We start from the raw sequence: 115343 nt of genomic DNA, 5'->3' as shown, positions 1-115343 counted from the left end.
CCACAAAGGATAAAAAGCTTCCAACTCTGCTGCATCTGCAAGGCTTTGCCCCCATTCCTTATGTCCATCTAAATACATGTCTCCAAACGCAACAGCATCTAGCTTATATTCGATTTTCAGCCTATTTAATTCCTTCAGAAAATCATCTGTATATGTATCATATGTACAATGAATAAACTCGATCGGGATTCCAAGTGAATCAGCCTGAGCTTTAATCTTTTTCACGTCTTCATTATGTGCAAATGTTTTGCTGGTTTCTTGTGGAACGGTTGTCATCAGGCAAACAACCTTCATGTTTTCGCTATTCAACTTATGAAGGGCCATGCAGCTATCTTTTCCGCCACTCCAAGATAAGGCTATCTGTTTCATTATTTTCACATCCATAATTGTGTTGGCTATCATTATAGTACACTTTAGATAGATGATTGAATGGAGATTAGACAAAAAGTGAGCATTTCCTGGGAAATTTTTGTTGGAATTGGCGAAACCGGACAAATTAGTTATCCGGTTTCCAAATTTTTCTTCACCAGAAAAATGGAAAAAAGGATTGCCAAATCCCCATGGCCTAAAAAATGGCCCTCCGAATCCCCATCCCCATGGTCTTCCCCAAATTCTCTCATCTCCACGCTGCATTGTCATTATTGGATATCCGTATGGATCATGATAATAAATGATTCAAATTAGGTCCACCTCATCTTTTTATTGAAATGTTCAACTTATCCTATGCAAATGACTTATAAAAGGGCGTTAGAATCATGGGCAGGACAGCAAAATGGGCCTTTCTCATAGATTTTGGGAGATTCTTTATAAAGAATCTTAAATTCAAGCCGATAATATCCATAAGAATTTAATTTTTACCGAAGGAGAGAAAGAGGATGATTGGATCAATCGGAGGAAGGCTTCCAGTTGACGGTACTGTGATGCCTGTACGCTCTGTCATCGGCAGCGGTGAGTCCAACCGGGAGTCAACCACATCGAAGGAACGATCATACGAGCTTTCGGAAAAAGATGCGACAGCATTGCTTGAAAGAGCGGTAGCATTTGCGAACAGTCACCTAAAAACATCGAAGCAGTATTTGAAGTTTGAGTATCATGACCAGTTAAATAAATATTATGTAAAAGTCGTAAATGAAGATACTGAGGAAGTGGTAAGGGAAATTCCTCCCAAAAAGCTTCTTGATATGTTTGCGGCTATGGCAAATGCCATTGGTATCCTTGTAGATAAAAAAATATAGGAAATAAAAGGAAGTGACCAATATGCGGATTGGCGGATTAGCTAGTGGGATGGACATAGATCAGCTTGTTAAAGATATGATGGGGGCAAAACGAGTCCCTCTTGATAAAATGAAACAGCAGAAACAAATTCTTGAATGGAAGCGGGACGATTACCGTACGATCAACACAATGCTGCTTGGCTTTCGTAACCAATTGGGCCAGTTGAAACTGACAAGTAATTACCGAGCGCGGATGGTGTCTTCTACGAATGAAGAGAAAATATCGGCCACAGTGACGAGTGGAGCGTCGCAGGCTTCGTATACGGTTTCGAAGGTGGAACAATTGGCGACGGCTGCTAATCGGGTCAGTGGACAGGTTGAGATTAGTGCAACCGGAAGTTTTTGGAGTCAACTGAAAGACTCTGCTGATGTCACATGGGAAAAAGGTGTTGCAGAAACAAAACACTCTCAGGTCAAAGGCGGTCAAATTGAATTAGACCTGAATGGAAATGATATTGTTCCAGGCACGTTTAGTGTAAACGGGAAGTCATTTACTGTGATAACGGCAGGAGAACCTGCAGAAGGACAAGTTCTCATAGAAGATGGTAAATTAACATTTAACGAAAATGAAAAATTACCAGAGGACAGCTCTGTAAAGATTGATTATGCTCTTAAAGAAAAAACGGTCAATCATACTCTTGGTAAAGATCAGAATATGATCAGCCTTGGGAAAGGGGCGCTATCCAGCCTTTCAGTAACAGTGGGTGAAGGTACCGAGGCAGTTACATATGTATGGGATGGCACTGATAACAATGGCTTTGGAGTGCTAAAAAATGGTGATGATATACTTGGAAAAGTAGATCTGAAAAATGGAAACATTTTGTTTGAACTACCTCCGGAAGAACTGCCGCCGGAAGGAACAAAGATATCAACAACTTTCAGCCAAAACTTTACATACTTTGAGGTGGGGGCCCATACATCTAAGGGTGAAGTCAATGAGAGAATTTTTGTTACTGGAAATGAGTCTTTAAACAATGTTATACGTAAAGTGAATGAGTCCTCTGCTGGAATTACGATGTTTTTCGATGAGCATACAAAAAAGATTACGATGACACGAAAAGAAACAGGGAATTTTAACACTGATGGTAATGAAATATTTTTTTCCGGCGGGGTAATTAACAAAGTATTAAATTTTGAAAATAGTAATGAAGAGGGTGGACAAAATGCCATCTTCACCATCAATGGTCTTGAAACTGAGCGGAATTCCAATACATTTTCCATGAACGGTGTAACGATTACATTAAAACAAACTTTAAAGGAGACAGATTCTCCGATTACGGTTAACGTCTCCAACGATTCGGAAGGCGTGCTAAAAACAGTCAAAGAGTTTGTTGATCAATACAATGCGCTGATTGACGATATCAATAAAAAACTGAATGAAGAGCGCAATAGAAGCTATCTCCCACTTACTGATGATGAGCGTGAAGGGCTCTCAGACAGGCAGCAGGAAAAATGGGAAGACCTTGCCAGGAGCGGACTCCTTAAGGGTGATCCATTATTATCCGGCGTTTTGACAAATATGCGGATGGATATGTATAGTACTGTCGAAACAAACGGATTGTTCAAGCAGCTATCTGCGATTGGAATCACAACAACAAAGAATTATCTTGATGGCGGAAAACTGGAAATTAATGAAGAAAAATTGAAGGAAGCAATTGAAAAAGATCCGGACGCAGTAGAAAATCTATTTCGAGGTACCGGATCCAACGATTCTGATCGTGGAGTCATCCACAAGTTATATGATTCGGTGAACGATTCGATTACCAAAATCCAGGATCGGGCTGGCCGTGCAAGTTCTAAGAATCAACAGTTTGCTTTGGGAAGAGAATTAATATCTGTCGATAAAAATATCGCCAGCTTTGAAACAAGGCTGAAAATGCAGGAAGAACGTCTGTGGAGGCAATTTACTGCCATGGAAAAAGCCATCCAAAGGGCAAACGATCAATCCCTTTATCTGATGCAGCAATTTGGCGGAATGTAGGACTATTTATGTTAGGAGTGGAAATATGGCAAGCAGGAATCCGTATGAAGCATACCAAAACAACTCAGTCACAACTGCTTCACCGGGAGAATTGACACTGATGCTGTATAATGGTTGCCTCAAATTTATCAATTTGGCAAAACAAGCGATAGAGAGTAAGGAAATAGAAAAGAAGAACACAAACATCCAAAATGCGCAGAATATTATCAGCGAACTGATTTTAACTTTAAATATGGACATCGAGATTTCCAAAAATATGCACTCCTTATACGAGTACGCAAACAGACGCCTAGTGGAAGCAAATATCAAACAGGATATTTCCATTCTTGAAGAAGTCGAAGAAATAATGACGGAATTTCGTGATACATGGAAACAGGTTATTCAATTGAATAGACAGCGCCAGCAAGCTTCTCTGGAAAGTGTGAATCGATGAGTGCTGTTCAGGAATGCTTGGCCATTACAAAGGGCTTAGTGGACAGAGTAAATAACATGGGTGAAGTCAAGCGTGAAAAGATTATAGGTCAAGTTGAGGAAATGCTCGCTAAGAGAGAGGAACTGCTTCCGAAGATCCAACCTCCTTTTTCATCACAAGAAAGAGCAGCTGGTAAAGAACTACTAGAGCTTAATAAAGAATTGGCATTTTTGCTGAAGGAACTCAATAAGCATATTATACGGGATTTGAATGCAGTTGATTTAAAAAAGACATCTGCGGCACGGTACACTAACCCCTATACTAAGGTGCAAACTGACGGTGTTTTCTATGATAAAAGGCAATAATGCTGTTATCGACTTTTACCGAAGGACTTTAGATTTTAAGTTCAGGAATCGCCGCCTTTCTCAGAATTTCGACAAAAACTTTCGCTTTTTTTTGCAGGATTCTGAGGTATGATATAGAAGTATATATACATAGCCTTTAAAGGAGGAGTTTATATGCTAAGGTATCAAATCCGCGGTGAAAACATCGAGGTAACTGAGGCAATTAGAGATCACGTAGAAAAGAAAGTGAGCAAGCTAGAGCGATATTTCATCGAAACTCCTGATGCAAATGTGCATGTTAATTTAAAAGTAAACCCTGATAAAAAATCTAAGGTTGAAGTAACAATTCCACTTCCACAGCTTGTTTTAAGAGCTGAAGAAGTGAACGATGACATGTATGCTGCAGTTGATTTGATTGTAGATAAGCTTGAGCGTCAAATTCGCAAACACAAAACAAAAGTAAATCGCAAGTTCCGTGAAAAAGGAGACTTGCAACAATTGTTTGCAACTGGAGTGAACGGCGCGACTGCTGAAACAACGGAAGACGAAGATGAATTGAACATTGTCAGGACAAAACAATTCGATTTGAAACCGATGGACAGCGAAGAAGCCGTACTTCAAATGAACATGCTTGGTCATAACTTTTTCATCTACACTGATGCGGAAACAAATGGAACAAATATCGTTTATCGCCGTAAAGATGGAAAGTATGGCCTAATTGAAACAAACTGAATGAAACTTAAAACACGCAACCTTCTTTTATTAGGAGGAAGCGTGTTTTTTTGAATGGTAAATAAAGTATGAAATCAGGTGGAATATTTTGTAAGAATTAAGTTTTTCTATGTCTAGCTAGGAAGTACAGGAAGTACTAGTGCAGGCGAAGCGGCCGGGTATCTCGTCCTAAGCCTGTCGGTCATCGGCTCGAGATCAAGCCAATCGCTGAAGGCAAACTACGCCTCCTTCGCCGTTCGTCTAGCTTTACGACGATATTCATTTTTCCTTTACCTCGGTGGAATCACTATTGTCTAGTTGCAGACGACAGGGACTCGAGGTCGCTTCGGGCAGCCAAATAAGTAAAAGAACGCTGGACTGTTCTCCGCCGAACGTCGCCCCTTGTCTTCTACAGCTTAGTCTGTACGTCGAAAAACAGGCGCTTGTGTAGCGGTTCTTCAATAATCTTGAATCAGGACGCGTAACTGTAAAAGTCTAGAATCTCCTGACCTCTCTACATCCTAATATCTTTCAAACAGGCCAGCCTTAATCATCATATTCAGCTCGCCGTTCGTTCAAAACGAACTTATATCGAATTCATATAGACGCCTTCTCGCGCGTTATTGTCATAAACTATTTATTAATGTTAAAATATAAAGATGATGTGCGCTAATGCACATGAAAACAGAACCAAATATGTATTTTCGCCCGTATTTGACCATATAAGGGAGAGTAATATAAAAAATGATGGCTTTCATAACAAAATTATTTGACTCTAACACACGTGAATTACGTCGTCTTGATAAAATGGCAGTAGAAGTTAAAAAGCTTGGCTCTGAAATGGAGAAGAAATCCGATGATGAGCTCCGTGAATTAACAGATCGCTTCAAAAGCCGTTATGCAGGAGGAGAAGCCCTTGACAGCCTGCTTGTTGAAGCGTTTGCTGTAGTTCGTGAAGGAGCACGTCGTGTTCTCGGACTGTATCCATACCCTGTTCAGCTCATGGGGGGGATTGCGCTCCATGAAGGGAATATCGCAGAAATGAAAACGGGTGAAGGTAAAACGCTGACGGCGACTCTTCCCGTTTATTTAAATGCGTTGACAGGTAAGGGCGTCCATGTTGTTACAGTGAACGAATACCTTGCTAGTCGTGATGCCCAAGAGATGGGGCAATTATATGAATTTCTGGGCCTAACTGTAGGGCTTAATCTGAATAGCATGTCCAAGAGTGAGAAAAAAGAAGCATATGAAGCAGATATCACATACGGTACGAACAATGAGTTCGGATTCGATTATCTGCGCGATAATATGGTGCTTTACGAGGAAGAACGTGTTCAAAGGCCGCTCCATTTTGCGGTTATTGATGAGGTGGATTCAATTTTGATTGATGAAGCCAGGACACCACTGATTATTTCTGGTCAAGCTCAAAAATCTACCCAGCTTTATCTTCAAGCGAATGCTTTTGTGAATACTTTGAGAAAAGAAGAAGACTATACGTACGATGAAAAGACGAAAGGCGTTCAGTTGACAGAAGAAGGAATTAATAAGGCGGAGCGCGCTTTCCATATTGACAACCTGTTTGATATTTCACATGTAACGTTGAATCACCATATTAACCAAGCTTTAAAGGCACATGTGAGCATGCATAATGACATTGATTATGTCGTCGAAGAAGGTCAAATCGTTATTGTTGACCAATTCACCGGTCGTCTTATGAAGGGCCGACGATTCAGCGATGGCCTCCATCAGGCTATTGAAGCAAAAGAGGGCGTCGATATTCAAAATGAATCGATGACAATGGCGACAATTACTTTTCAGAACTACTTCCGTATGTATGAAAAGCTTGCTGGTATGACGGGTACAGCAAAAACGGAAGAAGAGGAGTTCCGCAATATTTACAATATGCGAGTTGTGGCGATTCCTACAAATAAACCAATTATCAGGGATGATCGGCCTGATCTGATTTATGCATCTATGAACGGGAAATTCCAGGCGGTCGTGGATGATATCGCTGAGCGACATAAAAAAGGACAGCCAGTTCTTGTAGGTACAGTAGCGATTGAAACGTCTGAACTAATCAGTTCATTACTTAAAAAGAGAAAAGTTCCACATAATGTGTTGAACGCTAAAAACCATGAGCGTGAAGCGGAAATCATTGCAGAAGCTGGAAATAAAGGCGCTGTAACTATCGCGACCAATATGGCTGGACGGGGAACAGACATTAAGCTTGGGGAAGGCATTTTGGAACTTGGAGGTCTAGCTGTTATTGGAACAGAACGCCATGAATCCAGGAGAATAGATAATCAGCTCCGAGGTCGTTCTGGTCGTCAAGGAGATCCGGGGGTTACTCAATTTTACCTCTCGATGGAAGACGAGCTGATGCGCCGATTCGGGACTGATAATTTGAAATCGATGATGGAAAAGTTTGGAATGGATGATTCCGAACCGATTCAAAGCCGCCTGGTTTCCAGGTCTGTCGAGTCTGCACAAAAACGTGTAGAAGGAAATAACTTTGATGCCCGTAAGCAATTGCTGCAGTATGACGATGTTTTGAGACAGCAGCGCGAAATTATCTACAAACAGCGTGACGAGGTTATGGGAGCGGAAGATCTTCGTGACATCGTAGGAACAATGATTCAAACTGTCATTCGACGTGCAATTGATGCCCACACGCCTCATCATGAAGAAGAAGAGCAATGGAATCTGCAAGGGATTGTTGATTATGTCAATGCGAACCTCCTTCCAGAAGGAGATATCACCATCGACGATTTAAAACGCAGGGATCCGGAAGAAATGGCTGAGCTTATTTTTGAAAAAGTCAAAGCTCGTTATGATGAAAAAGAAGAACATTTGACGCCTGATCAAATGCGTGAATTCACAAAAGTCATCCTTCTCAGAGCGGTTGATACGAAATGGATTGACCATATCGATGCAATGGATCAACTGCGTCAAGGAATTCATCTGCGTGCGTACGGACAAATTGATCCGCTCCGCGAATATCAAAACGAAGGATTTAACATGTTTGAAAATATGGTGGCTTCCATTGAGGAGGACGCTGCAAAGTATATTATGAAAGCAGAAATCCGTAACAATTTACAACGGGAAGAAGTGGCGAAAGGGCAGGCTGTCAATCCGAAAGAGGAAGGCGGAAAAACTAAAAAGAAACCTGTGCGTCGCAAAGAAACTGTCGGACGCAATGATCCGTGTCCTTGCGGTTCTGGAAAAAAGTACAAACAGTGCCACGGCCGTCTTAGTTAATTAAAGCGGCCGATGGGATAAAATAAATACAAAACATCAGAGGTGGTAGCATGGAACTTTTTGAAATAAGAAGCGAATTGGAAAATACGGCTAAGAGATTAGCTGACTTTAGGGGGTCTCTTTGACTTAGAGGAAAAAGAGACAAGAATTGCAGAGTTGGACGAACAAATGGCTGATCCGTCATTTTGGGATGACCAGTCGGCTGCACAGACTATTATCAACGAGGCCAATGGTTTAAAGGACTTGGTTGAAGAATACAAGGCCCTCTTTGAAACCCAGGAGGATCTTGAAGTCACACATGAGCTTGTGAAGGAAGAGAACGATCCTGACCTTGAGGCTGAGCTTGAAAGCGACCTAGTGGAGTTCAAAGATAAGCTTGACAAGTTTGAACTTCAGCTTCTATTAAGCGAGCCATATGATAAAAACAATGCTATTTTAGAACTTCATCCAGGTGCTGGCGGGACGGAGTCTCAGGACTGGGGCTCGATTCTACTTCGCATGTACACGAGATGGGCTGAAAAGCATGGATTTAAAGTTGAAACTCTTGATTATCTTCCGGGAGATGAAGCCGGAATTAAAAGTGTGACACTCATGATTAAAGGACACAATGCATATGGATATTTGAAATCCGAAAAAGGCGTTCACCGTCTTGTTCGAATTTCTCCTTTTGACTCTTCAGGAAGACGGCATACCTCCTTCGTATCATGCGAAGTGATGCCTGAGCTCAATGAAGATATTGAAATTGAAGTCCGGTCCGAAGATTTGAAAATCGATACTTACCGCTCCAGCGGTGCAGGGGGACAGCATGTCAATACAACTGACTCAGCTGTCCGGATCACTCATTTGCCGACAGGTATTGTAGTGACGTGCCAGAATGAACGTTCACAGATTAAAAACCGCGAAAGTGCAATGAAAATGCTGAAGTCTAAGCTGCACCAGCGTGAAATTGAAGAGAAAGAAAAACAAATTGCTGATATCCGCGGAGAGCAGAAGGAAATTGGGTGGGGAAGCCAAATACGTTCCTACGTATTCCATCCGTATTCCATGGTAAAAGATCATCGGACAAATACAGAGGTCGGAAACGTCCAAGCGGTTACTGACGGTGATATTGATATGTTCATAAATGCGTTTTTGCGTTCCCGTCTGTAAGAGGCCGAATAGTTGTCACTATTTTTCCATTAAAAGGAAATTGTGGTATCCTTATTGGTTTAAAAAAGTTGCTTTATTGGTATACTAAAAGAGCATCATTTTTAATAAGGAGATGTATACCTTGAAGAAAAAAATGTTGGCTCTTGTAATGAGTACTGGACTGGCCATCGGACTGGCTGCCTGTGGTGGCGGCAATAATAATGACAATGCTGGCGGCGGAAATAAAGGCGGCGGAGAAACTGCCACAAATGACGCTGAAGCTATTTTCCAGCAAAACTGTTCAAGCTGTCACGGTGAGAACCTGGAAGGACGCAATGGTCCTGCACTTGATAAAATCGGTGCTTCTTTAAGCGAAGATGAAATTCATGATGTAATCGACAATGGTAAACCAGGAATGCCAGCAGGCATTATCAAAGGTGACGACGCAGACAAAGTTGCTGCATGGCTGGCTGAGAAAAAGTAATGGAATTTAAGGGATAAGCTGTAGCTTGTCCACAGCTTGTAGAGGAAGCAGGTGACACTTCTCTACAAGCTTTTTTAATTTTTGCTACTAAAATACCCCAGATCGTTTCTAAAATAATGCTGGGATAAGAAAGTAAATTAGCGAAAAATTGCATTTTTACGATGACGTTGATACAACGCGTCGATGCGCTTTACTTTAATCAGCAGAAATCTCCGACCTCTGTAAGTGGAGGGATGAAAGCTTAGAGGTATTCCATTTAGTGTTAGGTTCAAACCCTGGCGGATGCCACAGATTTTTAAAGGGAATTCATCGAGCAGGACTTGATAATATCTGAGCACAAATACGCCAAGGTACATTTGATTACTGTATATAATCGCGAAATATTTTGCTATAAAGATCTGGAAGTGCTTCTTTAATTTTAGCTTTAAAACGTGTGTCAGGGGATGGTTACTCCATTTGTAGAGTGAAATGTTCTCTGGAAGAAAAATGATACAAAAGACCTAATCGGATATCTGGAAGAAAGGTTGAATGACTTTTAGTGACTTTTATCCTAGTTCATATGAACTTCGAAAAACGTCTTTTTCAAAAGTGTATTTTGAAAGTCTATTTAGCCAACAGTTTTTGATTCGTACAGCTTTTTTTAACTTAATATGTGTTCTAATATCACGAAAAAAATTAATAACAAAACTTTGCAAAAGTCGCATTTTAATCGTTTTTTCTTCTAAGGAAATCTTTTACTGGACCAGCAGTTTTTGTATGAATATCTAATATTATCGATTATTACTGTAATATGACAGTTTGAAACACAAATGTAATATAAATATCCCTTAAAATATGGGTCCCAAGTGTTATAATAGGTCTGGGTTTAAATTTCGATATAATATGACGAGTTTTTCATAACCTGCGGTTTTACAGGACAAGCCGCACTTTGAATACTAATCTACTTGTCAGGCGGATTTTCACCATGTCGCAATGTTGGATACAGTACATAACGAATAATTGTTTTTAAAGGAGTAAGGTGGTTTATATGATAGAGATGCAGGATGTGAGCAAGAAGTATCCAAACGGTATTATTGCTGTAAACGGTTTAAACATCCTGATTAATCAAGGTGAATTTGTATATATAGTAGGTCCCAGTGGAGCTGGAAAGACGACTTTTATCAAAATGGTATACAGGGAAGAAAAGCCCACTTCAGGAAAAATCATTGTCAATGGAGTGGATTTGTCTAAGCTTAAAAATAGAGAGGTTCCACATTTACGTCGCAATGTAGGAGTAGTTTTCCAAGATTTTAAACTCCTTCCAACTCTTACAGTCTTTGAAAATATCGCCTTTGCGATGGAAGTAATTGAAGAGTCACCCAAAGAAATTAAGAGACGGGTTATGGAGGTATTGGCTTTAGTCGGATTGAAGCATAAAGTCCGCATGTTGCCATCAGAGTTATCTGGAGGGGAACAGCAGCGGGTTTCGATTGCAAGATCAATTGTCAACAATCCGAAAGTTGTTATAGCGGACGAGCCGTCGGGGAATTTGGATCCTGAAACATCTTGGGAAATTATGAATCTGTTGGAAGAAATTAATATGCAGGGTACAACGGTCATTATGGCGACGCATAACCGTGAAATCGTAAATACGATCAAACACCGTGTCGTTGCCATCGAGAATGGAATCATTGTCCGTGATGAACAGCAGGGGGAATACGGTTATGAAAGCTAGGACGTTTCGGCGCCATCTGAGTGAAAGCTTCAAAAGTCTGCGCCGCAATGGATGGATGACCTTCGCCTCCGCAAGTGCAGTCACCGTCACGTTGCTGCTGGTTGGCGTTTTTTTCGTCATCATGCTGAATATGAATAAATTTGCCACAGATATTGAGAATGATGTCGAAATTCGAACACACGTAGAATTGTCAGTGTCAAAAGAGAACCAGGAAGCACTCCAGAAAAAAATTGAAGAAATCGATCAGGTAGAGTCGGTTACTTTTTCTTCTAAGGAACAGGAACTCGACCATTTGATCAAAACGATGGGGAAAGACTGGAAGCTGTATGAACAGGAAAACCCGTTGCACGATGTTTTTATTGTAAAAACAAAACAACCGACGGACACTCCAGTAGTTGCAAAAAAAATCAATTCTCTTGATTTTGTGGATTCTGCAGTCTATGGAGAAAAAAGAGTAGAAAAATTGTTCAATACATTAAAGACAAGCCGTAACATCGGATTAGTTCTGATTATCGGATTGCTGTTCACTGCTATGTTCTTAATCTCCAATACTATTAAAATCACTATTTTTGCAAGACGTAGAGAAATTGAGATCATGAAACTAGTAGGAGCGACGAATTGGTTTATACGCTGGCCATTTCTATTTGAAGGCATGTGGCTTGGATTAATCGGATCGATTATTCCAATTGCAGTTGTGGCGGCAGGTTACTATTATGCCTTTGATTTTTTGGCCGCGCGTATTCCAAACCAGGTGATTCAGCCGCTTTCGTACTCACCATTTGTTTATGAAATCATCGGACTATTGTTGCTGATTGGCGTCATTATCGGCGCTTGGGGCAGCTTCATATCTGTCAGACGTTTTTTGAAAATATAAGAGTTGAGTTTATTTTACCTAAACTTAAAAATTTGAAACGCAAAATAGAAATTCTTGTCGGGGAGAAAGGGGAACTTTTTCTTGAAGAAACGTTCATTACTATCAATCACACTTGCAGGGGTCATCGGTTTTGGCGGAACATTTGCATTTGCTGGGGGAGCATCCGCTACACCACTTTCTGATTTGAAAGATCAGCAGTCTCAGGTTACATCTGAGCTGTCCAATATTAACAGTTCTTTGGCCAAGAAGGAGAACAAGCTCGCTGATTTGACTAACCAGCTTAATAATATGCAAAGTGAAGTAGAAAAGCTGGAAGGAAAAATAGAGACTACTAATGTAAAAATAAAAGACAAAGAGAAAGAAATAGCAAAGACGGAAGCAGAAATTGACAAGTTAAAAAAAGAAATAGAAGAATTGAAGAAGAAGATTGAAAAAAGAAGCGAGCTTCTTAAAGAAAGAGCAAGAAGCATTCAGCAAAACGGAGGGTCAGTTGATTACATCGACGTTTTGTTGGGAGCTGAAAGTTTTAGCGATTTCGTCGATCGGGTTTCTGCTGTAACGACTATTGTCAGTGCGGATAAAGAAATCATGGAAGAACAGCAGCGCGATAAGGATGCGCTAGAGGAGAAGCAGGCAAAGGTCGAAAAAAATCTTGGAAAATTGAACAGCATGCTTAAAGAATTGGAAGGGTTGAAAGCTGACCTTAATTCTCAAAAAGCAGAAAAGAATCAAGCAATGAAAAATGTGAAGGCTGAACAAGCAAACATTTCTGACGAAAAGAAATCTTTGGAAGCAGAAATTGCCAAGTTGAATGCCAAGCAATTAGAGATCCAAGGAGCCATTAGCAACGAAGAATCCCGGATTGCGGAAGAAGCTAGAAAGGCAGAGGAAGCAAGAAAGATTGCAACACAAGCGAAAGAGACTTCAAGTTCAGAAGAGAGTTCAGGAGCATCAAACTCTAACTCTAACTCTAATTCAAACTCAGGCGCAAGCGTAAGCTCTAACTCTAATTCAGGCTCTAATTCAAAAGCTCCTTCACGAGGAACAAGTAAAGTAACTACTACATACCATGAACCTTCTACTCCTGTAGGCAAGACACCTGCTGTAAGCTCAGGAATGTTTACACGTCCTGCTGCTGGAGCATTCACATCTGGATTTGGTGCTCGTTGGGGTACGATGCATAACGGTGTCGATATTGCAGCTGGAAAGGGTACGCCAATTGTAGCGGCAGCAAGCGGTACTGTGGAAGTTTCAACATTTGGTTCACCTGGAAATTGGGGTGGATATGGAAATGTTATTATTATCAATCACGGAAATGGTTATAAAACACTTTATGGTCACATGAGCAGCCGCTCTGTTTCTCCAGGTTCGAAAGTATCTAAGGGTCAGGTTATTGGTGCCATGGGTAATACAGGGGATGTTGTAGCTGGAAAAGGCGGAGATGGAACACATCTTCACTTTGAAATCTTCAAGAACGGAAGCCGTGTAAATCCTGCACCATATATAGGTTTATAAGATATGCCATAAGTAGAGCCGCATCATTTTGATGCGGCTTTCTCTTTTTAGCCAAATATTCCATTGAGCCCTTGATCCAACTGTACGGATATTTATTTATGCTACTAGTGCATTATGTATGCTGCCGCTTGGATATCTATAGGCACGCTCCTATTTAATAAGTTCAAGCAGTTCCATGTTTTCCACTGGACTGAAATTATCAATATTATTTTTGGAAAGGTCCAGATGAAGCAGTGAGGTCATGTTGGTTAATGATTCTATTTCTTTAATGGCATTATTGGATAAAATGAGAGTTCTCAGCGAATCGAGGTCTGACAAGGCGTCGATTTTTTCGATATTGTTACCGGTCAAATCCAGTTTGGCCAATGCTGGTAGTTTGGACAGAGGAGAAATATCAGTAATTTGATTTTCTCTTAGATTTAACGTTTCCAATGCTGTTAAATGGGACAAAAAGAAAATGTCATTTAAACCGCTGCCACCCAACCCTAAAATTCGCAGATTTTTCAGCTTCTTTAATGGGGAAAAGTCATCAATGTCATTACCACACAGTGTTAAAGCCTCCAGCGAAGTCAAATCGGATAAATGGCTAATATCCTTTATCTGATTTCTGGACAAATAAAGCTTTTCAAGAGAAGGTAATTGAGCAACTGGCTGTAAGTCACTTATACCAGTATCGTCCAAACTCAACAATCTAAGATTAAAGGCAATCTCCAATCCTTTTAAAGAACTGATTGTTCCTCTATCGTCAGCTCTGAATACGACTAGCTTGGCCATGTCTTGAACGGTAGGTCTAGTTTTGTCATTTATATATTCTTCAAGTTCTAATTCCTCCAGTACACGTTGCCGCAGGACAGGATCTTCAATCCCTTCATAACGGTCGATGGCTTTCTGCATGTCCGGACTCAGCTCTGCTTCTGACGTTAGCTGTTTAGCCGATGGCTCAGCTTCATCAGATTGCTGTTCTTGGCGATCCCCTCCATTACACCCCGCACAAAGCAAAAGTGCAAATAGATATAAGAATGTTTTTTTCAATAGTCTTCACCCTTAAAAAATAAATAAAGGCCTTTATTTATATAGATAGTTGTTTTCAGTTATTTTTAACGCCGGCTGTAAAGAAACTTTAATTGTTATACGAAACAAATTCAATTTGGTTTCAATTATTCAAATCTAAATTTTTAGTTTATTGTCATTTTCAAAAAAATATCAACAAATTTATCGTTTAGAAATGATCAAAAGGTTAAAATGACTGACAGTCTATATTTTCGGTTGAAGTTATATGCTAAAATGGATAAGAGCTTGGTCTGTGTAACTAAATGAGCTGTGAGGTAGAGATAATGACATTTGTTGCAATCAGTACTCCGTTACTAAGTATTTTTCTTATTTTGAATATTGCGCTTGCCAGTTTTGTTATTTTTCTAGAAAGAAGGGACGCAAGCGCAACATGGGCATGGCTCCTTGTTTTACTTTTTATTCCTGTTGTTGGTTTTATTCTATATTTAATCTTTGGACAGAATTTGAGCAGGAAAAAGATTTTTGAATGGAAAGATAAAAAGAAAATAGGGATCATGGAAATCACTGACACGCAAATAAGTATGCTGAGAGACGGCGATTTTCCTTTTCATGACCATAAAACAGCGCAATACAAAGATTTGATTTGTATGCTTCTTGTTAATGACAGTGCCGTACTGACCCAGGACAATAAAGTGGAAATTTTTACAGACGGTAATGAAAAGTTTCATTCGTTAATGGACGATATTCGCAGAGCAAAAAATCATATCCATCTTGTTTATTACATTATGCGTGACGATAAGCTCGGCAACCAGCTGTTATCACTTCTTGTTGAAAAGGCAAAAGAGGGTGTGGAGGTCCGCGTTCTTTATGATGCGATGGGCTCTCGAAGACTTCCACGGCGGTTTTTCCGTCCGCTGCTCGCTGCTGGGGGTAGGGTCAGTGCTTTTTTTCCTGCCATCGTGCCCCATCTGAATTTGCAGGTGAATTACCGAAATCATAGAAAGCTTGCGATCATTGATGGGACAGTCGGGTATATCGGTGGTTTTAATATTGGTGACGAGTACCTTGGTTTGAATAAGAAGTTTGGTTATTGGCGGGATACTCATCTGAGGATTTTTGGAAAAGCTGTTTTTGCCATGCAAACAAGGTTTATCCTCGATTGGAATCAAGCCTCATCAAATAAAATAAGCTATGAGGACAGGTTATTTCCAGAAATGAAACCGATTGGGGATACGGATGTACAGATTGTTTCAAGCGGTCCTGATTCGGAATGGGAACAGATTAAATATGGGTATATTAAGTTAATCAATTCAGCAAAAGATTATATTCTTATTCAAACACCGTATTTCATTCCCGATTCTAGTGTGCTGGATGCTCTGAAAATAGCTGTACTATCTGGTGTAGATGTCCGGCTGATGATACCGAATAAACCAGATCATATCTTTGTATATTGGGCGACATACTCCTATGTTGGAGACTTGCTGAAGACAGGGGCAAAGATATTCATTTATGAAAATGGCTTTATACATGCCAAGACGATGATAGCTGATGGAAAAATTGCAAGTGTGGGAACTGCAAACATTGATATGAGAAGCTTCCGTCTAAATTTTGAAGTAAATGCATTTTTGTATGACCAGGAGCTTGTTCAAAAGCTCGTTGATATTTTTAATGAAGATGTTTCTTTATCACGCGAACTTACATTTAAACAATATTTACAAAGACCGAAAATTATTCGCTTTAAAGAGTCGGTTTCCCGTCTGCTTTCTCCCATTTTATAAAAGATATTGGGGAGAGGAGTATCATAATGAAATGGTATTCAATTGGATCATTGTCTTTTCCAGCTTCTTGGGCAGCTGTAGCTTCTGCATTTATTGGCGCCTATTTATACTTAAGGCTGACTCGGAAAAAGCAGGCAGCGGATTTTTACAGCAATACATTCTTCATCATAATACTGACATGGAAGCTTAGCGTCATTTTGTTCCAAGAAGCGGCTATTAAAAACCCATTTTCTGTTGTATATTTTAATGGTGGAATCAAAGGATATTGGCTTGGAATTGCAGCTGCATTTATTTATTTCTTTTTATCCGAAAAAAAGCATCAGGTTCAGGAAAATGGCCTCCACATGAAAGTATGGATTGTGATCATTACTATATATGAGCTTGTCTTCTACTTTTTAAGCGGAGAGCATATATTGTTTGCAGCCTTTCAATTAATTGTAGGAATTGCCTTTTTGATTTTGTTAAGAAAAAACATAAGGAATCCGATTTGGAGCATTCAAATTCTCGTATTCTTTACCTGTTTTCAGGGGATTATTTACTCAATGGCGGGAAATTTGCTTTCCGTGCCCATCGCGACTTACACGTCCGGCACATTGCTTATTACCTGGACAGCATGGAAAGGAAGTCGAAAAAACCAATGAACAAAAAAATATTTGGTCTCGGACTTATTATATTACTAATTGGCATCGTTGTTATTAATATTATTCAGGATGTACGAGAGAAGAACGCAGTTGAAGCAGCTAAGGAGAAATTTTTACAGTCGAAAAATTTGGAGCAACTAGATGAAGGCTTGAAAGACGGGGAAGTCCCACCGGATTTTGAACTGGAAACCCTTGATGGTCAATTTGTGAAGTTATCTGATTATAAAGGACAAAAAGTCATATTGAACTTTTGGGCATCGTGGTGTCCGCCTTGCAAAGCTGAGATGCCGCACATGGAAAATTATTATAAAGCAAAGGCGAAACAAGAGAATGTGGAAATTCTAGCCATCAATTTAACAAGTGCCGAGCGTGGAGGAAATGCCAGGAAGAAAGTCCAAAAATTTATTGAGGAATACGATCTAACCTTCCCGGTGCCGTTGGACGAAAACGGAAAGCTTGGAAAAACATATCAGGCATATACTATTCCGACAACTTATATGATAGATACAAATGGAATGGTTCACACTAGAATTATTGGGCCTATGGATGAAGAAACCATTGAAAAGATAGTGTCTGAAATGAAATAACCTTTTAGAAAATTATTTTATAATTTGTGTTGACAGCTTATAGACAGGTGGTATATAGTATTATTCAAGAGTTCAACAGAGCTCAAAAATTAAATGAACCAATAAGCAACACTCTTATCAAGAGCGGCGGAGGGATTAGGCCCTGTGATGCCCGGCAACCTTCAGATTTTCTGAAAAGGTGCTAATTCCTACAAGTCAAATGACTTGGAAGATAAGGGGAGGAATCGTCATATCGGCCCTCTTCTTATACGGAAGAGGGCTTTTAGTTTTCTTTTCCCCCTTCCTAAAACGGTAGTGATAAATGCCGTTTTATTACCAACTGTTCCGATCAATTTTGAAAATTTTAAGGAGGAAGAAAAATGACACAAGAAAAAAAATACCAGCCAGAAACAATTTTATTGCATGGGGGACAAGAGCCTGACGCAACGGGATCACGTGCTGTTCCTTTATACAGAACAACTTCTTATGTATTCAACGACACAGAACATGCTCAAAAATTATTTGCCCTAGAAGAGCAAGGGAATATTTATACACGTATCATGAACCCAACAAATGATGTATTTGAAAAAAGAATTGCTGAGCTTGAAGGAGGTACTGCAGCTGTTGCCCTTTCTTCAGGAATGGCCGCTATAGCGTTCAGTATTCTGAACATTGCACGCGCAGGGGATGAAATTCTGGCAGCTACGGATCTTTATGGAGGTACATACAACTTATTCTCCATTTCCCTTCCGAAATATGGCATCAATGTAAAGTTTGTTGATCCGACTGATCCGGAAAACTTCCGCAAGGCGATTACACCTAAGACAAAAGCGATTTACTCGGAAATCATCGGAAATCCAAGTCTTCATGTTTTGGATGTTGAAGCAGTTGCAAAAGTGGCGCATGATAATAATATCCCATTGATTGTGGATAATACTTTTGCAACACCATACCTTTCCAAGCCAATCGAGCACGGCGCAGACATCGTTGTTCACTCGGCTACAAAATGGATTGGCGGACATGGTACAGCTATTGGCGGCGTCGTAGTGGACAGTGGAAAATTTGATTGGAATAATGAAAAATTCCCTGACTTTATTGAGCCGGATAGAAGCTATCATGGAATCCGTTATGGAATCGACGTGCCAGAAGTTGCATTTGCGATAAAACTTCGTGTACAACTGCTTCGTGACTTTGGTCCATCTTTGAGCCCGGATAATGCGTTCATCTTCCTACAAGGACTTGAAACTTTACATGTACGCATTCAAAAGCATATTGAAAATGCGAAAGCTGTTGCTGAATTTCTCCAAAATCACGATGCAGTCGAATGGGTAGCTTACCCAGGGCTTGAGGACCATCCTTCATATGAATTGGCGAAAAAGTACTTGCCAAAAGGACCTGGAGCCATCGTGAACTTCGGCATTAAAGGCGGAAGGGAAGCTGGCAGAAAAGCAATCGACAACATCAAACTTTGGTCACACGTCGCTAATGTCGGGGATGCAAAATCATTGATAATTCACCCAGCATCAACAACGCACCAACAGTTGAGCGCCGAAGAATTGAAAGAGACAGGCGTAACAGAAGAACTAATCAGATTAGCAGTTGGATTAGAATCTGTTGAAGATATTACAGCGGATCTTGCCCAAGCAATTGAAAAAGCAGTTGAAGCCGTATCCCAAGCATAATTAACAGAGCCGGTCGTGCCATGCACGGCGGCTTTTTCAATGGTTTGATGTGATCCTGCTAATTCGCACGATAATCTGGAATTTCGCACGATAAACACGATTTTCGCACGATAACCGAGAAATTCGCACAATAATATGTAATTCGGAAAAAATAGTTTGAGTTTGAAGGGCGAACAAGATTTTTGCATGGTACTCATGAATTCGCACGAAAATCCCGGAATTCGCACGATAAAGTCAGATTTCGCACGAAAACCGAGAAATTCGCACGATAATATGAAATCCGTAAAAAGCAGTCTGCGTTTGAATGTCGAACAAGATTTTTGCACGGTAATATAATTTCTCCCTAACTCGATCCTCCATCCACAATCATTACGGAATGTACCCTCTATTACTTACCATTATTCTTTTTCCAATCAGGTATTGAGTCATCTATTCATGTTTAAGAAAATCCTTCATAACTTGTCCTTTGCCAGCATAGATTTTGAAGTAAGTTGAACCGGTTGAGGGGGAAGACGATGAATAAAAAGTGGCTGGCATTGCTTGTCGCCTGCTCTTTGTTTTTTGGAGTCGGTGGAGTGTTTGCAGGAATAAAGTGGAAGGAATCCAATGTAAAAGATAGTTCTTTTAATGAAAAGCAAAGTTCGAAAAATTCTTCTGTTGTTTCAAACAATCTACAAAAAATTGAGCAGGCTTATCAATTGATTCAGAAATCATACGTTAAAAAAGTGGATCATGAACAGCTCGTTCACGGGGCGATCCAGGGAATGATCGGGACATTGAAGGATCCGTATTCTGTCTATATGGATGCGCCAACAGCGGAACGTTTCAATGATAGTCTTGATTCATCGTTTGACGGGATAGGAGCGCAGGTTACGATAGAGGAGGGCAAGCTGACTATTGTTGCGCCTATTAAAAATACGCCGGCAGAAAAAGCTGGACTGAAGCCCAGGGATCAGATTTTAAAAATTGATGGAGAATCAGTGGATGGGCTGGATCTTTATGAGGCTACGTCGCAAATTCGCGGAGAAAAAGGCACGGTTGTTAAGCTAGAGATTTTACGTAAAGGGGCAAGCAAGCCATTTGAGGTAGAAATTACTCGTGAGGAAGTACCCGTTGTTACCGTTTTTGCCGATATGAAAAAAGAAGGAAAGAAAAAAATTGGTTATATAGAAATCACTTCTTTTGCAGAAGGAACGGCACGTGAATTCGCAAGTGAACTAAATAAATTGGAAAAGGAAGAGATGACAGGTCTGATTATCGATGTCCGTGGTAATCCGGGAGGCATGCTTTCCAGTGTCGATGATATTTTACAACAGTTGGTTACAGATAAAAAACCTTATGTGCAAATTGAAGAAAAAAGCGGGAAGAAGAATCCCTATTATTCTGGAATGGAGGAGAGAAAAACGTATCCGATTAGTGTGTTGATCGATGAAGGAAGTGCATCCGCTTCAGAAATTTTGGCAGGGGCAATGCAGGAAATTGAAGGGTATAATCTAATCGGGACGAAGACTTTTGGAAAGGGAACGGTCCAGCAGGCAATTCCGCTTGAAGATGGAAGCAATATTAAGCTGACAATGTTCAAATGGCTGACGCCTGACGGAAACTGGATTCATGATAAAGGAATCAAACCGACGATAGAAGTCGAACAGCCAGGGTACTTTCATGCTCATTCCCTGACAGTTGAAAAAAAACTGACAAAAGATATGAATAATGAAGAAGTGAAGGTTGCTCAGGAATTATTAACAGGGCTTGGCTTTGATCCGGGCAGGAGAGACGGATATTTCGATAACCAGACAGAGCGTGCTGTCCGGGCATTTCAATCCATTGTAAAAATGCCAGTAACAGGAGTAATTGATGTGAAAACTGCCGAAAAGCTTGAAGAAGCGGTGATTAAGGAAATTCAAGATGAGCAAAATGATCTGCAGCTTCAAGTGGCATTAAAAACAATGAAGTAATTATTCTCCGGTCACACAAGTCAAACTTGTGTGGCCATTTTTCGGTTCTGAGTGATGAATATCTATAGGGAGTTGCTCAGAAGTTCTGTTATCCTTTCATATTTTACGTTCCTCCCTGGTGAAATCTTTGATAGAATAAAAAGATAACCATTTATTCCAGAGGGAGGCTGTGAGATGGTGCAATTATGGCTGCTGGAATTTGCCAAGGGAATAGGGAAGTTTTTTCTGAATCCCGTTTTATATTTTTCTATCCTACTGGTAATTCTTGCTGGTTTTATGAGGATAAGAAGAGAGCGGGCGGACTTTAATATAAGAGTACATGATCAGTTCCATGAATTAAAGCATTTGCTTCCTGCTGGACTTCTGGCAGGTGGAATTTTATCGGTTATCACGATACTATCCGGATTCACGGTGACGCTTGATATGCTCGCCTTCATTGCTATAGCTACTATTGTACTGGGAGCTGTAGGCAATGCCAGGTTGCTTTCGCCTGCATTTACCGTAGGGCTTCCGATCTTATTTGTTTTTACAATCACATTTTTAAATATTTCTATCCCTTACACTGATTTATTAATAGAAAACAGCCTATTTTTGAGCGGAATCTCTGCTATGTTAGGAGTACTTCTTTTAGCTGAAGGAACCCTTATGCTAAAAAACGGTTTAAAAGATGTATCGCCTAAGCTTAGGACAAGCCGCAGGGGCCTTACAATTGGTGCTCTTCAAATCAAACGGGTGTGGCTGATACCGATCTTCTTTTTCCTCCCTGCAGGGCCTTTGACTGCTCCCTTTGACTGGTGGCCGTTACTTCATTTGGGAACGGAGTCGTATTCACTGATACTTGTCCCTTTTGCGCTCGGCTTTCAAAATCAGGTACAAAGTAATCTGCCCAGTCAGGCAGTCGAGAGAATGGGAAAACAAACCATCCTTTTGGCAGTACTCGTTCTTTGTGCATCGGCAGTCGGTTTCTATTATCCAACGTTTGTTCCTCCATTAGTGGTAGGTATCGCTATTCTCGGACGGCTACTTATTTCATACAGGCATCGTGTTAGGGAGAATAATACACTTTATTACTTCACACCACGTAACAATGGAATCATGGTATTGGATATTATTTCAGGAACGCCAGCAAGTAAAATGGAATTAAAAACGGGAGAAATTATTAAGACATGTAATAATGTGACGGTTTCAAATAAAGAAGAACTGTATAAAGCGCTTTTGAAAAATCGAACCTATTGTAAGCTTGAGGTGCTTGATGTGAAAGGCGAGATACGGTTTGAACAATGTGCACTTTATGAAGGTGACCACCACGAGCTGGGCATTCTTTTTGTAGAAAGACGCTTGAAACACAACAGAGTAATTTGAGGGTAAACAGAAAAATCCTGAAACAGTCTTATTGCGATTGTTCCAGGATTTTTTCATTTCTTTTTCCTTGCATATGCTGTGTGTGTGCACTACCCCATTCGTGCATCACATTTAGGACGGGCTGGAGGCTTTTTCCGTATTCTGAAATAGAATATTCGACCTTTGGCGGTACTTGTGGATAAACTACCCTTTCGATAATATCTTCTTCTTCCAATTCTCTTAATTGTTTAGTCAGCATCTTTTGAGTGATATTTGGCATTAATCTTTTCAATTCACTAAATCTTAAAGTGTTTTCATTAAACAGATGCAATAAAATAATTGGTTTCCATTTTCCAACTAAAATACTTAAAGCTTCATCAACTTTACAAAGCTCTGTTTTCATCTTACAGCACTTCCTTCAATAGTATCTTTTTTAATACTATAGCACATTAAAGTGCGTACTTCTAATTTAGTCTGGTTTATCTCATAATTATACTTATTAAGCAAAAAAGGGAGGCATTTTTATGAGCAGCCAAAATGTCCTATCAAGGGGTATCAGGAGTGTTAAGGATGTCTTTTATCAAGAAAATACACCAACTCATAAAGCGGGATTGGTGATAGAACCTGGTAATTGGGGAGAGCATGATCCATTTCTGTTAATGGCGGAGGATTTTTTCCAACGAGGGACATTCGGAATGCATCCTCATCGCGGAATTGAAACAATCACATATGTCATTGATGGAAAACTTGAACATGTGGATAATAAAGGAAATGTCTGTGAATTATTTCCTGGGGATGTTCAATGGATGACAGCCGGCAAAGGAATTATTCATTCGGAGGAACCGGCTGTTGGAAGTACAGTTCATTCGTTACAGCTATGGGTAAACCTTCCAAGTAATAAAAAAATGACCGAACCGCGTTACCAGAATATGCGTGCGCAGGATATGCCGGTTTGGCGTGAAGATGGCGCAATTATAAGGGTTTTTTCAGGCATATCAAATGGAGTTCAAGCAGACACGAAAAACCACGCACCTGTTACAATGGTCGAGATGTTGCTAGAAGCGGGCAGTACTGTCAGGCAGGATTTTCCTGGCGGGTATAATGGATTCTTTTATGTATTGGAGGGAAAAGGAAGGTTTGGCAACAGGGACACGGAAGGTAAAAAGGGACAAGTTCTCTGGCTTGAACGCGGGGATGATCTTTATCCAAGTGAAGTGGAAGTTCATGCGGAAGAAAAGTTACATGTCCTATTATATGCTGGACAACCTATTGGAGAACGGGTTGTAGCGCGCGGCCCATTCGTAATGAACACTGAAGAAGAAATCATACAAGCATATCAAGATTATAGGGAAGGAAAATTCGGGTGAATAAATTGCCCTGTTTTCCTTATAGTATCTTATCGTATACTATGTTACTTATAAGTGCGTACTGTTTATTTGAATTGATATACTCTATAATCATACTTGAGTTTTTATAAAAAAACATCTTTACCATTCACATAAGGAGTTGTACATCATGGCAATTAGAGTAAAAGCAGTTATTGGGAGCACAAGCTCCACATCATTCAACTTGAAATTGGTTGAATTTATGAAAAATCGTTATGCGGATCAACTGGACATTACCCCAGTTTTGATAAATGATCTTGAGACTTTTTCTGTTGATTTAGAAAGCAATGTGCCTGCTAATGTCAAGGCGTTTAAAGACGATGTAAAGGATTCAGACGCTGTATTATTTGCTGTTCCTGAATATAACTTCTCCATTCCCGGAGCTATGAAAAATGCAATTGATTGGTTATCCCGTGGGGGAGACTTCACAATCAAAGACAAGCCTGGTTTTATCATTGGTTCTTCCATGGGAGTGTTAGGAAGTGTGCGTGCACAGATTCATTTGAGAGAAATCCTTTCAAATCCAGCTTTGTCACCTGTTTTATTACCTGGTAATGAAGTATATATTGGATCAGTCCATGAGAAAATCAACGAAGCTGGCGAACTTACTGACCAAGGTACAATCAATTTCTTGGATCAAGTTGTTCAAAACTTTGTAGAATTTTATAAAAAAAATAATGCTGCGGTTCTTGTTTAATTAACCAATGGCATAAACATATATTAGCGGATCAGATTAAGTGCTGATCCGCTTTTTTCTGTGCTTTTTTTCATCCTTTTAGATGTCATTTAAAGCTTATTAAAAAGGATTTATGGGAAAAACATCGAATACTTTAATAGACGGTATTTTCTCTATTTAAATATATAACATTCTATTTGGTGTATTGAAAATTTTCGGTATTAATGCAATAATATTTTTTAAATATAATAAATTTTCATAAGAAAGGGGAGAGGCAATGGAGAATGCTTTATTAAACGTAGAAGGGCTGAGAACCTCTTTTTTTACAGATGATGGAGAGCTGTCGATAGTAAATAGCATTGATTTTCATGTGCGATCGGGTGAAATTCTTGGTATTGTCGGGGAATCAGGGTGTGGAAAAAGTATTACTTCAATGTCTATCATGGGACTTATTCCTGCACAGACAGGCAAAGTTGATGGACAGATTTTGTTTAAAGGAGAAAATCTTACTTTGGCCTCGGAGAAGCGAATGCGGCAAATTCGCGGCAATGAAATTGCTATGATTTTCCAGGAGCCGATGACGAGCTTGAATCCGGTCTTTACAATTGGTGAGCAATTGCTTGAAGCGATTAAGATACACAGGAAATTTCCGAAGAGGCAAGCAAAAGAGCATGTGATCGAGATGTTGAAGCTTGTAGGTCTTCCTCGTCCAGAGGAATTGCTCAATGAATATCCCCACCAGCTTTCAGGAGGGATGAGACAGCGAGTGATGATTGCGATGGCGATGATTTGTAATCCGGAATTGCTGATTGCAGATGAGCCGACAACAGCGCTGGATGTCACCATCCAGGCTCAAATTCTCGATTTAATGAAAGCGCTTAATAGAGAGACGGATACTGCCATCATCATGATTACGCACGATTTGGGCGTTATTGCTGAGATGTGCAGTCGTGTCATGGTCATGTATGCCGGGTATATTGTGGAAGAGACAGATGTAAGAACAATTTTTAAAAATCCAAAGCATCCTTATACAGTGGGACTTATCCAATCAGTTCCGGACATACGTCATAAAAAAGATCAGCTTTATACCATAAAAGGAAATGTCCCTAAACCAGGTTCAATCCAAGCTGGTTGTCACTTTGCCCCACGGTGTGAACATGCCTTCGACCGCTGTTTTACCCAAACTCCCGATCTTTTGAAATTATCTAAGGTACATAAAGTAAAGTGTTGGTTGTACGAAAGTGAAAAAGGAGAAGCCAGCGGATGACAGAGAGATTGTTGGAAGTAGAGGGTTTAAGGAAAAGCTTTCCTATTCAAGGTGGGATATTTGGAAAACAGGTCGGGGAAGTCAAGGCAGTTGATGATGTTTCTTTCTTTATTAAAAGAGGCGAAACATTGGGGCTTGTTGGTGAGAGTGGATGCGGAAAGTCAACGACAGGTAAAGCGCTGCTTCGCCTTCTGGAACCAACAGAAGGAAAAATATATTTTGAGGGAAAAGATATCACGAATCTCTCAAAAAAAGAAATGCGTCGTCTACGCAGGGAAATGCAGATGGTTTTCCAAGATCCGTTTGCTTCCTTAAATCCACGGCATAAGGTTGAAAAAATATTGGAAGAGCCACTGATTGTTCATGGGGTTACAGATTCTAAGGAGCGAAAGAAAAGGGTGCGTGAACTCCTGCAAATCGTTGGCCTGAATGATTATCATGCAAAAAGGTATCCCCATCAATTTAGCGGGGGCCAACGTCAAAGAATTGGAATTGCTAGGGCTTTAGCAGTCCATCCAAAGCTTATTGTCGCAGATGAGCCTGTTTCGGCTCTTGATGTATCAATTCAATCGCAAGTGTTGAACTTACTGAAGAATTTACAAGAAGAATTTGATTTGACTTACTTATTCATCGCACATGATTTGGGAGTTGTCCGTCATATAAGTGATCGGGTAGGAGTCATGTACCTTGGAAGAATCGTCGAGCTGGCTGATAGTGAGAGATTATATGACAATCCCAAGCATCCGTACACAGAAGCGTTATTATCGGCTGTACCCGTTCCGGATATTGATTTCCAAAAGGAGCGTATCATTTTACGGGGGGATGTGCCCAACCCTGCAAACCCGCCTGCCGGTTGTGCTTTCCACACACGTTGTCCGGCGGCGATGGAGCAATGTGTTCGTGAGCGGCCATTGCTCAAAGAAGTTGAAAGTGGCCATTTCACGGCTTGTCACTTGTATGAGTAACCGGTCGTGTGAAATCAATAAAGGCAAAAATCATGAATGGGGGCAAAAATATGAAAAAGGGTTTATCCATTGTTTTTTCACTGCTGATCGTTCTCTCTTTAGCTCTTATTGGCTGTTCATCAGCGGATAAGACCGGAAAAGAAGAGAGCGGGGAAAAGAAAGAGAAAGCAGCCGAAGGGGGTACAATGGTTTATGCTCGTGGAGGGGACGCAGTTAATCTGGATCCGGCCACGGTTACAGATGGTGAGTCATTGATTGTATCTGAGCAAGTATTTGAAACACTTGTTAATTATGAAAAAGAAACGACTGACATAACTCCTGGAATTTCCAAAAAATGGGATGTATCTGATGATGGGAAAACGTACACATTCGAATTGGAGGAAGGTATAAAGTTCCATGACGGTACCGATCTCAATGCAGATGCAGTAGTTCAAAACTTTGAACGCTGGATGAACGGGAAAAGTGAAGCAGAGTTCCCTTATTTTGTTTCTCAATTTGGAGGATTCAAAGGCGATGAATCAGCCGTTATTAAAGAGGTAAAAGCTGTTGCTGAAAATAAGGTGGAGTTTACATTGTTCAGGCCGCAGGCGCCTTTCCTGAAAAACTTGGCTATGACTGCGTTTTCTATTTCCAGTCCTGCTGCAATTGAAAAGTTTGGAGCGAAATATATCGAGAATCCTGTGGGGACAGGTCCTTTCAAGTTTGAGAGTTGGAAACGCAATGATACTATCACAGTCGTCAAGAATGAGGAATATTGGAAAGATGGGCTTCCGAAGTTGGACAAAATCATCTTTAAAGTCATTACGGACAATTCAGCTCGTTTGAATGCACTTGTCAAAGGCGAAGTGGACTTGATGGACGGACTAAATCCAAGCGATGTCGCAAAAGTAGAGGCAGACAGTAATTTGCAAATTTTTGAGCGTCCGTCAATGAACATCGGTTATTTAGGTTTCAATGTTGAAAAAGAGCCTTTTGATAACAAAAAGGTCCGCCAAGCTATCAATCATGCAATAAACAAGCAAGCGATTCTTGATAATTTCTATGAAGGGACAGCGGAACCTGCTAAAAATCCAATTCCTCCTTCTGTCAACGGCTACAATGATGACATTGAGGATTATGAGTTTGATTTGGATAAAGCGCAAAAATTGCTTGAAGAAGCTGGACTCAAGGATGGATTCAAAATGGATTTATGGGCCATGCCTGTTCCACGTCCTTATATGCCTAACGGTCAAAAAGTTGCTGAAGCGATCCAAGCAGATTTAGAAAAAATCGGTATTGAAGTAAATATCGTGTCAATGGAATGGGCGACTTACCTTGAAAAAACCCGTGATGGGGAAGCGCCAATGTTCATGCTGGGCTGGACCGGCGATAATGGGGATGCAGATAATTTCTTATATGCCTTGCTGGATAAAGACAGCATCGGGTCCAACAACTATTCAAGGTATGCGAATGAAGATGTTCATAAGCTGTTAATTGAAGCACAAACAGAAACAGAAGAAGATAAACGCAATGAACTTTACAAGGAAGCTTTGGAAATCATTCATGATGATGCTCCATGGGTACCTATCGCCCACTCTGTTCCGCAGCTGGCTGGAAAGAGTACAATAGAAGGCTTTTTCCCGCACCCGACTGGGGTACAAGTATTTGATGATGTGTCCATGTAATAAGAATTCGGAGGGGGAGCGTACTCCCCCTTTTTGGTCAGTAAAATATAACTTGTTATGGAAAGTTTTATTCAAAGGAAGCTTGATACAGGACATCACGTCGATGTAAAGGAAGTACTAGTAAAACCGAAGCGACAGGATGTGGCGGCTTGAGGGCGGCCAGCGCCTAACCCCATAGGTCAAGATTCGTCTTGTTCGTCCACGCTAATCAAGGCGCTTGCGCTTTTGTTCTCAGCGGAAAGAAGGTTATACATAAATTTTAAAAGAAAGGTGATCGAATGCTTGCATACACGATAAGACGGCTGACAATGTTAATCCCTGTACTGCTGGGGATGGTGCTGATTGTGTTTTCACTTATTCATGCGATACCAGGTAATCCGGCACAGATTATTTTGGGCCAGCAGGCGACGAAGGAAGCCGTTGAGGCATTGAATAAGCAATTGGGTCTTGATCAGCCTTTATATGTACAGTTTTTCGATTATGTAAAAAATCTGTTAACTGGAGATTTAGGAATGTCGATCCGTACCCAAAGCCCAATTAGTCAGGAGGTTTGGCCGTATTTGGCAGCGACGGTGGAGCTTGCTTTTGCTGCCATGTTGATCGCCATTATTTTTGGAGTGAATGCGGGGATTATTTCAGCTTGGTTTCAAAATTCGTGGTTTGACTATATTGCCATGCTGCTTGCTTTGATTGGTGTTTCCATGCCGATTTTTTGGTTAGGTTTGATGGAGCAGTATATTTTTTCCATTCAGCTTGATCTATTTCCGACAACAGGACGCGACAATATTCGGGATCCTGTTGAACCGATTACGTATTTATATTTAATTGATACATTGGTTCAAGGAAGATTTGCCCAGTTTTTTGAAGTGATAAAACATCTTGTTTTGCCTAGCGTGGCCCTTGCTACGATTCCTATGGCAATCATTGCCCGAATTACGCGGTCAAGCATGTTGGAGGTCATGCGATCTGATTATATCCGGACTGCCCGTGCAAAAGGGATGAGCATGTTCTGGGTTGTATATAAACACTCATTAAAAAATGCTTTTATTCCTGTGTTAACCGTCATTGGATTACAGACCGGTTTACTTTTGGGCGGTGCTATTTTGACAGAAACGATATTTGGATGGCCGGGTATTGGAAGCTATATTTATGATGCAATTCAATTCAGAGATTATCCGGTCATTCAAACAGGAATTTTAGTCGTCGCAACTATTTTTGTCTTTATCAATTTAACAGTGGATCTCTTATATGCAGCGATCGATCCGCGAATTAAATACCGATAGGGGGAAAGAACATGATTGAACCAACTGCGAAGCTGCCTCCAAATAACACAAACATAAGTATAGCCAAAGAAGAACAAGTCATTTCCCCTTGGAAGGAAGCGTGGCGAAGCTTTAGAAAAAATAAGGCAGCCCTATTTGGGCTTGGTGTAGTCCTGTTTTTCATTTTATTGGCCATATTCGCGGATTTGATTGCGCCATTTGGATTCAAAGAAACGGAATTAGCGAATAAGCATCTTCCGCCATCAAGCAAACACTGGTTTGGAACGGATGAATTCGGCCGTGACATATTAAGCCGAGTCATTTATGGTGCGCGCATTTCCCTTCGTGTCGGATTTTTAGCGGTCTGCGGCTCGGTGATCGCGGGGTCTTTGCTGGGCATTGTTGCCGGTTATTATGGCAGATGGGTGGATGGGGTTATTTCAAGAGTTTTTGATATTCTTTTAGCTTTTCCAAGCATATTGCTGGCCATTGCGATTGTTGCCATTCTAGGGCCTTCTCTTCAAAACGCCATGATCGCCATTGCTATTATCAATGTGCCAACATTTGGCCGTTTGCTGCGCTCGAGAGTGCTCAGTATTAAAGAAGAGGAATATATTCTGGCAGCAAAGGCAATTGGAATGAGAGATGGCAGAATTCTTTTTCACCATGTTCTGCCAAACAGCCTGGCGCCGATTATCGTTCAAGGTTCTCTTTCCATTGCAACAGCTATCATTGAAGCAGCCGCCTTGGGTTTCCTGGGATTGGGGGCGCAGCCGCCGACACCTGAGTGGGGGAAAATGCTTGCAGATTCGAAAGATTTCATCATTCAGGCTCCGTGGACGATTGTCTTCCCCGGAGTAGCCATTATGCTTACAGTGCTGGGCTTTAATCTCATGGGAGACGGACTGAGGGATGCGCTTGATCCGAGGATGAAGAGGTAAAATGAAGATAGAGGGCATGACTAGCTAGGACGTATGCATGCCCTCTTTAATTATTTATGTTTATCTTCTTCAAGTATTTCGATAACCTTGTCGAGTTTTTGTTCCACATTTTTGGATTGTGCCCGATTCCTGACAGCTGAACGTATGACGACAATAATAGCAGTAATAATCGCCAATAACACAAGCAAAAGTATAAATTGAAATATGGATATCACCAATATTCACCATTGATAATTCTTCCTTAACTGTATTTACGGTTTAGAAAATGCTGAGTTTCAATATAGGAAATCTAATCAAATGCGGCTTGGCTTTTTTGCGCCCAAAGTTTGGCTCGATAAATTCCCTCTGAAAATCTGTGACATCCGCCGGGATTGCCCCACTGAATGGAATACCAATTTGCTTTCATCTCACCTCTTACAGATCGGAGACTTTTGCTGAATGAAGTTAAATCTCTGATTTGCCCCAGTAGTATTCGCTAAATACATCAGCAAGTGCCTCAGCAGAGTTATATAATTCTGTCAGGTCATTATCAACCCCGCCGAATTCTATTAGAAGCGCATGCTCTGTCAAGTCTTGATTATATACTCCATCGCCATCGAATTCACCTTTTACCACAACGCCTCGGCTTAATCCAGGATATTTTTTCTCTAAATCATGATGCAGTTTTTCGGCAAATGTACGGTTTTTTTCATAGTTTTTATGTTCTTTCCCCACAACGAAAAATAATTTAGCATATTTTTTTTGATGAATGTCAGCAGTTGTTACTTTTTTGGGCTGCGAATCTCTGTGGATATCTATAAAGAACTTAAGTTTCTGATGATTGGCCATCGCTTCTTGAACAGTCTCTCTTGAAAGGGAGTAGGACTGATAATAGTTCCAATTCCGCGACTTTAACTCCTTTGTTACATTCTTACTTGAATGTTCAACTCCAATTCCTTTGGTCTCTAATTCTTGTTTCAATTTATCCCCTACTATTAAAACATTCATTTTTTCATTGTTGCTTGAATTTTGCTTTTGATCTTTAAGCAAGGGCTTAAAGGCTTCCCAGCTATGAGAATGATAAATAAAGACGGCTTTGTTTTTTATATCCGGCTTAGGGGCAGATTTATCTTGGGCATCCTGCTTATTTTCATCCGTTTCCTCCAATAGTTCAAATTTTGGAGGCGGAGATTCGATCGGTAGATTGGCGATATTCGTGCCTTGTCCAGCAACGGCAATTTCCGTATGATAGAGTGCTAGACCTGGAATCTCTTTTCCTAGCAAAGTCCTTACATCCTTAGGCTTGATATTGATCATAAGGTCTAAGGAAAGCTCGGTGAGAGGCGGAAGATCTTCTGACGGAGGAATGGCATGGGCCTCCGATCTAAGCATTTCTATAAGCACACTTTGCATATTCACCTTATTTAAAACAGATTTTATGTATGCGGAAGAGAAAGTTGAGTTGAATGAGATAAAAACAGCGATTAAAAAAGTAGCGATGATTAAAATGGTTAAGCTGATAAGAAAGTTTATGAAAGTAGTAGTTGAGTTGCTAGATTTAAGCAAAGGGTCTTCCTCCTAACCTATTTACGGATATTAAAAATATATGAAAGGAAAAAGGAGACTATTCATTTATGCGGATTCTGATATCAGAAATAGACTAAAAAATAAAGGAAGATTTCTGGGATTTTCTATATTCTTTTTCGACTGGGCTTTCCGTATGATGGTATAAATGCTTTTTGAAAAGGAGGGCTTTATATTGAAGAATATTCTTTTGATTGCGGTGTGCAGCCTTTATTTGTGGCCAATAGGTAATGATGGACAAATGGTTGTAAGAACCTTACCTCTAAAAGAGGAGAATATCGACTTTATTGTTACGGATAGAATGGATGCTGTTCAAAATATTCCAAGGGAAATGCTGGAGGAGCAGTTGCCTCAATTTATTCCCAATGCTGATGGAAATGCGTCAATTAATAATTACAAATTGCCTCAGGCAGAAGAAGCGTTCAATTATCTTACAGAAGTAAAAGTAAGACAATGATGAAGCAGCATCATTAAAATAATTTTACCCTGTAAAAACTCATTTCTTGAATCGATGATAAAAATACAATTACTTTCAAAAATAAAGGAATACTTTCTCATTTTAGTTGTTATTTGTGATATGCTCAACTTAGTTAACAGATAATTGAAATATTGAATAGGCAGGAAGTATAAAGATGTCCTCTAAATTAATCAAAGGAGCAATGATTCTCACCCTGGGCTCCGTACTATCTAAAATTCTCGGTCTTCTATATGTCATCCCATTAAATACTCTTTTAGGCAAGGACGGAGTCAGCCTGTATGCATATGCCTATGTCCCGTATACTATTTTTATGAGCATCGCTACAGCGGGGATTCCCCTGGCAGTGTCCAAAATAATTGCAAAATACAATTCTGTTGGTCAATACTCGGTCAGTCAAAGAATTTTCAAATTGAGTTTCAAAATTATGCTGATTACCGGTGTTTTGTCGTTTTTTGTCATGTTTGCAACTGCACCGTTTTTAGCTGAGTTCGGAAGCTTTGGTAAAAAGGGACTTTCTAAAGAGGATTTGACAACTGTGATCCGGGCAGTTAGCTTCGCTTTGATTCTTGTACCCGCGATGAGCATTATCCGAGGTTTTTTTCAAGGCCATGAAGATATGAAACCGACGGCTGTTTCACAAGTTGTTGAACAGATTGTAAGGATTATTTTCTTATTAAGCGGTGCATTTGTCGTCTTGATTATTTTCGAAGGTAAATTGGTTACAGCAGTCAGTCTTGCTACATTTGCGGCTACAATTGGGGCAATTGCAAGCATGATTATTCTTGTCATCTATTTAAATAAGCAAATTCCATTCTTAAAACAGCTCGCAGACAAAGATCAGAATAAAATGGAATCATCCATGGCTGATATACAGAAGGAAATCTTTTTGTCTTCGATCCCATTCGTTGTCGTAGGCATTGCAATGCCGTTATTTCAGTTTGTAGACAACCTGACCTTTAGCAGGGCAATGGCATCCATTGGACTGGATGATATCGTTAAATCAGCCTTTGGAATCTTAAACTTTAACACGCAAAAACTCGTTGTGATTCCAATGACGCTTGCTACCGCGTTTTCGATGTCGCTAATACCCGCGTTAACGAGCTCCTATGCCAGTGGGAATATGGAAAAATTCTGTTATGAACTTGATAAGGCCTTTCAAATTGTTTTATTTATAACCATTCCGGCTGTGATTGGAATCTCGATTCTAGCCGGTCCGATTTACACTGTTTTTTATGGGTCTAACCCGCTTGGAACAGAGATTCTTGCCATTTATGCCCCAGCAGCGATTCTGTTTGCTATCTTTTCGATATCGGCGGCAGTTTTGCAGGGGATTAACATGCAAAAGATGACTGTACTCAGTTTGTCTTTAGGATTGTTAACAAAATGCATCCTGAACATTTCATTAATCAAAACATTTGAAACGGCCGGAGCAGTTTATGCAACAACATTGGGCTATTTAGTTGCGTGTCTGCTAAATTTATTTTTCATCTATTATTCTACGGAGTACAAATATACAGTCGTTGTCAAAAGATCTCTGTTAATGTTTATTTTTACGGCGATTATGGCCGGCGCTGTTTTTGGGGCTGAGAGTGTTCTGTCAACAGTGATGGATCCTGAAAGCAGATGGCAGTCAATACTGATTATTGTAATTTGTGTATCTGTAGGAGTCGGGATCTATGGACTGCTTGCACTAAAAAGTAATTTAGCAAATATGCTGTTTGGTAGGCGTATACATCTATTGAGAGAAAAACTGAATGTTTAAGTTTTATGTAAAAAGCAGCAAGTAACGAGGAATGAGATTTATGAAAAATAAGATTATTATTGCTTTATTTGTCGTCAGTCTAGGGCTGAATTTGTTTCTTCTTGGAAAATGGCTCCTCTTTGAACAATGGTATACACCGACCCTTGAAGAAGAAACTATTTTGAGTGAAATGGTTCAAAAAACCATTGAAAGTGAAGAGTATAAGAGATTAGCAGATAAAGAGAACATTATCGCCATAGATACAAGCCTAGATAAAAATAAAGGCGGCGTATTTCCCTATTATTTTAGTGTAAATGTTCGAACAGATAAACGGACCTATCTTTTTTCTTGTAAAGATAGCCAATGCATGGAGCTGGAAAACGGAGGATCGACTTATTCCATTTATCAGGATGAAAGTCCCCGGCTTCCTTTTAAAAAATAGGGAGCCAGCTCCCTTTGTTTGTGTGAAAAGATTTTCCCGTGAACCGTACAAGGTTTCTTTAAGCTCACCAACTTAACTGACGGCTTGTCCATTTTAAATCCCGGTGTAATATTTATGTCTGGATCTTATTCAAGGATAGTGCTAATAATGATTCAAGTTATTATAGAGATTTCCTTGATCCTTTTAGTGATAATAATTGGGTCAATCTATTAGTTTTTCATAAAGGGAAAAAAGAAAATACTGAATATCTTAGCCTTGTTGACTTTCATGTTCAGGCATTTTGTTTTTTTGCACCTTAACAGGGATTAACTGAATCTATAGAGCACCTTTGCAAAAGGCGAAGACGCCATCATGGAAAAGGAGGAGGAACCTATGAAAAAATTACCGTTTGAACGTCCAAGTGAACATTATGAAGAGAAAATTTTTTCCATTGACGAGCGAATTTGCGAGCTAATTCAAAAACGAAAAGAATTGTCGGGGAACAACCCTGGATTTCCACCAATAGAATACATAAAAGATTGGGCTAAAAAGTATGGGCTGTATGAAGATTTATTGAATATGTTATTTGGAACCCTAAGGGCTGATGAACAATTCCGTCCTCAGGTTGAACCAAGTGGATTTCAAAGGTATATTCCTGTTCTGAAATCGGTTGTCAAGGGACATTCCTTATACTCCGTAACCTTCATACGACAATATGAGAATGCAAGTGTTGTAAATTTTAACATCGATTGGGACGAGTCGGAGGATTCCTTGGATGATCACCATCATCTTTGGGAGTTGTATATCAATGATGATTATCATTGTACGATAGAATTTGGGGGGCGGGTGAACACCTTAATAATAACTTTATTGTATCTCCGCGTCTGCCGGACGATGTATCTGGGTTGCAATTGATATTTAGAGAAAATGAGGGACCGTTTGGTGACAAAACAACAGGAGTCGAGATTGTGATAGATTTGATTTGAGGGGACTGGATCTTGCACCGAGCATGGTGTTGAAGGGGAGGAAAAGACATTCATTCATCACTGATGAAACATATTTTGCAGCTTGAGGAGCGGTTGATGAGTCGAGGGTATGATGATTTAGACGAACTTCTTGAAGACAATTATTTGGAATTTGGGAGCTCGGGAAAAATATATGATAAAAAGGCTCAGCTTGATAGAAGTGATCCCACTTCTTCTGTACAACTTACTGTAACAGATTTTGACATACGCTGTTTAGCAGCAAATGTTGTATTAGCAACATATAGAACACATAAACAGACTGATGAAACAAGTACTTTGAGAAGTTCCATTTGGAAATTTAAAAAAGATAAGTGGCAAATGGTATATCATCAAGGGACACCTATCCTATAGTCAGATTTAGAAGTGATAGGAGTGAAGGTGGCATTCTATGAAATGTTTTTTCTTACTCATTTAGAGGACTTACGTTTGATGAGTCAATTTAAACCACATTAAGCTGGAGCGCCACGGTGATAATTCAGGAAAGCATACGAGCTACTAGATATCATCAAGAAATTATCAATGGAAAGTGCAACAATTAAAGCGTAAACTACTATAATCAAAGGACAATTGCATTTTGGTTTACTTAAGAATGGAGACAGCCTCCTCTTAAAACACAAACAGTGGTCCAATTTTAACAATAAAAAACCCCTGAAACTTAATGGACTGTTTGTTATGCATACTTCGGTGTTTTGTACCTATTCTGCTGGAGAAATAGTTAAAATGACGGTAGGAATGTGGCGGTAACAGCCAAAACATCGAAAGGCTCAATGTTAAGCCTTTCGAATGTTTTTGGTCGTTTATTTCTTTGCTTCAATTTCTGAAAAATAATCTGGTCTGACAAAGCCAGGAAGGTTTTCATCTGTATATTGAACAAAATCTATAGACTTATAGGCATCTTCAAGTGCCTTTACGAACGGTTCCTTCTTATCTTTGCTGTTAATGACGACTTGGTTCATGTACTGAATAGGAGTTTCTTCTAAGCCGAGTGCACTTTCAAGTTCAATACCTGAAGCAAGTGCAAAGTTCCCGTTGATGAACGCGAAATCTGAGTCGCCCAAAGAGCGTGGCAACTGAGCGGCTTCCAGCGGGGCAATGTTCACATTCAGCTTGTTTTCCGCCACATCCTTCTCTGAAGCTTTAGATGGGTCCACATCTCCATCTAGTGCAATCCAGTCATATTCATCCATCATGATCAACGCTCTTGCCATATTGACGGGGTCGTTTGGAAGGGTTACTTTTGCTCCTTTCCGAATGTCAGCAAGGTCTTTGTGTTTTTCAGAATACACACCAATTGGGGCAGTTGGAACCGAAAGAAGGTTCACTAAATCCATCTCATGTTCTTCGTTAAACTTTTCCATATATAAAATATTCTGGAATACATTTGCGTCTAAATCTCCCTCATGGAGTGCCTTATTGGGCTGAACGTAGTCGCTAAACTCTATCACCTTAACGTCGTATCCTTCTTTTTCAAGTATAGGCTTAATACTGTTTGTAACTTGATCACTATATGGACCGGCGGTTGCTCCGATTTTGATTTCTGTTTTGCCTCCGGTTGTGTTGCTCGAACCGCAGGCAGCTAAAACAGCCATCCCCGTTAATAAAATGATTCCAAGAAAAGTTTTTTTCATAACCATACCCCCTGTGTTTATTTAAATGGACAAAAATTTTGCTGGAATTTTCACTCTCCCCTAGTGTTTATTGAGAAACGGTCTGCAGCTTCCAGGAAAACTGCTTGCCCGGGTGATGGTCAGCCAATTGGTCACCGCTGCCGAATAAATTGTCCCGTAATGTTTTGTTTGTCCCGCTTTCCCTCAATAATCCTCGTTCTTCCAATACAGGGATAACGAGCTCAGCAAAATCTTCGAATGATCCCGGCATCACGGCATACGTGATATTGAAGCCATCTACATTCGCTTCATTCAACCATCTTTCCATTTCGTCAGCGATGACTTCAGGTGTGCCAACAACAACCGGACCGATACCTCCAAGGCCAACAAATTCAGCTATTTCATTAATCGTCCATTGCTTGTTTGGATCAGCTTTGGTAAAAATCTCAACCCGTGAACGCATAGAGTCATTCTCAACAAACTGTAAGTTTTCATTTGGATCGAATTGAGAAAGATCGATTCCCGTCCATCCGCTGAACAAGCTTAGTGCACCTTCGTAACTGATATATTTTTTATAATCCGTGTATTTTGCTTCAGCTTCTTCTTGTGTTTTGGCAACAATCGGCGTGAATAAACTGAAAATTTTGATCTCCTCAGGTTTTCTTCCGTATTCCTTTGCCTGATTTCGGATTTTTTTGACATATTTTTGAGCAATAGGAACAGTCGGCATTGAAACGTAAACACCTTCCGCATGCTTAGCGGCGAAAGCACTTCCTCTGGATGACAGTCCAGCTTGGTAAATCACTGGGGTCCTCTGAGGGGAAGGTTCACATAAATGGGCACCCGGTACACTGAAGTAATCACCTTCGTGTTGTATATCATGGACTTTGTCCGGATCGACAAACGCTTTTGTCTTAGTATCCCTTACGACTGCATCGTCTTCCCAGCTTCCTTCCCATAATTTATAGCAGACATCCAAATATTCTTCGGCGATGTTATAGCGTTCATCATGCTCAATCTGCTCTTTTAAACCGATATTGATGGAAGCACTTTTCAAATATGAAGTAACGATGTTCCAACCTATACGTCCTTTTGTCAAGTGATCAAGTGTTGTCATGCGCCTAGCAAATGTATAAGGGTGTTCATGTGTTACTGATGCTGTAACACCAAAGCCAAGATGCTCCGTAACAGCAGCCATGGCAGGGATGACCAGAAGTGGGTCATTGATTGGTGATTGTACCGCCTGACGAAGAGATGCATCACGGGCACCTTGATATACATCATAAGGTCCAAGTACATCCGCGAGAAAAATAGCATCGAATTTGGCAGCTTCCAGCGTTTTCGCAAGCTCAGTCCAATGCTCGAGATCCTTGTAGCGATGCGAACGGTCTTCCGGATGTGCCCACAATCCAGGTGATTGATTACCTGGGCAGTTCATTAAAAAAGCGTTTAATAAAACTCGTTTTTTTGTCATTTTTTATTCCTCCTTAGTTGTTCGTTTTCTTCAGGCCAAAGTGATGTATCAATGCCGACAATTTGTTTGCCAATCAGTTCCTTGGCTAAATTGTTGGAAGGGCCCATGACAATTCCTGCTCGAGAATCGCGGTATAGGCGCTCCAAGATACCTTTTTTATATCCGAAACCACCTGCAACATCCATTGAGATTTGAGCTACTTGATTCGCGGTTTCTGATGCATGAACTTTAAATTCGTAAAGTGTTGTCCTCAATTCATCAGTGAGAGGCTCGCCTGATTGAGACCAGTCATTCAATCTTGAAGCTATTTCATTCTGCCAGGCACATAAACTGTCAATCAAAATTTTGGCCGAAGCCAGCTGATGTCTGACTACTTGATATTTTCCTGAAGCTTTCGTTGCAAAAGCGGCAGCTTCATTAAATATGCCGATGGCAGTCCCCGTCCAGGCACCCCCTAGTCCGAAAATATAAGCGTTGCTATTTTCCACAATTCTTTTTCCAGTTCCTTCTCCGCCAATTAAGTCACGTTGGTCAACATAAATATCGTTTAATCTTATGGGAGAACTATGATTTCCGCGCACGCCTAAAGCATCCCATTTCCCTGTCTCGATACCGTCCTGTTTCGCATCGACAATAAAATACGAGAGATCTGAGTAAACTTTCGCCTTTGGTGACTTGGTTTGAATAATATAAAAGTCAGCATAGCCGCTGCTAGTCGCAAATGATTTTTCAAAATTCAAGAGGTAGCCCCCATCTGTATAATCGGCTCTGCTTTCGCTCAACCAGTGCTGGCTTCCGGTAGCTCTTTCACTGTTTGCGATTGTTCCAATTTTTCCTTCGCGGAGTGGCTTTAGCCATCTGTTCCACTGATCTTCGTTACCATAGCCATAGATAATAAGGGACGCACCGATATTCATCGTATAGACAAGAGCCGTTGAAGGACAAGCTGTTGCGATTTCTCGAACGACGAGACCGTAAGCACGATAATCAAGCGCCAAGCCACCTAATTCTTTCGGCAGTAAAATACTGTTCCATCCTTCTTCTCCAAGAGCTTTTAGGTTTTCACTAGGAAATTCTCCTTCTCGGTCAATCCGGTCAGCATTCGGACGGATGACAAGATCGATGATTTTCCTTATTTGGTTTTTCACTTCCTCAAGTGAGGGAGTGGCTTCTTTAATAATGGTTGTCATTGTAAGCATCTCCTTTTCATGTGGAATGAAAACTACTGTAGGAATCTCCATGCATCTTTTTTAGAAACAAAAAGCCCTTCTCTCAAATAATGATGAGAGAAGGGCATATACATGTACATATATAAAACCTACATTAGTCTCATCTTTAGAATACAAATGTATTCTTCTGAAATTAGCACCGTGCAATCAATTGCTGGTTGCTGAGGCTTCTTAGGGTCAGTCCCTCCGCCTCTCTTGATAAGAATCCTATTATTCACTTGTTAAAAATTGGATTTGCCTATTGGCTTGAAATGAGTATAATCAACATTTTGTAATTAGTCAACTTTTTTTTTGAAATATAAGAATAATCATTTTGAACAGAATAAGATAATGTTGCCCATAAGAAACAATCTTTCCGTCTCCTTACAAACGGGTCCTTTCCCAACAAGGTTGCTGTAGACCCACTCGCATTTCGATTGTTATCATGAATATATATAGTTTTGTGGAGGGACTTCAATGGCACAATCAAATGGTAATGATCTGAAAATGGGGGAACGCGGAGCCATACTCAGCATCTTTGCTTATATATTTTTATCAGTTTTAAAATTGGTGATAGCGGACATGTCGAATTCGGCAGCCTTAAGAGCTGACGGACTAAATAATGCCACTGACATTGTAGCTTCAATCGCGGTTCTGATTGGTCTTAGATTTTCGCAAAAACCAGCAGATGATAATCATCCATATGGTCATTGGAAAGCAGAAATGATTGCTACATTGGTTGCTTCTTTTATCATGATGGTTGTCGGACTTCAGGTTTTATTTGAAGCAGTCTCATCCGTATTTGCTGAAAATCAGGAATCACCTGATATGATATCTGCGTTGACTGCCGTTTTTTCATCGGGAATCATGTATTTAGTTTATCGTTATAATCTAAAGCTAGGCAGGAAAATTAATAGTCAGGCTGTAACGGCGGCAGCTAAGGATAATTTGTCCGACGCATGGGTGAGTATTGGTGCGGCAATTGGAATCATCGGCTCCCAATTCGGACTTCCCTGGCTTGATTCGTTAACTGCTGTAATAGTTGGCCTACTCATTTGTAAGACAGCTTGGGATATCTTCAGGGATGCTTCCCTAGACTTGACTGATGGCTTTGATGAAGAAAAATTGGAACGGTATAAAGAAGCCATTTTTGAAATTTCCGGAGTTAAGGGAATCAAGGATATAAAGGCGAGACGGTATGGTAACAAATCTGTTGTGGATGTGGTCATTCTTGTCAACTCCACATTGGGAATCCAAGCTGCTCATGAAATATCAGATTGTGTGGAAGAAGTGTTAATGAAAAAACATCAAGTATTCGCTGTGCATGTTCATGTAGAACCAAATTGAACAAGTGTGAAAGCTGACCGAGGCTTTCACACTTGTTATTTTTTTATTGAAAAATGTTGTCTAACGGTGGATTGTGCGATATTTTCAATAATCGTGCGAACCCCGATTTTATTGTGCGAAAACTAGGATAATCGAGCGCATCCCGATTTTATCGTGCGAAAACTAGGATAATCGAGCGCATCCCGACTTTATCGTGCGAAAATGCGAATAATCGTGCGAATCTCGACTTTATTGTGCGAAAATGCGAATAATCGCGCGCATCCCGGTTTTATTGTGCGAAAACCAGAATAATCGCGCGAATTCCGATTTTATCGTGCGAATCTCCAATTTATCATTTGTTTCCCCAATCTAATCGCTCTCCCAAAAAGTATGTTATTTAAGCTGCATCCGTTCATTAAACAAGGATGGGTAAGATAAGTACCCGAGCATGACACTTGATACAGCAGACGTTGTCAGCAACAGGAAAACAATCAGAATCTGGAACATAACGGCCTGGATCGGATCGGCGCCCGCGATGATTTGGCCGCTCATCATTCCTGGCAATTGGACAAGTCCCATTGTTTTTTGGCTTTCAATTGTTGGGATCATGCTTGCTTTGATGGAAGAGATGAGCTGTGTGTGAATCGCCTGCTTCGGTGTTCCTCCAAGTGATAGAATCAATTCCGCTTGATCTTCATGAGCTTCTATTTCTGCAGTGAAGCGGTTCAAAAATAAGATGGATAAGACCATTGCGTTTCCAATGACCATTCCACTGATGGGGATGATGTATTGTGCTGTTGCAGGTGTGATGTTTAGTCCGATTAAAATCCCCTGTGTAAGAACTTCAATGAAAATGATCGTAGCTGCCACTTTCCAAGTGATCCCTTTGATGAATAAGCCTTTTTTTCGAACGTTTTCAACGGCTGCTCCAATCATGAGCAGGATCATCAACAAAATATAGACGGGATGTTCGGCATCGAAGACGAATTTTAAGATGTACCCGACAATTAGCAGTTGGATTATAGACCTTACAACAGCGATAATCGTGTCTTTTTCCAGTTGGAGTTTGAGCGTTTTCGATAAAAAAATGGGGATAAGGACAAAGCTGAGTGTCAATGCCAATGCTGTATAACTCATGCAAATCCCCCTTCAATGAAGTGCCGCACTTCAGCAGTGCTTGGAGATTCGAGCAATTTGCTATCTCCTGTTTCGGCTACCTTGCCGGCAATCATCACCCAAGTGTAATGCCCGATTGTTTTAGCTTGTTCTAAATTGTGTGTGATCCATACTATAGTTACATTGTAACGCTGATTGATTTTTACAATGAGCTGTTCGATTTCTCTGGAAGAAGTTTGGTCCAAAGAAGCGGTAATTTCATCAAGCAATAAAATGCGCGGACGGTTCAAGAGTGTCCTTGCGATGGATACTTTCTGTTTTTGACCGCCTGATAGATCTTTGCTGTCTCTATTTAAAAATGAATCTTCTAACCCCACATCATCCAATATCGAGATGGCTTCTTCTTGAGCAAGTTTTTTTCCAGCGAGCTCTAATGGGAGAGCCAAATTATGATAAACACTTCCTTTTACCATCGGGGCATTTTGAAGGGCAATACCTACCGTGCGACGTAATTCCACAGGTTCATACTCGCGGATATGCTTGCTGTGGATATAAATATTTCCAGCGGTGGGGGAAAGTAACCCGTTGCATAGCTTGAGCAGAGTTGATTTACCCGCACCAGAAGGGCCGGTTAATGTTGTGATTTTTCCATCAGGAAAAGAGCCGGTCACTCCTTTTAAGATGGACGTTTCATCAATTGAGTAATCAACATCATTGAAATGGATGGCGGGTTTATAATGTAAATCAGTTGTAATCGCTGATACACTTCCTTTGTGAAAGACTTGTTAATTATAGTATAAGACCGAAGGGCGGATTTTAACATTATGAAAGACTGAGAGTTGTTTGTAATACAGAAGGGCTACTTAAAATTGAAGATGCACAGGTTTCGCAAACGATAAGTTTGAAGCTTCCTATTTCCATAGGAAAATAAACGGCAAGCCACAAATCAAAAGAGATAGTACCACCAATCAGTTCATAGGTGTCTAATAGAACGAAAGAAAGAGATAAGCAGATGAAAATGATATTGAAAAAAAGGGTTAAATTATTTGGAGTAAAATACCCAGCTGGAAAATGAAAAAAGATGATTATAATAAAGGTGTCTCAAATCAAAGAACTCTTGAATTTGATCTTCCATTCGAAATATCTTCTTCCCGTTATCGTATCATAGCATGAAAGGTTGCAAAACGACTGAAAAGGAATTACACTTATACATAGTAAAACTAGGTAGGTGGAACGATGTTTGACCGAGAGCTTTTAAAAGGGAGTACTTCGCTTTTGATTCTTCAGCTGTTACAGGACCATCCGATGTATGGTTATGAGCTAGCCAAGGTGATGGAGAAGCGTAGCGATCATACATTGCAGGTGAGAGAAGGGACTTTATATCCGGCTTTGCACAAGCTTGAACATCAAGGGTATATAGAATCCTATTGGGAAAAGCAGGAAAAAGGAAAGGCACGCAAGTATTACCGGCTGACAGCGGAAGGTGTAAAGATGCTGGAGGTAAAAACGAAGGAATGGACGCTTTTTTCCAAAATGATGGACCGCATGTTGGGGAGGCAGTCATGATTGAAACAAAGGCAGAGTTTCTTCAGCGCTTGAGGTTTTTGTTAGATCATCATCCGAATGAGACTGCCATTGTTGCTGAAATTGAAGGGCATATGGATGAGCTGATGAAGGAATGCGGGCTTCCTGAACAGGAAGCAATCATAATGGTTCAAAGCCAGATTGGAACTCCGGAGGAGCTGGCAAGCCAGTTTAGATATGTCTCAACCAAAGAGTCCCAGAGAACCAAGAAAATGTTTATCATTGTAAATATACTGTTTTTTGCTTGTGGAGTGCTTCTGGCCCTTGACGCGAATTTATCTGTCCTATTACATATGTTTTGGGAAGTGTTGCTCCAATCCTCTTGGATTATACTGATTGGCTATTCTGGATATTGGGCATTTATGGGATATGAAATTGGAAAAGAATATGGGGCAAAAGGAGAGAGTCTGCTAAGAAGAACAATGAGGGCGGCAATCGTTCCGAATATCTTTTTAATGATCATCACGTTGTTTGTTTTTTTGCCGACTGAATTATTTCATCCCCTTTTACAATCGTCTTTTTTGATTGGGTGTTTGACAGCCACAGTTTTCTTTTTTCCAATCAGTAAAGCGGGTTATTATGTAGGAGTACGCAAGGTATTCGATTAATGCTCCTTTTTTTTGAGTATATACCTAGAATTACTATGTAAAAGGAGTGTGGAAATTGGGTCTTATGAGTGTGTTTGGAATTGGGATGTTAATCATCATCATGATTTTGATTAAAAAGCAAAGTCTGATAGAAGTAGTAGGCAACCACCTGATTGTACAAAAAATTGCTGAAAAACAATGGTTCCATCATAAATGGAGAAGCGGATTATTTTTGTTTGTATTGAATGCTGTCCTATTCTTATTTGCGATTGGATTGATCTTTCTGTCAGGTCTGCTCATGGTTCCATACCTGCATATCTTGGTCATGCTTTCAGCAACATTGACTAGTATTTACTTATGGATTGCCATTCGAGTCTCTGTACAAAGACCAAAAAAGGATCAATTGGTTATGGGGCTGCTGGGAAGCAGCTTTTATGTGATCCTCTTTTTGATCTTTCTCTATCTGTTCATGACATTAGGGCCGGCTACTCTGGAGCATGATACTTTTATGGATGCAATCGGACTGAAGTTGGGAATGGTTGTTGCCTTTGTTGCGTGGATGACATGCTTTTTCATTACTGCTTTTCAAAAAAAGTGATCGAAAATAGTATGGTAGAAGATGGAGAGATTTCATATTATCCATATATTTTTTTGAAAATCCAACCTGGAAAACAGCCAGAAAATTACTTTAAATAATCTACACATGCGCTTTCTAAAGCATTACACATAAATATAGAGAATAAAAGACTAATACCTGCAATGGGCTAGGCTATTAGAAAGCTAACATCCAAATTTGTGAGCAAGATGAGTTAGAGATGAAAGAGTAAAAGAGGGTGGGGAGGAAGTTCTCCTAACCCTCTTTTACTCTTTCATGAAACATTAATCATAAAGATAAACAATGGAAACGCAAGGTTCATTTGTTCTCTTGAATTTTTGCTCCCTCAATAAAAGGAGAAGCTCCCGCAACAGGTAGACAAAAAAATCAAATCAATCGATAATCATTATCATTGATAATTATTTTCAATGAATTTCCGTTTAGGACATATCAATAATTGGGAGAAACAGAAGGACAGGGGAGTGGTTTTTTGAAAAACATATGGATGTTGGATGCCTTATATTCTGTAACTCGTATCTAAAACATTGCGGAAGGACTTGAAGCAGATTGTTTTTAAGGAGGAGATACAAATGCTCAATCATACTTCAACAGCCGGCGAAGAACTGGAGCAGCAGCTTGATCCGCGCCGTTGGTATACACTAGCGGTCATTCTACTTCCTATACTGCTTAATTCTTTAAATACCTATATGATACAGGTCGCGTTACCCTTGATACAGAATAGTTTGAACGCCAGTTTTTCCGATGCACAGCTTATTGTGACCTGCTTTTCTCTCAGTCTGGCCGTAGCTCTCATTGTCAGTGGAAAGCTTGGCGACATATACGGTAGAAGACGACTGCTGCTAATTGGGGTGAGCGGGTTTACCCTCATGGCCATACTGGGAGGCTTGGCTACGAGTCCGACTCTCCTGATTGCCATTCGGATTGTACAAGGACTTGCTGCGGCGCTTATACAACCCCAAGTGCTCTCCATGATGCAAGTTAATTTTTTACCGCGGGAAAAAGGGTTTGTCTTCAGCATTTACGGTGCATTGCTCGGATTCGGGTTTGCATTTGGGCTCACTCTGGGAGGCATTCTAGTCAATTGGAACGTGTTTGATTTGGGGTGGAGAACTGTATTTTTTTTCAATGTTCCCTTCGGTATTCTTGTTCTTTTGTGCTTGCCATTTCTGCCGGAGTCGCATGGCAACCCGACCCAAAGGATCGATTGGACCGGTACATTCTTTATTATGAGCGGGCTATTTCTGCTTGTTTATCCGTTATCAGAAGGACAAAAACAAGGATGGCCGCATTGGATATGGGGTTGTCTGGCTCTTTCACTGCTGTTACTACTTGCATTTATAGCAGTAGAAATTCATAAGCAAAAATGTGAGAACGCACCGCTTGTCGATTTGACTATTTTTAAGCAACGTTTATTTGGCGTGGGGATGCTTTCCGTTGTTTTAATTTACCTTAGCATGTTTTCTTTCTTTTTTATCTTGACGTATTATTTGCAGTTTGGTTTGCATTTCGATGCCCAAGCGACGAGTCTCGCTTTTCTGCCTCTTGGCTGCGGTTTTTTCCTGACCTCTCTGATCTCATCGCGAGTGGTAGACCGTTGGGGGATGGCTGTGCTGAAAACAGGTGCGTTGATCACGGCAAGCTGTTGTTTTTTATTTGTCTTGTTGCTGCGTATCGATGCGATGCATCTGTTGCAGATGCCATACATGGTGCTTCTGCTAACGTATGGCATGGGACTTGGACTGGTCACAACGCCGCTTACCCGAGTTGTACTTGGTACTGTGCCGGCGAAGAATGTAGGGGCGGGTTCAGGTCTGTTCAATACTGTGATGTACTTGGCAAACTCGCTGGGTGTTGCGCTGATTAGCATTTTATTTTCTACCGCTTTGCAACAGCCCTTGAAAAATGCAACCCTGTCCGACTATGTAAGAGCATTTTCCGTCTCTTTAACGGCTTGCGGAGCACTTGCTCTAGCAGCTTTTGTTTGCCTTAGTTTTCTACGAAATCAACATAACACTTAATATCAAGTTGTCTAATACCAGGAGGAAGAATTTATGTTTACAAAGAAAAACGTAGCTATTTTTATGACCATGATCCTTTGTTTGATCATGTTGTCCGCTTGCTCGCAAAAAACAGTTGAACCAAAAGCGTCTAATCAGAATCGTCCCGAAGCAACTGAAGGCAACTCGATGGGAAAAAGTCATTACCCGTTGACCTTGACGATTTATGACGATGCAGGTACAGAAATGAAGCAGACCATTGAAAAAGAACCGCAACGCATTGTGGTGATTGGGCAAGGTTTCGCGGAGTGGATGATTGCCTTTGGCGAAGAGAAAAGAATCGTTGGACTGGCATATTTGGACAAATCCTTTTCTGAATATGAGGAACAAATTAAAAAGCTCCCGATTATGACGGACATGTGGCCTTCCAAGGAAGCCATTCTGGAGTTGCAACCGGATTTGATTATTTCCATGTCATCCGCATTTCAGAAAGAACGAATAGGAGATATTTCTTTCTGGAACAAGAGAGGCATTCCTGTGCTTGCCGGAATCAACTATACAACTGGACGCACTATCGACAGTTTTTTCGAGGATATTATGAATTTGGGCAGCGTACTGAATATCGAAGAGAAAACGAATGCCTTTGTGGAGAAGCAGAAAGAACAAATCAGTGAAATTCAGAAAAAAACGTCACAGACAAAGGATAAGCCAAAAGTTCTGCTGCTTGGAACGAGCGGAGAAACGACTTATTATTATGGCCCATCACTTTGCCTTATTGATGAAATAATTGAAGGCGTGGGCGGCGAGTATATCAAAGTATCTAAGGAAACATATGTAGAGATGTCGGAGGAATCTATTCTATCGGTGAATCCCGACAAAATCATCATCACTGGATTCCAAAAATCAGATAGTGAGGCATTGATCAATAAATATCTGCTCAATCCAAAATTGAAAAATGCGACTGCAATTAAAACCGGCAACGTGAAGGTTGTCGAGTATACAACTGCAGTACGCGGGAGTCTCGGACTTACGGATTTGTACAATGATGTTGCCAAGTATGTTCATCCTGAACTATTCAAAGGAGAATAGGCATGGCAACTGCACAAAGAAGAGAACTCAAAAACAATTTGTTTGATACAGAAAGCAAGATAAAAAAACGATCCCTTTTCTCGGTAATCGTAGCTGTACTGGTTGTTGCGGTTGGAATTTCAATCGTCGTTTCGGTATCCATTGGGCAAGTATCCATTCCTTTCGGTCAATCTTTTTGGATTTTGGTGGAGCAAATCACCGGGATACAAACCGACCACATCACAGCGGATGAAAGTGCCATGTTTTTGGATGTGATTTGGCAAATCCGCTTTCCGAGAGTGCTGCTGGCGTTGGTAACCGGCGCTGGATTGGCGCTTTGTGGAACCGTCATGCAGGCATCCGTTCAAAATCCGCTGGCAGACCCGTTCTTACTCGGAATTTCGTCCGGTGCTTCACTAGGCGCGACATTCGCGATTATGCTCGGTTTTGGTATAGGAGGAATTCTTGGAGAGTTTGGTGTTGCCTCATGGGCGTTTATTGGCGCGTTGGCAGCAGCCGTTCTTGTTTTGGGCCTTGCCAGCATCGGCGGGAAAGTTTCCTCAGTCAAACTGATTTTGGCCGGAACGGTCATTAACGCGCTGTGTAGTGCTTTTTCCAACTTTATTATTTACTTTGCCAAAAATGCCGAGGGCATTCGATCTATATCCTTTTGGACAATGGGAAGTTTGACATCTGCGGAGTGGGGGACGCTTCCGCTTGTGACGGCAGTAGTCCTTGCTGCGGCGCTCTTTTTTCTGTTTCAATTCAGAGTCATGAATACGATGCTAATGGGGGAAGAAACAGCGGTTACGTTGGGAATTAATCTAAACAATTATAGACGGGTGTATATGGTGATCTCCTCGATCGTCACTGGTGTTCTTGTCTCAACTTGCGGAATTATCGGGTTTGTGGGTTTGATTGTTCCCCATATAGTACGCAGTGTTGTCGGCTCAAACCATAAGCGGCTTGTTCCTGTCGCTATTCTTTTTGGTGCCTTATTCATGATATGGACGGATGTGTTTGCGAGAACCATCATACCGAATGGAGAATTGCCGATTGGAATTGTCACGTCCCTTCTGGGCGCACCGGTATTTATGTATATATTAATCAAAAAAAGTTATGGATTCGGGGGGAAGTAAATTGAACCTGACAGCAGATCACATATCAGTCACTTTAGCGGGGACAGACGTTATAAAAGATATCAGTATTAAAGTGGAGAATGGACAGTTTGTCGGAATCGTTGGGCCCAATGGATGTGGGAAATCCACTTTGTTAAAAAGTATTTATAAAGTCATTAAACCGCAAAAGGGCTCTGTTTTTTTGGGGGAGACGGATGTTTTGAAATCATCAGCGCGCATGATCTCAAAAGATATGAGCGTGGTTGGTCAATTCAATGAATTGAGCTTTGATTTTACTGTTCGTGAGATGGTGATGATGGGGCGAACACCTCATAAGCATCTCATGGAATTAGATAATAAACAAGATTATCAAATTGTTGCGGATTCATTGGAAAGGGTCAATCTGACTGAGTATGCGGATAGGAGTTATTTGACGTTATCGGGCGGTGAAAAACAACGTGTGATACTGGCTAGAGCAATAGCACAGCGACCCCAATTTTTAATTCTCGACGAGCCAACAAATCATTTGGATATTAAATATCAGCTGCAGATTCTAACTGTCGTCAAATCGCTAAATATTGGCGTTCTTGCTGCACTGCAGGATCTTTCTATGGCATCTGCGTATTGTGATATTCTTTATGTGATCAAACAAGGGAAGGTCCTTGTCTCGGGAAGGCCCAAGGAAGTTTTAACAAAGGAGCTTATCAGGCAAGTTTATGAAATTGATTGTGAGGTTTACTCCAATCCGATTACGGGGGATTTGGCAATCGCATATTTTCCCTGAAAAAGTGCAGAAAAGATCTATCTGAGCTATACGTTGCTGCGGCTTGACATTATATCCTCCTTAATGTCGAGCCGCTTTTAGTGTACATAGATGCAATTAATTGATACAGCGAAGCATTAAACAAATGTGATAATACAGGTCATTTCTTAATAAAGGTCTGCTTGTATAAAGCTATTGATTGGAATCATTTTTCAATTTGCTTTGCTCCATATTCAGTTGACTGATACGTTTTATAAGATCACTTGGATTACAGCCATAGTGCTTGCGAAAAGCCGTGGTGAAATTGCTGGCGTTGCTATAGCCAACCGAAGCAGCCGTTTCTCCGACATTCAAATGTGCTACTTCCATATACCATAGTGCTTTCTCCATCCTTTTTTGACGCACAAGCTCAAAAATTGTCATGCCAAACAACTCGCGGAATCCTTTTTTTAGCTTAAATTCATTCATCCCAATTCGCCTTGCTAATTCGCGAATTGATAGTGGCTGTTCAAGATGCTGTTGCACTAGTTCATGGGCATGTTTCAGCCTGGAAATATCATCGCGGCGCAGCATTATGCTTCCTCCGATATTATCGTATCCATCTGACTCTCCAAATAAGGATAAAAATTCTAATGCCTTACTCTCCATATACAACCTTTTCATTGTTCCAAGATGTGTACAATGGATCATTTCGGATACACATCTTTGGATGGCCGGAGTGGTCGGATATTGATCAATATTTCCACGGTGATGTTTAAGCCAAGTCTCCATTTTCCGTTGCTCTGTTACATCCTCAGCGTAACGCAACAGTTCATCGGGCGTGAACCTTATTTCAAGAAGCTGATTTCGGATATCTGCTTTTTTTTCTTCAAAGACTCGAACATCCTCTAGAAAGAGGACATTCCCCGTTTGTGAAATCGTATGGCTGCTCTTGCCGTTCCAATCGCAATGGATCTCGCCACTAATACAATAACTCAATTCAAATAATTGGCAGGATTCCTGAATTTGAAGTTTCATATCTTGCTTGAAAGTAATATCCGTCATCATAATTTCCATACCGGGACGAATCCGTGTTCTTGTCACGTTACCCTTACCTATGTGAGAAGGAATGGTAAGTTTTTGTTCCAAATTACTTTGCTGAACTTGTCCTTCTACCAACTCCGTAAACTGGTCAAATAAATCATGAATCTTGGCTACGTTTAACGCCATTTTACTATCAGCTCCTTACTCTCAACTTTTGACCGATTGTCACTCAAATAAATTCTTTTTAAAAATTTCACTCTATTTATTTGACTGATAGTCAGTCAAGTGCCTATGTAAAAAGGAGGTAGCTCAATTAATGAATCTAGTAAAAAATGCCGCGGAACGAAAGCAAATATTGCATGTACAAACAATTTGCCAATTCACACCAATCGTAACGGATTTAAGGTAACAACTTTCACGGCGACAACCCACACTTGTAGAAGAATTTTTTTTTCGACAATGCCTCAATATTTAAATGGAATAAGGCTGAACGTATAGCAAGAATTGCAGCAATCCAATCTACATGATTCGGCACTTCACGTGGAAAATTCAATTTATCACTTTTAAGAGAATCTTTAAAAGCTAAATTTAATAATTGAACTAAATGATATTGATTATCAATTAGGTGGTTCTATCATACTTCTTGACTGATAACCTGTCAATGTCAATTAAGAAAGGCTATATTTAAATCTAACATTCAAAAGATATGTATGATTTTCCATAATGCAACTAAGTTTCACAAAAAATTTGTAATATGTTTTTAAAACCCATTTTTTTGAAGAAAATATTTTGTTAATCAACCAATCCTAGAATAGTTTTCCTCAAACAATAGTACATCTATTTTATATAGGGTAAAACTTATTGTTCGAATTGTACACTTGAATTGTTACAAATGACGAAATAAATGTACTGTGAAGTTTACATCACAACTCACATTAAAAGTTCTTCTCGATTTGAGAGACTAGTGCAATATTTTTTTGAGGTCGGTGCCTTTCTTATTCAGGGTTTGAGTACATAGTTGCAGTCACACATTTCGCCATAAGAACTGAAAAGCCGGGGATGCCATAAATCATGGTTCATCCCCAGCTTTTCAGCTTCCTGAATTTGAATTTGTAGTGACTACAGCAGCTGTTATAGTAGCGGTCATAGCTGCTTGTTGAGCTTGTAAAATAGTTTCGATTGTTGTAAATAGGCTTGACTCTATAAGAGTTGAATGTTCCAATTTATTTTTTACATAAAAGCTAGCAGCAAGAGTTGCGTTCAAATCCTTTTGCCATTTGAATGGTTTTGTCTGATTAAGTTGCTCGTATGCTTGATAAACTTCCTGCACATCTAATTCCGCAGGAGGGATCATGGCAAGCATTCCCATCACTGGATAATACAGTGTTTTTTGTTTGATACCGACTTCTTTGAATTGGTCAAACACTTGAGTGGTCCGGCTTACCAACACTTCGGCGCTCTCTTCGTGGGCGAGTGTCAAAATATGACTCAGCATTTGCAAATGGTTTCCTTTTCGAAATCCGTTACGGTTCAAGGCGTCATAAAAACGCTCATTGCGCTCAATGATTTGATCAGTTTGTGTTGCAGCCAGAAGCATTGCAAGGGGATAATCTTCACTGAATGTCAAAAAGAAATGCTCTTTCTTCATCCTTTCGTAAATTTTTTTTGCCCTCGCGATAATTGAACGATACTCTTCAGGGGCAGACCCTGAATTTTTAATCAATACAGCCGCCGCGATATAAGTGAATATACCTTTTCTGAATTTAGCGTTGACCATTTCATCGTAGGCAGCAAACCATGAAGGAATTTGTTTTTCGGCCTGTTCGAAGCCAACATCCAGCATAGCGGCAGCAATATACCGGGATTCCGATTTTATAGAAGAGAAAGCACGGGCCTGCCGTTTAATTGCCTCTGCAATCAGCAGATAAGACTCCATTTGAAAAGGTTTTGGATTCATTGCATAGAAGGATGCAATTGTCATTAAAATTTTATTATCTGTCACTTTCCATTTCATCTTTTGACGGAGTTCCTCATAGACTTCAATATACTTGAGCATGTATTCCTGCATGTTTAATGCTCCCTTCCTGGTTTTGTATTATCTTTTCATACGGTTTTGTGAAGGTAAATGTTTCATTTTTTGCAGAAGGGATTGGACAAGAAATAGTATAGCGGTTTATTCAGCCTCAGGTGTTAGAGCTATAGCCAAATGGCAGAACACATTGTCATTTTAGCTAGTCTCCTCAAATTATGCTTTTACATGTGACTATATTTTTCGATAAAATGGCACAGTTATTTCACAATAAAGTCGATTGTTTTTGCTAAGGTGGATGTATATGATATAAAATGAGGCTGGTGATTAAAAAATGCAGCAAATAAACTTATTTCTTGCTTTTGGAGCGGGGTTTTTATCTTTTATATCACCTTGCGCACTTCCTTTATACCCGGCTTTCCTGTCATATATTACTGGAATGACTGTTAATGAGATGAAGGAAGAACGGGGGATATTTAAAAAGAAGGCTTTTATTCATACGATTCTGTTTCTAGTAGGATTTTCTATCATTTTTTTAGTCTTGGGTCTTTCATCTACCCTTCTTGAAGATATTTTTGTCAAATATCAAGACCTTCTCAGACAAGTAGGGGCCATTGTAATGGTGTTTTTTGGACTGGTATTGACAGGTATCTTGAGTTTTAATTTTTTAAATATGGAGAAGAAGATTCAATTTCAAAACAGGCCGGCTGGTTATTTTGGATCTGTCCTGATCGGAATTGCCTTTGCCGCTGGCTGGACCCCATGTACAGGACCTATTTTAGTGGGAGTGGCCGCGATGATCACCCAAGATCCTGGGAAGGGACTTTTTTATATGGGAGCCTATGTGCTTGGATTTTCCATTCCATTCCTTCTCATGTCCTTATTCTTGGACAAAATGACGTTCCTGAAGAAAAACGGACAGCTTTTTATGAAAATTGGCGGTTACTTGATGATTATCATTGGGATTTTGTTGTTTTTTGATTGGATGCAGCTCATTATCTCGATTTTGCAACCCTTATTCGGTGGTTTTACAGGGTTCTAACTTCATTCAGCAGAAGTCTCCACTTTTGTAAATCGTGAGATGAAAGTATAAAGTCGCCGGCGGATGCCACAGATTTTCGGAGGGATTTATCGAGCTGAGCTAGATAAAATCTGTATGTAAATACGCCAAGGCGCATTTGCTATAAGTCGATTATTTTTCAATGTTGAAGGAAAGTCCCGCATAATAGCGGGGCTTTTTTTATAGAGTAGGACAGTATAAGATCAGATGAAATATTCAGTTCGAATTAAGTTTTTCTATGTCTAGCTCCAAGCGCCCAGCAACTAGCAAACTTCACACTTCTTCCTCCGATAAGTCAACATCGGCTCTGACGTACAGGAAGTACTAATGCAAGCGAAGCGACAGGACGTCGCGGTTTGAGCCTGCTGACGTACAGGAAGTACTAATGCAAGCGAAGCGACAAGATGTCGCGATTTGAGCCTGCATTCTTTGCCGTGAATCGCTCCAGTTTGTACGTCGCTAAACGAGCGCCTTGCGCTTTTATTATGGTAAGATAAAAGAAAAAAGGTGTGTTTTTGATGACAGATATTCAGAGAGACCGCCGGTTTTATATTTTACTGTTTTTACTTGTTCTCGTTCTTGGCTCCAATGCTTTATTGTATCGCTCTCCGCTAACTTCCTTAGTTCTTCCTGCTGATGCAAATTGGGTTGTCATTGGCTCATTGATTGATTTGGCCGTTGTGGCACCACTCCTTATTTTGTTTTTGAAACGCAGGGAAAGGATTACGGTAAAAGCATTTATTGCATGGATGGTTTCTGGTCTTGTATTTGCAAGGTTCCTTATTCCGAGTGCTTATTTCGAGCCGTTTACTTACGTCCCGCTTGCCGCTATCGGTGTCGAGGTTCTCATACTCTTGGCTGAACTGGGCTTGGTGGCACTGCTCATTTGGCGTTTGCCTGGCATCATTCGTTGGGTGAAGTCACATAACGAAAGCCTATTGTTTTCTCTCCCATCTGCTGTGGAAAAACGGGTAGGAAATCACATACTTTTGCAGGTTCTTACCGCGGAGTTTTTGATGCTCTATTATGTATTTGCTTCTTGGAAGAAGAAAGTGCCAAGGGCAGAGTTTGATTTTTCACTACATCAAAAATCGAGCCTTATCGCATTTTATATTATGTTGATTCATGCCATCATTATAGAAACAGCGGCCATCCATTGGCTGATTCATGAAAAATCGCTTATCCTCTCGGTCATAATGCTTCTATTAAACGTCTATACCGTCATATTTTTCATTGGAAATATTCAGGCGATAAGATTAAATCCATTGTTTGTCCAGGATGGAAAAATTTTCGTATCCCTTGGGCTTGAGAAGCGCATCGTCATTCCACTGGAAGAAATAAAAGAAATAAAGTGGGGACGTGAAGCGGAGGAGGAGAAAATTAATACAAAAGAGACGATTGAATTCATTGCAAAGGACTTTGAAACACTGCCGCCGCATTGCATTATCGAATTCAAGCACCCTCTTACTGCGAGTCTATTTTTGGGCTTTAAGAAAAATTACACGAAAACGGCGATCCGTCTCGATGAACCGGAACGATTTCGTGCGTTCATTGAAGATTGGGAAAAAAATTAGAATAGCTTGCCAATATTTTGGGAAGCGATCGTTGCCATTGAGTATTCTTTTTTCAGAAAATAATCATCCTAGTCAATCTAATTGAATAGACCGGGATGATCATTTTTTGGGTAAAGTCCGATATGAAAATTATAATCTTTTTCTTTGACTAGGCTAGGACGAACAGGATATCGCGTTCTGAGCAGGAGCCCTTTGAAGGTCACAAGCCGCTTCCATGTGGTGGCTGAGGACAGCCTCCTCGGGAAGCGGCTTGTGTTAGCACTTCTTATATTAGTAAAAGCATACTGCTCCGATAATAATCAGCAGGATAAACAGCACGACGATGAGTGCAAAACCGCCGCCGTAACCAAAACCGCCGCCATATCCACCAAATCCACAGCCGCCAAAGCCGCCGTATCCAAACAAATGACTCACCTCTTTCCCACAAAGTCTCGTCAGAAAGGCATTAAGGGCCCCTGATTGGGCCTTACCATAAAATATGCATTTTATCTACTTTTGGAAGGGTATTTACCCATTTTTCTAATTTTACTGTAAATATTCAAACTGAAACCCGTGGACTACTCGGGTCTGCCAGTGCTTTCTTCACCATCTACTGTGTGCGTGTGGCGCGGCCTCCCCAAAAAGAATTCCCATGGATTTCTTTCATGGCTCTCTCTTTCTTTGACCTCTCTTTCTCTATGGCGATCCCGAATGAAATCAACATTTTGTGCATGGATGACTAAGTTTTCAACATTAATGACCTTTTCTTTCTTCTCTTTAGACATCGCTATCCTCCTCTCTGCCACCTAGGTGATTCTTTTTTATTCTATTCAGTTGGGTTTTTTGTGTATAGGCGGACGAAAAAAATATTCGAGAAAACTGCGAATAATGGAATGGCTCACTGCAATAAATTGCTGAAAGCACCTATCTTCATAAGAGAAAGCCGATCTATTAAAGCAAAAAAACAGGACGAAAAGTGTCTGCACTTTTCGTCCTGTTTTTATTGGAAAATTATTTTGAAGCGTAAAATTCTCTGGCTTTTTCTATATATATATTATCCTCTGGGAGCAACTCCTCTTCATGGTAGATTGCTTCTACCGGACAAACGGCTTGGCATGCGCCACAGTCAATGCAAATGTCCGGATCGATGAAGAACATTTCTTCCCCCTCTTCAATACAGTCGACAGGACATACATCGACACATTCGCCGAATTTTTCGCTGATACAAGGAGATGTAATTACGTAAGCCATTCAATAACCACCCTTTACTAATATATGAAAAAAAAATAGGCTTGTGCGTCAAAGACAGTTGAATAAAACCAAACTAATGATAATATAGCAAAACTGCACATCACTTTCAATGAATGGGAATCAATTGCCTTGAACCTCTCATGATAAAGTCACGAGATTCAGTATTTGGTTCGAATTAAGTTTTTCAATGTCAAACGACGTACAAGTCAAGCGAAGCGACAGGGCGCCGTGATTTAAAGCTAGGACGTACTAGTGCGGGATGTGGCGGCTTGAGGCGGCCAGACGCGATCGGCGCAAGGATCAAGTCACGCGGAAGTTAATTCAGGAGGAAGCTTTTCACAATGTTATTGAAATGAGTAGCTCTGTTGTGGTGGCTAGGGAACTATCTCTTGCAATTCGTCTTATGCTCTTGTCGCCTAAGGATTCGCGCCTTCCGCTTTCTTAATCAACAGCAGTTTCACTTTAAGGCCCAAGCTATTCTGTAGTTCCAGTAATAGGCCATCAACCGAGATGTGCCTCCTGATGTTGATGAGAAAACATCCACGCTCGAATTTGAAGAAACTTTGGTGTTTACGTTTCGAACAACTTTAGATAGAGGGAAATCGAGTATCTGCCTTGCTAATTTCACAAGCTTTATTGAGAGGTGAACATAAGCCGTCTTCAAAAGACATGTGCCATAATAGCATATTTTGAAAGTGATGAAGTAAAAAATCTTTATTGCTTTTATTACAAAAATTCCATGTCTGGCGTCGACGTACAGGAAGTGCAAGCGAAGCGACAGGACGTCGCGTTTTAAGCCTGCATTCTTCGCTGTATTGTCAGATTGCTCTAGTTTGTACGCCGCTAAACGGGCGTCTTACGCTTTTCTTATTGACTGCATACAAAAGAAGAATTTTTTGGCAGTTTTACTTGACAAAGAATGCTATGTTTAATACATTTAAATTAATACATGAACATATGCTCATATAAAGAGAACGGAAGTGAAAATTATATGAATGATTATAAGCTGAACGGCTACCCTGATGAACTGGATGAGGAGACGTTACTAACTGTTTCACAAATTTTTAAAGCATTAGGGGATCCGACAAGGATACGGATCTTGCATCTTTTGTCTGAGAGGGAATTTTCAGTTAATGAAATTGCAGAGAGCCTAAAATTGCAACAATCTACGGTTTCCCATCAGCTTCGCACTTTAAAAAATTTGCGGCTTGTGAAATCAAGAAGGGAAGGTACAAGTATTTACTATTCCCATGATGATGAACATGTTATGAACATACTGGAGCAGACCATCGATCACGCAAGGCATTGAACATCTCAGATGGAGGGGTAGAAAATGACTGAATATCGGCTGCAGGGGCTCTCATGCGCGAACTGCGCGAGGGAGCTAGAAGAAGAAATACAGAAGTTGGATAATGGTGAAGATGCCAAAATCTTGTTCAATTCAAGCAAATTGGTTGTGTCAGATGCGGTTGAGTTAAATAAGGTTGAAAAGATCTTGGCGAACGATGGGGCCATCATCGTAAAAGAAGATGAACATGGTCATGATCATAGCGATGCTCATGGGAGTGGGCGCAAACTGCTTTTTCTGATTGGAGCTTCGGCGATTTTATATGCTGCAGCAATCATCACAGAAAAATCATTACCAGGCTGGTCGGCTGTCGCTCTTTATGTTCTCGCAGCGGCATTGAGTGGCTACTCCACGTTTCTTAAAGGATTGAGAAATCTTTTTAAATTCAAGTTCAATATCGATACACTTATGACAATTGCACTGATAGGAGCCTTTGGAATCGGTGAGTGGAAAGAAGGTACTCTTGTTGCAATCCTGTTTGGGATCAATGAGTTCTTGGAAGGACTTGGGATGGAAAAGGCTCGTAAGTCAATGGAAACGCTCTTGGATGCGGCGCCAAAGGAAGCAATTCTCATTAGCAATGGGCAGGAAAGAATAATCCCGGTAGCAGAATTGAAAACAGATGACATTGTTCTAGTCAAGTCAGGCCAAAAAATTCCATCAGATGGAGTTGTCATTGATGGAAGAAGCTCGGTCAATGAAGCTGCCATTACGGGGGAGTCCATGCCTGTGGATAAGGAAGAAGGAGAAACTGTTTTTGGCGGCAGTATTAACAACGAGGGTGTTCTGAAGGTCAGAATTACCAAGTCTTACGACGATTCTTCACTCGCAAAGATTTTGCATCTCGTAGAAGAAGCGCAGGAAACGAAAACTCCCACAGAGCAGTTCATTAATAAGTTCGCTAAATACTACACTCCTTTGATTATGGTAATCGCAGCTGTCGTCATGGTGATTCCCCCACTTTTTGGAGGAGATTGGGGAGGCTGGTTTTACCAAGGGCTTGCCGTGTTGATTGTCGGATGTCCTTGTGCTTTGATCATCTCGTCTCCGGTAGCCATCATTTCGGGGATTACGCGCAATGCTCGCAACGGAATTTTGGTTAAGGGTGGAGTCTTTTTAGAGCAGCTTGGTCACATTGAAACCATTGCTTTCGATAAAACTGGAACTTTGACAAAAGGCGAGCCACATGTGGAAAAAGTGGTTGTTTATCACGAAGAGGAATTTTTTAAAGTAGCGGGATCCATTGAAAGATCTTCTTCCCATCCTTTGGCTAAAGCAGTCATGAAGGAAGTGGAAAAACATGACCTTTTCTTGGAGGAACCGGCTGATATCACGACGATTGCCGGACAGGGAGTGGAAGCCTTCGTATCAGGTAAACTGTATCGGCTGGGCAATGAAGCTAGCATTCCTTCTGGTGCTGTTGATGAGAAGATCAGAGCGGATATTGATCAATTGAAAAATGCAGGATATACGCTTGTGGCTGTTTCAGATGATTCATGTGTTCTCGGATTGTTTGGGATCGCGGACGAAATACGTCCGGAGAGCAAAGACGTAATCCAGCAATTGTATAAAGCTGGCATCAAGAGGGCAATCATGCTGACAGGAGACCATGAAAAAACGGCGAAAAAAGTGGCTGATGCTATTGGATTGACTGATTTTTACGCCAATTTGCTTCCGGATCAGAAAGTGGAAAAAATCAATGATCTGATTCGGGAAAGAAAAACAGCTATGGTAGGGGATGGCATTAACGATGCTCCTGCTTTGGCCGTTGCCGATCTGGGGATTGCAATGGGAAAAGGGACCGACAGCGCCATTGAACCGGCTGACATTGTGTTAATGCAGGATCATCTTGGGAAACTGCCGAGTGCCATTAAAATTGCCAAACGGGTGAATTCTGTTATTAAGCTGAATATAACTCTTGCCCTTGGTTTAAAGCTCATTGCCTTATTGCTGACGATTCCGGGTCTCCTCACATTGTGGATCGCTATCCTTTCGGATATGGGTGCCACTATCCTTGTTACGCTGATCAGTCTGACGATTTTGATTGACAAGTCAGGCGGCAGCGTGCACTCTAAATGAGGAGGCTGAGAAAAATGGAACGAATTTTAGTTGTAGAAGATGAGCCATCAATTGCAACATTACTTCAGTATAATCTTGAAAAAGCAGGCTTCTCAGTACTGACGGCTTCGGATGGTACTGAGGGCCTGAAAAAGGCTATGGAAGAGCGTCCGGATCTAATGATTCTGGATTTGATGCTTCCTGGCATGGATGGAATGGATGTATGTAAGACCCTTCGCCAGGAAAAAGTAAATACTCCTATTTTAATGCTTACAGCCCGTGGTGATGAATTTGATAAAGTGCTTGGGCTGGAGCTCGGGGCAGATGATTATTTGACTAAGCCATTCAGTCCGCGCGAAGTGGTTGCACGGGTGAAAGCCATTTTGCGAAGAACAAAATCCTTTGAGGAAAGCAGCACTGTTACGGACAAAGCTCCTGAACCTGTCGTGGAATTAGGTCAGGTTACGATTTATCCTGAAAGATACGAAGCCTTGCTGGATGGAGACAAACTTGAACTGACTCCAAAGGAATTTGAGCTTTTATTGTATCTTGCTTCAAATGAAGGGAAAGTTCTGAGTAGGACACAGCTTTTAGACGCCATTTGGAATTACGATTTTATTGGAGATTCGCGGATTGTTGATGTTCATATTAGCAATTTGCGGGAAAAAATTGAAGAAGATACACGGCATCCCCGCTATATTAAAACAATTCGTGGATTCGGCTATAAAATGGAGAGGCCTTAAGGATGCATAAGCTATGGGTGCGTATTACATTTTCTTTTTTTCTTTTAATGTTTTTTGCCCTGCTGGGGTCCGGCCTCTTTTTGGCCAATACAATGAAAAATACATATATGGATTTAAAAGAAAGTCAGCTTAACCAAACAGCTCATCTCGTTTTGCGGGCACTGGAGCTAAACGGGATTGAGCAGCAAGATTTGCAGTCTAAAGTAAAGGAACTGGCCGCTCCGGTGACGGCGCGAGTGACTGTTATCGATCGCAATGGACAGGTATTGGCAGATTCCGAAGATAATCCCTCTAGTATGGAAAGCCATGCGAGTCGTCCGGAAGTTAGACAGGTACTAAAGGAAGGAAAGGAATCCGGCATATCGACGAGATATAGCGAAACGCTTGGATACAGCATGATGTATACGGCCATTCCTGTAAAAATTGATGGAGAGGTCAAAGGTGTTGTGAGAGTGGCCCTTTCTCTCGAAAACATTGAGAAAGCCATTACGCATCTTAGAAACACTTTAACATTCGTTCTATTTGTTGCCCTTCTGCTGACTGCGCTGATTGGGATCAGAATCGCCAAAGGAATCGCCAAGCCAGTTGAAGAAATGATGTTTGTATCTCAAAAGTTAAGAGATAAGGACTATACTGCGAGAGTACGGATGAGGCCTAAAGGAGAGTTGGGCCAGCTTGCTAATGCCATCAATGTGCTTGCTGCTAGCCTGAAAAGTCAGATGGAAACAATCCAGGAAAACGAGCAGCAGCTTTCAGGAGTTCTGCGCAATATGATGAGCGGTGTACTTTTGGTGGACAAGAACGGAAAAATTTTACTTGCCAATCGTGCGATTGGCTCTATGTTAGATTCGGATCATGAAGATTTTACCGGAAAACAGCAAGTGGAAGTCGTCAAAAATGCGGGATTGAGCAGGCTGATTGACCGATGCCTAAATGAACAAACGGAAATAAGGGATGAGATCCAATTTTATTATCCGAATGAGCGGATACTCGATGTACATCTTGCGCCATATGTTGGAGAAAACGGCGAGTTAAAAGGAATTGTGGCCGTGCTTCACGATATCACCGACATTCGCAGGCTTGAAAAAATGAGAAGTGAATTCATTTCGAATGTTTCCCATGAATTGAAAACGCCAATTACTTCGGTCAAAGGTTTTACGGAAACCTTACTTGATGGAGCAATGGAAGATAAAGAAGCGCTCCACCATTTCCTCAGCATCATTCATAAAGAAAGTGAGCGACTTCATCGGCTGATTAATGATATTCTTCATCTGTCAACAATCGAACAACATATGATTCCGCTTGAGTTGGAAACTGTCAACGTGGCGGAGGTTGTTGATCGAGTCGCAGATATGGTGAGAAAAGATGTTGAGACAAAAGGATTGGAACTTCTCTTGCCGGAGGAAAGGGAGTGCTGGATCAAAGGGGAAAAGGATCGGATTCAGCAAATCATTCTGAACCTTGTCTCTAATGCAGTTTCCTATACTCCAGCAGGTGGAAAGATTGCGGTCTCTCTTAAAGATAAAGGAGAAGAGGTTGCAATCAGCGTTAAAGATACGGGAATCGGTATCGCCCAAAAAGATTTGCCACGCTTGTTTGAGCGTTTCTATAGAGTGGACAAGGGAAGAGCCCGGAATTCGGGCGGAACCGGCCTTGGCCTTGCGATTGTGAAACACTTGGTGGAATCACACCAAGGAAAAATTGACGTAAAAAGTGAAGAAGGCAGAGGGACAGAATTTATAGTGACACTGCCGAAGGAGCAATAATCCTCGCACCCGAGAAGGGAGCGAGGATTTTTTAGGTTGGAGGAAATGCTGTGTTCTGACTTACGATGGATCAGTCTAGGCATGATCAAATTAAAGATTTTGAGGAATTGATTGAAGATGACAGGAAATATGACTGGTTATGATTCGTGATAGAACAAATAGATTTGTTCTATCGGATCTCCAGAGAAATGCTCGAAACTGCACGAATACGATTGTAAAAATGCGCTAAAACCCCCTGTAGAATGGCTTCAACGCCACCTTTACATAATCTTTACATTGCGTTCATCGAAAATTGATATAGGGAGAGTAACATGTTCATTGAAATCGAACAAAGAATATTAGGGGGAAAATGACGAATGAAATTGAAAGCCGCGTTTGCGACAGTCACCTTATCTTCAGCTCTTTTATTTGCAGGGTGTGGAAATGGTGATGGCAGTACAAGCAGCAATGCAGAGGGAAATGAAAATAATATTTCGAACGTAGAAGAAACATCCAATGATAAGTTGACGGGTTCTGTCGGCATTGATGGATCTTCAACTGTTTTCCCAATTATGGAAGCCGTATCCGAGGAATTTGCTGCGGATCAGCCGGATGTCAAGGCGCCGGTGGGTGTTTCTGGAACCGGGGGCGGATTTAAAAAATTTATAGCAGGAGAAACGGACATCAGTAATGCTTCACGCCCGATAAAGGACGAAGAGGCGAAGCTGTTGGAAGAAGCAGGAATTGACTATACAGAATTCGAAATCGCTTATGACGGCATATCTGTCGTAGTAAATAAAGATAACGACTTCGTCGATCAGCTGACTATTGATGAATTGAAAAACATGTGGCTGGAAGATGGGAAAGTGAAGACATGGGCGGATGTCCGTGATGGCTGGCCAAAAGAGCCGATTACATTCTTCAGCCCAGGTACAGACTCCGGTACCTATGATTACTGGAATGAAGTGATTCTTGAAGAAGAGCAAATGAGAAAAGATGCTACATTATCTGAAGATGATAATGTACTTGTGCAAGGTGTAATGGGAGACAAAGGCGGAATCGGATTTTTCGGGTTCTCATACTACGCTGAGAATAAGGACAATCTAAAGGTTGTACCAATCGTTAATAGTAAAGGAGAGGCAATCACTCCAGACCATGACACGATCATGAACGGTGTATATGAGCCGCTTTCCCGTCCATTGTACTTCTATGCTAGCAATAAAGCATTGAAAGAGAAACCACAAGTTTACGAGTATGCTAAATTCGCTCTTGAAAATGCCGGTACTCTAGCTGAAGAAGTTGGTTATATCAGCCTTAAAGATGATGAATATAAAGCAGCACTTGAAAAACTGGAAGAAGCTTCAAAGTAATATGATCAGGTGAGAGGGGGAGCCCCCTCTCCCTTTACTATGAAAATAGTGAGGAGTTTTCCTTATGGAGTTAAAAGCGGAAAGAAAATCAGTTGCCGCACTCATTGAAGAAAATAAAAGAAAGTCTAAGTTTAAGCAGGGGATGATTGAAAGATGTGTCCCCATTTTTCTTTTTACAATGGCAGTTATTTCTATTTTAACAACGATTGGGATCGTTATTACATTACTAGTGGAAACAATTACGTTTTTTGAACGTGTTAACATAATAGAATTTATTACCAACAAAGAGTGGTTTCCATTTTTCGAAGCTGATCCACAATATGGTATAGCTCCTTTGGTTTCGGGGACATTGCTGGTAGCTGTGATAGCTATGATTGTTGCGATTCCGATTGGTCTTGCAACAGCCATCTATCTAAGTGAATATGCGAGTGATCGTGTTAGGAAAATTGTGAAACCCATTTTGGAAGTCCTCGCAGGGATTCCGACGATCGTTTACGGCTTTTTCGCCCTAACTTTTGTTACGCCTCTTTTGCAAAAAATTGTGCCGAACCTACAGTTTTTTAATGCATTAAGTCCAGGAATTGTTATTGGAATTATGATAATTCCAATGATTGCCTCCCTTTCTGAAGATGCGATGAGTTCAGTCCCGCAGTCAATGAGGGAAGGCGCATTGGCAATGGGGTCAACCAAATTGGAAGTGTCTTTAAAAGTAGTTTTGCCTGCTGCGTTGTCCGGTATTGTCGCTTCATGTGTTCTGGGGATCTCCCGTGCAATTGGTGAAACGATGATTGTCACAATCGCAGGTGGTTCAAAACCAAATCTGACCTTTGATCCGACGGAAACCATCCAGACGATGACCGCTTATATTGTGCAAGTGAGCCTTGGGGATGCTTCATATGGCTCCACAATCTACTACAGCATTTATGCGGTTGGAATGGCGCTGTTCATTTTTACACTCTTCATGAACATCATTGCCCAATGGATCTCCAAGCGCTTTAGGGAGGAGTATTAATGGAATTGATAAATGATGAGAAAGTAGTGAAAAGGACTGGTTTTCGTCTTTTAAAAAACAGATTGTCGAAATGGCTGTTCATGCTTGCTACATCAGTTGGGTTACTTGTATTAGGGATTTTGATTTACCGGATATTTTCCCAAGGGTACAGCTATTTGGATGTTGATTTCCTTACAAGCTTTGCTTCACGCAGGCCAGAAGATGCTGGTATCAAAGCTGCCATATTCGGTACGATTTGGCTGGTGGCCATCACTGGTCCAGTGTCCATTGTACTGGGCGTTGGTTGTGCAATCTACCTTGAATTGTATGCGAAGAAAAACAGGTTTACTCGCTTTATTCAAATGAATATCTCGAATTTGGCAGGCGTTCCGTCCATCGTTTTCGGGTTATTGGGATTAACTGTTTTTGTACGGATGATGGAAATGGGGAGGAGCGTTCTCGCCGGTGGATTGACCATGAGCCTTTTGATTCTCCCTATTATTGTTGTAGCTTCGCAGGAAGCGATTCGCGCAGTCCCGAAAGAGCTGCAGGAAGCATCATACGGAATGGGGGCTACAAAATGGCAAACTATCCGCCGTGTTATTTTGCCGGCGGCGATTCCAGGCATCTTAACAGGTGGAATACTGGCATTATCACGTGCAGTCGGCGAGACAGCTCCGCTTATTATGATTGGAGCACTGACGTTTGTTGCCTTTGTACCAGAAAGTATTTGGTCTGGATTCACCGTCATGCCTATTCAAATTTTCAACTGGACCAGCAGACCGCAGGTTGCATTTCATGACGTAGCGGCAGCAGGAATAATTGTTCTGCTTCTCATGCTGCTTTTGATGAATTCCATTGCCATTATCATTAGAAATAAATTTTCCAAGCGTTATTAATTGGAGGGGTCAATTTGATTACAACATTGGTTAGGGAGGAACAAACAGTCAAACCGGATATTCAGGTACAGAAAGAGGAAGTCTTTCAAGCGAAAAGCTTTAATCTCTGGTATGGGGAAAAGCATGCTCTGAAAGAGATAGATTTTAAAATAGCGGAAAATGAGATCACAGCGATTATTGGACCATCTGGATGTGGAAAATCAACGTTCATCAAGTCTCTGAATCGGATGGTAGAGCTTGTTCCTTCAGTGAAAATGACTGGAGAATTGCTATATAGAGGGAAGAATATTTTGGATCATAAATTTGGTGTTGAAGAACTAAGGACCAGAGTAGGAATGGTCTTTCAAAAACCCAATCCGTTCCCAAAATCAATTTATGAAAACGTCGTTTACGGCCCGCGAATTCATGGAATTCGGGACAAAAAGATATTGAATGAGATTGTGGAAAGAAGCTTGCAGGGAGCTGCGCTTTGGGATGAAGTGAAAGACAGGCTGAATGAAAATGCCTTCGGACTTTCGGGAGGTCAGCAGCAACGGCTTTGTATCGCAAGATGTCTTGCGATTGAGCCGGATGTCATTTTGATGGATGAACCGACTTCTGCCCTTGACCCTATTTCTACTTTAAAAGTGGAAGAGTTGGTTCAGGAGTTGAAGGAAAACTTCAGCATTATTATTGTGACGCACAATATGCAGCAGGCGGCGCGCATTTCAGATAAGACTGCTTTTTTCTTAAATGGAGAATTGATTGAATTTAACAAGACGTCAGCTATGTTCTCCAATCCGCATGATAAACGGACAGAGGACTATATAACAGGACGATTTGGATAAAATGATAAAAAGGAGGCTGGCAGATGGCAGTCAGAAACCAATTTGATGAGCAACTGCAAAGCTTGCATCATCGGCTGCTCACGATGGGGATGCTGGTGGAAGAAGCGCTTTATCAAGCAGTAAAAGCATTGGTTGATAAAGATGTAAAGCTTGCTCAAGAGGTAATTGACGGCGACAGGGAAATCAATGATGCGGAAATGGAAATCGAAAGAAAATGTTTTACATTGATTGCCTTGCAACAACCGGTGGGAAGTGATCTTCGAAGGATTGCGACTACACTTAAGGTTTCGACAGACCTTGAACGTATAGCCGATCATGCAGTGAGTATCGCCAAAACGACGGTGAGGCTGCAAGGCGAGATTTATGCAAAACCGCTTATTGATATTCCTAAAATGGGTAAACTGGTTCAGGATATGGTTCGAGATGCATTAGACGCGTACATCCATATGGATATGGATAAAGCGAAGGTCATAGCGAACCGCGATGATGAAGTGGATGCTTTGTATAAAGAAATTTTTACTGACCTGATTGGGTTAATGATGAAGGATCAATCATTGATCAATCAGTCGACCCACCTTCTGCTTACAGCACAATATTTGGAACGAATTGGCGATTATGTCACCAATATTTGTGAGTGGATTGTGTACATGGACTCAGGTAAGAAAGTGGAGTTGAATCAATAAACAGTCAGGGACTTTTTCCGGTGGAAAAGTCCTTTTGATTTTAACTTCATTCAGCAGAAGTCTCCCACTTCTGTAAGTGGTGAGATGAATGCATATTAGCATTCCATTCAGTGGGGGTTCAAACCCTGGCTGAATAAAGTTAAAGCCTCCGGCGGATGCCACAGATTTTCAGAGGAAATTTATCAAGCGGAGCTCGATAAAATCTGGGCGCAAAATACGCCAAGGCGTATTTGATAATGGGAAGGCTTCGTGGTACAATCTTTCGAAATAAGAAAGCAGCAGGTGATTCAAGTGGGGATCCATCATTATTTTAAAAGTTTGTCTGATTTAGAAAAAATAAACCGCTGCCCGGGAAAATTTAAATTTCAAGAACACTCTGTGGCCAGTCATTCGTTCAAAGTGACGAAAATTGCGCAGTTTCTGGGAACTGTCGAAGAAATGGACGGGCAAAAAGTTGATTGGCGATTGTTGTATGAAAAAGCCTTGAACCATGACTATGCCGAGCTTTTTACCGGAGACATCAAGACGCCGGTTAAATATGCTTCTAAAGAATTAAAGCGTCTTTTCAATGAAGTGGAGGAAGAGATGACAAGGAAATTCGTGGAAAAGGAATTTCCATTGGAATTCCAAAAAGTTTATTTGGGGCGGTTTAAAGAAGGGAAGGACGATACACTAGAAGGACGGATTTTGTCGGTGGCTGATAAAATCGATCTACTGTATGAATCTTTCGGAGAGATCCAGAAGGAAAATCCGGAGCCGTTGTTTATGGAAATATATGAGGAAGCTTTAAGCACAATTCTCTTGTTCAAAAATATGACGTGTGTCCAATATTTTCTTGATCAAATATTGCCGGAGATGCTCCGTGAGCGTTTCATTGAACAAAGTGAGTTGACAGCTATAACTGAAAGAATGATTGAAGAAAGCAGAAGCCGGTGAAAAAAGAGACTTGCACTTTTTAGCAATTTCGGAAAAACTATATAGATAAGGCTTTTAATATGTGCATGGGGGATTGTCATGATAGATAAAATCTTATCCGCTATATTTTTACCGGCTTTAATGATGATATTCTTCGTACGGATAACGTACAATCGCTTGGTTTCTTTTCTTTTGGTTGTTGCTTTGATTATTGTTTCGGCATACAACGGATATTTGCATAAATGGTGGTTGATCATTATTGAGGCGGCGTCTCTTACGTTAGGATTATTTATCGTCAACCTAATGAAAGATAAAAGGAGAAAGAAAAACACTTCATGACTTGGCTTGCAGCCGGGACAGGAAGTGTTTTTTTTAGAGTAAAGTATAATTTGTATGGAAAATTTTAAGCAAAGGAAGCTTAATCTTTGTCCAAATACGACGTACAGGAACAAGCGAAGCGAAAGGACGTCGCGTTTTGATCCTGCCGACGTACAGGAAGTACAAGTGCAAGCGAAGCAACAGGATGTTGCGTTTTGAGCCTGCCAGTGCCATTGGCGCAAGGATCAAGTCACGTGGAAGTTTATTCAGGGGGAATATGCTCCTGCGGCACAGCATATTCAAGGAAGCATATGTTTCCCACGTCGCAAAGCTGTAGAAAGCATCTTCACCGAGGTTTTTCTTCGATGTGATTGACGAACTCCCTCATCAAAATTTGCCTCTCACTTTTTCATATAACGGTATTCCAAGAGAATAACATATCCTTCATAAAATTATTTTCATCTATATTAATGACCGATCATTCCATAGTATAATGTAAATGTTTGGATATTTCGCTTTTCGAAGCAAATGACAGGGGGAGAGCCTCATGAGGCCAATATTGTTAGGTGTGGTGGCCGCCTTCTTTTTTGCTTTCACCTTTACTTTTAATCGTGCAATGGATTTGTCAGGCGGAAGTTGGATTTGGAGTGCCTCGCTTCGTTATATATTCATGATGCCTTTTTTAGTGCTAATAGTTATGGTCAGAGGAAATTTTCGAAAGCTGATTCAAGAGATGAAGACGAATCTGGGGGAGTGGCTCCTGTGGAGTACTGTGGGATTCGGCTTGTTTTATGCTCCACTTACATTTGCCGCTGGCTATGGGCCAGGCTGGTTAATTGCTAGTACATTTCAGATAACGATTATTTCCGGCTCTCTTTTGGCACCACTTTTTTATGAAACGATTCTGACTTCTTCAGGCTATATTTCAAGAAGAGGAAAAATCCCCTATAGGGGACTGAGCATGTCGTTGATCATTTTAGCCGGGATTGCTATGATGCAATTAGAGCATATGAACGGGCTTTCCCTGCAAAATGTCTTATTGTGCGTCATCCCGATAATGGTATCTTCTTTTGCCTATCCCCTCGGAAACAGAAAAATGATGGGGGTCTGCGGTGGACGGATGGATACGTACCAGCGGGTTTTGGGCATGACACTTGGAAGCATGCCATTTTGGCTGATACTTGCCGGCTGGGAGCTGGCAACAGGAGCGCTTCCCTCACAGGAACAGACGTTACAGGCTCTCCTCGTTGCTATTTCGTCTGGCGTTATCGCTACTATATTATTTTTTAAAGCGACGGATGCTGTTAAAGATAACATGGGGAAGCTTGCTGCAGTAGAAGCTACGCAATCGCTTGAAGTCCCTTACGCTTTGCTGGGAGAAATAGTTGTATTGAGTGCACCTATGCCGGCACCTGCTTCTTTGATTGGTATGCTGCTTGTTGTAGCGGGCATGGTACTACACAGTTACGTTTCTCGTACAAAAGAGGTGGAAAGCGCCATCCAGTAAAGTCGTTAAAAATGAGGAGATTAAGAGATGGAAGCAGTTGTTTTCGATTTTGATGGTTTAATCGTAGATACCGAGTCTGTCTGGTTTGAAGCATTTCACCAAGTTTTCCGCCGTCTAAATTATAATTTGACGATAGAAGAATTTGCCCTTTGTATTGGTACATCAGATGATGTGCTATTAGAATTTCTGAAAAACAAGGTTTCTTTTACAAAAGAAGCTGTCATCAAAGAAGCAGAGGCAATTTATACGAATCAATTACAAAATTTAGAGCTGAGAGACGGAGTTTTAGATTATCTTAGCTCTGCAAAAAAGCTTGGCTTGAAAATCGGTCTGGCTTCAAGCTCCAACAGGAGCTGGGTAGAGGGTTTTTTGAAACGCTTTGAAATAAAGGATTATTTTGTAGTTATCAAAACAGCGGACGATGTGGTCAATATCAAGCCTGATCCCGAGCTATATGAAGCGGCCATTAAAGATTTGGAGGTGGCTCCTGAGAGAACGCTAGCTTTTGAGGATTCAAAAAATGGTCTAACGGCAGCAATGGTTGCAGGCCTAAATGTTGTTGTTGTCCCGAATAGAGTGACGGCTCACTTGGCGTTTGAGGGGCATCGATTACGTTTGAATTCAATGTCAGATATGGCGCTGGAGGAATTAATTCAGACCATCTCTGTCTCCCGACAAAAAACATTTGATTAAAAATGAACCTTTTTGTCTCGCTGTTAGTAATAGTTTGTGAGAGACAAGAAGGGAAGTGTTCTGTATGCCAGTGACAGGCTGGGTAATCAGCAGTATTGTGGTAGCGGTGCTAGGCTCAGTTTTTGCAGGGGTCATCGCTTCAATGGAAAAGAAAGTTGTTCGGGACAAATGGGGAAAAATTGATTTTACGAAAACAGATTTTTATTTTTACTGGACTCGCTGGGATTCAATTGTGTTGATTGCTGCTATTTATACGTTTTTAAATATAATCGGTCTGCTCGTTTTCCTTTTAAGAGGGGATAATATTAACAGTCCGATCATCCAATATTTCATTCATCAGACAGTGGTATTCAGTTTAGTGACGTTTCTTTGGATGATCACGAAGCTGATTTATGTGTTTAAAGGCATCAAAGAGCGGTGGCCAAATGAGTTTAAGTAGGGAAATCCGTTTGGAAAACGGATGCTCAGAAACAATTGAAACGCTGTATGAGAAGTATAGGAAACCGCTTTATACATTCGTTTTTAGATATACAGGAGATCAACAACTGAGCATTGATGTCGTACAGGATACGTTTGAAAAATTACTTAAAGGTCATCAATATTCGCCTGAAAAAGGAAAGTTCAAAACATACCTTTTTCAAATTGCGTACAACACGATGGCTACAAGATTGAAAAGAAGGAAAAAATTCTGGTCGTTGCTGCCATTTGTGGCAGCAGATAATACTTCGGCAATTTCAATGGAAGAAAGGCTGTCTGTCCAGAAAGCAGTGCAACAACTGCCTGAACTTCAAAGGGCGGTCGTATTGCTGACTTACTATCATGACCTGACACAAAAAGAAGCGGCAGAAATTTTGGGGATTCCGATCGGGACGGTTAAATCAAGGCTGCATCATGCCATGAAAAAATTGAAGGAAGTTTTGGAGGTGGATGGAGATGAAAAATAAAAGCGATGAAAAACTGTTTCAAAAGCTAGATGAATTTGATGTGGAAGTTCCTGATTTTCCCATGCGAAAATCGAGGGTTGAAAGAGCGGGAAACTGGCTCTTTGATTCGACACGTCTTCCGGAATTTGAATTCACTGAAAGAGGAATGGCCCTTACGTTATTTTTGCCTGTGTTCATTTCGGTCATCTCCGCCATTCCGCTCATATTTTTATAAAGGAAGGGATCAAAAGGTGCTAATGCCCAAGCTCTCATTAGAGAAAAAAAGACAAATGATTCAGGAGATCCAAGAATTTTTTCTGAAAGAACGCGGCGAGGAAATCGGTGAATTTGCTGCGGAAATCTGTTTTGAATTTATTAAAGAAAGGCTTGGACCCATTTTTTACAATGAAGGCATCCGTGACGCCAGAGAAGTGGCGGAACAAAGGATGCAAATGCTGGAAGAAGATCTATATGCGTTGGAAAAGAGACTTGCCGACTAAAGACCTGTTGTATTCATTTGGATGAAATGAATACAACAGGTTTTATTTTTTTTGAAATAGGTATTTGCAATTTATTGTTCTTGGCATATTATTATGACAGACAAAGTAATATTATGAATATAACACTTTGGGCCGATGTGGTTCTAAGAGGTGGTGAGCAGGTGAAAGGGAAATTATCGTCTGATTTGTTGCGGGGGCATACGGATACGATTGTGCTGAGTATTTTACAAAAAGGCGACAGTTATGGTTATGAGATATATAAAACGATTTTGGAAAAGACGGATGACCAATATGAATTGAAAGAAGCCACGCTTTATTCCAGTTATCGAAGATTGGAAAAGGAAGGGTTGATTGTTGCATATTGGGGTGATGAGACACAAGGGGGAAGGCGCAAATATTATCGGATTACGGATAAAGGAAAAACGCAATATTATCAAAACAAACTGGATTGGGAGTTTACCCAGCAAATATTAAATAGATTGCTTGAGGAGGGATAAAATGAGCAAACAGGTGAAGCGATATGTGGACGATTTATTCAAGGGATACGTGGACACACCTGCATTGGAGGATTTCAAAGAAGAGATTATTTCTAATTTAATTGAACGGATCAAAGGGCTTGAAAATGAAGGAATGGATGAAGAAGCAGCGTTTACCAAGGCCATTGGTGAGCTGGGCGATATTACTGCGGTGGCGGATGATATCAGCCGCCAAAAACGGAATGAAGTAATTGGACAGATGTATTTTCAGCATAAAGTAGAGGTAGGTTTGAAACATGCGGTCGGATACGTTATCGCAGGAATTTTATTTTTGTTTGGACTGACAGTCGGATTCATCGCGTATTTTTCAACGGATGTGATCTCGCAGGGAATTTCTTCCTCTCTTCCATTTGTTGTAGTTTCGGGAGCTGCTTTTGTCTTTCTCGGTTTAACTCAAGAGACGGCCAGTGACTATCCGATGCTTTGGGTCCGCGCCCTCATTTATGCTATTGTTGCAGGTGGAATCCTATTTGGGTTGATAACAGCAGCATCTTTATATTTTATGGATAATATGGGCCTTCATGCTGTACTTGGAACATTGCTCCCATTTGTCATTCCGGGAGCTGGGATATTGGCTTTCCTAATGCTTACCGAAAAGAGCCGCCACAAGCCATGGGTTATTGAAGAACAAAAAGTTTTGATGGAGCGCTATGCGAAGAAGGATCCCAAAGCGAGTGGCCCAAGGTGGACTTTTATCAGGAGCTTTATGCATTCTTGCCATTGCCATGGTCATCCTTGTAGGATTTAAACTTGGAATCATATACGCCATTGTTGTATTTTTAGTTGCCATTGCATTGCAATTGTTCATCGAATTTTGGGTGCAGGCAAAAAGTTATGAATGAAGGGGTCAGACCCCTTGTTTAGGAATTCTCGACAGCCTTTATAATTTATAGTAATATAGTACCAGTAAATACCAATCGGAAAAAAAGCAGCAGAAAATTGACTAAATGAAAAGAAAAAAACTTGAAGTGAAATTACACCTTACACCTAATTTCGCTGTTTTTATGGTAAAGTAACAAAAAGGGAGGCTAAGAACTAAAGTAAAATTTAAAGGCTTTTTTTAGGTTTGATTAAAGGAAAACAAATGATAAAAATTTTGTTGATATAATGTAATCGCTTCCTAAAAAGAGGGGTAGAATGAAATGGTTATTTTTAGGTGAAACAATTTCACAAATCCTAAATAGTTAGAGAGGTCATTTACATGCAGCAAGAAAATCTATCAAGAGGTTTAAAGAACAGGCACGTACAATTAATTGCCATAGGTGGGGCAATTGGAACGGGTTTGTTTCTTGGAGCGGGGAAATCGATTCATCTGGCAGGGCCGTCTATTTTATTTGCTTATCTCATTACAGGCACTATTTGCTTTTTAATTATGCGTTCACTTGGAGAGATTCTTTTAAGCAATTTAAACTATCATTCTTTTGTTGACTTCGTACAAGACTATTTTGGTGATTTGGCAGCCTTTATCACTGGATGGACATACTGGTTCAGCTGGGTTACTATTGCAATGGCTGATTTGACAGCTGTTGGGATTTATATACAATATTGGTTCCCGAGTGTGCCCCAGTGGATACCTGGTCTCATAGCACTGGTTTTGTTGTTATTGATGAATCTAGCCACTGTAAAACTTTTCGGGGAATTGGAATTTTGGTTTGCATTAATTAAAGTCATTGCCATTTTATTATTAATCGTGGTTGGTATTTTTATGATTTTGAAGGGCTTTTCCACAGACGCAGGTCCATCAAGTTTCACCAATCTATGGAGTCATGGCGGCATGTTTCCGAATGGCATGACCGGTTTTTTCCTTTCATTCCAAATGGTTATGTTTGCGTTTGCAGGTATCGAACTTGTAGGACTCACTGCTGGTGAAACAGAAGACCCAGAAAAGGTTATCCCGAGAGCGATCAATAATATTCCTATACGGATCATCATTTTCTACATCGGTGCATTGCTGGTGATTATGAGCATATATCCGTGGACGTCCGTTAAACCGACAGAAAGTCCATTTGTCCAAGTATTCGCAGCAGTTGGTATTGTAGCAGCTGCAGGTATTGTCAATTTTGTTGTTCTGACATCAGCTGCATCGGCTTGTAACAGTGCCATTTTTAGTACAAGCCGAATGGTCTATTCACTAGCAAAAAATCAACAGGCGCCTCAAAAGTTTAAAAGACTAACAACCCATAAAGTACCTTCTAATGCTTTGTTCTTTTCAACTGGTGCTGTACTGGTAGTTGTCGCTTTGAACTATGTCATGCCGGAAGGTGTATTTACTCTAATCACGAGTGTTTCTACTTTTTGTTTTATTTTTATTTGGGGAATAACCGTCCTTGCTCATCTAAAATATCGTAAAACAAGGCCTGATTTAGCTAAAGCGAGTAAGTTTAAGATGCCACTGTTCCCATTTGCCAATTACTTAATCCTTGCTTTCTTCGGATTTATTTTGGTAGTGCTTGCACTCGGGGAAGACACACGTGTTGCTTTGTTTGTTACCCCGGTTTGGTTTATTCTTTTGTTTATTATATATAAAATCCGGGTTATAAGAATAAAGGGTACAGAACAAGCGTGACGGAAAAAAGTAATACAAATTCAATAGATAAAGTAAAACAAATCTAGTTTTGCAGATTCTGTTATTGGCCTATGCAGAAGCTGTGAGAACATAGATGTCAGGAAATATATATATGCTTTTTCTACAATTAGACCGGTTGGATTAAAGTCCGACCGGTCTATTTTATGACTCAAATTTTGGAAAAAATTGAATTTGTTTCATATTTTCTATAGCTAAGGAGTGAATGGTAAGAAGGTGTATTTGAACATACCATATTTTGTATTATTGTTGTAATCACAACCGGGATTTGACGAAAGAGCATTAAATCAGGCCGCCAACCATTGATAAAAATCCAGTTGAGTAACTCTATGATTTTATACAATGTCGAAAGTACGTTCGCATATTTCTGGTTATGAAAGGACCGTTTGTGGTAAAATGACTATATTGATTATTTTAAGTGAAAATACTGCAGAGTTTATAGATATTGAAAGAAAAACGGGAGGGTGCCGGCGTGAAAAACCAGTTTGAAGTAGTATCGAAATACAAGCCTGCTGGTGACCAGCCAAGGGCGATTGAACGTCTGGTCGAAGGATTCAGTTCAGGAAAAAAATATCAGACGCTTTTGGGGGCGACGGGCACGGGAAAGACGTTCACTGTCTCAAATATGATAAGGGAAATGAACAAGCCGACTCTTGTTATTGCCCATAATAAAACGTTAGCAGGGCAGTTGTACAGCGAATTCAAGGAGTTTTTTCCGAACAATGCAGTTGAGTACTTTGTTAGTTTCTATGACTATTATCAACCTGAAGCATATGTTCCGCAGACAGATACGTTCATTGAAAAAGATTCCAGTGTAAACGATGAAATCAATAGGCTCAGGCACTCGGCAACTTCTTCTTTGTTTGAACGGAATGATGTCATTATTATTGCCAGTGTATCCTGCATTTATGGGCTCGGTTCCCCGGAAGAGTACCGGGATCACGTCCTGTCGCTTCGGACAGGGATGGAAATCGAGAGGAACCAGCTTTTGCGCCGACTCGTTGATCTTCAATATGCCCGAAACGACATCGAATTTACGAATGGAACGTTCCGTGTGCGTGGGGATGTCGTAGAGATTTTTCCTATTGCTCGCGAGGAACAGTGTATCCGAGTTGAATTTTTCGGTGATGAAATTGAACGAATTCGTGTAGTGGATGCTTTGACTGGAGAAATTGTTGGCGACCGAGAGCACGCGGCCATTTTCCCTGCTTCCCACTATGTAACCGGTGAGGAAAAGCTAAGGGTTGCCATTCAGAATATTGAACTTGAACTGGAAGAACGGCTAACCCAACTGAGGGCAGAAGAAAAATTACTAGAAGCGCAACGACTCGAACAGCGAACAAGATACGACTTGGAAATGATGAGGGAAATGGGATTTTGTTCAGGGATTGAAAACTACTCCCGTCATTTGACTTTAAGGCCGGCAGGGGCGACTCCTTTCACGTTGCTAGACTATTTTCCAAATGATTTTCAAATTGTTGTTGATGAATCACACGTTACGCTTCCACAAATCCGTGGAATGTACAATGGCGACCAAGCACGGAAGCAAGTATTAGTCGATCATGGTTTTCGACTGCCGTCTGCACTTGATAACCGTCCTCTCATGTTCGAAGAATTTGAGAAGCATATTAACCAGATCGTCTTTGTATCTGCAACACCCGGACCATATGAATTGGAAAAAACTCCAGAAATGGTTGAGCAGATTATCCGTCCGACGGGACTGCTTGATCCAACAATTGATATTCGTTCTATCGAAGGGCAAATCGATGACTTGCTTGGGGAAATTAATGAACGGGTTGAAAGAAACGAACGGGTTCTGGTGACGACACTTACGAAAAAAATGTCGGAGGATTTAACGGACTATTTAAAGGACGTTGGGGTAAAAGTGCAGTATCTGCATTCTGAAATTAAAACGTTGGAACGGATAGAAATTATCCGCGATTTAAGACTCGGAAAATATGACGTTTTGATCGGAATTAACCTTCTGCGTGAAGGGTTGGATATACCGGAAGTCTCTTTAGTGGCCATTCTCGATGCGGATAAAGAAGGTTTCCTTCGTTCCGAGCGTTCGCTTATCCAGACAATTGGGCGGGCAGCGAGAAACGCAAACGGACATGTGATTATGTACGCAGATAAAATCACTGATTCTATGGATCAAGCGATTAAAGAAACGAAGCGGAGACGTGCTATACAGGAAGAATATAACCAGAAGCATGGTATTACACCAACCACGATCCAGAAAGATGTCCGCGATGTTATTCGAGCAACAACCGCCGCGGAAGAGACTGAAGAATACACATATGAAAATACAAAGAAATTAACCAAAAAGGAAAAAGACAAGCTAATCACTTCAATGGAGAAAGAAATGAAAGAAGCGGCAAAATCGCTTGATTTTGAAAGGGCGGCTCAGCTGCGCGATGCCATTTTGGAGTTGAAAGCGGAAGGATGAAACAGCGATGGCACTAGAAAAAATTATTGTTAAAGGTGCACGTGCCCATAACTTAAAAGATATCGATGTAACGATTCCAAGGGACCAGCTCGTCGTGGTTACAGGGCTTTCTGGTTCCGGAAAATCCTCGTTAGCGTTTGATACCATTTATGCGGAAGGACAGCGGCGCTATGTTGAGTCGTTGTCCGCTTACGCAAGACAATTCTTGGGACAGATGGACAAACCGGACGTTGATGCTATTGAAGGGCTGTCACCGGCTATTTCAATCGACCAAAAAACAACAAGCAAAAATCCGCGTTCAACTGTTGGAACGGTGACGGAAATTTATGACTATCTTCGCTTGTTGTTTGCTCGGGTGGGCCGGCCAATTTGTCCTGTTCATGGAATTGAAATCACATCCCAGACAATTGAACAAATGGTTGATCGGATTATGGACTATCCTGAAAAGACAAGAATTCAGGTGCTTGCTCCTATTATCTCTGGAAGAAAAGGTGCCCATGTCAAGGTGATTGAGGACATAAAAAAGCAGGGCTTTGTTCGTGTGCGAGTAGACGGTGAGATTCTGGATATTACTGAAGACATTCAACTTGAAAAAAATAAGAAACATTCGATTGAGGTTGTTGTTGACAGGATTGTGATTAAAGAAGAGATAGAAGCGCGTTTGGCAGATTCTCTTGAAACCGCGCTCGGCCTAGGCGACGGAAAAGTCATGATTGATGTGATCGGAGAAGAGGAACTGCTGTTCAGCGAACACCACGCATGTCCGGAATGCGGATTTTCCATTGATAAATTGGAACCGCGTATGTTTTCATTCAACAGCCCATTTGGAGCATGCCCGGAATGTGATGGTCTTGGATCGAAGCTTGAAGTCGATAAGGACCTCGTCATTCCAGATGCTTCTTTGACATTGAACGAAGGGGCGATCGTTCCCTGGATTCCCGTCAGTTCACAGTATTATCCGCAGCTTTTAAAAACAGTGTGCAAACATTATGGAATTGACATGGATGTTCCTGTGAAGGATTTGCCGAAGGATCAGTTAAATAAAATTTTATATGGTTCTGGGACCGATTTGATTCACTTTCGCTATAAAAATGATTTTGGTCAGGTTCGGGAAAGCAACATCAGATTTGAAGGTGTATTCAAGAATGTAGAGCGCCGTTATCATGAAACAAGCTCCGATTATATTAGAGAACAGATGGAAAAATATATGGCGGATCAGTCTTGTCCACGTTGTAAGGGTTACAGGCTGAAGGAAGAAAGTCTCGCGGTTAAAATCGAAGACAAGCATATCGGACAAGTGACGGAGCTATCTATCCAGGATGCCTCGAAATTTTTCCAGACCATTCACTTGTCTGAAAAAGAGATGCAGATTGCGCATATGATTCTGAAAGAGATTGATGAGCGGCTGAGCTTTCTTGTCAATGTTGGCCTTGATTATCTAACGTTGAGCAGGGCGGCAGGTACGCTTTCCGGAGGAGAAGCACAGCGGATCAGGCTGGCTACGCAGATCGGTTCCCGCTTGACTGGTGTATTGTATGTACTTGATGAACCATCCATTGGTCTTCACCAACGGGATAACGACCGGTTGATTGATACGTTGAAAAATATGCGAGATATCGGTAATACGTTGATTGTGGTTGAGCATGACGAGGATACGATACTGGCTGCAGATTATTTGATCGACATTGGGCCTGGAGCAGGTGTACATGGTGGGGAAGTAGTGGCCATCGGTACGCCGAATGAGGTGATGAAACAGCCGGATTCATTGACAGGACAATACTTATCCGGAGAAAAGTTCATTCAGCTACCATTTGAGCGTCGTACTTCTGACGGCCGCTTCATTGAAATAAAGGGAGCAAAGGAAAACAATTTAAAAAATGTGAATGTAAAGATTCCACTTGGCGTATTCGTTGCTGTTACGGGAGTTTCCGGTTCTGGGAAAAGTACATTGATCAATGAAATATTACACAAATCTCTTGCGATGAAGCTTCATAAAGCAAAAGCCAAACCCGGAGCTCATAAAGAAATTAAGGGAATAGATCACTTGGAAAAAGTGATTGATATTGACCAGTCACCGATCGGACGGACTCCGCGTTCCAACCCAGCTACGTATACTGGTGTATTTGACGATGTCCGCGATGTGTTCGCTTCTACTAATGAGGCTAAAGTAAGAGGTTATAAAAAAGGCCGCTTCAGTTTTAATGTCAAGGGTGGAAGATGCGAGGCATGTCGTGGGGACGGTATTATCAAGATTGAGATGCACTTTTTACCTGATGTGTATGTCCCGTGTGAGGTGTGCCATGGTAAAAGGTATAATCGGGAAACACTGGAAGTAAAATATAAAGGTAAAAATATTGCAGATGTTCTGGACATGACGATTGAGGCTGGATTGGAGTTTTTCGAAAACATTCCGAAAATCAAACGGAAGCTGCAGACAATTGCTGATGTAGGGCTCGGCTACATGAAGCTGGGTCAACCGGCAACGACACTGTCTGGTGGAGAAGCGCAGAGAGTGAAGCTAGCATCTGAGCTTCACAGGCGTTCAAATGGCCGCTCCATTTACATTTTGGATGAACCGACAACAGGACTTCATGCTGATGATATAGCAAGGCTATTAAACGTTTTACAGCGGCTTGTTGATAATGGAAACACGGTTCTCGTCATTGAGCATAATCTGGATGTGATTAAGACAACCGATTATATCATTGATCTCGGGCCGGAAGGCGGCGATAAGGGTGGAACAATTGTTGCTACCGGAACGCCTGAAAAAATTGCAAGTTCCCCTGAATCCCACACAGGCCAATATTTGCAGCCGATTTTAGAAAGGGATAGAGCACGCATGAAACGTCTAATCACCTCCCAAGAAATGAAAGAAAAAGCCATTGCTAAGTAATTTTTGCTGAAAATGAAACATTTTTCTGTTCATCTCGTATTACATGGAAGATGAAAAAATAGGAGGATTGACCATGAATCAGGATCGAAAACGAATACTTGAAATGGTACAAGAAGGAAAGCTGTCGGCCCAGGAAGCTATCGTTCTGCTCGATGCATTAGAAAACGGGAATGCTGAAGGCACCAAGGAAGAGCCTTCAAACCTTGAAGAGCAATGGACGGGAACAACTCTACAGGCCGAGTCGAAAGCGGAATCCAATTCAGGATCGACTCATAGGTCAACACAAAATGAACAGAGTAAATCGAAGGAATCCGGTTCGGGCGATGACACTTTCTATTCGCAGATTGAGCAGGCTGGTGAAAGAATTTTCGACTTTGTTAATACTGCTCTTCGTAAAATCAAGGATATAGATTGGCAGATCACTCAATCAGTGGAAGTGCCTCATGTTTTCCAGCAGGCAGATGAGCAAGTTGAACGAATCGATATTGATATTGCCAATGGTCCAGTTCGTGTCATCGCGTGGGAGCAGCAGGAAATCCGTGTAGAATGCCAAGCGAAGGTATATCGTGTGGAAGATCGGGATGAGGGGCGTAGTTACTTCCTTGATAACACAGTTTTCTCTCAGGATAATGGAATGCTGTGTTTTGCGACGAAATCTAAATGGATGCGTGTGGAAACAACAGTATATATTCCAAAAAAACTCTATAAAAAAATAGCGGTTCGTGTGTTCAATGGTGAAATGACAGGTGAACTGCTGGAAACCGAGCATCTAATTGTAAAAACAACGAACGGAAAAGTTGATTTGACCGGTATTTCAGGGAAGAAGCTTGATGTGGATACAGTAAATGGTCAAATAAAAGTGGTTGATTTAAATGCAGACCGGGTTGAGGCTGAAACAGTGAACGGTGCAATTGACCTGTCAGGGTTCTACAAAAAGGCTGAATTGAAATCTTTTAATGGGAACATTCAGTGTACATTGGAGCAGTCCGGAGCTGAACTGATAGAAGCTAAAGCAGTGACAGGAAATATTTATGTAAATGTTCCGGATACTGCAACGATTGACGGAGAAGTCCGATCCAATCTCGGAAGCTACAAGCTGGATTTGGAAGGAATTAACGTTCTTCATGAGAAGAAGGAAGTTATCCAAAAACAAATGAAATTCAAACGCAGTGGTTTGGATGACCATACGCTATATCTTGAAGCAGATACAAAAACCGGTTCCGTCTTCATTCGAAAAGCGAAGCAAAAGGGTGAGTAAAACATGAGATGGTTAATTGGAATTCTCATCAACGCAGTTCTGTTCATTGCTTTTGCTGGTTACTTTGAAGGATTCCATGTCTCAAGCTTTGGAGCGGCTGTTGCGGCAAGCCTTGTGCTGTCAATACTGAACGTCTTGGTGAGGCCGCTCCTCATCCTTTTGACTTTGCCCATCACCTTGCTGACACTTGGATTCTTCTTATTAGTGATTAACGCCGTCACATTGTCAATGACTGACGCCATCATGGGCAGCAAATTTGAAATCGACGGATTTGGACTTACCTTCTTGATTGCAGTGATCATGGTATTGGTCAATTTAATCATTCAAAAGACAATACTGAATCCTGATCGCAATAAATAACCCGGACAGCCTTGGCTGGACCGGGTTTTTTATTGCCACTCTCTTATAAACCGCCGCCAATCCCGTATTAACGGCCCTCTCCTTGCTCTTCAAAGACAAAATTTCTTGAAAAGTGGAGTTTATTGAGCAGAAAATGCTAAAATAGACAAGGTGAAGTTTTTTGTGTAAAATCCAAATTTCATAGCAAGAGGTTTGGATAAGGAGGGATTCCGATGGCGAAAGTTCGTACGGAAGATATCATCAAAGAATTCGATCTGGAGTTGGTCAGTGGCGAGGAAGGGATTCACAGACCGATAACGACTAGTGATATTTCCCGGCCCGGGTTGGAGATTGCTGGTTTTTTTCATTATTATCCAGCCGAGCGTGTGCAGCTTTTGGGGCGTACGGAAGTAAAATTTACGGAAATGCTCATGGCAGGCGAAAGAAGATATCGCATGGAGCAGCTTTGCACTGATTCAACTCCATGCATTATTATAACGGGTGGAATGGACATACCCGAAGAATTGATTGAAGTATCTGAACGGCATTCGGTTCCGGTTTTGAGAACAGAGATGAAGACAACCGGTTTTTTAAGCCGGCTTACTTATTATCTGGAAAACAAGCTGGCCCCAACAACGGCTGTTCATGGAGTGCTTGTCGAGATATATGGAGTTGGTGTTCTAATCACCGGACAAAGTGGCGTGGGGAAAAGTGAAACAGCGCTTGCGCTTATTGAAAGGGGTCACAGGCTTGTTGCGGATGACTGTGTAGAAATTCGCCAAGTTGATATGGACAGACTTGTCGGGACTTCACCGGAGCTACTCGAGCATTTGCTGGAGATACGGGGGTTGGGTATCATCAATGTGATGACACTGTTTGGAGCGGGTGCTGTTCGTCCATATAAAAGAATCACATTGACGATCCATTTAGAATTCTGGGATGGTGAAAAGCAGTATGACCGTCTCGGACTTGATGAAGAAACAATCAAAATCTTTGATACGGAAATTACAAAATTGACAATACCTGTAAGACCAGGGCGGAATCTCGCAGTTATTATCGAAGTGGCAGCGATGAATTTCCGATTGAAAAGAATGGGAATGAATGCAGCTGAGCAGTTTGCTGACAGGCTTTCTGACGTAATCACAGAAGAAGAAAGCCAATTTGATTAACTTCATTAACTGAAGTCTCCCAATTCTGTAAGGGGTTAGATGAAAGCATAATGGTCTCGTCTCCATTTAGTAAAGTTTAAAACCCAGCAGAATCAAGTTATGCTTACGGCATTTTCAGAGGAATTTATTGAGCGGAGCTCGATAAAATCTGGGCGCAAATACGTCCAGGTGAATTTGATAAATTTATTCATGGAGTTGAAATTATGGAGCAGGATATTCAACCGCTGAACCCAATTGCTATAGAATTTGGCCCGTTTTCTGTACATTGGTATGGAATTATCATTGGGCTGGGCATTGCATTGGCATTATATATTGCGATGCGTGAGGGAAACAAACATCGTCTTGATAAAGAGACTTTCCCCGATCTGCTCATATGGGCGATCCCTATTTCAATCATTTGCGCCCGCATCTATTACGTGATTTTCCAATGGGATTATTATTCTCAAAACCTTGGGGACATTATTAAAGTATGGGAGGGCGGCATTGCCATTCATGGCGCTCTTATTGGAGCAGTTGCCACAGCTATTGTCTTTTCCAAATTCAAAGGAATTTCGTTTTGGAAAATTGCGGACATTGCAGCCCCGAGTCTTATTCTCGGACAGGCAATCGGCCGTTGGGGAAATTTTATGAATCAGGAAGCATATGGTGGCGAAGTAAGCCGCGCTTTCCTCGAAAACATGCATCTTCCAGAATTTATTATCAATCAGATGTACATAAAAGGCACTTACTATCATCCGACGTTCCTCTATGAATCCGTTTGGGACATTGTCGGATTTATCCTGCTGATTTTATTAAGAAAAGTGAATTTACACCGTGGTGAGCTTTTTCTATCCTATGTGATTTTCTATTCAATTGGCCGCTTCTTTGTTGAGGGGATGAGGATGGATAGCCTGATGCTGACGAGTAGCTTAAAAATGGCACAGGTCATTTCCCTTGTATTGATAGCTGGTGCTGTGGTTCTTTGGATATACCGTAGAAAAGCAGGTTTTGCAAAAGCTCGATATAATGAATGAAGATACTGCTTAATGGGAGAGAATGTTGATTGTATAAAACGTCATTGAAGCAAGGGGCTATTAATGGATTCAAGACAATCTGGACATTAGGTAAGGTCATTTTTCCAGTAACCTTGTTTGTTGTCGTGCTACAGCACACCCCCATAATGCCATGGATAATTCGGTTGATAGAGCCCGTCATGGGAATATTTGGATTGTCGGGAGATGCAGCGATCCCGCTTGTTCTCGGAAATTTCCTGAATTTGTATGCAGGGATTGCGGGGATTATGTCGTTGGATCTGACAGTTAAAGAGGTTTTTATCATTGCTGTCATGATGTCCTTTTCTCATAATCTGTTTATTGAGTCATCAGTTGCTATGAAGGTTGGAGTACCGTTTTGGCTAATACTTACGGTAAGAATCGGGTTAGCAGTTATTTCTGCTATAACCATTAATCTATTTTGGAACGGCGGCCAGGAAATGGCGCAATATGGTATGATTCCTGTGCAAGAAGAGCAGGTTGTAGGCGTTACCGCTGTCATCACGCTTGCATTGAAAAAAGCATTTCTCGGTGTTTTTCAGCTGACAGTAATCGTCATGCCTCTTATGATCGGAATTCAACTTTTAAAAGATTATAAATGGCTGGAAGTCTTTTCACGCTGGGTCGCTCCATTCACTAGGATGCTCGGAATGAAGGAGAATACATCGACAACGATGGCTTCAGGACTCGTTTTCGGACTTGCCTATGGAGCAGGTGTCATGATTCAAGCGGTAAAAGAGGACGGCGTAAGCAAAAGAGATGTGACACTCGCGTTTATTTTTCTTGTCGCCTGCCATGCAGTTGTCGAAGATACACTGATTTTTGTTCCGCTGGGAATTCCGGTGCTGCCGCTGTTGATCATAAGGTTTCTCACAGCCATTGCCTTGACATGGCTTGTGGCGGCTGTGTGGAGACAGGACGATACTGCAAGAGAAGGGAAAGTTGCATAATGACTAAAATTAACACATTGTTATTTGATCTGGATGGAACTCTTCTTGATACGAATGAATTGATTATTACCTCCTACTTGCATGTTTTTGAGCAATTTTATCCCGGAAGGTTTAACCGCGAAGACGTTCTCCCGTTTCTTGGACCTCCGTTGATCGATGCTTTTGCAAGTGTTGATCCTGAAAAAGCGGATGAAATGGTTGACATTTACCGCAAGTTTAATATGGAAAAGCACGACATGCTTGTACATGAGTTTGAAGGCGTTTATGAGACGATACGTACGTTGCACGAAAATAATTTCAAAATGGCGATTGTATCGACGAAGATTAGAAAAACTGTTTTAAAGGGGCTTGCTCTTACCAATTTAGATGAGTTTTTTGATGTCGTCATTACACTTGATGAGGTAGATAATGCGAAACCGGATCCGGAACCGCTTGAAAAAGCGCTTGCCGCACTTGGATCGAATCCCGAAGAAGCTATAATGATTGGCGATAATTATTATGATATTCTAGGCGGGAAAAATGCTGGAACTTATACATGTGGAGTAGCTTGGTCTGTAAAAGGGGAGGACTTTTTAAAGCAGTACAGCCCGGATTATATGCTTAAGAAGATGTCCGATATTCTTGATATTGTCGGAATGGGCATCAAATGAGAAGGACGGAACGGTTTCCCGTTGAAGGAGCCAATTCCCTGTGGCATATATACAAAACCGTCCCTTTCTGGAAAGTTATGCGGAACTTTATCATTATCCAGGCGGCAAGGTACACTCCTTTTTTAACTGTGAAAAATTGGATGTATCGTGTATTTTTAAACATGTCAGTAGGGGAGAAAACTTCCTTTGCCCTGATGGTCATGCCAGATATTATGTTTCCTGAAAAAATCTCTGTCGGAACTAATACGGTCATTGGCTATAATACGACGATCCTTGCACATGAATACTTGATCAAGGAATACAGACTGGGACCTGTCGTTATAGGGAATGACGTTTTGATCGGTGCGAATACGACGATTCTCCCGGGGATAGAGATTGGTGATGAAGCGGTGGTTTCCGCTTGCACCCTCGTACATAAAGATGTTCCGGCAGGGGCATTTGTCGGGGGAAATCCAATGAAAATCATCTATACAAAAGAAGAAATGGACGAAAGGCGTAAAGCCGATTCTTTTTATCCGAGTGAATGACCCTTTCAAGGGTCATTTTTTGATTTATAGAAATGAAAGGAATAGCTCCTCCAATTGAAAAATCGGTTTTATCGTTAAAAAACTACCAATCTTTTCTATGAGTTTGCATTTGACGTGCGAATTTAAGCGTTTCCCTTTTTGGCGATTTAAACAGACAAACTTGTATGGTATACTACAAAAAGCGACAAAGGACGATAGCAACGGAGGAAACACGATGTCCAGATATTCGAAAAAGAGACAAAATCAGGCGAAAATCTATACTTTTTTGCCGACAGGAGATTACTATTTTCATAAAGGGCTCCAGTCATACGATCGCTTTGATTTTACTAATGCCAAAAAGTACTTGCAGAGAGCTTTGGAGCTGGAACCGTTGGAACCGATGATTGCATGCCAGCTAGCTCTTGTCCACACGGAGACTGGAGACTATGAAAAATCCAATCAGCTACTGCTTATGACTTTGAATGAACTAGATGAACGGATGACAGAGTGCTACTACTTTTTGGCCAATAACTATGCTCATCTGGGCCTGTTAACAGAGGCCTACCGTTATGCCAAGCTTTATTTGGAAAAAGATGAGGTAGGGGAATTTTCAGATGAAGCAGAAGAGCTGCTCGATTGGATCGGGTTTAGTGACGAGGATAATCTCTCATTGATGAAAGAGCAGGAGGACCTTCTTCAAATGCAGGAAGAGTCAAAATCTCTGCTGGAAGATGGAAAATATGCTGAAGCTGTACAATTGCTCGAGGAAATTGTAAAAGCACACCCAGAATTCTGGCCTGCCTATAACAATTTGGCGCTGGCTTATTTCTATGAGGGTGAAACGAGCAATGCTTTTTCAATGACGGAAAAAGTAATTGCTCATAATCCGGGCAATCTGCATGCATTATGCAACTTGGCTGTATTTTACTTTTATGAAGATCAAACAGATGATCTGGATCGTTTGTTGGAAGCATTGGAGAAAATTAAACCAATAATTCCGGAGCACCGTTATAAATTAGGAGCGACGTTTGCGTTAGCAAAACAATATGACTTAGCTTACTTTTGGTTGCGCCATCTCCAAAAGACAGGTTACCAGGGGAACGCCGGTTTTTATTACTGGCTGGCGAAGGCGGCTTATTTTACTAGAAATGAGAAAGCGGCAAAAGCAGCTTGGGATCATCTTGTTTTGCTTGAACCTGAGAAGGCTGGCTCTGAACCGTGGAATGAAACTATTGAAGAAGCTGATAAAAGAAGTCAAGGAGATCGGGCCTTATTAAGCTTACTTAGAAGCAACAGTATCCCGGAACGGTTGTGTGCGATTTTCTTTATTGCGATTTCTGATAGACAGCCAGCGCTGTTGACTCATCCTTCTTTCAAATCGATTGATGAATTTAGTTATCCAGAGAAGCTATATTTAGCAACTGTTCTTCAAGTAGAAAAAAGGCAAAAGCTTGGGATGGGAATGAGAATCGATAAGGGACATGAAACGGCTTTTGAACTATATGAAAAGCATAAGGAGCGTCCAGCTGATGTCTTCGAGTTGCTCAAAATTTGGTTTGAAATTTTTCAAAAAGTCATAGAGGGCGACGGGAAATTTGCAAATCCTTCGGCTTATGCAGCTGCTGCGGAATATGTTTGGAGCATGCAAAGAAACGATGCGAAGACGCAGCGGGAAATGGCAAAAAAATACGGAGTTTCTCCTGCTACACTGCGAAAATATATCACAAAAATAGAACTTTATCTTTAAGTGAGCATATGTTTGGACGTACGGCAAATACTTTAATACGATATGAATGAAGAACTAATTAAAAACATTATAAAATTAAAATTGTTCTATTGTCGGAAATTTTTCCGCTAGGGACAAATACTCTTAATTATTTGAAGGAGTGTAAGAATAATGTCAGAAGATAAAATTTATGATGTGATTATCGCTGGGGCAGGGCCAGCTGGAATGACAGCTGCTGTCTATGCATCACGTGCAAATATGTCTACTCTCATGATTGAACGCGGAGTTCCGGGTGGCCAAATGGCGGATACAGCAGATGTTGAGAACTATCCTGGTTTCGAAACTATTTTGGGACCGGATCTTTCTACAAAAATGTTTGAACATGCGAAAAAATTTGGAGCCGAATATGCTTATGGTGATATCAAGGAAATTGTTGATGGTCACCCTTATAAAATTGTCAAAGCCGGAGACAAAGAATATAAGGCGTATGCTGTGATTGTTGCCACTGGAGCTGAGTACCGGACGCTTGGGATTCCAGGAGAGTCTGAATTGAAAGGCCGCGGAGTTTCTTATTGTGCTGTATGTGATGGCGCATTTTTTAAGAACAAGGAGCTTGTCGTTGTCGGAGGAGGAGATTCTGCTGTTGAAGAAGGCGCCTATTTGACCCGCTTTGTTTCAAAAGTGACTATTATTCACCGCCGTGATAAGTTACGGGCCCAGAAAATTCTTCAAGACCGTGCGTTTGCTAATGATAAAATTGACTTCATTTGGAACCACACTGTCAAGCAAATAAACGAAAAGGACGGAAAAGTGGGTTCAGTTACTCTTGTTTCGACTGAAGATGGCTCCGAAACAGAGTTCAAGACAGACGGGGTGTTCGTTTATGTAGGAATGAACCCGTTGACACAATCTGTTGTAAATCTTGGTATCACAAATGAAACTGGATATATTGAGACCAATGAAAATATGGCGACAAGCGTTCCTGGCATATTTGCTGCTGGGGATGTACGAGATAAATTATTGAGGCAGATCGTAACAGCTACGGGTGACGGAAGTATCGCTGCACAAAGTGCACAAACTTACGTTGAACGTTTGAAAGAAGAACAGCTTGCCAAATAGTAATTGAGAAGCGTAATCACCATTTAATCTGTTTGTAACAGTGTTGCAATGAAATTTGTGTATATTTATTTATGAGATATTGACCCCCTTTTTATACAATATCCCTTTTTGATGCACAGGATGATTCCTGTGCTTTTTTTATTGGATAGGAGATGTGAAGAGGAAAGGACAAGATGCAACTACTGATATTGTGCACCGTACAGTAGAACAGATACGGTTAGGGAAAATAGCGTAACGGCCAAGGAATCGTCTTCGCGCAGTTTACTTGCTGTTTGTCTATTAAAGCTGTGTACTTCAGCTTTTCTTACGGGATGACTGTGACGGTATTTTGTGTTATTTTAGCCATGGAAACTTTGCCATGGCGCTGTCCTTCTTCAAAGGAAAATAGTATAATGTGTAAAACATCATCTTTTTTTACAAGTATATTTTAAAACTACGCATAATAATGAGGAGCGTACAAGCTGCTTTTACATATCATATACATATGTAAAATCCTTGGTTTCAGATTAGAGAGGATGAATTTCCATGAATAACGGGTCCATGGAGGATATTCAGTTAGTTATCATTACAGGCATGTCTGGTGCAGGGAAAACGGTAGCTATTCACAGCTTTGAAGATTTAGGTTTTTTTTGTGTGGATAATTTACCCCCCGCATTAATGCCGAAGTTTCTGGAATTGATGAAGGAATCGGGAAATAAAATGAACAAAGTTGCCCTTGTGATGGATTTAAGGGGCCGGGAGTTCTTCGATACTCTGCTTAGAGTTATTGATGAATTATCCAATTCCAACTGGGTGACCCCGCAAATTTTGTTCCTTGATGCAGATGATGCAGCGCTTGTCCGCAGATATAAGGAAACGCGCCGTTCGCACCCGCTTGCTCCCCTTGGCCTTCCGCTGGAGGGTATCAAGCAGGAACGGGACTTATTAGAAGAGCTAAAAGGCCGGGCGCAGCATATTTACAATACATCCCAGATGAAGCCGAAAGAATTGCGGGAAAAGATCCTTACCGAGTTTTCCGCAAATAAACAGGCGACCTTTATTGTGAATGTTATGTCATTCGGATTTAAGCATGGGATTCCCATTGATGCTGATCTTGTCTTTGATGTAAGGTTTTTGCCTAATCCCCACTACATTGACCATATGAGACCGAAAACAGGGTTGGAGAATGAAGTGGCAAATTACGTTCTCAAGTGGAGCGATACACAAAAATTTCTTGAAAAAGTCACTGACTTGCTTGCATTCATGCTGCCGCATTACAAACGGGAAGGCAAAAGCCAACTCGTGATTGCTATCGGCTGTACAGGCGGACAGCATCGATCAGTTGCATTGGCGGAATACATTGGGCACACTTTCGAAAATGACTATCATATCCGAATCACACACCGTGATATCAAAAGTAGAAAGGAAATAGCCAGATGACGACACTTTCGAAACCTAAAATTGTTGTCATTGGTGGAGGCACCGGCCTTCCTGTTTTACTGAGGGGGCTGAAAAAGTATCCTGTTGATATTACGGCTATTGTGACGGTTGCAGATGATGGAGGCAGCTCGGGAAGACTAAGAACAGAGTTTGAAATTCCGCCGCCTGGAGATATTCGGAATGTTATTGCTGCATTATCCGATGCTGAGCCGCTCATCATTGATATGTTCCAACACCGCTTCAATACTTCAAATGAGCTTTCTGGCCATTCATTGGGGAATCTGATTATAGCCGCTCTGACATCTGTTACCGGCGATTTTGTTCAGGCTGTGAGAGAAATGAGTCGAGTGTTGAATGTTCATGGGAAAGTCCTTCCCGCCGCCAATCAGAGCGTTGTGCTTCATGCGGAAATGGTGGATGGGTCTTTTGTTTCGGGAGAATCTAAAATTCCAGCTGTGGGGAAAGAAATCAAGAAGGTATTTTTGACTCCTGAAGTGATTATGCCCCTTCCTGAAACAATTCAGTCGATCTATGAAGCGGATTTGATTGTGATCGGACCGGGGAGCTTATATACGAGCATCCTTCCGAATCTTCTTGTTCCAGGTTTGGGAGAAGCAGTATGCAATGCAAATGCATGCAAGGTTTATATTTGTAACCTGATGACCCAGCCAGGTGAAACAACAGGCTTTACGGCAAGCAGGCATGTGAATGCTCTGTATGATCATATGGACTGCTCTTTTATCGATACTATTCTTGTGAATAATAAAGAGATTCCTCCTGATCTTCAACATCGTTATGAGAAAGAAATGGCTATTCCCGTCTATTTCGATGTCGATCGGCTAATTTCTCTTGGGATGGAGGTTGTCCAGGGAGAAATTGCCACCATCGACAAAGGTTTTATCCGCCATGATACAGAGGCGGTGGCAAACATACTTTACTCATTATTGGGCAGGGATATGAGCCGGATTGCCAGCACTTAGACGTTGGTAAAGGAGGAAGCGACAATGTCTTTTGCCTCGGAAACGAAAAAGGAACTGACAAATATTCCTTTAAAGGATTGCTGCTTAAAGGCGGAGCTTTCAGCGCTGATCAGGATGAACGGTTCATTATCTTTTTCCAACCGTGAATTGATTGTGAATGTTCAAACTGAGAATGCAGCAATCGCGAGGAGGATATATATTTTAATCAAAAGGAAATATGATGTAGCAGTTGAGTTGCTTGTGCGGAAGAAAATGCGTTTAAAGAAAAATAATGTATATATTGTCCGCTTAAAAGAGAATGCTGAAGTCATATTGAAAGATTTGATGATTCTTGACGACAATTTCATGTCCATACGTGAAATTTCTTCCGTATTGATCAATAAGAAGTGTTGCAAAAGGTCCTATATGCGAGGGGCTTTCCTTGCAGGAGGGTCAGTCAATAATCCAGAGAGATCATCCTATCATCTTGAGATTTTTTCACTTTATAAAGAGCATAACGAATCGTTATGTGAACTCATGAACGAGTATGGGTTGAACAGCAAGACCCTTGAAAGGAAAAACGGTTATATTACCTATTTGAAAGAGGCTGAGAAGATAACCGAATTCTTGAATATTATCGGAGCTCACAATGCACTGCTCCGCTTTGAGGATATTCGGATAGTCCGGGACATGCGTAATTCAGTCAACAGGCTGGTCAACTGTGAAACTGCCAACTTGAATAAGACAATCGGCGCGGCTCTGAGACAGGTTGAAAATATCCGTTTCATCCAGGAGACTGTCGGGCTTGAGTATTTGCCGGAGAGACTCCGAGAAATCGCAGAGCTTAGGATGACCCATCAAGATGTTACTCTCAAGGAGTTGGGTGAAATGGTGTCAAGTGGACAAATCAGCAAATCAGGCATCAATCATCGCCTGCGAAAAATTGATGAAATAGCAGATAAGCTTCGCTCAGGCGATCCATCTCTTTTGATTAATAAAAAATAAGTTTGAGAAAAATGAAGGAGGAAGCAAATTGGCAGAAAAAGAAGTAACAGTAGGATTGAAATCAGGATTGCAAGCTAGACCAGCAGCGCAATTTGTGCAGGAGGCTAACCGTTTTTCATCAGATGTCTTCATTGAAAAAGACGGTAAAAAGGTTAATGCAAAAAGCATTATGGGCTTGATGAGCCTTGCAGCCGGAACTGGAGCATCGATTAAATTGATTGCTGAAGGACCGGATGAAGAAGATGCGATTCATACACTGGCGGATTTCGTTGAAAATGACCGCTAATGAAACAACAAAAGGGCTATCCTTTGAGTCTTTTGACAGACTTTCAGGATAGCCTTTTTGGCGGTCATTTTACTTTTCTTTAGTAAAGCCTTCATTTCGGTCAATGATGTGATCAATCAAACCATATTCTTTCGCTTTTTCCGCAGTCATGAAGTTATCGCGGTCAGTATCTCGCTCAATCACTTCAAGCGGTTGTCCAGTACGTTCAGCCAAGATTTTGTTGAGCTTTTCACGCATGAACAAAATACGTCTTGCTGCAATCTCAATTTCAGTTGCCTGTCCTTGAGCGCCTCCAAGAGGCTGGTGAATCATTACTTCACTATTTGGCAATGCGTAACGTTTGCCCTTTGTTCCAGCTGCAAGCAGGAAAGCTCCCATAGAAGCCGCCATACCGATGCAAATGGTTTGAACATTCGGTTTGATGAACTGCATTGTATCGTAGATTGCCATGCCGGCTGTGATACTGCCGCCTGGGCTGTTAATGTAAATGGATATATCTTTTTCAGGGTTTTCCGCTTCAAGGAATAAAAGCTGTGCGACAATTGAGTTTGCCACATTATCGTCTATCCCACTGCCAAGCATGATGATCCGGTCCTTAAGTAACCTTGAATAAATGTCGTATGCTCGTTCCCCGCGATTTGTTTGCTCAATAACTGTTGGAATTAAATTCATTTTTCTCCTCCTCTTTAAACTGTCTAATCAATCGGTCAGTTTCATTGTAGTAACTTCATGTGTAATGTTATCATACATTGATGGTCAAGAAAGGTCAAACGATTCGCTTTTTCCTGACAAAAGAAGAATGTCCTACCACCATATTAACCAACTCGCCATATTTTAAACTATATTAAGGGTTGCAAGCTTCATATTTATCGATTATAATCATATATCGTACGGTAAAAATTTGCCCTCGTAGTGTAACGGATAACACGCAAGATTCCGGTTCTTGAAATGTGGGTTCGATTCCTGCCGAGGGCGTTTCTCCGAAACGTTGATTTAAAGGTGTTTCCATTGAATTTATTTTCGTGGGAACACCTTTTTTGTGTTCAATTTTAGCCGATTTTTTCATGAAATAATACCACGAAAACTACCACGACATAATGACCCCTTGCAAAATATGCAAAGGAGGTTTCCTCAAAATTAAAAAAAGAAGAGACGTTTTAAAAAAGGTTGAAGTACAAAACTTTGAACCTATTCAAAAAGAAAAAACAATAACCTTTTCAGATGCTTCAACTGATTTTTTAAAACAATGTCAGATCAAAGGGCTTTCCCCATATACAATTCAGTATTATCAAAAAGAATTAAAACAGACAATGAGGGCTTTTGCTGAACTTGATGTTCCCCTTGATAATGTTCAAAAAGTTACAACGAAAGATATTGAAAATTTAATCATCCATCATCAAAAGGCAGGCAGCGCAATAACCACGATTAATTCAAGACTAACAGCCGGAAAAACATTTTACAATTATTTAATCAATAAAGGTTATGTCAATTCCAATCCTTATGAGGGAGTTGCAAAGTTAAAGGAGCGTCATGAAGTAGGGGCTACCTTTTCAAAAAGCCAACTGAAAAAATTACTTGATGCCCCTGACCTTAATACATTTGTTGGATTGAGAGACCTGACTTTAATGTTAGTCTTTGCCCATACTGGCATAAGGCTTACTGAATTAACCTCATTGGAAGTACAAGACGTGTCATTTGAAGGAAAGGGAGCAATCAACGTGCAACGTACCAAAAACCGTTATGCACGTAGAATACCCCTTACAGACCGTTTAAAGACCGTACTGAAATATTATATTACCGAACGTGGGGTATTAGATCATGATTCCTTATTTATCAGTGTGGAGAATCGCCCATTAAATGAAAGATCAATTCAAAGCAGATTGAAACATTATGGGGATATTACAGGGGTTAATAAAAGTGTTACTGTAAGTCCTCATGCGTTTAGAAGGACATTCTGCCGTCTTAAAGTTGAAGCAGGTACAAACCTTTTCGTATTGCAACGCCTAACAGGACACCAATCATTAGAAGTATTAAAAAGGTATGTTCAGATTTACGGTAAAGACTTAGAAAATGTCATTGAGGATGGTTTTGAAGATATTTAATCAGGAGGGACAAGCCATGCAAACAGATCAATTCAACCAATACGAGCAAAAAGTAATGAATTGGATCGAGGATAACTTTGATATGGATTCCATTGTCATTGAAGATTTTACCATACTCCCATACGGCAAAAGAATACTCGATATGCAGGGCGAAGAAATGGCTGTTTTCTTTGACTACTGGACTGATCAAGTCAAACATCTTCTTCCACAAGAATGCCAGTACTAATCAAATTGAAATAATCAGGAGGAATTACAATGCCAACAATTACCAAACAAAAATATGAAGTTTTCGCATTTATCAAGTTACCAATTTCAATTGAGGTTGAAGCACAAAATAAACGTGAAGCCCTAACAACGGGAAAAATGCAACTTGATGATATGGCAGCCATTGAGCAAATACAATTGTCTATCCAACAGACGGACGGGAATCTGATCAATCCAACTGTACATGACTTTGATGTTGAGGTTGTAAAAGTTCATGAGGAATAACCCTAGCGATAGCAGAGGAAGGAGGTGTCTTTACCCTTATGGGGGCTTTATTCTTTGTCATAGGCTTTATACCCTTAACACTTCTAGGGCTTGCAGCTATAAATATCTACCTATATGGATGGGATTCATTTAAACAAGAAATACAAAAAGAGTCACAAGTGACGGCAATCACTCATGACTCGGTTCGTTAATCACCCTACTCACAACTGAATAGGATATACCCTGCCTTCATTCTACGCAAAAAAATTGTAGTTTGCAAGGTTTAATTTCCTATTGCCTAAAAGGGCAGGGTATTCCATTGGTGGACAGCCAACTCACACCAAGAACAAAAAAAACTGGAAAGGTTATGGCTTAACCGATGCAATAACTAAGCCTAGGCAACAAATGACATTACCCTGTTTATGTCCGTTGCTGAATTGCGAGAACGGCAATTAACGGTTCGGTGGAAAGTTTGAGGTAGATATACCTGCAAGATAAGCTATAAGTATGAGAATACAAATTTGGACTCTCAAAACCTGTCATGGGCAAACTTTTGACAGTAGGCTTGTTTGGATGAATAATCCACGACTAAACAGGGGCTAAACAATACGGATACCATAACCCGATATACAAAAGTGTCGCTTGCCTATGTTCATTTGATTATTTTTTTAGTCAATTGAGCGTAGGCAACAACTTTGCTTCCAAGCCGTTGTCCATACACCTCAACCAAAAGTATAAGGGCGTAAGATCAAAGTCAAGTCATTGTGTCAAAAAAATGCGATGAAATATATCGTTTGCGATACTATATTAATAGTGAGGACAGGCGGAAACTGACCCGATAAAGAAAAGTAGGATAGCTAATTTCTTGAAGGAGTTTTGGGGAGTCAATCAGGGAACGAGAAAAGAGTTAGGACAAAATGGCCTAACTGATATATCAAAATGGCGGAGGCAAAACGGAACTAATCAACACGATAGGGTTCGCCAAAATGGCGGAGGCAACCTAGGACAAAATGGCCTAGGTGATATAGCCGACACTATCGGAGAGGGCAAGCGGAAACTGATCCGATTAAAAAGAGTAGGATTGCTAATTTTTTGAAGGAGTATTGGGGCGTTAGACACGGAATGAATCGGCATACTATGAGTGGACAAAATGTCCAATCTAAAACAACGGCAGACATAGCAAACCGTCAAAATGGCGGTTCGGTATCCGACAAACCTAGGACAAAATGGCCTAGGTGATATAGCAGATGTAATCGGAGAGGGCAAGTGGACAAAATGACCACTTGAAAACTCGACAAGACATAGCGGACTTTATCGGAGAGGACAAGCCGAAACTGACCCGATAAAGAAAAGCAGAATAGCGAATTTCTTGCGGGAATATTGGGGCGTTAGGGATGGGCGTCCGACAAAACTAGGACAAAATGGCACAGTTTCTGATATAGCCGACACTATCGGAGAAACCGAACGCACTACTAAGCGAATCCTAAAACTCCACGATCTCATCCCGCAACTCCAATCCTTAGTCTCATCCAAGAAAATAGGTACAACAGCAGCAGAGCAATTGGCATACATGACTGAAGAGAATCAACGTGTCTTGCTGAATGTGTGACATCAATGGTTATGTTGCCATTTTAGACCACAATCCAAATCTGGAGTCTGCAAAACTACAGGGTCGTGATTTCTTCATTATCACAACATCACAGCCTTTTTTAGCCAATAAGAAGCAAGGATGTTCTTTATTTTGACTGTTTAAATATATAGTGGAAATGAAAAATTGACGTCTCCCGAAATCTTGGGAGTCCAAAATCCCAATATACTTAATTTCAATAAAGATATTTAACGAACGGAATTCTCCGTTGGTTAAATTTGAGGGGATTCCAAATTTGGAATCGTTGAAATCATTGATTACATTACAGTTGGACAAAAATATCCAATAGCAAATGGAGGATATCAAGATCTAAATCGTAGAAAGTCATAAAAATAGAGGTCGATACATATTGTACATGACTAATACGTATCGACCATTCACTTTTTCTTTCTTAAAGAATCGCACCCGTTTGTTCAATCTAAAATTTCTATTTTTTTAATTATTTTTTCGACTTCTTCATCATCCCCTGGATCAATCATCACTTTCTCAGGGTTATCATTAATATCTTGGATGTATTCTTCCATTGTTTGATTTCTTTCTTCTTTTAATTGTTCAGGAGAAGGCCAACGAGTAGGAAAATCATATAAATTAATGCTTCCGTCTCCGTTACTATTATAGTATACGTTCCCCCCTGCTAGAAAATCTGTAAACAAGTGTACTACACCTTCTGGATACTTAACACTTACTGATTCTTCTTCTGAAGGATGGCTAACCTTGAGTGTGTCTATATCTTTATTACCCACTACTTCCAACCAAACACGAGCATATTCAATTTCCTTTGCTGAATAATCGGAAAGCGGATCTTTTTCTTCACTACTACTTGAATCCCCAACTGTGTTTTCATCTTGTTCAAAATGATCAGTTGAAGTTGTATCTTTAATATTGCCTTTATCAAACTCTTCGACATTTTTGTTAGGAGAATTTCCTTCGCCTGCTTTTTCATTATTTTTATTTTCTTCTTTAGTAACCTTATCTTTCCTATCGCTATCTTCGTTATTTTGTTCAGATTGACTCCCGCAAGCAGATATAAACACCGCCATTAAAACTACTGTTAATAAGATAAAGAAATTCTTTTTATTCATGTTTTTAAGCTCCTTTTACTACAAAGAATTACTCACTATCCTCTTTTGTGTCCTCCCCAAATTGATATTCGAATACGTCTGATACTTTATATTGTTTATCTATACCTTTTTCTTTCACTATTCGATTTAAAGCTTCTAGGATTGATTCAAGGGTGCTAAAGTTGATCTGTTTTACTTTACCACTGGCTATTTCATTGATTGTTAAAGGTCTAATCTTTGATTCTACAGCAAGTGCATTCCTTGTAAGTCCTAATTCTTGAAGAGTTTTAGGTAAATTTATAACAAAATCACACTCATTAATTGGTTTAATATCTCTTTTCTTTTTTGATTCACTCATTGTTATCCCCTCCCCTATAAGATTACTATAAAACACTTTACTTATTAAGTAAAACTTTTTTAGTTAAAGTTGTTGACACTTGAAAATAATTAGAGTATATTTAACCTAACAAGTAAAACTTAATAAGTAAAGGAGTGGTAGATGATTGCAGGACTTTTGTTAAGTGTGTGATTTTGTTTTTACATCGAAGTTTTCGTAGGAGCGGATAAAGCAATTCAAGTCTAATTATGGAATAAGGGAGAGGTTAAAATGTTAGCAGTTCAGGAGCAAGTTGTAGATTTTTTTGAAGTAAATGAAAAGGCAGGAATGGTATTAAACATGATTCAGTCGCTAGTTAATTCCCGAGAAGATTTTGTGGAGGTTTTACAAGAGTCATTCACTGAGAGAGAAAATAGAGCATTTTTTGTATTAAATTCAATTCACAGAAAAAGATTAGAGAATAGCTCATTAACAAAAACAGAATTTGTAAATTTGTTTAATTTAGATAGAAAAGAAGCACTGGAAAAATTATTTATCACAAAATTACTTCAATGGCATGTTGATAAATTAGAAGACTATCCTTTAACACCAGCACAAATTTACGACCTACATAAAGCAGATTTAAACAAACCGTTCCTTGTTTTGCTTATGGATTCTAAATTTAATGATATTCAAGAAAGCAAAGAAGGAGCAGCCACTCGCCACAAGTGGGATGCCCCAAATGGTAAATATACCGTGTCTGCGAATATCTACCCTGATGAAAGTGTAGCATCTGTTTTCATTCGTGTAAAAGGAAATAGGACAAAATTAAACTTTAATTATCTATGTGAAGCTGATAAGAAAAAGCTTCCTAAATATGTGATCCAACAATGTGAAGAATTTAAGGGAAAGTTAGAAAGAAGATAATAAACAAGTGCAATATTCCCAATTTTCCCCCAGTATTGATATAAAGTCATTTCCCGTATATAAGAGGTGGCTTTATATCAATTTTAACTTCAACTAGAGCTGCCTTCGCTTACCATTTCGTAGAATCTGGATCTTTATGAACTAAACCATCCATAATACTTCCTCCTTCTATAACTCTTTAATTTGCAGTTGTAAATGAGGTTTACCAAATTTTGTTCTTTCAGTTTCAACACGATTCGATTCATCGTAAAGAGTATTTAATACTTTAATCATTCCTTTCTCATCTAATGCAGGTACTTTTGCAGAGAAAAATTTAATCATAAATTTATATAAATGTTCATTTGTTGGTACTTCATCAAAAACTTTACCTAATCCAGTAATTAAATCAAAAGCATTGTTTAAATCATGTTCAACCATATTATCGAAAACATAGACCATATGTTTTATGTTTTCTTTTATAATGTCATATACTAAATCGTCCTCAGGAGTTTCTTCAAAGTATTTTTTAAAAACTTGATCAGCTTTTCTTTCATGTGATTCTATCTTGTCCTGTTGTTCAAAATACTCGGATTGCCTTTGCCATTCTTCAAAATCTTCTTCGGTTGGTGGTTGCATTGCGGCAATAGCTCTTTCCTCTTCCCATGCAAGGTAATCAGGAGAGTAAATATTAAAATGATATAAATAATCTTCAATTTTATTTTCCTCAATACCCAAATGCTTTAATATTTCATACATTGTTTTATAATCTGGATTTTTATTTCTTCCGTTTTCAATTTGACTTATATAAGCTGCACTTTTACCTACGGCTTTAGATAATTCCGTTGAATTAATCTTTTTTGATCTTCTTAACAGGTGTAGATATTCTCCAATATTGCCATCGAAGTTAGGTCTATATTTCCTTATCATACTTACCACTCCTACATTTAATTCTTATTATAAAATATCATGAATCATTAAATATTAATAGTCAATTTATTTCATGAGATATAATAAGTTTCAGGTTTTTATGCTATACATTATAAAATGTTGTTCCACTCAGAACCCGTATGATACTTTAGTGATATTTTTTGGGGGATTTTGAAAGTTTATTAAATAAATATCATAAAAATGGTTGACCCTCATTAAATATGATGATATATTTATCATGAACCAAATGAAAGGAGGGGATTTAATTGGAGTGGATATTCTAAATAAAGAAGTGTTGGGTGTGGAAGATTCTCAATACATCTTGTCTAGTTGCTTCGGGGGAGCTTTATGCGGTTAAGATAAGTCGGAGATAGAAGATTTCTAGAAAAGATCTATTAAATTTGCTTCAAAGAAATAGTCAAAATAATACATATAAGTGGTATCAAATTTCATAATCTACATACTTAATTTTTTTTATGGAGGTAACATTTTATGAAAACACCTGATTTAACAAATCACCAAGTCAATTACTCTAACGGTTTATTGAACACTCAAAGAATGATTTTGATGAATGACTTTATCATGGAGAGTAACTTGGAAGATCAATACCTCCATCACTTAAATACTTTAAGACAGCAAGATGGGTGGGCAGAATTCCATCCAATCATCGAAGAAACAATACAAGAATACCAAATCACCGACTATGACATACAACACGCAATATCGGATTTTATTCGAGTGCCAGCATTTTGTTAAATATAAAATAAATTAATATGGAGGAAAAATAATGAACGCATTAGTAGATTTAACAGCAGCAAAAGCAAATAGACCCAACGAATATCAAAAAGGTTTCGATGAATTTGTTGCACAATCAGTTGAAATGAATAGAGACATGCTTATCTCTACTATCAATAATCTAAAAAACTATGAGCCTACATATATTGTTGATTCAGTAGTTTTTCAGATTATTAGCGCAGCATTTGCAAATAAGAGTCATCAGGAGTTATTAGAGGCTATTTCAAGCGGTTCAATCTTCAAACTAAGGAAGTGTCTTAAAATTGCGTTCGAAGCCGATGAAGTTATTTGTAAGCTTCTGAGTGGGGGCAATAAAGATTGTACGGCGATAGTTTAGTTTCTTTATGTCTGTTAGTCATTGGATGAAAAATGAAAAAAATGGAGGATTTAATAATGATAATTGGATTCAGGAACATCAAAAAAGTTGGCTGGAAATTGGACAAGAGCTTAAATCAGAGAGAGAAACATTAGGAATCACTAAAGCTGGAATGTCACGAAAAATTGGTTGTGCGCCTTCTACACTAACTAAATTTGAAGAAGGGAAGCCGGTACAAGCAGCAAAGATTATTGAGAATGCTTATAAAATGGCCTTGGAGTTGTTTCAGCTTGAAGTTAGTTAAACAGGATTTTGGCGAATATTACGATGATATCAAAGTTAATCAATGAGAAAAGGAGATATTTATAATGAACTCAATAACTAAAATGGCAATACATGAAGCTCAATTGAAAGAATTAACAAATTTAATTGTAAGGGCAAGTGAGGGTAGTATTCTTAAGCATGAGCAGGAATATTTAATGGATTCATTTAACGGCTTTATTAAAATTAATATGGATATGATGAAAGATTTGCACAATGGACACGTGGAGAATTATGAAACGCTCAATAATTCGTTTAATATACTTAAACAATCTTTTAACATGTTGGCAAAAATTACAAGTGACATAACAGGAAAAGAAATTCCAAAGGTATAAAATGTAACTATTATTTTACAGTTAAAAAATAAAAATGGAGGAAATTTTAATATGACAAAAATTTATGACTTTGAAAAGGCTAATGCGCAAATGCGTAAACAATGCTTACGCATTAAAAGGTTAGAAATGAAGGAGAAACATAAACCTGAAGCGGATTTATTAAGGGAAAATATCAACTACATATTGGGTGAATACGAGGAACTATCTAGTGCGTTTACCGTTTTAAAAAATGAACTTGAAAAAACAGCTAAATTAGGTCTTAAAAAATCGAAACAAGTTGAAAGAAATATTTATTTTCACGGAATTGTAGAACATTTTATCTATAAAAACGGACTTGAGGATGAGTACATAGATTATCTGAAAGACATGGCTGAGAAGGAGGAAGCTGATGGATATAGAGATGCAGCGAGGGATAGAGTGAACTTATATTATCGTGTAATCGAAGGTGAAGAATATTATCAAATAGATGATGAGGGGTGGATGAATGAAGAAAAGGAGGAACGTAAATAATGTCTCAACTATTCACTGAAATTATGAAGGATGATCAAATCAAACGAGCGGTACTTGTAAAATTCGGATTCGGTAACGTCAATAAATCAAAGGTAAATAACTGGGTTAAAGAGCAATTCCCTACTAGATTTGCAGAAATTAAAAAGAATTTACCACCTAAAAAAATAGTGAAATTTGCTTCAAATGAAACAGAAATGACTTCCAGAAAAGAAAGGGATGCGTTTCTGGATAATGTCACGGACGTATTAACGGAGATAGGAAATAATATGAAGAAAAACTTAACGTTTACTAATTCACAATTATGGCTACTAGCTGAAAAAGGTGACATTAAAGAAGGAGACAGCTTTTATAGTCTTTCAAACGGATCAACAATAGTATGGGATGGCGATATGTTTTATGATCTAGACGTTTGCATAGAAGAAGGAGAGATTTCTCATGCTCTCTTTGAATTGGGAGACACATGGTCGTTTATGGAGGGAGTGGATGCCAATACTTGAAAAAGGAAATTTCACTTCTCAAGATTTCTTTATAAAAAGTAGTTATAGAGGACAAAGAAGACAAGATACAATGATTGGTTCGAAAGAATGATTAGCTACGGATTCGTTGAAAACATTGACTTTATATTGGTTAGTCAAAAAAGACCAACCAATAACCCAAAGAATCCATTTGCTGAAATTGCAGATCATCATATGAAGCTAAGTATGGCTAAAGAAGTAGCCATGATTCAACGTAGTGATCACAGGCCAGTGAAATTAAATACATATGCAGCGCGCTATTTACAATCCATTTCTGGATTCTGAGATTTTTTAATTAAAAGCACATTTAACAAATAGATAAAAGACAGATCGGGGGAGTTCAATGAACCAAACTTTAAAACTCATGCTTCATCCTAAAGAATATAAAGCAAAGCCGAACGATGCTGGAAGAATCACCAACGCAATTATCCATCATCCAAAGCAAATGAAGCCTGAAGAATTAGCAAGTGAAATTGTTAGTGGGAAAACTTTTATGTGTAGCTATTTGGATAAAAATGAAAGGGGGCAAGTTAGGAGAAATGAATCACATTGGAAATCTCAGCAAGTAGTAGCGCTGGATTTTGATAATGAAAGTAAAGTGAAAAATGAAGACGGGAAAATGGTAAATGTAAAAGATGTCACTATGACACTTGAAGATGCATTAGAAGATAAATTTATAAAAAAAAATGCTGCATTTATCTATACAACATTCTCTCATACTAAAGATCATCCAAAATTTAGAGTCGTATTTATATTTGATAAGCCATTTTATAACCTAATCCAATGTAAGCAAGCGATTGAAAAATTATTGGATATGTATCCTATGGCTGATCAATCTTGTAAAGATGGAAGTCGATTATTCTATGGTGGCAGAGAATTACATATTATTGACTATAATAATCGACTGAAAAATAATTATACCCTTTGGGAGGATATAAAAGGGTTGTATCTTCTATATCCCACCAAAGGGTCTAGTAGTAGCAGTTCAAATATAACTTTAAATATTAATAATAGTAATCAATTAAATAATAAACCTTTAAATAAACCTTTAAATAAACCAAATAAATCAACCAATACATATCAACCTATTAAATATGATAACAAATTAGCAAGTAACATTCAACTAATAAAACAAAGAAATATACATTCATTACATAAAGGTATTAATCCTAAGCCTATAACATTACATAACAATAACCAAGTGTATGACTATTTAAAGAAGCAAGACTTAAAATGCTTTTTAGGCGTTCATTCAAATTCAATATATGACATTTTTCACGATGAAGATAAGCCGAGTGGAAGTATATATAAATCTGAAAAAGGTAACGGCCATTGGCTATATAAATGCCATTCAACGTCATATCCATTTGCTGGGACAATCATTCAGATCGTAGAAAAGTTGTTAAATTGTTCGATGGTTGAAGCGAAAGATTTCTTAATGAAAGTTTATAAAGTCGAAATTAAAGAAAATGAAGCTCAAAAACTGCTTAAAGAAGAAATTGACGCTTACAAATACATCCTCCAATCTGAAGAGCTTCAAGATTTATATCCTAGCTTTTATAAGCTGTTTAGTCGATATGGGTATTTGGATAATTTATACATATTGCTTGATTTGGTTAAGGAAAATTTACCTGCAAATAGCGATGACCCAAGGCTTTTATTTTATTATTCGATAAATACAATTGCTGAAAGGTTTATGAGAAGTCCTACCAATACAAGTATTAGAATGAACTTCTTCACATTTTTTAAGCTTATTTACAAATTGAGTGACAAAGAGGTTCCAAAAAATTTATTAACTTTACATTTAAATTATCAGCGCCAAAAGAATTATAAGTACCGAAATAACATTTATGAAATGAAGCTTTATAGCTATGACTTTTTCGCTGAACTAGATAAACGTTGTGAGGATTGGAATTCAAAAGGCTTAACAACAAAGACAATGAATTATGAAGGCATCCTTAGAAACTATGGAAGGGAAGAAGCTAATAGAGTTTTTCCTCAGGATCAAGATAAAGAAATACCTGAGTTACATAAAGACGTTGTTTCGATGTTGGAAAGGACTGCTTTAAATCTCATTAATGCAAAGGGATGGACAACTGAAAAGGAAATTATTGAGGAATTAAAGCTTTACTTTAAAGGTCAAAAGAAACTGAAGGAAAATCTCATTAAACGTTGCATCGGTGAAATGCTTGTTAAATATGACCTAGAGCGAATTTCTTCAAATAAAAAGATAAAAGAAGAAATGGGAATTACGGAGGAACAGTTGTCACCTGCCAGCTTCCCGAAATTAATTAGAAGTGCTTCCAGGTAAGTTGTTTTTATTTCAATTATTCAAATTTTAGGAGGGAATAAATCAATGAGCACAGGATTAGATAAACAGATATATATTTACTCAGTCGATACTTCAAGTTTTTACAATAAAAAGGAATCAAAACTAAATGAACAATTGCTTGAATGCAGGGGATATAAATCACAGTTAGAAGAAATAGTTAGGCCACTTAAGCAATTTAGAACGGAAATTAATAGTCTTATAAAGAAAGATGATGATTACAATAGATATTATCAAAAAGTAAATAAGCTAGAAAAAAAGTTAAACAAATACAATGAAAAATTTGAGGTGTTTAGGGATCTAATTAATGATTATCTTATATTTAATGAGAAATCATACCAATTCAATATAAATAAGAAATCATTATTACATAAGTCAGAGCAGTACCTAATCACATGTGAAAATAATTTGGAGGTTGCGCTTGATAAAGCAGCATCTGAACACAGAGGAACCCGAATACTTAGAGCGGATGCACTGAAGAATTCTAACTTAATTTCGCAGTTTGAATCTTCGCTTACAAGAAGCCTAGGAATTAAAGAAGATGAAACTAGTACAGATATAATTGTTGTGAGAGCTTTCAGATATATGATTTTTGAGGATTTGATGAAAAATGGATTTGAAAATGAATTTGGAGAACGTTATCAATATCTAACTTCAAGTGCTGGAAACATTAGAAATAAGAAATCCATCTGGATTAAGACAAAGGTTTACAACAAAATAAAAAATAAGCTTATGTGCGGTCTAAGTATCAAAGAAATCAATAAACATGGCGGTATGAACCTCAATAAATATAATGCTTATACTGCCCTATGCAATACAGCTAGTACACCCTGGGGTGGTTTTGATATTACAAAGGCTATTGTTGTACCTGACTTTACCACAACCATTAAGGATGCTGAAGTGGATTATATTGACCATGAAACTTATGATATTGAACCAAGGGAAATGGATATTGAAATTAATCATGTAGATGGAGCAGGGATGTATTTACCTGTTGAGGGTGAAGAGAATAAGTCATTTCAGATGAGGATGCCATTCTTCAAAGGTCTAATGATCCCGTTTTCATATGATAAGTTCATTGAAATATTTAATGGGAATCCAATTTTAAAGGATATCTACGGCAAGGAGCATAATGTTGTTGAAAAAGGGATTAAATACATATTTACCGAATCGCAGTTTAAAATGGCTAAATTCTTTGAAGCACCAAATAACGAAGGATGGAAAAGGTATCAGAAAGCATTTAAGAAATATGGGTGCGAAGCATCTATCTGTAAGGAATCTGCCGATACTTTTGAAGATAAGACGTTAAATTATCAAGTTTTGCAAAGTCTTAATGAAATGAAAACGGAACAAATCGAAATGCTTGCTTCTAAAACAGTTAGTGAAATCGAAGGAATTGGAACTGACTTGGAAGTAATGAAACGTTTGATTGGTGCTGATGATTCAAATAAGAAAAAGAATCCATTCCAAAGAGCAGTTGAAATTTATCCTCAACTTATTAACGATACCTACAGTCGAGAAGTGATTAAAGATAAGAAGAACTCATTGGTAAAGAGTGCCAGGGCTGGGAAGTTAATTATTGATGGAACAAAGCGTACATATATTGCACCTGATTTATTTGCACTGTGTGAATGGCTATTCCTTGGGATTGAAGTGCCTAATGGATTATTAAATAATGGAGAAGTTAGTTGCCGTTTGTATGATGACGGTAAAAAGCTTGATGTGCTCCGAAGTCCACATAACTTCAGGGAGCATTGTGTAAGGCTAAATGTAAGAAATGAAGATGTAAATGAATGGTATATAACAAATGATATTTACACTAGTACAAAAGATTTAATCTCTAAGCAACTTATGTTTGATGTAGATGGTGATGACAGTCTTATCGTTTCTGATCCTCTAGCCGTTTCTGTTGCGGAAGAACACATGATGGGTATCAAACCACTACAATATAAATTAGCATCGGCAAATAAAGAGGAAATTACAAATGAAAATCTATATAAGGCATTGATAGCAGCATATTCAAAAGCTCCTATGATTGGGAGTTTAGCGAATGAAATCTGTAAGATTTGGAACTCAGGAAAAGTTGGTCAAGAAGAGTTAGATTTAATCAGAATTTTATGTTTTGAATCAAATGCCTATATCGATTTTGCAAAAACTCTTTGGTCTCCTGAACGTCCACAAGAAATAATGGACAAACTTAAAACATATTCAAAAAAGAAAGTCCCTAGCTTTTTCAAGTATGCAAAGGATAAAAAGTCTAAACAAGTTGAGTCGATAAATAATAGTGTGGTCAATCAACTTAATAAAATTATACCAAACAAGAGAATACACTTTGAAAAGGTTGTGGGTGATTTCAATTTTAGGGAATTGATGAGTGAAAAAGATTACGAATTAACTGAAGTTGACCAGAAAATTATTCAACTATACATAAAGGAAAATAAGAATAAAACAAAGGTCTTAAAGGATCAAATTAAGAATCAAGGTGAAATGACCAAAAAGGGGATTGAACTTCAAGTATATAAAGATATTAGAAAGAAGTTTTTGCAATTAGGGACTGCTAGGCATGTTACTGATGTTCTTATTAAATACCTGTATGAACAACAAGATGATAAACATAAGCAAACATTGTGGTTCTGTTTTGGCTGGGAAATTGTGCGGAATCTTCAGTGGAATATCAATGGGATTAAAGAATGTAAGGAATGCCATGTAGTGATTGAAAATCCTAAACAGCGTCAAGTAAGATGTGATGAATGTCAGAAGGAAAGAAATAAAGAGAATGCTAGATTAAGAAAGCAGCGTCAAAGAGAAAAAGAGAAAATGTCACGCTCAGTGGCAGTATAATAGAATAACAATCTACTAACCCCCTTATTTGTCAAGGGGTTTTTCTTTTAGTGTGAAAAAAGATAATGGTCTTAGGGGAAGGAAAGCTAATGGATCGCCAAGGGCGGAACTTCTCTGCTTATATTTTGATAAAAATGGTTAATCGTTCCCGTAATTATAAGTTTAACACTAGGGCGGGGAGAATGCAAGCATAAACTCATTATTACTCTACAGTCTATAACCTTCTCTGTGTTATTGATTGTAGAGTGCGATTGAGTGCCAGTCGTACTGATTCTCCTGAATTATGTATCCTTGAATGGGCGGCCGATGGCTGCCTATTTTTTTGTTGAAGAAATTAATTAATAAATTTAATGGGAATGTACAGTCATTTATTTAAATACCTATATTTTCTAAATCATTTAAAAGGAGGGGAGTTGTCGTGGAATATGAAATGATTAATGAATTAAATGCGGAGAGAATGAGAAAAAGAATAAAAATAAAGGACATTGCAATGGCTGTTAATATTAGTGAGGCTTATGTCTCTATGTACTTTAAACATAAAGCTAATAACATTGATTCTAATAAAGAGCAAGCAATTATCGAATACGTAAGATCACAACCGGAATATAGGATGGCAAAAATTATTGTAGAGAACTGAGGTGGAGTCAATGAGTAGGAAAAGTAGGTATGTCCCATTGGAAAAGCGAGTTGTTCATGTTGCTGAAATATTAGATATTCAAGCTAATGAGCCGAATACACAACATGATCCTTATATGACTGGAATTTATAATGGTCTGGAAATGGCTTTAGCAACCATGGAACAGAGAGAACCTGTACTGAAGGAAGCACCTCGTTCTAGCATAAATCAATGGATCAAACTTAAGTTATTTAAGATTATAGGATTATCTAAAAATAAAGGATTGAAGAAGTGAAAGCCAACAAAAGAGAAATAAATGGGTACATAATTGTTTATAAGCCTGATCATCCATCTTGCTTTAAAAAGGGAAGTAATGCTGGTTATATTTATGAGCACATTTTAGTTGCTGAATTGATGTTGGGTAGGCAATTGTATGAGGATGAGGTAGTTCATCATCTGAATTTTAATAGACAGGATAACCGTAAAAGAAACCTACTTGTCTTATTAAAAGGACAACATACGAAAATACATAGTTGGATAAATCGAACGGGCTTAAAAGAACAAATTGAAGCAGATGCTCCAGAAGAGTATTATATCGAACAATGTAAAAATTGCTTTGAGTATTTATTACAGAATGATAAGTTTTGTTCTAAAGAATGTCAGGCCGAATATTACGAAAAGAAAAAGAAAGAGCGACCTAGTAAAGAAGAACTTGAGGAAATGCTTAGATCAATGAATAAGGTTCAGATTGCAAATAAATTTAATGTATCTAGAAGTTCAATTCAAGTATGGGCTAGGGAGTACGGAATTGCCTAGTTTGGAATATATTTAAGCTTGAAAGAGCTTATTCTTTTACATTTATATTAATTAAACCTAAAGGAGGATGAAAATGAGTAAACAATTTAGTGTCGCGCAATTAAAAGATGAGATTGCCATTTATGACGAGTTCGTAGAGATTCCGGTGACTGTACAAGGTAAAGAGTATACTGTTAAAATGTTTCCTTATTTTAAACCAGAAAAAGTGCGTGATTTAGTAAAGGAATTACAAGAATTTTTCCAGGAATGTCAAAAGGTTAAGTTTACCGTTCCTAAAATTGAGGAAGAAGATTTGATTGGATATTTTATTATTAAACACTTTACCAACATGAAGTTTACCAAGAGTAAAAAAGTGAAAACAATCTATAATGAGTTTAAAATCGCACTGAACTCAAGTTTGTTTAAAATCCTTATGGATTCATACCCAAAGGAATCAATTACATCCGTGTATGAGAGAATCTATTCTGTGTTAGAGGCTAGTGCTCTATTGGAAGATAAAATTAAAGAAACACAGAAAGTAATAAAAGATATGTCATTGGAAAACAAAGAACTGCTTGAACAATTAAATAATAAAGGCAGTAAGGATCGTTAGAGTATAGGAAAGAAACACTATAAATAAGCAGGACTTTTATTCTCTATGTCAAATTACACTATTGTAACCGAAACAAAATTTGGATTGGGGTAGATATTATAATGAGGTCAAAAGTGTATATGATTAATCACCAAAAAGGATGGATAGCTTTGCTTACTGAAAACAATACATTTAGTATAGTAGAGGTTTTAGAAATGCAGCTTCCGAATATAGGAGATGTTATTTCTGGCGATATAGAAACCCTAGGTGAAGAAACTTTTTACAATGTAACTCAAGATGAAACCTTAGATGTTTATGTCCAAGATATATATGCCGGACAGAAAGCAGCAATGAGACAACTTGAAATATACCCGAATAATAAAAGAATATGGGAAATTTATAACTGAAGCATCCGATTTATTGTCGGGTGTTTTTTATATACTATTTTTACATAGTGTGGAAAAAGAAATGTCAATTTTTTAGTAGGGAACAATCTAGAAATACATATGAGTATTAGAGTTTAATTAAATTGAAATACATAAAAATATCGAGCGTTCCACAAACAAACGTACACATGATAGGGGGTGGGGTATGTGCTAACTGAGCGTGAAATGCAGATGCTTACTGATTATTTCAGAGGTGAGAAAACTGTGACCGAGATTGCTAATGATCATGGTTATGCTAATCGTTCTTCATTATATAAACTACTAGAGAATGAAGAAGCCCAAGATTATATAAATAAGCTGACAGATCAAACTATGAAGAATGCTCTTAGATTATTGAAAATGAACTCAAGAGACTTATCTAAATCATTATTGGACATAGCAAAGGGTAACATTGCTGATGTAAAGAAAGTATATGCACAGTTACAGGCTATTAATAGTGCATTAGAAAAGGCCGGAATGAATAGTAAAACCATTGTCTTTGAAGATAAGAATTCAAATGATGATGACTATAATGAGTTGATGGATATGTTAAAGGAAAAGAAAACAATGGATCAATGATTTGTAAAAACATTATGTCTTGAGTTTTTTGTGCATAATCACTCAATGAGAAAATGCAAATCCTTGATTTAAATGGGTTTATTACTTTTTTAAAACCAAAACTCAAGACATAACTTAATATTATGTCTTGAGTACTCGCTCCCATCATGTTATAATTGACTTAACAATAAACGGTTAAGGGGTTGTATCATGATGGATATTATCCATAAATATAAAGAGTTTCTTTCTAGTCAAGATAAGAGTCCAAAAACAATCGAAAGCTATGTACGTGATATTCGGTTATTTGTTAATTGGTATAGTGATCAAACTAACCATGATATTAATACCTTGCAGCAATTTGAATTAAATGATTATCGTAAGGAATTAGAAAAGACGGTAAAATTAAAGACAGCCAATAGAAAAATTGTTAGTATCAATCGTTTTGTTGAATGGTTATTTAATGAAGGAATTCTTGAGGATAAACTTCATGTTAAGACAATTAAAGATACAACTCCGTTAGAATTTAAGGGCTTAGATGAAACTGAAGAAAAGCGATTAAGAAAAGAAATATATCTTGCAGGTAATAAGATGCATATTTGCCTATTCGAATTATTAAGAAATACTGGTGTTCGTGTTAGTGAATTATGTGATATTGAATTAGAGCATATAACCATTACTGAAAAGAAGGGTACTCTTAAAGTGCATGGTAAAGGTGATAAGTGGAGAACAATATCATTAAATAAGACTGCAAGGGAATCGATTCAAGAATATTTGAAGGTTAGACCAAGTGACAAAGGGAATAACCTTTTGATAGGACAACGTGGTGGAATCAAACGAAATGCAGTAGATTTAATACTTAAGAAATATGGTGACAAGATAGGTATTAATGTATCGGCTCACATGCTTAGACATTCAGTGGGATATAAATTAATTAACAATCCTAATGTTGCCATAACAACTATACAATCTATATTGGGACATAGTAATATGTCAACAGTTGCTATTTACACTCAAACTAAACAAAAAGACCAGGAAATTGCATTAGAATCAATTGAATAAGCGTGAAATAAAGGCGATTACAATAACTAGTAGTCGTTTTTATTTTGCTTTTTTAAAAATTTATATGCCTTTTATTCGTACCAGATTGCTTTACATTGAGCTTTATTGATTGGAATACATATATCCCTCGGTAGACTTAAAACCTCTATATCAAGGAGTGTGGGGTGCTTTCTAAATTGGCATGAAAATTGCTACAGCAGGTGTCACAGAATTTTTTTGAAATTTTCAGTCCCTTAAAATTGGAAGAAAGGAGGAAACTTTATGTTAGATTCTAAACAAAAAGAATTGCTAGTTAATCATCTTCTACAAAATTTTTCTGAGGATGATGCAAAGGAAATTTTAAATAAATATAAAAATAAATTAACAGGGAAAAATGGCCTGCGTAAGAAAATCGCTGAAATTGATAAAACTTACTTTGGTAAAGCATACTTCCCGAAATACTTCGAACGTCCCTCACCGGAATTCCATAAAGAAATTGAAGATCATCTTCAAAAAATATTAGATGGAGTATTAAAGAATGTATGTGTAATTGCTCCAAGGGGATTTTCCAAAAGTACACTTGGTTCATTCAAAATTCCATTGTACTGTTTACTTTTTCACAAGAAACCTTTCATCTTGTTAGTCAGTGCTTCAGAAGATATGGCACAAGATTTTCTTAAATCCATACGTAAGGAACTTGAAACCAATGAAGCTATACTTGAGGATTTTGGAGAATTAAAAGGTAACACTTGGAATAGTGACAAATTAGAGCTTACAAATAATACATGTATTATGGCTAAGGGAGCCGATTCAACTCTGAGGGGTATTAAATACGGTGAAATGCGTCCTCATTTAGTGATTTCAGATGATATTCAGAAGGATTCTAGTTCTGCAAGTGAATCAAAAATGCAAGCATTAAAGAATTTTTACTATGAATCACTCGGTAATATTGGAGATACATATACATCTAACCTATTTATTGGTACACGAATGGGAGAAGATGATTTAGTATTAGATGTTCAAAATAACCCTACATATTTTAGTCTTTTTTATCAAGCGGTTATTTCATTTGCCACTAATGAAAAATTATGGGTTGAATGGGAAGAAATTGTTAATGATTTATCTAATCCATATAGATTATCAGCAGCGGAAACTTTCTTTGAAAATAATAAAGAAGCTATGCTTGAAGGTACTGAGGTAATCTGGCAAGAAAAAATGGATTATTACGATTTAATGATGAAAAAAATTGAAATTGGTAACGATGCTTTTTCTAAGGAATTACAAAACGATCCTAAATCAACTAAGGATAGAATATTCCAGGAACTACATTATCATGATGGAGTTGATCCTCATGAAATGGAAGAAGTAGTTTTAACTATTGATCCATCATTAGGGAAAAATAACCGTGCAGACTTTTCCGCAATTACAGTTTTAGGAAAAGATACTGACGGTTATTTTAATGTCATTGAAGGGGATTGTAGAAGGTTAAAGCCAGACGTCCTTATTAAAGCAGTAATTGAAAAAGTAAAAATGTATCCAGTTAATCGTATTGGTGTTGAAACAGTAAATTTCCAAGAATTGCTATTGGAGCAGTTAAGAAAAGAATTGATTAAAAATGGATTCTATATTGATATTGTTTCCATAAATTCTCGTTCCAAGAAACATGAAAGAATTGTAGCGTTACAGCCTCATATCTCAAATGGATATGTAAAATTTAATAAAAACAACAAAATTTACAATCAACAAGTTTTGGATTATACAGCCAAAGCAAAAAATGATGATGCACCGGATTCGTTAGAAATGGCAGTTTCTTTATTTAAGGAACATAGTCGTCTCCAATCATTTGATAGAAAATTATTAGGAATATAGAAGGAGGTTAACCTTTGGTTACAGTTGAAGAAATTAAAAATGCTATTGCTAAACATAAATTAGAATTGCCACGCTATCAGAAACTATATAATTACTATATTGGAAAACATTCGATTTTGGATAGAAAGTTACCCGATGAAACTAAGCTGTGACTGATAAACTAAAGTGGACAGTTCCCGCCAAATAAGATTGAACACTTTATCTGAGGGAATGGGAGTTCAATT

116 protein-coding genes, 1 tRNA gene, 1 pseudogene and 2 riboswitches (1 of these 120 running past the window's edge) are annotated in these 115343 nt (G+C 39.6%); of the genes and pseudogenes, 99 read left to right on the top strand and 19 right to left on the bottom strand.

The features are described from left to right. A protein-coding gene (locus H9631_RS06140; protein ID WP_225220894.1) for a Dph6-related ATP pyrophosphatase crosses the window boundary here: on the bottom strand, window positions 1–639 show its 5' portion. The gene continues 237 nt to the left of window position 1, outside the view; only the first 639 of its 876 coding nucleotides appear in the window; it begins with the start codon at window positions 637–639; its stop codon lies off the left edge, out of view. Between the two features lie 236 nt (window positions 640–875). On the opposite strand from H9631_RS06140, the gene flaG reads away from it, so the two are divergent. From flaG to H9631_RS06085, 11 genes are all read left to right on the top strand, one after another. Then, the gene (gene flaG / locus H9631_RS06135; RefSeq protein ID WP_225220893.1) at window positions 876–1235 is read left to right on the top strand and encodes a flagellar protein FlaG; all 360 of its coding nucleotides are present in this window, start codon (window positions 876–878) and stop codon (window positions 1233–1235) included. A 22-nt stretch (window positions 1236–1257) separates the two neighbouring features. Beyond that, window positions 1258–3255 carry a flagellar filament capping protein FliD gene (fliD, locus tag H9631_RS06130; protein WP_191810974.1) on the top strand — a complete coding sequence of 666 codons (1998 nt, stop codon included), beginning with the start codon at window positions 1258–1260 and terminating at the stop codon, window positions 3253–3255. A gap of 25 nt (window positions 3256–3280) precedes the next feature. Then, window positions 3281–3688, top strand: a complete 408-nt coding sequence (gene fliS / locus H9631_RS06125; RefSeq protein WP_191810972.1) for a flagellar export chaperone FliS — start codon at window positions 3281–3283, stop codon at window positions 3686–3688. Beyond that, window positions 3685–4032 carry a flagellar protein FliT gene (locus H9631_RS06120; protein ID WP_191810970.1) on the top strand — a complete coding sequence of 116 codons (348 nt, stop codon included), beginning with the start codon at window positions 3685–3687 and terminating at the stop codon, window positions 4030–4032. The genes fliS and H9631_RS06120 overlap by 4 nt, the downstream gene beginning before the upstream one ends. Before the next feature lie 153 nt (window positions 4033–4185). Next, the gene (hpf, locus tag H9631_RS06115) at window positions 4186–4743 is read left to right on the top strand and encodes a ribosome hibernation-promoting factor, HPF/YfiA family (RefSeq protein ID WP_191810968.1); all 558 of its coding nucleotides are present in this window, start codon (window positions 4186–4188) and stop codon (window positions 4741–4743) included. A 723-nt stretch (window positions 4744–5466) separates the two neighbouring features. Further along, window positions 5467–7980 (top strand): preprotein translocase subunit SecA, encoded by a 2514-nt coding sequence (gene secA, locus H9631_RS06110; protein WP_191810966.1) that lies wholly within the window; start codon window positions 5467–5469, stop codon window positions 7978–7980. Between the two features lie 50 nt (window positions 7981–8030). Continuing rightward, a protein-coding gene (gene prfB / locus H9631_RS06105) for a peptide chain release factor 2 (protein WP_225220892.1) occupies window positions 8031–9129 on the top strand; the annotation gives its coding sequence in 2 pieces (ribosomal slippage) (window positions 8031–8093 and window positions 8095–9129; 1098 coding nt in all). 121 nt (window positions 9130–9250) lie between these two features. After that, on the top strand, window positions 9251–9592 hold the full coding sequence (gene cccB, locus H9631_RS06100) for a cytochrome c551 (protein ID WP_191810962.1): 342 nt from the start codon (window positions 9251–9253) through the stop codon (window positions 9590–9592). 1027 nt (window positions 9593–10619) lie between these two features. After that, complete coding sequence (gene ftsE / locus H9631_RS06095) at window positions 10620–11306, top strand: cell division ATP-binding protein FtsE (protein ID WP_191810960.1); 687 nt, start codon at window positions 10620–10622, stop codon at window positions 11304–11306. Then, a complete protein-coding gene (gene ftsX, locus H9631_RS06090) occupies window positions 11296–12180 on the top strand; it encodes a permease-like cell division protein FtsX (RefSeq protein ID WP_191810958.1) in 885 nt (294 codons plus the stop codon). Before ftsE ends, ftsX begins: the two co-directional genes overlap by 11 nt. A gap of 81 nt (window positions 12181–12261) precedes the next feature. Next, window positions 12262–13695: a murein hydrolase activator EnvC family protein gene (locus H9631_RS06085; protein ID WP_191810956.1), complete on the top strand. Its 1434-nt coding sequence runs from the start codon at window positions 12262–12264 to the stop codon at window positions 13693–13695. Between the two features lie 150 nt (window positions 13696–13845). On the opposite strand, the gene H9631_RS06080 is transcribed toward H9631_RS06085, so the two are convergent. Continuing rightward, a complete protein-coding gene (locus tag H9631_RS06080) occupies window positions 13846–14727 on the bottom strand; it encodes a leucine-rich repeat domain-containing protein (protein WP_191810954.1) in 882 nt (293 codons plus the stop codon). Window positions 14728–15029: 302 nt separating this feature from the next. On the opposite strand from H9631_RS06080, the gene cls reads away from it, so the two are divergent. The 6 genes from cls (at window position 15030) to H9631_RS06050 (ending at window position 22690) form a co-directional block, all read left to right on the top strand. Next, window positions 15030–16484: a cardiolipin synthase gene (cls, locus tag H9631_RS06075; protein WP_191810952.1), complete on the top strand. Its 1455-nt coding sequence runs from the start codon at window positions 15030–15032 to the stop codon at window positions 16482–16484. 26 nt (window positions 16485–16510) lie between these two features. After that, complete coding sequence (locus H9631_RS06070) at window positions 16511–17125, top strand: hypothetical protein (protein WP_191810950.1); 615 nt, start codon at window positions 16511–16513, stop codon at window positions 17123–17125. Then, window positions 17122–17712 carry a peroxiredoxin family protein gene (locus H9631_RS06065; RefSeq protein WP_191810948.1) on the top strand — a complete coding sequence of 197 codons (591 nt, stop codon included), beginning with the start codon at window positions 17122–17124 and terminating at the stop codon, window positions 17710–17712. The genes H9631_RS06070 and H9631_RS06065 overlap by 4 nt, the downstream gene beginning before the upstream one ends. 111 nt (window positions 17713–17823) lie before the next feature. Further along, window positions 17824–17930, top strand: a riboswitch (SAM riboswitch). A gap of 141 nt (window positions 17931–18071) precedes the next feature. Further along, complete coding sequence (locus H9631_RS06060; protein ID WP_191810946.1) at window positions 18072–19373, top strand: homocysteine synthase; 1302 nt, start codon at window positions 18072–18074, stop codon at window positions 19371–19373. A 515-nt stretch (window positions 19374–19888) separates the two neighbouring features. Beyond that, window positions 19889–21328, top strand: coding sequence for a S41 family peptidase (locus tag H9631_RS06055; RefSeq protein WP_191810943.1), 1440 nt, complete (start codon window positions 19889–19891; stop codon window positions 21326–21328). A 174-nt stretch (window positions 21329–21502) separates the two neighbouring features. Then, window positions 21503–22690 carry a PDZ domain-containing protein gene (locus H9631_RS06050; RefSeq protein ID WP_191810941.1) on the top strand — a complete coding sequence of 396 codons (1188 nt, stop codon included), beginning with the start codon at window positions 21503–21505 and terminating at the stop codon, window positions 22688–22690. Between the two features lie 28 nt (window positions 22691–22718). On the opposite strand, the gene H9631_RS06045 is transcribed toward H9631_RS06050, so the two are convergent. Then, on the bottom strand, window positions 22719–23072 hold the full coding sequence (locus tag H9631_RS06045; protein WP_191810939.1) for a winged helix-turn-helix transcriptional regulator: 354 nt from the start codon (window positions 23070–23072) through the stop codon (window positions 22719–22721). Between the two features lie 121 nt (window positions 23073–23193). On the opposite strand from H9631_RS06045, the gene H9631_RS06040 reads away from it, so the two are divergent. From H9631_RS06040 to H9631_RS06010, 7 genes are all read left to right on the top strand, one after another. After that, window positions 23194–24036: a pirin family protein gene (locus H9631_RS06040; protein WP_191810937.1), complete on the top strand. Its 843-nt coding sequence runs from the start codon at window positions 23194–23196 to the stop codon at window positions 24034–24036. A gap of 148 nt (window positions 24037–24184) precedes the next feature. Continuing rightward, window positions 24185–24751, top strand: a complete 567-nt coding sequence (locus H9631_RS06035) for an NADPH-dependent FMN reductase (RefSeq protein WP_191810935.1) — start codon at window positions 24185–24187, stop codon at window positions 24749–24751. 256 nt (window positions 24752–25007) lie between these two features. Beyond that, window positions 25008–25997, top strand: a complete 990-nt coding sequence (locus H9631_RS06030; protein ID WP_191810933.1) for an ABC transporter ATP-binding protein — start codon at window positions 25008–25010, stop codon at window positions 25995–25997. Beyond that, window positions 25994–26962: an ABC transporter ATP-binding protein gene (locus H9631_RS06025; RefSeq protein WP_191810931.1), complete on the top strand. Its 969-nt coding sequence runs from the start codon at window positions 25994–25996 to the stop codon at window positions 26960–26962. Before H9631_RS06030 ends, H9631_RS06025 begins: the two co-directional genes overlap by 4 nt. 50 nt (window positions 26963–27012) lie before the next feature. Continuing rightward, window positions 27013–28626 (top strand): ABC transporter substrate-binding protein, encoded by a 1614-nt coding sequence (locus H9631_RS06020; RefSeq protein ID WP_191810929.1) that lies wholly within the window; start codon window positions 27013–27015, stop codon window positions 28624–28626. Between the two features lie 278 nt (window positions 28627–28904). Then, entirely contained in the window at window positions 28905–29909 is a 1005-nt protein-coding gene (locus H9631_RS06015; RefSeq protein WP_191810927.1) for an ABC transporter permease, read from the top strand. 11 nt (window positions 29910–29920) lie between these two features. Next, window positions 29921–30829 (top strand): ABC transporter permease, encoded by a 909-nt coding sequence (locus H9631_RS06010; RefSeq protein ID WP_191810925.1) that lies wholly within the window; start codon window positions 29921–29923, stop codon window positions 30827–30829. 50 nt (window positions 30830–30879) lie between these two features. Here H9631_RS06010 and H9631_RS06005 read toward each other — a convergent pair whose 3' ends face one another. Both H9631_RS06005 and spoIIP read right to left on the bottom strand, forming a co-directional pair. Next, entirely contained in the window at window positions 30880–31044 is a 165-nt protein-coding gene (locus H9631_RS06005; RefSeq protein WP_191810923.1) for a DUF4083 family protein, read from the bottom strand. Window positions 31045–31273: 229 nt separating this feature from the next. Continuing rightward, the gene (gene spoIIP / locus H9631_RS06000; RefSeq protein WP_191810921.1) at window positions 31274–32374 is read right to left on the bottom strand and encodes a stage II sporulation protein P; all 1101 of its coding nucleotides are present in this window, start codon (window positions 32372–32374) and stop codon (window positions 31274–31276) included. A gap of 193 nt (window positions 32375–32567) precedes the next feature. On the opposite strand from spoIIP, the gene H9631_RS05995 reads away from it, so the two are divergent. From H9631_RS05995 to H9631_RS05975, 5 genes are all read left to right on the top strand, one after another. Next, window positions 32568–32849 carry a hypothetical protein gene (locus H9631_RS05995; RefSeq protein ID WP_191810920.1) on the top strand — a complete coding sequence of 94 codons (282 nt, stop codon included), beginning with the start codon at window positions 32568–32570 and terminating at the stop codon, window positions 32847–32849. Window positions 32850–33024: 175 nt separating this feature from the next. After that, window positions 33025–34632, top strand: a complete 1608-nt coding sequence (locus tag H9631_RS05990; RefSeq protein ID WP_191810918.1) for a putative polysaccharide biosynthesis protein — start codon at window positions 33025–33027, stop codon at window positions 34630–34632. 40 nt (window positions 34633–34672) lie between these two features. After that, the gene (locus H9631_RS05985; protein WP_191810915.1) at window positions 34673–35053 is read left to right on the top strand and encodes a hypothetical protein; all 381 of its coding nucleotides are present in this window, start codon (window positions 34673–34675) and stop codon (window positions 35051–35053) included. A gap of 372 nt (window positions 35054–35425) precedes the next feature. Further along, window positions 35426–35947 carry a hypothetical protein gene (locus H9631_RS05980; RefSeq protein ID WP_318246775.1) on the top strand — a complete coding sequence of 174 codons (522 nt, stop codon included), beginning with the start codon at window positions 35426–35428 and terminating at the stop codon, window positions 35945–35947. A gap of 134 nt (window positions 35948–36081) precedes the next feature. Next, window positions 36082–36408, top strand: a complete 327-nt coding sequence (locus tag H9631_RS05975) for a nuclear transport factor 2 family protein (RefSeq protein ID WP_225220890.1) — start codon at window positions 36082–36084, stop codon at window positions 36406–36408. Window positions 36409–36854: 446 nt separating this feature from the next. Here the strand turns inward: H9631_RS05975 and H9631_RS05970 are convergent, their stop codons facing one another. The 3 genes from H9631_RS05970 to H9631_RS05960 form a co-directional block, all read right to left on the bottom strand. Beyond that, window positions 36855–37685, bottom strand: coding sequence for a MetQ/NlpA family ABC transporter substrate-binding protein (locus H9631_RS05970; RefSeq protein WP_191810912.1), 831 nt, complete (start codon window positions 37683–37685; stop codon window positions 36855–36857). Window positions 37686–37752: 67 nt separating this feature from the next. Next, the gene (locus H9631_RS05965; RefSeq protein WP_191810910.1) at window positions 37753–39138 is read right to left on the bottom strand and encodes an LLM class flavin-dependent oxidoreductase; all 1386 of its coding nucleotides are present in this window, start codon (window positions 39136–39138) and stop codon (window positions 37753–37755) included. Next, window positions 39135–40328: an acyl-CoA dehydrogenase family protein gene (locus H9631_RS05960; protein WP_191810908.1), complete on the bottom strand. Its 1194-nt coding sequence runs from the start codon at window positions 40326–40328 to the stop codon at window positions 39135–39137. Before H9631_RS05960 ends, H9631_RS05965 begins: the two co-directional genes overlap by 4 nt. Window positions 40329–40464: 136 nt before the next feature. Then, window positions 40465–40572: riboswitch (SAM riboswitch) on the bottom strand. A 251-nt stretch (window positions 40573–40823) separates the two neighbouring features. Here H9631_RS05960 and H9631_RS05955 point away from each other — a divergent pair. Next, window positions 40824–41693: a cation diffusion facilitator family transporter gene (locus H9631_RS05955; RefSeq protein WP_191810906.1), complete on the top strand. Its 870-nt coding sequence runs from the start codon at window positions 40824–40826 to the stop codon at window positions 41691–41693. A gap of 372 nt (window positions 41694–42065) precedes the next feature. On the opposite strand, the gene H9631_RS05950 is transcribed toward H9631_RS05955, so the two are convergent. Together H9631_RS05950 and H9631_RS05945 are read right to left on the bottom strand one after the other, a co-directional pair. Continuing rightward, window positions 42066–42809, bottom strand: a complete 744-nt coding sequence (locus tag H9631_RS05950) for an ABC transporter permease (RefSeq protein WP_191810904.1) — start codon at window positions 42807–42809, stop codon at window positions 42066–42068. Next, complete coding sequence (locus H9631_RS05945; RefSeq protein ID WP_191811061.1) at window positions 42806–43543, bottom strand: ABC transporter ATP-binding protein; 738 nt, start codon at window positions 43541–43543, stop codon at window positions 42806–42808. The genes H9631_RS05950 and H9631_RS05945 overlap by 4 nt, the downstream gene beginning before the upstream one ends. Window positions 43544–44024: 481 nt before the next feature. Between H9631_RS05945 and H9631_RS05940 the strand changes: the two genes are divergently transcribed. From H9631_RS05940 to H9631_RS05910, 7 genes are all read left to right on the top strand, one after another. Next, a complete protein-coding gene (locus tag H9631_RS05940; RefSeq protein WP_191810902.1) occupies window positions 44025–44354 on the top strand; it encodes a PadR family transcriptional regulator in 330 nt (109 codons plus the stop codon). Beyond that, entirely contained in the window at window positions 44351–44980 is a 630-nt protein-coding gene (locus H9631_RS05935) for a hypothetical protein (RefSeq protein ID WP_191810900.1), read from the top strand. Before H9631_RS05940 ends, H9631_RS05935 begins: the two co-directional genes overlap by 4 nt. Before the next feature lie 55 nt (window positions 44981–45035). Next, entirely contained in the window at window positions 45036–45557 is a 522-nt protein-coding gene (locus tag H9631_RS05930; protein ID WP_191810898.1) for a hypothetical protein, read from the top strand. A 587-nt stretch (window positions 45558–46144) separates the two neighbouring features. Next, window positions 46145–47593: an MFS transporter gene (locus tag H9631_RS05925; protein WP_191810896.1), complete on the top strand. Its 1449-nt coding sequence runs from the start codon at window positions 46145–46147 to the stop codon at window positions 47591–47593. A 33-nt stretch (window positions 47594–47626) separates the two neighbouring features. Beyond that, window positions 47627–48661, top strand: coding sequence for an ABC transporter substrate-binding protein (locus tag H9631_RS05920; RefSeq protein ID WP_191810894.1), 1035 nt, complete (start codon window positions 47627–47629; stop codon window positions 48659–48661). Between the two features lie 2 nt (window positions 48662–48663). Further along, window positions 48664–49779 carry a FecCD family ABC transporter permease gene (locus H9631_RS05915; protein WP_191810892.1) on the top strand — a complete coding sequence of 372 codons (1116 nt, stop codon included), beginning with the start codon at window positions 48664–48666 and terminating at the stop codon, window positions 49777–49779. Between the two features lies 1 nt (window position 49780). Further along, window positions 49781–50542, top strand: a complete 762-nt coding sequence (locus H9631_RS05910; protein ID WP_191810891.1) for an ABC transporter ATP-binding protein — start codon at window positions 49781–49783, stop codon at window positions 50540–50542. A gap of 171 nt (window positions 50543–50713) precedes the next feature. On the opposite strand, the gene H9631_RS05905 is transcribed toward H9631_RS05910, so the two are convergent. Together H9631_RS05905 and H9631_RS05900 are read right to left on the bottom strand one after the other, a co-directional pair. After that, window positions 50714–51730: a helix-turn-helix transcriptional regulator gene (locus H9631_RS05905; RefSeq protein ID WP_191810889.1), complete on the bottom strand. Its 1017-nt coding sequence runs from the start codon at window positions 51728–51730 to the stop codon at window positions 50714–50716. Window positions 51731–52634: 904 nt separating this feature from the next. Further along, a complete protein-coding gene (locus tag H9631_RS05900; protein ID WP_191810887.1) occupies window positions 52635–53612 on the bottom strand; it encodes a DUF4003 family protein in 978 nt (325 codons plus the stop codon). 295 nt (window positions 53613–53907) lie between these two features. Here H9631_RS05900 and H9631_RS05895 point away from each other — a divergent pair, with 295 nt between their 5' ends. After that, complete coding sequence (locus H9631_RS05895; protein WP_191810885.1) at window positions 53908–54615, top strand: cytochrome c biogenesis CcdA family protein; 708 nt, start codon at window positions 53908–53910, stop codon at window positions 54613–54615. Window positions 54616–55151: 536 nt separating this feature from the next. After that, complete coding sequence (locus H9631_RS05890) at window positions 55152–56207, top strand: beta-carotene 15,15'-monooxygenase (protein ID WP_191810883.1); 1056 nt, start codon at window positions 55152–55154, stop codon at window positions 56205–56207. Window positions 56208–56477: 270 nt separating this feature from the next. On the opposite strand, the gene H9631_RS05885 is transcribed toward H9631_RS05890, so the two are convergent. The 3 genes from H9631_RS05885 to H9631_RS05875 all read right to left on the bottom strand — a co-directional run bounded on the left by H9631_RS05885 (window position 56478) and on the right by H9631_RS05875 (window position 57437). Continuing rightward, window positions 56478–56612, bottom strand: coding sequence for a YjcZ family sporulation protein (locus tag H9631_RS05885; RefSeq protein WP_191810881.1), 135 nt, complete (start codon window positions 56610–56612; stop codon window positions 56478–56480). 152 nt (window positions 56613–56764) lie between these two features. Then, on the bottom strand, window positions 56765–56971 hold the full coding sequence (locus H9631_RS05880; protein WP_191810879.1) for a hypothetical protein: 207 nt from the start codon (window positions 56969–56971) through the stop codon (window positions 56765–56767). Between the two features lie 226 nt (window positions 56972–57197). Further along, window positions 57198–57437 carry an indolepyruvate ferredoxin oxidoreductase subunit alpha gene (locus H9631_RS05875; RefSeq protein WP_191810877.1) on the bottom strand — a complete coding sequence of 80 codons (240 nt, stop codon included), beginning with the start codon at window positions 57435–57437 and terminating at the stop codon, window positions 57198–57200. Between the two features lie 991 nt (window positions 57438–58428). Here H9631_RS05875 and H9631_RS05870 point away from each other — a divergent pair. The 35 genes from H9631_RS05870 (at window position 58429) to H9631_RS05700 (ending at window position 93836) form a co-directional block, all read left to right on the top strand. Further along, on the top strand, window positions 58429–58746 hold the full coding sequence (locus tag H9631_RS05870) for an ArsR/SmtB family transcription factor (RefSeq protein ID WP_191810875.1): 318 nt from the start codon (window positions 58429–58431) through the stop codon (window positions 58744–58746). A 24-nt stretch (window positions 58747–58770) separates the two neighbouring features. Further along, the gene (locus tag H9631_RS05865) at window positions 58771–60864 is read left to right on the top strand and encodes a heavy metal translocating P-type ATPase (protein ID WP_191810873.1); all 2094 of its coding nucleotides are present in this window, start codon (window positions 58771–58773) and stop codon (window positions 60862–60864) included. A 14-nt stretch (window positions 60865–60878) separates the two neighbouring features. After that, window positions 60879–61586 (top strand): response regulator transcription factor, encoded by a 708-nt coding sequence (locus H9631_RS05860; protein ID WP_191810871.1) that lies wholly within the window; start codon window positions 60879–60881, stop codon window positions 61584–61586. A 2-nt stretch (window positions 61587–61588) separates the two neighbouring features. Then, entirely contained in the window at window positions 61589–63352 is a 1764-nt protein-coding gene (pnpS, locus tag H9631_RS05855; protein ID WP_191810869.1) for a two-component system histidine kinase PnpS, read from the top strand. A gap of 356 nt (window positions 63353–63708) precedes the next feature. Next, window positions 63709–64701, top strand: a complete 993-nt coding sequence (locus H9631_RS05850) for a PstS family phosphate ABC transporter substrate-binding protein (RefSeq protein ID WP_191810867.1) — start codon at window positions 63709–63711, stop codon at window positions 64699–64701. 64 nt (window positions 64702–64765) lie between these two features. After that, complete coding sequence (gene pstC / locus H9631_RS05845; protein ID WP_191810865.1) at window positions 64766–65713, top strand: phosphate ABC transporter permease subunit PstC; 948 nt, start codon at window positions 64766–64768, stop codon at window positions 65711–65713. After that, a complete protein-coding gene (gene pstA / locus H9631_RS05840; protein WP_191810863.1) occupies window positions 65713–66591 on the top strand; it encodes a phosphate ABC transporter permease PstA in 879 nt (292 codons plus the stop codon). Before pstC ends, pstA begins: the two co-directional genes overlap by 1 nt. Before the next feature lie 59 nt (window positions 66592–66650). Next, a complete protein-coding gene (gene pstB / locus H9631_RS05835; protein ID WP_404801719.1) occupies window positions 66651–67418 on the top strand; it encodes a phosphate ABC transporter ATP-binding protein PstB in 768 nt (255 codons plus the stop codon). A gap of 23 nt (window positions 67419–67441) precedes the next feature. Next, complete coding sequence (gene phoU / locus H9631_RS05830) at window positions 67442–68101, top strand: phosphate signaling complex protein PhoU (RefSeq protein WP_191810859.1); 660 nt, start codon at window positions 67442–67444, stop codon at window positions 68099–68101. A gap of 291 nt (window positions 68102–68392) precedes the next feature. Next, window positions 68393–69037, top strand: coding sequence for a YfbR-like 5'-deoxynucleotidase (locus H9631_RS05825; RefSeq protein ID WP_191811059.1), 645 nt, complete (start codon window positions 68393–68395; stop codon window positions 69035–69037). Window positions 69038–69115: 78 nt separating this feature from the next. Beyond that, window positions 69116–69355, top strand: coding sequence for a DUF2198 family protein (locus H9631_RS05820; RefSeq protein ID WP_191810857.1), 240 nt, complete (start codon window positions 69116–69118; stop codon window positions 69353–69355). A gap of 526 nt (window positions 69356–69881) precedes the next feature. Beyond that, window positions 69882–70841 (top strand): DMT family transporter, encoded by a 960-nt coding sequence (locus H9631_RS05815; protein ID WP_191810855.1) that lies wholly within the window; start codon window positions 69882–69884, stop codon window positions 70839–70841. A gap of 27 nt (window positions 70842–70868) precedes the next feature. After that, complete coding sequence (locus H9631_RS05810; RefSeq protein WP_191810853.1) at window positions 70869–71534, top strand: HAD family hydrolase; 666 nt, start codon at window positions 70869–70871, stop codon at window positions 71532–71534. A 64-nt stretch (window positions 71535–71598) separates the two neighbouring features. Next, entirely contained in the window at window positions 71599–71973 is a 375-nt protein-coding gene (locus tag H9631_RS05805; protein ID WP_191810851.1) for a hypothetical protein, read from the top strand. Then, on the top strand, window positions 71960–72478 hold the full coding sequence (locus tag H9631_RS05800) for an RNA polymerase sigma factor (RefSeq protein ID WP_191810849.1): 519 nt from the start codon (window positions 71960–71962) through the stop codon (window positions 72476–72478). Before H9631_RS05805 ends, H9631_RS05800 begins: the two co-directional genes overlap by 14 nt. After that, window positions 72468–72692: a hypothetical protein gene (locus H9631_RS05795; protein ID WP_191810848.1), complete on the top strand. Its 225-nt coding sequence runs from the start codon at window positions 72468–72470 to the stop codon at window positions 72690–72692. The genes H9631_RS05800 and H9631_RS05795 overlap by 11 nt, the downstream gene beginning before the upstream one ends. A 22-nt stretch (window positions 72693–72714) precedes the next feature. Next, complete coding sequence (locus H9631_RS05790; protein ID WP_191811057.1) at window positions 72715–72957, top strand: DUF2164 domain-containing protein; 243 nt, start codon at window positions 72715–72717, stop codon at window positions 72955–72957. 161 nt (window positions 72958–73118) lie between these two features. Beyond that, entirely contained in the window at window positions 73119–73454 is a 336-nt protein-coding gene (locus H9631_RS05785) for a PadR family transcriptional regulator (RefSeq protein WP_120116075.1), read from the top strand. Between the two features lies 1 nt (window position 73455). Beyond that, entirely contained in the window at window positions 73456–74241 is a 786-nt protein-coding gene (locus H9631_RS05780) for a permease prefix domain 1-containing protein (RefSeq protein WP_225220889.1), read from the top strand. Between the two features lie 453 nt (window positions 74242–74694). After that, entirely contained in the window at window positions 74695–76059 is a 1365-nt protein-coding gene (locus H9631_RS05775) for an amino acid permease (RefSeq protein WP_191810845.1), read from the top strand. 490 nt (window positions 76060–76549) lie between these two features. Next, window positions 76550–78526 (top strand): excinuclease ABC subunit UvrB, encoded by a 1977-nt coding sequence (gene uvrB / locus H9631_RS05770; protein WP_191810844.1) that lies wholly within the window; start codon window positions 76550–76552, stop codon window positions 78524–78526. Between the two features lie 7 nt (window positions 78527–78533). Beyond that, window positions 78534–81419 carry an excinuclease ABC subunit UvrA gene (gene uvrA, locus H9631_RS05765; RefSeq protein WP_191810842.1) on the top strand — a complete coding sequence of 962 codons (2886 nt, stop codon included), beginning with the start codon at window positions 78534–78536 and terminating at the stop codon, window positions 81417–81419. Between the two features lie 73 nt (window positions 81420–81492). After that, window positions 81493–82677: a DUF4097 family beta strand repeat-containing protein gene (locus H9631_RS05760; protein WP_191810840.1), complete on the top strand. Its 1185-nt coding sequence runs from the start codon at window positions 81493–81495 to the stop codon at window positions 82675–82677. A gap of 3 nt (window positions 82678–82680) precedes the next feature. Continuing rightward, on the top strand, window positions 82681–83037 hold the full coding sequence (locus H9631_RS05755; protein WP_191810838.1) for a phage holin family protein: 357 nt from the start codon (window positions 82681–82683) through the stop codon (window positions 83035–83037). Between the two features lie 212 nt (window positions 83038–83249). After that, window positions 83250–84185 carry an HPr(Ser) kinase/phosphatase gene (hprK, locus tag H9631_RS05750; protein WP_191810836.1) on the top strand — a complete coding sequence of 312 codons (936 nt, stop codon included), beginning with the start codon at window positions 83250–83252 and terminating at the stop codon, window positions 84183–84185. A 203-nt stretch (window positions 84186–84388) separates the two neighbouring features. Further along, window positions 84389–85198, top strand: coding sequence for a prolipoprotein diacylglyceryl transferase (lgt, locus tag H9631_RS05745; RefSeq protein ID WP_191810834.1), 810 nt, complete (start codon window positions 84389–84391; stop codon window positions 85196–85198). A gap of 29 nt (window positions 85199–85227) precedes the next feature. Beyond that, window positions 85228–86166: a nucleoside recognition domain-containing protein gene (locus H9631_RS05740; protein ID WP_191810832.1), complete on the top strand. Its 939-nt coding sequence runs from the start codon at window positions 85228–85230 to the stop codon at window positions 86164–86166. Further along, entirely contained in the window at window positions 86166–86816 is a 651-nt protein-coding gene (ppaX, locus tag H9631_RS05735; protein ID WP_191810830.1) for a pyrophosphatase PpaX, read from the top strand. Before H9631_RS05740 ends, ppaX begins: the two co-directional genes overlap by 1 nt. Next, window positions 86813–87343: an acyltransferase gene (locus H9631_RS05730; protein WP_191810828.1), complete on the top strand. Its 531-nt coding sequence runs from the start codon at window positions 86813–86815 to the stop codon at window positions 87341–87343. The genes ppaX and H9631_RS05730 overlap by 4 nt, the downstream gene beginning before the upstream one ends. A gap of 214 nt (window positions 87344–87557) precedes the next feature. Further along, window positions 87558–89069 (top strand): tetratricopeptide repeat protein, encoded by a 1512-nt coding sequence (locus tag H9631_RS05725; protein WP_191810826.1) that lies wholly within the window; start codon window positions 87558–87560, stop codon window positions 89067–89069. A 150-nt stretch (window positions 89070–89219) separates the two neighbouring features. Beyond that, window positions 89220–90167: a thioredoxin-disulfide reductase gene (gene trxB / locus H9631_RS05720; protein WP_191810824.1), complete on the top strand. Its 948-nt coding sequence runs from the start codon at window positions 89220–89222 to the stop codon at window positions 90165–90167. A gap of 525 nt (window positions 90168–90692) precedes the next feature. Next, entirely contained in the window at window positions 90693–91586 is an 894-nt protein-coding gene (gene rapZ, locus H9631_RS05715; RefSeq protein ID WP_191810822.1) for an RNase adapter RapZ, read from the top strand. Continuing rightward, window positions 91583–92566, top strand: coding sequence for a gluconeogenesis factor YvcK family protein (locus tag H9631_RS05710; RefSeq protein ID WP_191810820.1), 984 nt, complete (start codon window positions 91583–91585; stop codon window positions 92564–92566). Before rapZ ends, H9631_RS05710 begins: the two co-directional genes overlap by 4 nt. Before the next feature lie 24 nt (window positions 92567–92590). Then, window positions 92591–93550 carry a DNA-binding protein WhiA gene (whiA, locus tag H9631_RS05705; RefSeq protein WP_191810819.1) on the top strand — a complete coding sequence of 320 codons (960 nt, stop codon included), beginning with the start codon at window positions 92591–92593 and terminating at the stop codon, window positions 93548–93550. Window positions 93551–93578: 28 nt separating this feature from the next. Next, window positions 93579–93836 (top strand): HPr family phosphocarrier protein, encoded by a 258-nt coding sequence (locus tag H9631_RS05700; protein WP_191810817.1) that lies wholly within the window; start codon window positions 93579–93581, stop codon window positions 93834–93836. A 69-nt stretch (window positions 93837–93905) separates the two neighbouring features. Here the strand turns inward: H9631_RS05700 and clpP are convergent, their stop codons facing one another. Further along, the gene (clpP, locus tag H9631_RS05695; RefSeq protein ID WP_191810814.1) at window positions 93906–94508 is read right to left on the bottom strand and encodes an ATP-dependent Clp endopeptidase proteolytic subunit ClpP; all 603 of its coding nucleotides are present in this window, start codon (window positions 94506–94508) and stop codon (window positions 93906–93908) included. A gap of 231 nt (window positions 94509–94739) precedes the next feature. Between clpP and H9631_RS05690 the strand changes: the two genes are divergently transcribed. The 6 genes from H9631_RS05690 (at window position 94740) to H9631_RS05665 (ending at window position 97502) form a co-directional block, all read left to right on the top strand. Next, window positions 94740–94811: transfer RNA gene (locus H9631_RS05690), tRNA-Arg, on the top strand. 122 nt (window positions 94812–94933) lie between these two features. Continuing rightward, complete coding sequence (locus H9631_RS05685; protein ID WP_191810812.1) at window positions 94934–95938, top strand: tyrosine-type recombinase/integrase; 1005 nt, start codon at window positions 94934–94936, stop codon at window positions 95936–95938. Between the two features lie 16 nt (window positions 95939–95954). Further along, window positions 95955–96164 (top strand): hypothetical protein, encoded by a 210-nt coding sequence (locus tag H9631_RS05680; protein WP_191810810.1) that lies wholly within the window; start codon window positions 95955–95957, stop codon window positions 96162–96164. A 29-nt stretch (window positions 96165–96193) separates the two neighbouring features. Continuing rightward, entirely contained in the window at window positions 96194–96427 is a 234-nt protein-coding gene (locus tag H9631_RS05675; RefSeq protein WP_191810808.1) for a hypothetical protein, read from the top strand. Between the two features lie 38 nt (window positions 96428–96465). Beyond that, window positions 96466–96618 carry a hypothetical protein gene (locus H9631_RS05670; RefSeq protein WP_191810806.1) on the top strand — a complete coding sequence of 51 codons (153 nt, stop codon included), beginning with the start codon at window positions 96466–96468 and terminating at the stop codon, window positions 96616–96618. Window positions 96619–97271: 653 nt separating this feature from the next. Then, a complete protein-coding gene (locus tag H9631_RS05665; protein WP_191810804.1) occupies window positions 97272–97502 on the top strand; it encodes a hypothetical protein in 231 nt (76 codons plus the stop codon). Window positions 97503–98467: 965 nt separating this feature from the next. Here the strand turns inward: H9631_RS05665 and H9631_RS05660 are convergent. Beyond that, on the bottom strand, window positions 98468–99136 hold the full coding sequence (locus tag H9631_RS05660; protein WP_191810802.1) for a hypothetical protein: 669 nt from the start codon (window positions 99134–99136) through the stop codon (window positions 98468–98470). 28 nt (window positions 99137–99164) lie between these two features. Then, complete coding sequence (locus tag H9631_RS05655; protein WP_225220888.1) at window positions 99165–99473, bottom strand: helix-turn-helix domain-containing protein; 309 nt, start codon at window positions 99471–99473, stop codon at window positions 99165–99167. A gap of 249 nt (window positions 99474–99722) precedes the next feature. Between H9631_RS05655 and H9631_RS05650 the strand changes: the two genes are divergently transcribed. Beyond that, on the top strand, window positions 99723–100358 hold the full coding sequence (locus H9631_RS05650) for a hypothetical protein (RefSeq protein ID WP_191810800.1): 636 nt from the start codon (window positions 99723–99725) through the stop codon (window positions 100356–100358). A gap of 168 nt (window positions 100359–100526) precedes the next feature. Here the strand turns inward: H9631_RS05650 and H9631_RS05645 are convergent, their stop codons facing one another. Beyond that, window positions 100527–101264, bottom strand: coding sequence for a helix-turn-helix domain-containing protein (locus H9631_RS05645; protein ID WP_191810798.1), 738 nt, complete (start codon window positions 101262–101264; stop codon window positions 100527–100529). A 492-nt stretch (window positions 101265–101756) separates the two neighbouring features. Between H9631_RS05645 and H9631_RS05640 the strand changes: the two genes are divergently transcribed. From H9631_RS05640 to H9631_RS05555, 18 genes and pseudogenes are all read left to right on the top strand, one after another. Beyond that, a complete protein-coding gene (locus H9631_RS05640) occupies window positions 101757–102020 on the top strand; it encodes a hypothetical protein (RefSeq protein ID WP_191810796.1) in 264 nt (87 codons plus the stop codon). Between the two features lie 31 nt (window positions 102021–102051). Beyond that, window positions 102052–102396 carry a hypothetical protein gene (locus H9631_RS05635; protein ID WP_191810795.1) on the top strand — a complete coding sequence of 115 codons (345 nt, stop codon included), beginning with the start codon at window positions 102052–102054 and terminating at the stop codon, window positions 102394–102396. Window positions 102397–102421: 25 nt separating this feature from the next. Then, the gene (locus H9631_RS05630) at window positions 102422–102679 is read left to right on the top strand and encodes a helix-turn-helix domain-containing protein (RefSeq protein WP_191810793.1); all 258 of its coding nucleotides are present in this window, start codon (window positions 102422–102424) and stop codon (window positions 102677–102679) included. 64 nt (window positions 102680–102743) lie between these two features. Continuing rightward, on the top strand, window positions 102744–103031 hold the full coding sequence (locus tag H9631_RS05625) for a hypothetical protein (RefSeq protein ID WP_191810791.1): 288 nt from the start codon (window positions 102744–102746) through the stop codon (window positions 103029–103031). Window positions 103032–103082: 51 nt separating this feature from the next. Then, a complete protein-coding gene (locus H9631_RS05620; RefSeq protein WP_191810789.1) occupies window positions 103083–103541 on the top strand; it encodes a hypothetical protein in 459 nt (152 codons plus the stop codon). Next, window positions 103541–104038, top strand: a complete 498-nt coding sequence (locus H9631_RS05615; protein ID WP_191810787.1) for a hypothetical protein — start codon at window positions 103541–103543, stop codon at window positions 104036–104038. Before H9631_RS05620 ends, H9631_RS05615 begins: the two co-directional genes overlap by 1 nt. 69 nt (window positions 104039–104107) lie before the next feature. After that, window positions 104108–104341: pseudogene (locus H9631_RS05610) on the top strand (antA/AntB antirepressor family protein); the annotation flags it as partial. Between the two features lie 58 nt (window positions 104342–104399). Then, window positions 104400–106367 (top strand): hypothetical protein, encoded by a 1968-nt coding sequence (locus tag H9631_RS05605; protein ID WP_191810783.1) that lies wholly within the window; start codon window positions 104400–104402, stop codon window positions 106365–106367. A 45-nt stretch (window positions 106368–106412) separates the two neighbouring features. Beyond that, a complete protein-coding gene (locus H9631_RS05600) occupies window positions 106413–109226 on the top strand; it encodes a hypothetical protein (RefSeq protein ID WP_191810781.1) in 2814 nt (937 codons plus the stop codon). A 418-nt stretch (window positions 109227–109644) separates the two neighbouring features. Continuing rightward, window positions 109645–109863, top strand: a complete 219-nt coding sequence (locus H9631_RS05595) for a hypothetical protein (protein WP_191810779.1) — start codon at window positions 109645–109647, stop codon at window positions 109861–109863. A 10-nt stretch (window positions 109864–109873) separates the two neighbouring features. Continuing rightward, a complete protein-coding gene (locus tag H9631_RS05590) occupies window positions 109874–110137 on the top strand; it encodes a hypothetical protein (protein WP_191810777.1) in 264 nt (87 codons plus the stop codon). Next, window positions 110134–110658, top strand: a complete 525-nt coding sequence (locus tag H9631_RS05585; RefSeq protein WP_191810775.1) for an HNH endonuclease — start codon at window positions 110134–110136, stop codon at window positions 110656–110658. Before H9631_RS05590 ends, H9631_RS05585 begins: the two co-directional genes overlap by 4 nt. A 73-nt stretch (window positions 110659–110731) precedes the next feature. Then, window positions 110732–111250, top strand: coding sequence for a hypothetical protein (locus tag H9631_RS05580; RefSeq protein WP_191810773.1), 519 nt, complete (start codon window positions 110732–110734; stop codon window positions 111248–111250). A 113-nt stretch (window positions 111251–111363) separates the two neighbouring features. Beyond that, entirely contained in the window at window positions 111364–111636 is a 273-nt protein-coding gene (locus H9631_RS05575) for a hypothetical protein (protein ID WP_191810771.1), read from the top strand. Between the two features lie 186 nt (window positions 111637–111822). After that, complete coding sequence (locus tag H9631_RS05570) at window positions 111823–112233, top strand: hypothetical protein (RefSeq protein ID WP_191810769.1); 411 nt, start codon at window positions 111823–111825, stop codon at window positions 112231–112233. Window positions 112234–112422: 189 nt separating this feature from the next. Continuing rightward, complete coding sequence (locus H9631_RS05565) at window positions 112423–113271, top strand: tyrosine-type recombinase/integrase (protein WP_191810767.1); 849 nt, start codon at window positions 112423–112425, stop codon at window positions 113269–113271. A gap of 261 nt (window positions 113272–113532) precedes the next feature. Further along, the gene (gene terL / locus H9631_RS05560; protein ID WP_191810765.1) at window positions 113533–115119 is read left to right on the top strand and encodes a phage terminase large subunit; all 1587 of its coding nucleotides are present in this window, start codon (window positions 113533–113535) and stop codon (window positions 115117–115119) included. 14 nt (window positions 115120–115133) lie between these two features. Further along, window positions 115134–115271, top strand: coding sequence for a hypothetical protein (locus H9631_RS05555; protein WP_191810763.1), 138 nt, complete (start codon window positions 115134–115136; stop codon window positions 115269–115271). The last annotated feature ends 72 nt before the right edge of the window (window positions 115272–115343 follow it).

The organism is Bacillus norwichensis (assembly GCF_014836955.1).
GTDB classification, from domain to species: Bacteria; Bacillota; Bacilli; order Bacillales; family Bacillaceae_C; genus Siminovitchia; species Siminovitchia norwichensis.
Note: the sequence above shows the minus strand (reverse complement) of the source record. Positions and strands in the feature narration are given on the sequence as shown.

Coding starts and splice junctions, on each gene's coding strand:
- flaG (WP_225220893.1), top strand. CDS start 876: ATGATTGGATCAATCGGAGGAAGGCTTCCAGTTGACGGTACTGTGATG.
- fliD (WP_191810974.1), top strand. CDS start 1,258: ATGCGGATTGGCGGATTAGCTAGTGGGATGGACATAGATCAGCTTGTT.
- fliS (WP_191810972.1), top strand. CDS start 3,281: ATGGCAAGCAGGAATCCGTATGAAGCATACCAAAACAACTCAGTCACA.
- H9631_RS06120 (WP_191810970.1), top strand. CDS start 3,685: ATGAGTGCTGTTCAGGAATGCTTGGCCATTACAAAGGGCTTAGTGGAC.
- hpf (WP_191810968.1), top strand. CDS start 4,186: ATGCTAAGGTATCAAATCCGCGGTGAAAACATCGAGGTAACTGAGGCA.
- secA (WP_191810966.1), top strand. CDS start 5,467: ATGATGGCTTTCATAACAAAATTATTTGACTCTAACACACGTGAATTA.
- ftsE (WP_191810960.1), top strand. CDS start 10,620: ATGATAGAGATGCAGGATGTGAGCAAGAAGTATCCAAACGGTATTATT.
- ftsX (WP_191810958.1), top strand. CDS start 11,296: ATGAAAGCTAGGACGTTTCGGCGCCATCTGAGTGAAAGCTTCAAAAGT.
- cls (WP_191810952.1), top strand. CDS start 15,030: ATGACATTTGTTGCAATCAGTACTCCGTTACTAAGTATTTTTCTTATT.
- H9631_RS06070 (WP_191810950.1), top strand. CDS start 16,511: ATGAAATGGTATTCAATTGGATCATTGTCTTTTCCAGCTTCTTGGGCA.
- H9631_RS06065 (WP_191810948.1), top strand. CDS start 17,122: ATGAACAAAAAAATATTTGGTCTCGGACTTATTATATTACTAATTGGC.
- H9631_RS06060 (WP_191810946.1), top strand. CDS start 18,072: ATGACACAAGAAAAAAAATACCAGCCAGAAACAATTTTATTGCATGGG.
- H9631_RS06055 (WP_191810943.1), top strand. CDS start 19,889: ATGAATAAAAAGTGGCTGGCATTGCTTGTCGCCTGCTCTTTGTTTTTT.
- H9631_RS06050 (WP_191810941.1), top strand. CDS start 21,503: ATGGTGCAATTATGGCTGCTGGAATTTGCCAAGGGAATAGGGAAGTTT.
- H9631_RS06045 (WP_191810939.1), bottom strand. CDS start 23,072: ATGAAAACAGAGCTTTGTAAAGTTGATGAAGCTTTAAGTATTTTAGTT.
- H9631_RS06040 (WP_191810937.1), top strand. CDS start 23,194: ATGAGCAGCCAAAATGTCCTATCAAGGGGTATCAGGAGTGTTAAGGAT.
- H9631_RS06035 (WP_191810935.1), top strand. CDS start 24,185: ATGGCAATTAGAGTAAAAGCAGTTATTGGGAGCACAAGCTCCACATCA.
- H9631_RS06030 (WP_191810933.1), top strand. CDS start 25,008: ATGGAGAATGCTTTATTAAACGTAGAAGGGCTGAGAACCTCTTTTTTT.
- H9631_RS06025 (WP_191810931.1), top strand. CDS start 25,994: ATGACAGAGAGATTGTTGGAAGTAGAGGGTTTAAGGAAAAGCTTTCCT.
- H9631_RS06020 (WP_191810929.1), top strand. CDS start 27,013: ATGAAAAAGGGTTTATCCATTGTTTTTTCACTGCTGATCGTTCTCTCT.
- H9631_RS06015 (WP_191810927.1), top strand. CDS start 28,905: ATGCTTGCATACACGATAAGACGGCTGACAATGTTAATCCCTGTACTG.
- H9631_RS06010 (WP_191810925.1), top strand. CDS start 29,921: ATGATTGAACCAACTGCGAAGCTGCCTCCAAATAACACAAACATAAGT.
- H9631_RS05990 (WP_191810918.1), top strand. CDS start 33,025: ATGTCCTCTAAATTAATCAAAGGAGCAATGATTCTCACCCTGGGCTCC.
- H9631_RS05985 (WP_191810915.1), top strand. CDS start 34,673: ATGAAAAATAAGATTATTATTGCTTTATTTGTCGTCAGTCTAGGGCTG.
- H9631_RS05980 (WP_318246775.1), top strand. CDS start 35,426: ATGAAAAAATTACCGTTTGAACGTCCAAGTGAACATTATGAAGAGAAA.
- H9631_RS05975 (WP_225220890.1), top strand. CDS start 36,082: ATGAAACATATTTTGCAGCTTGAGGAGCGGTTGATGAGTCGAGGGTAT.
- H9631_RS05970 (WP_191810912.1), bottom strand. CDS start 37,685: ATGAAAAAAACTTTTCTTGGAATCATTTTATTAACGGGGATGGCTGTT.
- H9631_RS05965 (WP_191810910.1), bottom strand. CDS start 39,138: ATGACAAAAAAACGAGTTTTATTAAACGCTTTTTTAATGAACTGCCCA.
- H9631_RS05960 (WP_191810908.1), bottom strand. CDS start 40,328: ATGACAACCATTATTAAAGAAGCCACTCCCTCACTTGAGGAAGTGAAA.
- H9631_RS05955 (WP_191810906.1), top strand. CDS start 40,824: ATGGCACAATCAAATGGTAATGATCTGAAAATGGGGGAACGCGGAGCC.
- H9631_RS05950 (WP_191810904.1), bottom strand. CDS start 42,809: ATGAGTTATACAGCATTGGCATTGACACTCAGCTTTGTCCTTATCCCC.
- H9631_RS05940 (WP_191810902.1), top strand. CDS start 44,025: ATGTTTGACCGAGAGCTTTTAAAAGGGAGTACTTCGCTTTTGATTCTT.
- H9631_RS05935 (WP_191810900.1), top strand. CDS start 44,351: ATGATTGAAACAAAGGCAGAGTTTCTTCAGCGCTTGAGGTTTTTGTTA.
- H9631_RS05925 (WP_191810896.1), top strand. CDS start 46,145: ATGCTCAATCATACTTCAACAGCCGGCGAAGAACTGGAGCAGCAGCTT.
- H9631_RS05920 (WP_191810894.1), top strand. CDS start 47,627: ATGTTTACAAAGAAAAACGTAGCTATTTTTATGACCATGATCCTTTGT.
- H9631_RS05915 (WP_191810892.1), top strand. CDS start 48,664: ATGGCAACTGCACAAAGAAGAGAACTCAAAAACAATTTGTTTGATACA.
- H9631_RS05905 (WP_191810889.1), bottom strand. CDS start 51,730: ATGGCGTTAAACGTAGCCAAGATTCATGATTTATTTGACCAGTTTACG.
- H9631_RS05900 (WP_191810887.1), bottom strand. CDS start 53,612: ATGCAGGAATACATGCTCAAGTATATTGAAGTCTATGAGGAACTCCGT.
- H9631_RS05895 (WP_191810885.1), top strand. CDS start 53,908: ATGCAGCAAATAAACTTATTTCTTGCTTTTGGAGCGGGGTTTTTATCT.
- H9631_RS05890 (WP_191810883.1), top strand. CDS start 55,152: ATGACAGATATTCAGAGAGACCGCCGGTTTTATATTTTACTGTTTTTA.
- H9631_RS05880 (WP_191810879.1), bottom strand. CDS start 56,971: ATGTCTAAAGAGAAGAAAGAAAAGGTCATTAATGTTGAAAACTTAGTC.
- H9631_RS05875 (WP_191810877.1), bottom strand. CDS start 57,437: ATGGCTTACGTAATTACATCTCCTTGTATCAGCGAAAAATTCGGCGAA.
- H9631_RS05870 (WP_191810875.1), top strand. CDS start 58,429: ATGAATGATTATAAGCTGAACGGCTACCCTGATGAACTGGATGAGGAG.
- H9631_RS05865 (WP_191810873.1), top strand. CDS start 58,771: ATGACTGAATATCGGCTGCAGGGGCTCTCATGCGCGAACTGCGCGAGG.
- H9631_RS05860 (WP_191810871.1), top strand. CDS start 60,879: ATGGAACGAATTTTAGTTGTAGAAGATGAGCCATCAATTGCAACATTA.
- pnpS (WP_191810869.1), top strand. CDS start 61,589: ATGCATAAGCTATGGGTGCGTATTACATTTTCTTTTTTTCTTTTAATG.
- H9631_RS05850 (WP_191810867.1), top strand. CDS start 63,709: ATGAAATTGAAAGCCGCGTTTGCGACAGTCACCTTATCTTCAGCTCTT.
- pstC (WP_191810865.1), top strand. CDS start 64,766: ATGGAGTTAAAAGCGGAAAGAAAATCAGTTGCCGCACTCATTGAAGAA.
- pstA (WP_191810863.1), top strand. CDS start 65,713: ATGGAATTGATAAATGATGAGAAAGTAGTGAAAAGGACTGGTTTTCGT.
- phoU (WP_191810859.1), top strand. CDS start 67,442: ATGGCAGTCAGAAACCAATTTGATGAGCAACTGCAAAGCTTGCATCAT.
- H9631_RS05820 (WP_191810857.1), top strand. CDS start 69,116: ATGATAGATAAAATCTTATCCGCTATATTTTTACCGGCTTTAATGATG.
- H9631_RS05815 (WP_191810855.1), top strand. CDS start 69,882: ATGAGGCCAATATTGTTAGGTGTGGTGGCCGCCTTCTTTTTTGCTTTC.
- H9631_RS05810 (WP_191810853.1), top strand. CDS start 70,869: ATGGAAGCAGTTGTTTTCGATTTTGATGGTTTAATCGTAGATACCGAG.
- H9631_RS05805 (WP_191810851.1), top strand. CDS start 71,599: ATGCCAGTGACAGGCTGGGTAATCAGCAGTATTGTGGTAGCGGTGCTA.
- H9631_RS05800 (WP_191810849.1), top strand. CDS start 71,960: ATGAGTTTAAGTAGGGAAATCCGTTTGGAAAACGGATGCTCAGAAACA.
- H9631_RS05795 (WP_191810848.1), top strand. CDS start 72,468: ATGAAAAATAAAAGCGATGAAAAACTGTTTCAAAAGCTAGATGAATTT.
- H9631_RS05790 (WP_191811057.1), top strand. CDS start 72,715: ATGCCCAAGCTCTCATTAGAGAAAAAAAGACAAATGATTCAGGAGATC.
- H9631_RS05780 (WP_225220889.1), top strand. CDS start 73,456: ATGAGCAAACAGGTGAAGCGATATGTGGACGATTTATTCAAGGGATAC.
- H9631_RS05775 (WP_191810845.1), top strand. CDS start 74,695: ATGCAGCAAGAAAATCTATCAAGAGGTTTAAAGAACAGGCACGTACAA.
- uvrA (WP_191810842.1), top strand. CDS start 78,534: ATGGCACTAGAAAAAATTATTGTTAAAGGTGCACGTGCCCATAACTTA.
- H9631_RS05760 (WP_191810840.1), top strand. CDS start 81,493: ATGAATCAGGATCGAAAACGAATACTTGAAATGGTACAAGAAGGAAAG.
- H9631_RS05755 (WP_191810838.1), top strand. CDS start 82,681: ATGAGATGGTTAATTGGAATTCTCATCAACGCAGTTCTGTTCATTGCT.
- hprK (WP_191810836.1), top strand. CDS start 83,250: ATGGCGAAAGTTCGTACGGAAGATATCATCAAAGAATTCGATCTGGAG.
- lgt (WP_191810834.1), top strand. CDS start 84,389: ATGGAGCAGGATATTCAACCGCTGAACCCAATTGCTATAGAATTTGGC.
- ppaX (WP_191810830.1), top strand. CDS start 86,166: ATGACTAAAATTAACACATTGTTATTTGATCTGGATGGAACTCTTCTT.
- H9631_RS05730 (WP_191810828.1), top strand. CDS start 86,813: ATGAGAAGGACGGAACGGTTTCCCGTTGAAGGAGCCAATTCCCTGTGG.
- H9631_RS05725 (WP_191810826.1), top strand. CDS start 87,558: ATGTCCAGATATTCGAAAAAGAGACAAAATCAGGCGAAAATCTATACT.
- trxB (WP_191810824.1), top strand. CDS start 89,220: ATGTCAGAAGATAAAATTTATGATGTGATTATCGCTGGGGCAGGGCCA.
- rapZ (WP_191810822.1), top strand. CDS start 90,693: ATGAATAACGGGTCCATGGAGGATATTCAGTTAGTTATCATTACAGGC.
- H9631_RS05710 (WP_191810820.1), top strand. CDS start 91,583: ATGACGACACTTTCGAAACCTAAAATTGTTGTCATTGGTGGAGGCACC.
- whiA (WP_191810819.1), top strand. CDS start 92,591: ATGTCTTTTGCCTCGGAAACGAAAAAGGAACTGACAAATATTCCTTTA.
- clpP (WP_191810814.1), bottom strand. CDS start 94,508: ATGAATTTAATTCCAACAGTTATTGAGCAAACAAATCGCGGGGAACGA.
- H9631_RS05685 (WP_191810812.1), top strand. CDS start 94,934: ATGACCCCTTGCAAAATATGCAAAGGAGGTTTCCTCAAAATTAAAAAA.
- H9631_RS05680 (WP_191810810.1), top strand. CDS start 95,955: ATGCAAACAGATCAATTCAACCAATACGAGCAAAAAGTAATGAATTGG.
- H9631_RS05675 (WP_191810808.1), top strand. CDS start 96,194: ATGCCAACAATTACCAAACAAAAATATGAAGTTTTCGCATTTATCAAG.
- H9631_RS05670 (WP_191810806.1), top strand. CDS start 96,466: ATGGGGGCTTTATTCTTTGTCATAGGCTTTATACCCTTAACACTTCTA.
- H9631_RS05660 (WP_191810802.1), bottom strand. CDS start 99,136: ATGAATAAAAAGAATTTCTTTATCTTATTAACAGTAGTTTTAATGGCG.
- H9631_RS05655 (WP_225220888.1), bottom strand. CDS start 99,473: ATGAGTGAATCAAAAAAGAAAAGAGATATTAAACCAATTAATGAGTGT.
- H9631_RS05650 (WP_191810800.1), top strand. CDS start 99,723: ATGTTAGCAGTTCAGGAGCAAGTTGTAGATTTTTTTGAAGTAAATGAA.
- H9631_RS05645 (WP_191810798.1), bottom strand. CDS start 101,264: ATGATAAGGAAATATAGACCTAACTTCGATGGCAATATTGGAGAATAT.
- H9631_RS05640 (WP_191810796.1), top strand. CDS start 101,757: ATGAAAACACCTGATTTAACAAATCACCAAGTCAATTACTCTAACGGT.
- H9631_RS05635 (WP_191810795.1), top strand. CDS start 102,052: ATGAACGCATTAGTAGATTTAACAGCAGCAAAAGCAAATAGACCCAAC.
- H9631_RS05630 (WP_191810793.1), top strand. CDS start 102,422: ATGAAAAATGAAAAAAATGGAGGATTTAATAATGATAATTGGATTCAG.
- H9631_RS05625 (WP_191810791.1), top strand. CDS start 102,744: ATGAACTCAATAACTAAAATGGCAATACATGAAGCTCAATTGAAAGAA.
- H9631_RS05620 (WP_191810789.1), top strand. CDS start 103,083: ATGACAAAAATTTATGACTTTGAAAAGGCTAATGCGCAAATGCGTAAA.
- H9631_RS05615 (WP_191810787.1), top strand. CDS start 103,541: ATGTCTCAACTATTCACTGAAATTATGAAGGATGATCAAATCAAACGA.
- H9631_RS05605 (WP_191810783.1), top strand. CDS start 104,400: ATGAACCAAACTTTAAAACTCATGCTTCATCCTAAAGAATATAAAGCA.
- H9631_RS05600 (WP_191810781.1), top strand. CDS start 106,413: ATGAGCACAGGATTAGATAAACAGATATATATTTACTCAGTCGATACT.
- H9631_RS05590 (WP_191810777.1), top strand. CDS start 109,874: ATGAGTAGGAAAAGTAGGTATGTCCCATTGGAAAAGCGAGTTGTTCAT.
- H9631_RS05580 (WP_191810773.1), top strand. CDS start 110,732: ATGAGTAAACAATTTAGTGTCGCGCAATTAAAAGATGAGATTGCCATT.
- H9631_RS05565 (WP_191810767.1), top strand. CDS start 112,423: ATGATGGATATTATCCATAAATATAAAGAGTTTCTTTCTAGTCAAGAT.
- terL (WP_191810765.1), top strand. CDS start 113,533: ATGTTAGATTCTAAACAAAAAGAATTGCTAGTTAATCATCTTCTACAA.